This window comes from Paenibacillus albiflavus (assembly GCF_004344915.1).
Taxonomy (GTDB): Bacteria; Bacillota; Bacilli; order Paenibacillales; family NBRC-103111; genus Paenibacillus_AM; species Paenibacillus_AM albiflavus.
Genome location: NZ_SKFG01000009.1, coordinates 1 through 115,343, shown reverse-complemented (window position 1 = coordinate 115,343; position 115,343 = coordinate 1). Strand labels below are relative to the sequence as shown.

Genomic DNA, 115,343 nt, shown 5'->3' with positions numbered 1-115,343 from the left:
AGGCAAATACACTAATAAATGCGCTGCTCCCATGCCAGGATCATGAACTTCAATTTCGCTGCCTAGAATGATCGTTGTATCTCCATACCGAATCCCGCCACCCGCTAGTTCCACCATTTCTCCAGAATCCAAGTAAGAAAGTATCTCAGCTTGTACCGAAGGGGAGTGACAGTCAATGATTCCGACCATTTCGATTCCCTTACGCATGGATGCTTCCTTCGCAATATTATAGAAGGTCAGATTCTTGGCTCCTGTAATCTTGACAGGTCTACCCTGTTCTGTTCTTCCGATATGAATATGCAGATCGACATAATGATTCGTAAGCAAAGAATCGCTTATACCTGTCTTCATTACGACCACTTACCTGTTAAACGATAGATTTGCCAAGCATATACGGCAAAAATAGTTTTGGAATCCGATATTCGCTGCTCTTGTATGAGCCGCTGCGCGTCTTCGAACGTCAGCAGCAGGCAGTCTAGGAATTCATCTTCATCCAGCTTAAGCTCCCCAACCTGCTTAAGCCCTTCCGCCACATAAATATGCAGAATTTCGTCCGCAAACCCTGGGGAGGTGTAGAACGAACATACATGACTTAAAGATTCACAAGCATAACCGGTTTCTTCTTCAAGCTCACGTCTTGCAGCCTCAAGTGGCTCTTCCCCACTATCTAGCTTACCTGCAGGAATCTCAACCTGCATACGTTCAAGAGGCTTGCGGAACTGATCAACGAAGATCATTCGATCATCTACAAGCGCAATAACGGCTACTGCGCCTGGATGCTTGACAAGTTCTCTAGTTGCTGTTTGACCATTAGGCAATTGAACTTCATCCACCTGCAAAGAAATCACCTTGCCATTAAAGATCGGCTTCGTGCTAATGGTTACTTCTTCATAGTCACTTTTCACCAGACTCATGACTGCTGTACTTCTTTCACAATCCCAACAACAACCTCTGCGACTTTCATTAAATCTTTAATCGCGATATGCTCGTTCGTTGTATGGATCTCCTTATAGCCTACTGCCAGATTGACAGTTGGAACGCCCATTTGATTGAAAATATTCGCATCGCTGCCGCCACCAGAGTGGAATGTGCTTGGCGTACAGCCATTTTTCTCAAGCACGCGCTTCGCTAGCTGAACGACTGGCGCTGAATCATCGAACATGAAAGCGGGATAAGCGATATCTGAAGTGAATTCACACTTGCCGCCAAACTCTTGTACGGCTGATTCACAAGCCTGCTTCATCGCTTCAACTTGTGCTAACAGTTTATCTTGTACGATGGATCTTGCTTCTGCCCTTAAATGTGCATAATCGCATACAACATTCAACGCGCCGCTGCCCGAGAATGAACCAATATTCGCTGTTGTTTCTTTATCTACTCTTCCAAGCGGCATACGAGCAACAGCCTTTGCTGCAATTTGAATCGCTGAAATACCATCTTCCGGGTTAACGCCAGCATGCGCTGTTTTACCATAAAACTTCATGTTGACTTCGGCACGTGAGGGAGCTGCTACTGCGATTGCGCCGATAACACCGTTGGAATCAAGCGCGAAGCCGAATTCAGCTTCAAGCAAACTCGCATCCATCGCACGCGCGCCAATTAGGCCAGATTCTTCACCAACGGTGATGACGAATTGAATTTTGCCATGTGGTAAATTATTTTCTTTAATCACCTTGATCGCTTCGAACAGCGCTGCAATTCCTGCTTTATCATCAGAGCCTAGAATAGTTGTGCCATCTGAACGAATGATGCCATTCTCGTCAATTTGTGGCTTAATATTCTTTCCTGGGGTTACGGTATCCATGTGACATGTAAACAAAATAACAGGTGCTTGGACTGAAGGATCACTTGCAGGCCATGTGCAAATTAAGTTGCCTGCTCCATGACCTGTCTTAGCTGCTGCATCATCTTCATATACGGACACGCCTAGATCGGTAAACTTCTTGGTTAGTACCTTGCTAATTTCACCTTCATACTTCGTTTCACTATCCACCTGAACAAGCTCGATAAATTCCTTCACAATACGGTCTTGGTTAATCAAGGCTCTTCCCTCCAATAGGCTAAATGAATTACAATAGAGTTTGGACACATAAGTTATCCATTCTAAAATACGAACAGAAAACGACTTAACTCTCATCCGAGAATCAAGTGCGTTTTCTTAAATAAGCAAGGAGTGATTCATTTGAAAAACAGAAAATGGTTCAAAATTGTTATTTATCTCATGCTCATCAGCATGTTGCTGTCAACACTCTTGATGTCGTTTAGTTACTTGATTTTTTAATACAGAGAAGTTTCCGTATTATAGCTTTCCAAGTTCTCTTTAACTCGCTGCAGGAACCTTCCGCAGATAACACCGTCGAGAATACGATGATCTAAGGACAAGCATAGGTTAGCCATTGATCTAACGGCGATCATATCTTGAATCACGACAGGCTTCTTCACGATCGATTCGAATGAAAGAATAGCAGCTTGCGGATAATTGATTATCGGATAAGATGCGATCGAACCGAATGATCCTGTATTATTCAAGGTAAACGTACCACCTTGCAAGTCGCTGAGCGTAAGCTTGTTATTCCGCGCTTTCTTCGTTAGATCATCGATATCTCTCGCCAAGCCTGCAATATTCTTCTGATCAGCCCTCTGAATAACAGGTGTCACAACAAAATCCTCAGTACCAACCGCTAGAGAAATATTAATGTCCCGCTTCACAATAATTTTATCGACTGCCCATACTGAGTTCATGATTGGGTAGTCTTTAATTGCGCCTACAACTGCTTTAATCACAAAAGCTAAGTATGTAAGGTTCACACCTTCCTTACGCATGAATTCATCCTTCACCTTGTTGCGAAGTACAACCAGGTTCGTTAAATCCACTTCAATCATCGTCCAAGCGTGTGGAATCTCAGCTACCGATTGGCGCATATGGGAAGCAATTGTATTCCGAATCGGCGTCACATCGATTAAGTATTCACCGCGATTACCGGCTGCATTACCTTCCACCTCAATTTTAGGCAGTGGTGGGTTCTCTGACAAATGAATACCTGTGGAACGCAGTGGAATTTGTTGTGGTGTCTGTGCAGGAACATGCTGCTCATGCGCAATCTCAGCAAAAGGAGAAGTTTGTTGTGGTTGCAACGCTTGACCACTGCTTACATAGGCCTCTACATCCTTGCGCGTAATTCGACCACCTAGTCCCGTTCCTGAAACAAGTTGCAAATTAACGCCATGCTCGGCGGCAAGCTTTTGCACAGCAGGAGAATATCGATTACGCATGCTTTGATCTTGCGCATCTGATGCCTTAGTAAAGTTGCTCTGAAAAGGACTTGGTGTTTCTTCAAGAAGCTGTGCTCCACTCGCTTCACCTGCTGTATTCACAAGGCAGATCGCTTGCCCCACATCCGCAACTTCGCCTTCACCTACTAATATTTTGACGATTTTACCCGATACGGGAGAAGGCATTTCTGTATTGACTTTATCCGTATATAGTTCACAAATGATGTCGTATTGTTCAACCAGATCTCCAGGCTGCTTTAGCCATTTCCCGATCTGAGCTGAAACTAGTGTTTCAGCTAGATGCGGCACTGTTACCTCTACGATGGTTTGATTCGTCTCGCTCACCTTCGCACCTCCTACATTTTCCTTAGAACTGCGCTAACTTGCGCAACGCTTCTTTGAATTTGTCTGAATTCAGCAGAAAGAATTTCTCCATCGGCGGATTCATCCCTACTGCTGGCACATCGGGTCCACATAAACGCATGATTGGCGCATCTAAATCAAACAAAAGTTCTTCCGCAATAATGGCGGCTACTTCTGCACCAACACCACCCGTTTTGTTATCTTCATGAGCAATGAGTACTTTACCTGTCTTCGCCGCCGCTTCAAGGATTCCTTCCTTATCAAGCGGTTGCAGCGTACGGAGGTCAAGCACATGAACGGAGATATTCTCTTTGGCTAACTCCTCAGCAGCTTGCAGCGCATAGTGTACATACATGCCATAAGTAATCACGGTAACATCTGTGCCCACACGCTTTGCATCTGCTTTACCGATCGGCACGATATAATCATCGCCTTGAACCTCAGCGGATTGTGACAAGTATGCCTTCTTGTGCTCAAAGTAAAGCACAGGATCTTCATCGCGAATTGCTGCTTTCATCAATCCTTTGGCATCGTAAGGCGTTGAAGGTGCCACAATCTTAAGTCCTGGCGTGCCGATGAACACAGACTCAGGACACTGAGAATGGTACAAGGCACCTCCGCCAGTAGCTCCATAAGGTAAACGTATCACGATAGGACAGTGCCAATCGTTGTTCGAACGATAGCGGATTCTCGCCGCTTCGCTAATGATCTGGTTTGCCGCAGGGAACACGAAGTCGGCAAACTGAATTTCAGCGATTGGGCGCATACCATGCATAGCTGCGCCAATCGCTACGCCGACGATCGCCGACTCAGCAAGCGGCGTATCGAGTACGCGTGCGTGGCCGAACTCGTCACGCATGTTCTTGGTGGCGTTGTTGACGCCGCCCTTTCCAACGTCTTCACCAAGCACAAAAACATTCTCATCACGACGCATTTCCTCTTGCATTGCAGAACGTATCGCTTCAAGGTATGTGATAACTGCCATATTATGCTTCCTCCTTCTCCGCAAATACATGCTTCAATGTGTCTTCAGGAAGCGGATAAGGTGCAGCTTCCGCATAAGCTGTCGCTTCGTTTATTTGCTTCTTAATTTCATCTAGTAGTGCTGCCTCGTGCTCATTATCCCATAAGCCACAATCCATAAGATACTGCTTAAAGCGCGGTAATCCATCACGTTCGCGATTCATCTCTACCTCTTCTTTCGTCCGATAGAGCATATCATCATCTGCGGTCGAGTGTGGAGAAAGACGATACATGACCGCTTCAATAAGCGTAGGCCCTTCTCCGCGAAGCGCTCTTTCTCTAGCTTCCTTCGTCACACGATAAACTTCAAGCGGATTGGTGCCATCTACGCTAATGCCTTTGAAGCCATAGCCCAACGCGCGATCGGCAATTTTACCACCCACCTGCATGTGGTAAGGGATAGAAATGGCATACTGGTTATTTTCGCACATGAAGATTACTGGCAGCTTGTGTACACCTGCAAAGTTAGCCCCTTCATGAAAATCCCCCTGATTGCTTGAACCTTCGCCAAATGTAACAAAAGAAACAAGCTGCTCACCTTTCATTTTGGCTGCTAATGCAATACCAACTGCATGCGGCACCTGTGTCGTCACAGGTGAAGAGCCTGTTACTATCCTCAGCTTGCGAGAGCTGAAGTGACCCGGCATTTGGCGGCCGCCAGAAGATGTATCTTCCGCCTTGGCAAAAGCAGAGAGCATAAGCTCCTTTACCGTCATTCCTACACTTAGAACAAAACCATAATCACGATAATAAGGCAGGAAATAGTCACGCTCACGATCAAGAGCGAACGCAGCAGCAACCTGTGCCGTTTCCTGACCTATTCCCGATACATGAAAAGCTACCTTACCTGCGCGTTGCAGCAAGAACGAACGCTCATCAAACTTGCGTGCAAGCACTATATACTTATACATTTCAATTACTCGTTCATCTGTTAAACCTAACGATTGGTGTAAATGAAGTTGACCGATAGACATGGAGAATCCCCTCCTAGGTTACTTTTTATTACCTGGTACTAAGACTTGACTCTAGATCCTATTATAATGCCTAATCGGTACGAACACAATGGCAGCCCAGACAGGAATGGATTAAATTCCAAATGCCTTACCATCAGCTGCTAGCATCGCTTCACCAATTGCCTCTGATAACGTTGGATGCGGATGGATCGTTGTACCAACTTCCCACGGCGTCGCATTCAATACTTGTGCCAATGCTGCTTCACTAATATAGTCTGTGGCATGAGGTCCAATAATATGAACGCCAAGAATGTCATTTGTCGCGCTATCTGCAACTACTTTAACGAATCCATCAGCATCACCATATACATGAGCTTTACCAATCGCCTTGAACGGGAACTTTCCAACTTTTACATCATAATTCTTCGCTCTTGCCGCTGCCTCTGTGTACCCAACGGATGCAATCTCAGGACGTGTGTATGTACATTTAGGAACCAAATGCGGCTGAATCGGATGTGCATCTTCCTCGCAAATATGCTCAACTGCCACAATTCCTTCATGTGAAGCTACATGCGCTAACTGCAAGCCGCCTACAACATCGCCAATTGCATAAATGTGTGATTCTGCCGTTTGCATATATTCATTAACGACAATAACGCCGTTCTCAACCTTAACATCTGTATTTTCTAATCCATATCCGTCAACGCATGCTTTACGTCCAACCGATACAAGCAGCTTCTCGCCGATTAATTCAATGATTTCACCATTCTGCTCGGCTTTAACCTTCACTCCATCGCCGTCAACCTGAACGGAGTCAAGTAATACCTTAGCGCCAGTAACAGCTTTAATTCCACGCTTACGGAACAAACGCTGCAATTCCTTGGAAATCTCTTCGTCTTCATTGTTTACTAAGCGCTTTTCGTACTCCACAATCGTTACTTCGACTCCGAAATCATTAAGCATCGAAGCCCATTCAACACCAATCACTCCGCCGCCAATAATAAGGATTGATTTTGGTAACTTGTCTAGCTCAAGCGCTTCATCACTCGATAGAATCCGTTCTCCATCAGGTGTTAAATCAGGTAAATAACGAGGCGTGGAGCCGGTAGCGATAATCAGGTTCTGCGGTACCAGCACCTCAATTTCTCCATTTTCTAGCTCTACCGATACAGAACCTGTGCGTGGCGAGAAAATCGTCGCACCCATAATACGGCCTGTGCCTTGATACACATCAATTTTATTTTTCTTCATTAAATATTGAATGCCCGTGTGCATTTGATTGATAACCGCTTGCTTCCGTTCCTGCACTTTATCAAAGTGAAGCGCAATTTCACCTGTAGATATGCCGTAACGATCACTTTCCTGCATAATCGAATAGATCTCTGCCGAACGAAGAAGCGCCTTACTCGGAATACAACCGCGATGCAAGCATGTGCCGCCAAGCTTGTCCTTCTCAACGATAGCAACAGTCTTCCCTAATTGGGCAGCGCGAATCGCTGCAATATAGCCGCCTGTTCCTCCACCCAACACAACGATATCATATGTCTTATTACTCAAAGCCAATTCCCCCTATATTATTAATCATACTGATGTTAAGCTCTAGATGATCTGAAGAAACAGATACAACTGCTTCCTCAGCAAAACAATCCCGCCTTCATTATAGTCCAAAATTATCAAATTAGACACATACTGTGTACTTGATTCTATGTTAAAATAATCACAGTTATCATACTTACCTGACGAACTGTAAATACTTCTTATAATCAAGGAGCAATTGATATGAAATTAAAACTGTCAAGGATTATCGCAATCCTTTTGATTGTTATACCAGGCATTCTATCCACCTATGGCTTTATTCTAATGAAAGAAGCCTTCTTTGCCCAATTCGAACCTGCGATCGGTCACTTATTGTGGGGTAAGTTAATTCTGGGGCTATTTTTATTCGTTCTCGGTATATTTTTCCTTGGTGGCTGGATCTTATTTAGAGATCGTAAACGCAATTATGTCGTACCTCGGTTTAAAGAAAAGCGCAAGCAGCCAAAATAATGACATTAAATGTGAAAATTAGTTGAATCAAGTATCCATCCTTTATATAATAAGATAATGCATATCCGCATCATCGTACGATCGATGTATGCAATTGATCGCAAGGAGGAAATAGAATGGCTTATCAACCCAAAGTGGTAGAAGCAGAAGTGGTTAGTGACAATCCCAAGAACGGTCTATTCGAAATTAATGTAGTTCTTCAGGATCGCAATCATTGCCGTTTGATATTCGAACGTGATTTAAACACTGGTGCTATTACACCGACTCATATCAATCGTTTATACAAAGAGCCTTGCTCTATATGTAAAAAAGACTTTCTTTGCAACTGCATGACAGCTTACTTGCAGCCAATTGCTGACCAAGCATTAGCGATTGCAGGCAAATAATAATCGCACGTTTAAATACCTTTCTGCTGGACTAGCAGAAAGGTATTTTTAAATTACTCATAAATTGCTTTATAAATGCCATCTACTAATGAAGCAAAGCTGCTTGGATCATAAGTCATTTCTCCAAATGAAACCTGCACCACCCGCTCTGTATATCGAACAACCGCAAAGCTGTATTCCTCTTTCTCTGCATCAATATAAATATAACACTCCAGGTTCATATTACCTGTTCGATCCCGAAGTCTACTTGTTGCATCATGGCTTAATGAAGCAAATTTAGGCATTAGCGGTCAACTCCTAACAATTATTCGTCCCCAGGCTCCACATATCGCGCATTCTCGTGAATTGGCCCGACGGACGCTTTACTTACTTCAAGCCATTCATTATAGTCCCATGTCAGCTCATCTGTACGAGATCTCCCACGCAGAACATAGGTTGCACCTTTTATTTGAATAAATTGTTCCTCGTCATAATAGCTTTCGTCATGCTCGCCAAATAGTAGATCAAGTTCTTTCTTCGTAATGCTAATTTTTCTGCCTAGTTTGTTGACGATATCCATTCAAGTCACATCCCATTCATCAGTTTGCCGTCTTCTTCATTATAAAATCGATTAGCATAGTGCGCAAACGTACGAAATCATTAGTTGGGGATGTATATTATTTGAGTTATATATTTCCAACTCCCCTTTTTTATGATAACTTGTGAATGTAACGGATTTCAAGGAAAATTGTCTCATATCCGAATGGTTGGTTCTAGTGAATTTCTGGAGGGATCTAATGAACTTAGCTGTAGGAATTGATATTGGCGGCACTAAAGTCGCTGTTGGCGTTGTTGATGCATCTGGTAGAATCCTTGCCAAAACTCGGTTAAATACCGACTTTACCGTAACACCTCAAGTGATGGTTGGTAGAATTGCGCAATCCGTTCATAATTTATTAAGTGAAAATTCAGTATTTTCGGATAAAATAATCGGAATAGGCATCGGTGCACCCGGTCCTCTCGATCCGCAAAGCGGCACGATTACTTGCCCACCTAATTTGCCAGGTTGGAATGGCTTTCCGCTTGTGGAAGAGATGCGTAAATTACTGCCATACCCTATTCGAATGGAAAATGACGCTACCGCAGCTACATTAGCCGAGAAGTGGATTGGTGCAGCGCAGGATTCCAATCATTTTATTTTTCTTACGATCAGTACTGGGATAGGTGCGGGAATTTATCTTCACGGAAAATTGATTACTGGCGCAACAGGTAATGCTGGGGATGCGGGGCATTTTGTGATCGACCCATCTGCTGGTAGGTGCACTTGTGGACAATATGGCTGCTGGGAATGGGTTGCTTCTGGAACTGCTATAGCAAGACAGGCATCTGCGATCGTAGGAAGCCCGCTTTCTACCAAAGAAGTATTCGATCTTGCTCAGCAAGGAAATGCGTCTTTGCAGCAGTTGATCGAGCAAGCTTATCGATACATTGGAATTGGTTGTGTGACGTTAATCAATCTATTTGATCCCGACATGATCGTCATCGGCGGAGGGGTGTCACAGATCGGTCAACCTTTATTTACAGCCGTACAAGATTATGTTACTCATCATGCGTTTAACCCATCAGGCCGAGGTGCCAAGATTGTGCCTGCCAAGCTGCTTCAGGATGCAGGATTAATTGGAGCAGCCGCACTCATACATCATCCATATTGATTGCTGGAGGGAGGGCTTTTTCCGTGCTAGAGCCTATTTTTCTTGAACCTGTATTTAAAGACCGAATATGGGGAGGCAGCAAGCTGAATCAATTATATGGCTACAACATCCCTACTCCCTTAACGGGTGAATGCTGGGGAGTGTCTGCACATCCAAACGGCCAAAGCACCGTCAAAAACGGTCCATATGCAGGTCTGTCGCTTGGCGATCTGTTTCGGCAGCATCCCGAGTTATTTCTTTCGGATTCCAGCACTTTCCCGCTTCTTATCAAAATTCTGGATGCCTCTGATGACTTGTCTGTTCAAGTCCATCCTGATGATTTCTATGCGAATGAACATGAGAATGGTGAGCAAGGCAAGACAGAATGTTGGTATGTGCTTGAAAGTGAGCCTGGCGCTGAAATCATTTATGGACATCGAGCTAGCTCAAGGGAACAATTAAGCCAAATGATAGATCAAGGCGAATGGGATCAACTCTTATGCCGAGTTCAAGTGAACGCTGGTGACTTCTTCTATGTGCCAAGCGGAACGATCCATGCCATTGGCAAAGGAATTGTCGTCCTTGAAACGCAGCAAAGCTCAGACACTACGTATCGTGTATATGATTATGACCGAAGAGATCCAGAAGGGAATTTACGCGAGCTCCATTTGGACAAGGCGATTAACGTGACCAACATTCCACACCAGGAGTCGAAGCTTCAATATCTGACCTTATCGCAGGACGATGCAGAGATTACTACTCTCGTCTCGAATGATTTTTTTCATGTGCAAAAATGGCGTATAGCCGGCAAAGCTGCACTAGACTCTAATCCCAAATTCACCATCTGTACCGTCATTTCTGGTAATGGTGAGCTTATAGTAGAGGAACACATTTACGCGCTTCAACACGGCGATCACTTTATACTGCCTGCTAACTTTGGTCATTATGAGCTTTGCGGTCACCTAGAACTTATCGTATCTTGGAAATAAAAGAAAGCTCCTAAATCAGAATTTCTGACTTAGGAGCTTATTCTTTTCTATTCGATTTCAACAATCAGTTCAATCTCAACCGGTGTATTGAATGGCAACTCATTCGCAGAAATGGCAGAGCGTGCATGCTTACCCTTCTCCCCAAAAATCTCAACTAATAGCTCCGAAGCACCGTTGATCACATAAGGCTGTTCCACAAAACCATCTGCAGAATTAACGAATGCCAGCATTTTGACAACCTGCTTTATGCGATCCAGATCTCCGATCTGCTGTTTAAGAACGGCAATAATATTAATCATCACTTGGCGTGCTGCGTCGTATCCTTGCTCAACTGTAAGGTCTGACCCTACTTTGCCTTCGTATTTCAGTACGCCATTAATTCGGCAATCGCAGCCTGAAGTATAGACAAGATTGCCTACTGTTTTGGCTGGTACGTACTCCGCAACAGGTGTTGGTACTACCCCTAAAATAATTCCTTTTTCTTCCAAAATCTTTTCGATAATTGCCATGTCTAATCTCTCCCTTAATATTGATCAATTAATGTGAATGTGAGTGCGAACAACAATGATGCGTAGTAATAAATTCGCCTGCTCTAGCTTGTGTATGACGCTTATGATCCATGGTCGTTTGACCATTGACGATAACATAAGATATGCCATTCGGGTGTGTCATTGGGTCTTGAAAAGTAGCACCATCCTGGATTGTGTCTGGATTAAAGATCGTGATATCCGCTTGATAGCCTGGTACCAGAAGCCCCCTCTTCCCTAGCTTAAACCGTTGTACAGGGAATGAAGTCACCTTGCGGACCGCTTGCTCAAGTGTCAATAACTTATCCTCGCGAACGTATTTGGCAAATAGTCTCGGGAACGACCCATAGGATCTAGGATGCGGTTTGCCTGTCACACAACCCAGACTATCCGAAATGACAAGCGACTTGTCATATCGAATCACTTGACTGACATCATCATCCGACATGCTGAAGAATACGATTGAAATTTTGCCTTCCTCTTGGAGCAGAAGATCGAACACGACATCCTCTGGATCGCGTCCCCATAGCTCACTAATCTCAAGCACATGCTTGCCTTCGAGCTGACGATTCACTTCTGAAATAACCGCAGATATGTATACGCTTTGCCAGCCTGTAGATGCAACCAGATTGTCCCACTCTGTCTGTTCGACTTGCAGTTCGGCCTTCACCTTGCTGCGAATGGCAGGCTCTCTCAGGCGTTCCAATGCTGCGGCAATTCCGCCTTCCAGCATCCACGGAGGCAAAACAGTCGTTAAGCTTGTAGATGCTGCTGAATATGGATATACATCACAAGTTACATCCATTCCGCGGCTTCTCGCATCCTCGATCAATTCAAGCGCCTGTAAGGCTTTGCCCCAATTAATTCGTCCTGCAGCCTTCAAATGGCTAATATGCAAGGACACACCGCTATGCTGAGCAATCCATATAACTTCTTGCACAGATGGAAGCAAATTATTCCCTTCACCGCGAATATGCGTCGATAAGAGACCATTGTACTTCGAGACAACCTTGCACAGTTCAGCTATTTCTTCTCGCGAAGTGTAACTACCTGGCGCATAGAGCAGTCCAATCGATAAACCGATAGCCCCAGCCTTCATTCCTTCCTCCAGCATGAACTTCATCTGGTTCAGCTCATTCGTTGTTGCAGGGCGGTTAGCGAAGCCCATGACGGAAATACGCAGCGCCCCGTGCGCAACATAAGTGGACACATTCTCGGATGGATTGGATTTTGCTAAAACATCCATGTAATCCGCAATTGTCTCCCAATGCCATGGCCAAGACGTTTTGCCAATAACAGGTTCGATATAGGTTTGGAGCTGTTCTGCAGTTGCCTTGAAGTAAGGAGCTGGCGCTAATCCACAATTGCCTACTACTTCTGTCGTTACACCTTGCTGCAGCTTAATATCCGTACACGGTTGATCCAGAATGAGTAGATCGGAATGACAGTGCCCATCGATGAATCCGGGCGCAATGATCTGTCCGCCTGCATCAATTGTATTTTTGCATTCTTGACTGACTCGCCCTACATGGGTAATTACTCCATCTTTTACCCCAACATCGCCAAAAAACCAAGTATTCCCCGTCCCATCCACAACACGACCATTACGTATGATCAAATCTAGCATCGTAATTTGCCTCCTATATGGTCTACTCCAGCTTCCCTCTGCCAAGCACAGTCATCGATTCGATGCCATGCTCATCTTCTACATAAACCGCATTATGCAAATTCACCGTGCTGCAAATATGATTAGGTACAATCTCGATTATATCCCCAATTTGCAATTGATGCGGGGTATTCATTCGAATCATGCCATGTTCTTCATTCATTCGTTCGAGTACCGCTTCTGGATAGCCAATCACTTCACCAAATCCACGCAAGTTCAGTGGCGCCTGATTAGGCTGCACATCCGTAGCAAATGTTTTGCTTCCTCCGTCTACTACGACAAGCTCTGGCGAAATGCTGACAACCGTCACAACAACCCTGGCTGCACAATCTTGAAGCGTACTTACGCCTAACTTCGTTTGCATACGATCATAGAAAATATAAGTGCCCGGCCGAATTTCAGTGATTCCCTTCACCTTAGCAACCGAAGCTGCACTTGGGGATGAACCGACACTCACATGTTCAATCGGAATACCATTAGTCCGCAGCTCTTCAGCAACAGCAACCATCAGCCTGCCTTCCTCTTCGCCTGCTGCTTCCAGATCAAGCGTTGACTGACCCTGATACATTGCGCCCTTATAGGTAAAAACCCCATTCAAGTTAAGCCCAGGCAGAGCTTGAATCGACTTCGACAAGGATAAGGCATCCTCAGGGACAACACCTGTACGTTTTAACCCAGTATCGATTTCAAGACGAATATCTAGTAGGACACCTGCTTCTTCAGCAGCAGCAGACAACTGCCTTGCGCCAACCAAGCTATCTACACCAACACTCATTTTAACTAGACGAGCCAGTTTAATGACTCTAGCAATCTTGGAAGGTACCACGATCGGATATGCGATAAAAATATCCTTAACACCATGCTCGGCCATGACTTCAGCTTCCGCAATCTTGGCCACCGTTACGCCAACTGCTCCTGCTGCAATTTGCTCAAGCGCAAAAGCTGGTATCTTATGTGTCTTGACATGAGGACGAAGTTCAACCCTATTCTGGCGAGCAATCTCTGCCATCCGCTTGATGTTCTGTCTCATAACAGTCCGATTAATAACGATTGCTGGCGTTTCAATATTCATCTGATCACCTCTATCATTTCATTATAGTAAGCCGATTGCTAGGAACGTGTCTGACAAAATCATGATTAATGGGTGACAAAATTCAGTTGTATCCTAATTGATCTAATCTTCAGTAAATTCAACACCTATACTATACCATGACTTGCGAACAGCTGACAGATCTATACTTCACAAAAAAAGTGCCGCCTAATTGGGCAGCACTCTAAGCTCATGCAGTTGTTTTAAGTTGCGCGTCTAAATCGACCAATAACCTGTGAAGTGTCCACCACATTAATGAAGGCCGCTGGATCAACGTCAAGTACCCTATTACGAAGCGCAGGCAGTTCATAACGTGTCGTAACCGTCATCAACATGTAATTATCTTGATGGTTGTAACATCCGTGCGTCTTGATCATAGTTAAGCCATGCGGCAGCGTAACAAGCGCATCCGTTAATTCATCCTTCTTCTTAGTGATAATGAATGCAGTAACCTTCATATGTCTAACATGAATTAAGTCAACAACCTTGCCTTTAATGTAAATCGAAACCAGCGAATATAAAGCAACATCCCAATTGTCCATGAAAGCTAGAATAATAACAATTGTTGAATTCATCACCATCATAACTTGGCCAAGAGGAAAATCATTGCTCTTCGTTACGATCGCTCCAATAATGTCAAAACCGCCTGTTGAGCCATTGTATTTAAACGAATAGCCAATTGCAATGGCAACAAGTATACCACCGAACACCCCTGCCATAAGAGGATCCTTGGTAATCTGCAAATCCGGTAGCAACTCAAGCGCAATCGTAGTAACAACGACGGATACCACGCTATAGAGCACAAATCGTTTGCCTAGTTTTATGTAACCCCATATTAGAATGGGCAAATTGATGGCAAAATACATGAAGGATAAATTAACGACCGAAAAATAACTGATAATCAGCGATACCCCTGCAGCCCCGCCACTTAATAGATGATGTGGCTGTAAGAACCACTTTATTCCGATTGCCATCAGTAAAGCACTCGCAAATACTACAGCAACTTCTTTCGCTGTCGTTGCTAAACTATTTTTATGATTCTGTACCTCGGGTTGGTTGGACATGATAAACTCCTTCATGAATTCTTGCAGAAACCTATTGATAACATTTTAATTATAGTGTTTTCTATAGAATGGTCTATAACTATCATCACTATTCCATATTTTTCTTATCGAAACTTGTAGAATCCAGCTCGTACAAAATAGTACTTCATTACCTTCCATAAACACCCAATTTAGGATAGTATTTATAGTACATCTTGTAAAATGGTGGACGGCTCTTCTAGAAAGGAGGAAGCTGTTTATGGATGTATTTCAGGCGCTTTCAATTATGTTCGCATTTGGGTTGTTCATCCTGACCTTGTTGTCCTACATTGAGAAGAAGAAATAATCCAATTGATCTAGTTGTGGTTTCGAAACCATACTGGAATACAATAATCCACCATTACAAGATGAGACAGATCGATAAGATCTGGTCTAGAGACCATTGACTCTACTAGACACGGACAATCTCCACCCCATCCAAATAAATCATCGTTTATAAGCCTTTACTTCATCTCTTCATGATGTCAAGTAGAGTCTTTTTTTGTGGCTCAACACTAAAATAAGCTTGGCACCTGCGTAGTGACGCTGCGAGGACGGATCATTCTTACGATCGCTGTTGTCACCAAATTTCCTGATTAGATTTGCTATTTGAGGGTAGAAATTCGGTGACAAAGGCGACCGCTATCGCTTCTCCAGAACGATTCCGTCCTCTCCGCTGCTTTCGCTTTTTGGCAAGCACTGATTATTGTTTTGAGCTATTGTATTTTATAAAGAAATAACGCCATTCGAACGGATCAAGATCCGATTGAATGACGTTCATTGTTCTGTAATCAAGAATTAATTTTCACAGGAGAGATAGGAACGTTTTTATTCTCCAACACAATAACAGAACCAGCTTTAGACTTTTCACAGCTTCTCGTATGATTGACGAGCTGATTAATGTTTTGACAGCTCTGCTTTGCACCTAACACCAATAACGGGATACCAATAAAATTGAGTTTTAATCTTCTGGAAAGAAGTCCTCCAAGTGTCATTGCCAATGGGACGGTATGTGAAGTGTTAGAATATACGATGGTTTCATTCGTCTGATATCTATCCTGGATTAATAAGCTCAAATTTTTTAGAGCTGGTACTACGACCTTTGATGACCCTTTTCCTACTGTGTAAACAGGATTACCCTTGTCATCTACCCCATGAAAGATGAGTTTGCCCATATCAGATGTCTGCAGCTTATTGAAATAGTCAACCCTCAAAATCTCATCTTTTGTGAGTTTTCGATTAACAGGCAATTTATTTAAATGATAAGCAGCCGCCAATGCCGTGCTATGTGTTCCGCCATAATCATTATATATGTAAATCATAGAATCATCCTTTATATTTATCCTGATGTTATCATTACCACTTTGCATATTGTTATTCCCAACCAAAAAACAGATTGTACGAGTAATCGCTACAATCCGTTTAAGTATACCTTAAGAATCGCACCCGTCTGTAAGGATGGTGTAACCGTTTTTTCCTTATGCTTGCAGTTTTTCGTTCATAAAATGACCTGTATTGATTTTCTGTTCTAATTCGGTGCAGAAACCCTCAAATAGGGATTCAGTTGAAATATCTTCAAAAATAAAACGATTCGTTAAAAACTCATACCAAATTCGATCAAACGTATTAGAAGCATCGCAAGCGCTGCCAACTGCAACAACACGGTTCCACAATTTTATCTTGAACGCTTCCAGTTCAGAGCTTCGGTCCAAGTTAGCATTTTCTTTCATGCCACATGATCGTCATTTGCTATAGGTTCCCCAACTGTTTGATCTCTTTCATCCATCATTTTTTTGAAGTGCTGAGCTCTTTCCATGTGATGTGCTTTCAATTGTTCATGATAATGATACATCTTCATATGCCAATCATACATTTGCTTCCAATACAACTGTTGGTCATGCGTATACATTGGCATTGCATAATGCGTAAACGAATTCATCCTTTTATCATGCCTCCTTGTTATCACTGACCTAAAGAACTTACAACATCAGTCTATGGAGAGGTACCTATTGATAACACGGCAATTACCTATTTATAAGGGCCTAATTAATGGTCGTATATATCACAGCAACTACTGATTAATATAGAACATTACTAGTAACCATTAATGTTATTTATTACAGTACCTACTATATTCCATAGTATATGAAGGATAATAGAAGGTACTAATGAACCTGAGAAATGAAATACCAATCCTAATGTAATCCCCATTAATAGTCCTACTATAGGGAAATCAACATGGAGCAATCCGAACACTAATGATGAAACAGCTAGTCCGACCCAAAAACGATACTTTAATTCTAGAAAACGACTTAATAAACCACGAAACAATATTTCCTCTTTAATTGGAGTAATTACCCCAACTGAGATATACATTATTACGTACGCAAACCAACTCTGAAATTGGCTACCATTTATCCTAAGTTGTTGAGCTTGATTTGATGCATCACCTAGATGTAAGTAATCAATAAATATGAATTGTATTGCCCATAGTACTATGTATCCGACTAAGATAATTCCATATGTTTTCTTTACTCGCAAGACTGTAAAATCCAAACTCTGAGTAACAAACCGTAAAATTGGTTTGTATTTTTTAAGTATAAATAGAACTAAAAATGCATCAAGTATCAAAAAATTAGAGTCGTTTAGTAAAAAAAGAAGATCTTTACCAGTAAATACTTTGATGACTACAAATGAAATAATCACTATAATACAAGCGCCAATTATTATGCCTACATACAAGAGAAGAAAAAACAATAATTGCTTCCAACTTAAGTTACTATTTATTTCGTTGCAATTTTCTGAATTTTTATCTGTAATTGATGTTGCATTTTGAATAAAAATTCCTCCTTGTTCTTTGTTAAATGCTCCCATGACCATCGCGATGAATTCTGTAAGAAGGAATTATTTTAGATAGTCGCTAGCTACTTCAACATTAAAAAGTCCACTATCTTTTAAAAACTGTAAAAGTAAATAAAGATGTCCTGCACCATACAAAACAAAAATCCGTTCTTCTTTTGAAGAGATTAAATTAACCAAGTTTTTGTATATTAGCAGATTACGATAGTACCAATACTTCGCTGTCCATATCGCACCAATTGGGTTACTCTCGCTACCCACCAAGGCCAGTTTCATATAAAACTCTTGACCTTTTGTGATATTTTCCTTTTCATTATACCAAAGTAAATATTCTTTTATGGAGTGGTGTAGATAATATTCTTTAGCTTGAGATATAATTTCATGTCCTATTTTTAAAGCCTCATCGTATGCATCAGATTGATTATTTTCTGCAAGTTGCCCTATATCAGGAACGTCGTCCAAGTTATCGTTCCAATCTACTGCATAAATTTTATCAAGATTGCATTCCTTTGCTAACCGATATCCAATTTGATGGATTTCATTTGACGACAGCGAAAAATCCCCTTTTTGATAGGAATTATAGTTTTGATTTACTTTCTCTTCATACTTAGGTAAAACTTCCAGCGCTACTTTTGTTGGCTCAAACTTTTTTAAATAGTTAACTACCTCATTCATTTCATTTTGTCTCTTATCCGATAGTACATCTTCGGTTTCTGTCATTAACAAATCACCGTTAACCTGATTAGAAAAATGGTCTGTCCCAAAAACTAATATAGTCGGTTTAATAATAATCTGCCTCCCCTTTATGGAAACCTAACTCAGTGAATCAAGCTGTTCTATTGATGGATAAGTTCCTCTAAACCACCCTTCTATTTGTTTGATATCGTCTGTGGAAAATTGATATGCAGAAAAATAAGCTCTAGAAATTGGACAGCCTTCAAAACTAATAATAGTCTTTGTAATCAATTCTTCAATTCCGTCATTATTGTAATCGTAGAAGGTAAAAGCGGGATTAATCACAAAGAATAATTCTGGTAACGACTGCGCTCCATCTTGATGAAACTTCACATAATCTAACCATAACTCTGTTTCTTCATCACTTAAAATGATTCTTCTCAAATCCTGACCCATAGAGATTTCTAGTGTTTGGCTTTCTTCTGTAAAACTATTTACGGCAAACTTATGATGTAAAATATCGTCAGAGGACCATATCTTTTTAATCTGATCATCCTTATATTCAAAACAATTAATCCAAGATGTAGAGCCGTACTTATTAGTGAATGCGTATGTTGAACCAACCATAATTTTATTTCCATTTGTAGATAATTGGAATGTATATTCATCACTAGGCTGCGGATTAAAGATTTGCTCTTCGCTAACATCATTTAAAATTGGAATATTCGAATTATTGATCTGAAGAATAACTTCATTAAGATTTTTGTCATAAACCAACATAACTTTATAACTTTGACCTTCATTTTCAAGTATTATTTTTTGGGATTGCTCAGGGGAATACAATTTATCACAACCACTTAAAATCAAAATTAGACAGATCATAACAGGAACAATCTTCAATAAGATCACACTCCAAGAATTATAAAGTCAGAGCATAATGAAATATATCCTAAGTTTAACTAACAACCAAGCATTTGTCACGAAATCGTTCCAATAAAACAATGTCGAGTTGAAATTCAAAATTGGACATAAAAATACCACTCCTTTATCGGTTTTGAAGAAACCAATAAATAAGTGGTATTAGTTGGTTTGCTATTCAGAGTTTCTAAAACCCAAAAACCCTTCTGCTAAGACACCTTATGCTCAATCCTCAATTTATCCGCAACCATCGCGATGAACTCGCTATTCGTCGGCTTCGACTTCGAAATATTAATCGTATAGCCGAAGATATAGGAAATGCTGTCGATGTTGCCGCGCGTCCATGCGACTTCGATGGCATGGCGGATAGCGCGTTCTACGCGGCTAGGCGTTGTTTTGAAGCGCTCTGCAATTGCAGGGTAAAGCGTCTTGGTAATCGCACCAAGAATCTCGATGTTGTTGTACACCATCGTGATCGCTTCACGCAAGTATTGATAGCCTTTAATATGTGCTGGTACGCCGATTTCATGAATGATTGATGTAATATTAGCATCTAAATTCTTGGTCTTCGGCATTTGAACGACGTTCGCTCTTGCAGCTGCGGCAGCGCTCATTGCAGAATTCGATGAGACAACTGTTGAGTTGGACACGAGCTGACGAATACGATTCGTGAGAACGCCCATTTCAAATGGCTTCAGTATGTAATAAGATGCTCCTAATTGTACCGCTTTTTGTGTAATCGTTTCTTGTCCGAATGCTGTCAACATAATGATTTTAGGCTGTACAGGGAGGTTCATTTCACGGAGGCATTCCAATACACCTAACCCATCTAGGTGCGGCATGATGATATCTAAAATTAGAACGTCTGGCACTTCACGATGAGTTTCCATGTACTTCAGTACCTCGTTCCCATTGTAAGCGATACCGACCACTTCCATATCGTCTTGTTCTGTAATGAATTCAGACAGTAAGTGTGTAAATTCTCGATTATCATCCGCAAGTAATACATTAATTTTTCTCAAGTTCATAATCCTCCTTTGATCTCCCTAAAAAAGACACTGTAATTATTTTCCTAATTTGAAATATTCGACAATTAAAAGTGATTTCCTTCTGTCGAACGATTTTTCTTTCCTTTTTTTCTAGAATATTTTATAATTTAATATTTCGTTTCAATCTTCGTGTACCTTCGACAAAAATCTATTAATTTATGTATAACCAAGAAGAAACGGTCTCACCGTCCTTAAAGGCAAGGCGGGTGCGTTTCTCAAGGTATTACTTAGAATTTATGACACAAATATAATAAATTCTAGAATACGAACCAAAGGCTAACTCGCCTTTAGTCCGTTTCCATTCAACTTCTGCATGATACCGGAATCCTGCAGCATCCATTCAATGAAGCAGCCATAGCCTTGCTCAGGATTATTAATGAACACATGCGTCACGGCACCAATCATCTTGCCATTTTGTATAATAGGCGAGCCTGACATTCCCTGGACAATCCCACCTGTTTTCTCAAGCAGTCTCGGATCGGTGACTTTGATTACCATACCTTTAGTTGCAGGATGATCCTGTTTCGCTACATGAACAATTTGGATATCGAATTTCTCCACCTTTTTACCGCTTAGAACCGTATAGATTTGCGCAGGACCTTCTTTTACTTCTTCTGCAAATGCAACAGGAATAGCTTGTTTGGAGAAGCTATAGTCAGGAGGTGTTGTCATCTTGCCGAAGATCCCAAACGCTGTATTCTTCTCAATCGTTCCAAGGACTTTGCTATTCAAACTTGAATGCTTTTCCCCTGGTTCACCACTGCGGCTCTTGGCAATTGAAGTTACATTAGAATCTACAATTTGACCTTCGCCTACAACAATAGGTGTTTGTGTATCCATATCCGTAATAACATGTCCCAAAGCACCGTATACGCCATGCTCAGGATTATAGAAAGTTAAAGTTCCAATACCTGCAGCAGTATCGCGAATATACAGCCCTAGACGATGGAGTTTATCAACTGTATCATAAGCTGGATTGAGGGATATTTGCAAGGTCTGATTATTTCGTTGAATCGTTAAATCAAGCGGTTTACGACTTTCTCCAGCCTTCGTTACAAAATCGGATACTTGATTCACATCACGCATTTTGTGCCCATTAATATGGGTAATTAAATCGCCAACTTGAACTTTTGATTCTTCACCAGGTGATAATCGTTGATTTGGTCCTACGTTTACCAAGTGATGTCCTACAACAAGAATACCGGCTGATTTGATTTTAACACCAATCGTTTGACCCCCAGGTATTACTTTTAGATCTGGAACGACATTCACTTTAACCGTCTTTAGCGGTATGGCGCCAAATAATTTCAGCTTCATCTCTGTTTTGCCAAGACCTGACGGTATAATGGAGATTGGTTCATTAAGATTAACTTGGAATGAGTGCTTGGAGCTGCCATTCACTTTGACAATTGCGGGATCTTTGACAGTCAGCTTTGCCATCACAGGCATATCGAGCTTAATCTGCTTACCTTGTCCACTAAACATCCGGAGTTCATTAGGAAAAGAAGCAAAGCTTTGGAAGGGTGAGGAAAAAGCGGCTACACACAAAATACAAACAAGCAGTAAACCCACCAATCTTTTTCTTGAGCTTGCTTTCAAAGGTATCACACTCCTACGTCAAATGCGTACCTATAAGTTAACCCCTCACCCGATCTTTTATAACTGAAAAAAAGATGCCTAAGGCATCTTTATATTCTTGATTTCTTTTCATTTGCCAGAACAAGCATTTCATGAGAATGCTGCATGGTTGTTTCCGTAACAACAGCTCCGCCAAGCATTCTTGCCAGCTCTTCGATTCGATTGGAATCATCCAAATCCGTTACTTTGGTAAACGTACGTCCATCTTCAACATCCTTATGTATCGAATAATGAACATCAGCCATACTAGCTACTTGAGGCAAATGTGTGATGGAGAACACTTGGCAATACCTTGAGAGCTGAGACATTTTCTCCGCAATCGCCTGTGCCGCTCGTCCACTGACACCTGTGTCGACTTCGTCAAATACAAGTACAGGCACTCGATCAATTCGAGCAAATATGGTCTTCAGCGCAAGCATGATCCGTGACAATTCACCACCGGAAGCAATCTTGGCTAAGCTTCTAAGCGGCTCACCTGGATTCGGAGACATCATAAATTCAATTTGATCGATACCATCGCGTGAGAATTTATAATGCATCCCATCACAGTATATGCCTTCATCTTGATTTGTTTCTGCTTGTCCAATGTGAACCTTAAATACGGTTCTTTCCATATGAAGATCACGTAGCTCGGACTCGATCTCAGCAGCGAGACGAACAGCAATATCACGACGGCGTTCCGATAATTCAAGCGCAGCCTTAGCCAGAGTAACTTCTTCTTTAACAAGCTTGTTTTCTAACTCTTCAATTAAACTATCCTTATTCTCAATCGTGTTTAATTCGGCTTGAATTGTGCTCAAATATTGAAGAACATCAGGTACAGTTGCACCATATTTTTTACGTAGTGTTGATATGGTATCAAGTCGATCTTCGATTTGATCCAAGCGATTCGGATTAAACTCAATCGATTCACGATAATCCCGCAAGCCATAAGCAACATCTTCAAGCTGATAATACGCATTCTGCAGCTGCTCCTGCAGAGGCTGAAGAACAGAATTATCGAATTTCATAATTTCATTCAGACGGTTCAAAGCTTTACTAACGGACGTAATGCTTGCACCTGTACCGTACAACAGATCATAAGCATCAGATACACTTGTATGCAGCTTTTCGCTATTGGCAAGCTTGCTTCTTTCATCCGTCAGAGCTTCATCTTCGCCAACTTTAAGCTTAGCCGCGGAAATCTCATCAACTTGAAATCGATACAAATCCGTCATTTGCAGCGCCTGCATAGAATTATCTCTAAGCTCTAGAAGCTCCTTGCGAAGTTGTACATAGACATTGTAGGAAGCCGCGTATGCGTCTTTGGCAGGTTGAATCTCCTGTTCACCATAGGAGTCGAGCAAATGGATATGCTGCTCCGTATGAAGCAAGGACTGGTGCTCATGCTGACCGTGAATATTGACGAGGCATTCACCTACATCGCGAAGCATCGTAAGATTGACAATCTGACCGTTGATCCGAGCGGAGCTCTTGCCTTGGGCAGTAATTTCACGACGAATAATCAGCTTCTCATCAGCATGTCCTTTGATTCCCAAAGATTCGAGCACATTCCAAATCGGATGGGAGGAATCAATTTCGAAGGAAGCTTCTATTTCTGCTTTATCACTGCCATACCGAACAAGATCAGATGAACCGCGTGCACCGACAATTAGACTAAGTGCATCAATGATAATGGACTTACCAGCGCCAGTTTCCCCTGTAAGGACATGAAATCCTGTTTTGCAATGGATATGCACTTGTTCAATCACTGCTAAATTGCGAATCGACAACTCCGATAACATCTCGTAACTCCTCCCAAGCTTTCCGAAGGAAAGCAGTACTTAAGACAATAAGGCGGTGATTTGCTTCACCACATTATCGCTCTCCTTCTTCGTACGGCAAATAATCAGGATCGTATCATCCCCACAGATCGTCCCCATGATCTCGTCCCAGTCCATACCATCAAGCAGCACGCAAATCGTATTCGCTGTTCCTGGCAAGCATTTCATCACGACTAAATTCTCTGTTGAATCGATACTTGTAAAATGGTCTGTTAGCGCTCTCTTGAGCCGTTGTAAAGGGTTGTAACGTAAATCTGCCGGCATGGAATATTTATATCTGCCATCATCCAGCGGTACCTTGATCAGCTGCAACTCCTTAATATCTCGCGATACGGTTGCTTGTGTTACATTAAATCCTGCATTAAACAAAGACTCGACTAGCTCGTCCTGCGTTTCAATCTCGTTATTAGTAATAATTTCCCTGATCTTTACCTGACGTTGACCTTTCATTCTACACCTCAACATGGAACGAAATTTTCTTTATTTTTTGCTGATTCATATCTACATATAGAACTCCGGATGCATCAGGAAATAACAATTGATATGCCAAGAATGCATCGCGCAAACCGCTGCCTGTCATATCTAATGGTCTGCGTTCTCTTGCTAATTTAACCAAATACAGCTCTTCATTTTTTTGGACAAAAAAATCAATGAATAATCGGCTGTAGAGTGGCTCTTCTGCATCATTAATCGTGATATAGAGGGGAATTCTTGTCTTCGAAGACAACACGTCAAAACCTGCTCCTTCAAGCAGCTCAACCGCTTCATCTGAAGGAATATCGTCATGGATTGGAACGGGTAAATTTCGCTTAGGCTCATCAAGCCATCTGCGAAACCGAAGCGTGGCCCATGACACTGCAATACTAACGATAATAAGTAGGACTAAGACTTGGCTGTCGATGCTCAATCACCTCGCATCCATCATGAGGAAACAGCGTGACAAAGATTATTCTTTAGCTTAGGAGTCTTGCTTCCTATGACTAACTTATCTTTGCTTAATTCGCGGAATGAGCTGCAAAATCCTCTTTTTGAATGCGGGTGTTAGCCAGTTTTTGTATGTAGTCTAGCCCTGTAGTCGTCTTGATTGACTAACCACTTCTTCAATATAAGATGACAGATTGCCCGTCAACAAATTCGGGTGGTTAGGATCACAGGTCCAATAGGCAAGGAACTCAATATTTCCTTCCCCTCCTGTAATCGGTGAATAAGTCAAACCTACCAAGTATAATCCGATATCTGTTCCAAATTGCAAAATACGTGTAAGCACTTCTTCATGTACTTTCGGATCGCGCACAACGCCGGACTTGCCCACCTTCTCGCGACCTGCCTCGAATTGCGGCTTGATCAGCGCAACAATGCTGCCATTCTCGGGTAACAAAGCTTTAAGAGGCGGCAGGATCAAAGTTAGTGAGATGAATGAAACATCGATTGAAGCAAAAGACGGCGCCGGACCCTCTAAATCATCCATCGTCGTATAACGGAAGTTTGTGCGTTCCATCACATTCACCTGTGGATGATTGCGAAGTGACCAATCGAGTTGATTGTAACCAACATCAATCGCATACACATAGGAAGCACCATTTTGCAAGGCACAGTCTGTAAATCCCCCTGTTGACGCCCCAATATCCAGCATTACGCGATCTTTCATGTCAATATTGAATTCTCGCAAAGCTTTCTCCAATTTGAGTCCGCCTCTCGAGACATACGGATGCACTGCTCCTTTGACACGAATTGTCTTGGAACGCGCAATTTTGGTGCCGGGCTTATCGCTTGGCTCGTCATTAACAAAAACAAGACCAGCCATGATGGCGGCCTTGGCTTTTTCTCTGCTTTCATAATACCCTTGTTCAACCAAGAGTACGTCCAGTCTTTCTTTGGCATCAGACATCTATAATGATACGCTCCTATGCTCGTTGACTTAAACGAGGTGCCATTGCGTGAATGTTAGCCACTAGCTGTTCTGCCGTTAAACCAACTTCTTTGCGCTGTTCTTTGATCGAGCCATGCTCAACAAAGCAGTCTGGCACACCCATGTTCTTGATTTGTAAATTAAAAATGTTATTCGCAGAATAGAACTCATGTACAGCCGAACCAAATCCGCCCATCACACAAGCTTCTTCCATCGTAATAATCGGTTTGTTCTCTTTGGCAAACATCATCAGCATCTGCTCATCAAGAGGCTTGATGAACCTTGCATTCACAACACGAAGATAAATGCCTTCCTTCATCAGCATATTCGCCGCTTCCTCAGCAACCTGCACCATAGGACCGACGGCAAGCACTGTAGCATGATTGCCTTCCCGCACGATCTCCCATGATCCAATCGGAATTGGATGCATCTGCTCATCCATTTGAATGCCAGTTCCCGCAATGCGCGGATAACGTACCGCGATCGGTCCATCATCGTAGAGATGTGCTGTTTTCATCATATGCTGAAGCTCATTCTCATCCTTCGGCATCATGATCACGATGTTAGGCAAATGACGCATAAAAGCAATATCGAATACGCCATGATGCGTCTCACCGTCCGCTCCGACGAATCCTGCACGATCAATTGCAAAGAATACATTCAGCTTCGTACGGCAAATATCATGAACGATCTGATCATAAGCACGCTGCATGAAGGTGGAGTATACCGCAAATACAGGCTTCATTCCTTCACTTGCTAGCGCTGCGCACAAGGTTGCAGCATGCTGTTCCGCAATCCCCACATCGATCATCCGATCAGGGAAACGATCAGCAAACTTCAATAAGCCAGAACCACCAGGCATTGCTGGTGTAACAGCAACGATTCTAGAATCCTCTTCAGCTAGTTCGATGATGGCTTGACCGAATATATCCGTATACACAGGAGGTCCAACTGATTTAAGCACCTGACCTGATTCAATTTTGTAAGGTTGTGATACGCCATGCCATTTATGAGAGTCGGCTTCTGCCGGTTTATATCCCTTCCCTTTAACGGTTACAACATGAACAAGCACAGGTCCGTTTACCTTGTCTGCACCTTTCAGCGTCTCCATCAGCAGCGGAATATTGTGGCCATCGACAGGGCCGATATAATTGATGCCAAGCTCTTCAAACCATACGCCCGACACGAGCAAATATTTAAGAGAATCTTTAACACGCTCAGCCGTCTTCGCTAATTTGCCGCCAACACCAGGAATTTTCTTAAGCAGTGCTTCGATATCGTCCTTGGCACGTTGGTAGTAGCGATCTGAACGAATTTTGTTCAAATAATTATGGAGAGCGCCAACGTTAGGCGCAATCGACATTTCATTGTCATTGAGAATAATCATTAATTTCTTCTTCTCATGACCGATATGATTGATCGCTTCCAGCGCCATTCCACCAGTCATCGCGCCATCCCCGATAACGGCTACAACCCGATTGTTCTCGCCTTTGAGATCGCGAGCCATCGCCATTCCCATTGCAGCAGATAATGATGTGGAAGAGTGACCTGCTTCCCATACATCATGTTCGCTTTCGGAACGTTTGACGAAGCCGCATAAGCCTTTATACTGTCTTAACGTGTCAAATTGATCACGACGTCCGGTTAGAATCTTATGAACATACGCCTGATGACCAACGTCAAAAATAATTTTGTCACGAGGAGAATCCAAAAATGCATGCAAGGCGATTGTTAACTCAACAACACCAAGATTTGGAGCCAGATGACCACCAGTCACCGAAAGCTTCTGAATAAGAAAATGCCTTATCTCTTCTGAAAGAGCCTCTAGTTCATCATTTGACAGTCGCTTTAAGTCACTAGGCTGATTAATCTGCTTTAACAGCACGCCTATTCCCTCGCTTTCTGCTGTTCACTTAATAAATCAAATGAAATTCCATTTGTGTATTTGTCTAGATTTATTACATTATATCACAATCAAAAAGATGGTGCTTTATCTGCTCAAAACAATAATGCTTGATTAATGATCACGATTCATCAAATAATCCGCAAATTCAAGAAGACGTGTTGGATTCGGAATGGTAGAATTCATAATCGCTGCTTTGGCTTCTTCCGTAAGCTGCGTCACCTTCTGCATAGATGCCTCTAGACCGATAAAATAAGGATATGTCACCTTACCCTGCTTCACATCACTGTTAATGTGTTTACCCAGCTTTGCTTCATCCCCAATTAAATCAAGAATGTCATCCTGGATTTGAAAAGCAAGTCCAATGCCATAACCAAAAGTAGTGAGCGCTTGCAATTGTTCTTCTGTCGCATCCGTAATCCGTGCGCCTGCTCTTAAGGAGAATACGATCAAATCGCTCGTTTTGTGCTGGTGAATATATTCTAGCTCTTCAAGCTTTGTTAGTCCTTGCTCCCCAAGCATATCAGCAGCTTGTCCGCCGACCATTCCTTTGGCACCGGCATAAGTTGCCAGCTCTTCAACAATCGCTAAAGTTTGGAACGGATTCACGCCATACTTGCGGTGGGACTGCACAATGCTGTAAAAAGCATGCGTCAATAATCCGTCACCTGCGAGTGTTGCCATTGCTTCTCCGTATACCTTATGATTTGTTAATTTACCTCGTCTGTATTCATCATTATCCATTGCAGGTAAATCATCGTGAATTAGTGAATAGGTGTGAATCATTTCAATCGCGCATGCAACAGGCATTGCCGCTTCATGAGAGCCACCTAAAGCTTCTGCCGCAGCAAGTACGAGGAGTGGACGAACTCGCTTCCCACCATTCATTAAGGAGTAATTCATCGATTCGCGGAGGGGCTGAGGAACATCCCATTCCACAGGCAAGCTTGACGCTAATGCCTCTTCAATTTGCATATTGCGCTCTGTCATATATTGTTTAAAGGAGTTCGGATCTGTGTTCACGAGTATGCCCCTTATTCTTCAACGTTTATTGGAAAAGGCTTAGTGGAAAGCCCGTTATCTTCTTCAACTAGCATTTCAATTTTACGTTCAACCTGCGCCAGCTTCTGGCTGCATAACTGCGACAGCTTCATGGACTCTTGATACAATTCAATCGCTTGCTCTAGCGGAACATCTCCGCTCTCTAACTGCGCTACGAGTGCTTCCAGCTTGTCCATCGCTTGTTCGAAGCTGAGCTCCTGCAGCTGCGTTTCCTTCTGCTCTTTACTCATCCTTATTCTCCTCCATTGACCATACATGACAATTCAGATGTCCATCGGTTAACCGGACTTTGACTAGATCGCCATTCTGGACCTTATTGATCGAATTTACAAGCTGGCTGCTTTCGTTATATACAAGTGAGTAGCCCCTTTGCATAACCTTAAGCGGGGATAGCGCATCGAGCTGTCTTACCTGCGAGAGAAAGGCTTGACGCCGCTCCGCCGTCAAGCGGTTCATCGCCAGCAGCAGCGCACGCTTCGCGCTGCTGCTCCGAAGCTTCGCCGCGCTGATCGCAGCGCGCGGCGAACGCGCTTCCATGCGGCGGATAAGCCGCATGTTGGCGTCAGCGGCCCGCGAGAGCCGCTGGCGCATTTGCATGGCAAGCTCTGCTGCCATGCGATCCAGCTGCTGCGTAGCCGGCAGCAGCAGTTGGCGACGCGGGCTCACCAGATATGGTGAGCGTCGCAAACGCTCCAGCGCCTCACGGCGGAGCTGGAGCCCCCGCTGCAGCGCCGAGCTTAGGCGCTGCTCGTGATCTGCCAGCTGCCGGCGTAGTTCCAGCTGGTGAGGGACGGCGAGCTCCGCCGCTGCGGTCGGCGTCGCTGCCCTAAGATCAGCAACGAAGTCGGCGATCGTGAAGTCGGTCTCATGACCGACTGCCGAGATGATCGGGATGCGCGATGCATGAATGCTCCGCGCCACAGCCTCTTCGTTGAAAGCCCACAACTCCTCAAGCGAGCCCCCGCCTCGACCAACAATCAGGACATCTACCTGAGTATTAGCGTTCATCGCTTCAATCGCTCGAACAATCGAAGGAACCGCTTGCTTTCCTTGAACAAGAACCGGATATACAAGCACGGGAACTGAAGGATATCGCCTTTGCAAAGTGGTCAGTATATCTCTAATCGCAGCGCCTGTAGGCGAGGTGATCACGCCTACCGTCTTCGGAAATCTCGGAATTTCCTTTTTGAAGTGATCTGCAAACAAGCCTTCGCCTTCAAGCTTCCGTTTTAGCTCTTCATAAGCCAAATATAAAGCCCCTATGCCATCCGGCTGCATTTCGCGCACATAGAACTGATATTGTCCATCCCGTTCATAGACAGACACGGCGCCTCTTGCGAGCACCCGTGTTCCCTCTCTTGGGATAAACATCAGCCTCTGATTATAGGAAGCGAACATGATCGTCTTGATTCGTGAATCTGCATCCTTCAAGGTAAAGTACATATGCCCTGAAGAATGACGAGTGAAATTGGAAATCTCACCGCTGAGCCAAACGTCCTGCAGCATATCATCATTCTCAAGCTGTAACTTAATGTAACGATTAAGTTCTTTAATCGTTAAAATTGTCCGTTCACGCATCTAACGATCACCTGCATTTCATACTACTATTTACCTACCTTAACGCTTTAGCTGCATTCACGGTATTCTGAAGAAGCATCGTGATGGTCATTGGTCCTACGACGCCTGGAACTGGCGTTATAGCGCCTGCAATGTCTTTGACCGCATCAAAATCTACATCTCCGCACAACTTGCCTTCTTCATTGCGATTCATGCCGACATCCATTACAACAGCGCCTGGTTTAACATGATCAGGTCCGATCAATTTGGCTTTACCTACTGCAACGACAAGTATGTCTGCTTGACGGGTAATTTCAGCCATATTCGGCGTACGGGAATGGCAGATTGTAACAGTAGCATGCTCTTGCAGCAGCAGCATTGCCATTGGCTTGCCAACGATATTGGAACGACCCACTACAACTGCATGCTTACCCGCAATATCCGCACCGATTCGTTTTAACACCTCAATGACACCTGCAGGCGTACATGGCTTGATTGTGCCTGGTTTGCCAATCATCAAGTTGCCCACATTTATTGGATGAAAGCAGTCAACATCTTTATGCGGTGCGATTTCGTCAACGACTTCTTCTTCATTAATAGTAGAAGGAAGCGGAGATTGGACTAGAATACCATGAATTTGGTCATCTGCATTTAACTGATGAATTAACTTAATTAATTCTGTCTGCGTTGTCTCAGCAGGCAGACGATGTACCACGGAATAGATGCCTACTTGATTGCATGACTTCTCTTTATTGTTCACATATACATGGGAAGCTGGGTCATCTCCAACGATAACAACGGCTAGACCTGGTGTGAGTCCTTGAGACACTAGCTTTGATACATCTTGTTTGATTTCTTCACGAATCGTAGCTACGATTTCCTTGCCGTTAATAACTCCATTTTGCACAATACAAGCCTCCCCATGATTCCAATTTCAGTCAGACTTATCCCAAATTGGACTTTTGTCTCTATTATGACTTCAGCCTAAGCTTCAGTTGATCTAATTGTTTAATCATATTGCCAAGTACACCATTGACGAATTTACCCGATTCATCTGTACCAAAATGCTTGGCAAGCTCAATCGCTTCGTTAACAACGACCTTCGCAGGCATGTCTTCCTTGTAGAGCATTTCATATGCGGCTAGTCTTAATACTTCGCGATCAATTCGAGACAAACGATCAAGCTTCCAACCTTTCAAGAACTCCGTTAGAAGATCATCGATTGTTTCTTTATGATTCAGCGTTCCTTCTACCAGCTCATATACATACTGCGGACTTACAGTAGGCTCAGAAAGCACAATTTCCCCTTCATTGTCGTTCTCAGCCTCGTGAATTGCGACTGCAATCGCATCCTCATGCGACACCTCTGTCATTCCAAGTTGATACAAGCTTTGCAGTGCAATTTCTCTGGCTACTCTACGCCTCATCCTATAATGCCTCCAATTGTCAATAGACTCTAACTAAAACCAAAAAAATCCATGGAAGATCCAAGGATTTCAGCGGAACATTTTCCATTTTTGCGAAAGATAATTTACGATGTCCTGAAACGGCACGATATCTTCCTTCTTTTCAACTTTACTGCCGATATAATACCCTACTGTTACGATAAATGCAAATATCATCGTATCCCAGAAGCCTACGATCAAATACAGAATACCGCAGATTATGCCACCGATAACACCGAGCAGCTTGCCGCGATGCGACTGCCATAATTCAGTCCACAATTCATTCCACATCTTATGTTCCTCCTATTCCACTCGACGAGCTGCAGCGGAGGATTGAACCGTATTGGCCACATACACAGACACAGATACGACAGGGTAGCCTGCGATTTCTTCGATTTGACTTTTAACAGCTGTTTGAATCTCATCCGTCAATTCAGGGATAGCACGCTCACCATCAACGATTGTACGAACTTCAATATCAAGCCCTGGCGGACTTACATGTACACGTACCTTTAAATCCTTAACTCCGCGAACTTTGGTCGCTGCCTTAAGAGATAAATTCTCGATTGTCTCAAGCGATATTCTGAACTCTCCAAGCTCAGTACGCTCAGCAATAAACGGAGCTTGTACCTGAGTTCTACGAATGGAAACATAAAGCAAACGAAGAGATATCAATGCCAAGACTGCCAATATCGCGATTGCTAAGTATGCAGTGAAAGGATCATGATAGACATCTTCAATAAATTTATGTACGCCATCCTTAGGAAGCCAAGCGAATGCAACCGTAAGTCCGATTATGGAACCAATTAGAATAACTAAACTGTAAATAAACAACAAGAATCGATCCAATATTTTTCCCAAAGCTGTAAGCTCCCTTCGTATCCGGATTTACAGGACTGATAATTAGAGGAAACCCCCTGCAATCAAGAGGGGGTTTGCAATTTAATTAGCAGACAAGCTAATGTTACTTAACTCGATTGACTGCTTCTTCTTCTTGTTTCTCTTGTTGTTTAAAATGAACATCAAGAATATGTACATTTACCTCAACTACTTGAAGACCTGTCATCGATTCAATCGTATTCTTAATATTGCTTTGAATGTTAGCTGATACCTCAGGAATTCGGTAACCAAATTCAATAACAACCGAAACATCAACTGCTGTTTCTTTCTGACCTACTTCAACCTTTACACCTTTTGCTAAGTTCTTTCTGCCTAGTAGTTCAGAAATACCTCCAGCAAAACCGCCGCTCATTCCAGCGACACCTGGTGTCTCTATGGTTGCCAGCCCTGCGATAACTTCGATTACTTCAGGAGCAATCTGAATGGAACCAAGATCAGTTTTGACATAATCTGGTGCTAATGTATCCACCCGTGAACACCTCCATTTCATTAAGCTAGGCCGTTCTCTTTAAATACTATACCATTTCCCTGTATTTATGACAAATTAGAAGAAAGGGTCTGATCTAGTATAAACTTAGGCTTTATATACATCATGCTCTTCCAAGAACTTGATATCGAAGTCTCCTGCAACAAATTTAGGATGCTCTAACAGCTGCAAGTGGAATGGGATTGTTGTCTGAACACCTTCGATTACAAATTCGTCTAGCGCACGTTTCATTCTCGCAATTGCTTCCTCACGTGTTGGTCCCCATACGATTAGCTTTGCAATCATAGAGTCATAATACGGTGGAATTTTGTAGCCTTGATACGCTGCTGAATCGATTCGAACTCCTGGTCCCCCTGCTGGAAGATAGAAGGTGATTTGACCTGCCGACGGCATAAAATTACGGCTTGGATCTTCTGCGTTGATACGACACTCAATAGACCAGCCATTAATTTGGATGTCCTCTTGCGTAAATGATAGAGGCTGTCCTTCTGCTACACAGATCATTTCTTTAATCAAATCAACACCTGTCACATATTCAGTTACAGGATGTTCAACCTGAATACGGGTATTCATCTCCATGAAGTAGAAGTTGCCGTCAGGACCTAATAGGAACTCAAGTGTCCCTGCCCCTGCGTAATTAACGGCTTTAGCTGCACGTACTGCTGCTTCTCCCATCGCTGTGCGAATCTCTGGCGTCAGAATCGAGCAAGGAGCTTCTTCAACCAGCTTCTGTCTACGACGCTGAACAGAGCAATCACGCTCTCCCAGATGAACGACATTACCATGTTTGTCAGCAATAATTTGAATCTCAACATGCTTCATGCCTGTTAAGAGCTTCTCTAAGTAAACGCCTGCATTACCAAAAGCATTCTGTGCCTCTTGCTGTGCATTCGTAATTTGCTTAATCAGCGATTCTTCATCTTCAGCGATGCGAATTCCTTTTCCTCCGCCACCAGCAGTAGCTTTGATAATAATCGGATATCCAATTTCCTTCCCTATTCGAATCGCTTCATCCAAATCTTGAATGATGCCATCTGAACCAGGAATGATCGGAACATTGGCTACTTTCATCGTCTGTTTTGCCATTGATTTATCACCCATGCGATTAATCGCATCTGGGGATGGACCGATAAATGTTATATTGCACATCTCGCAAATTTCTGCAAAAGTAGCATTCTCCGCAAGGAATCCATATCCAGGATGAATAGCATCTACCTCTGTTAAGGTAGCAACGCTCATAATGTTTGTATATTTCAAATAACTGTCCTGTGAGGATGCTGGTCCAATACAGTAAGCCTCGTCTGCCATTCTAACATGCAGCGCATCTCGATCTGCTTCTGAGAATACAGCTACTGTAGTGATGCCTAGCTCACGACAAGCACGGATAATTCGAACGGCAATTTCTCCGCGATTGGCAATAAGCACTTTGTTAAATTTCATCGTTATCCCTCCAAGCTTACTCTGGCTTTACTAGAAAGAGTGGCTGTCCGTACTCTACAAGCTGGCCATTTTCCACTAAGATTTCAACGATTTCACCTTTAACTTCAGCTTCAATCTCATTCATTAGCTTCATGGCTTCTACGATGCAGCAGATTGTTTTCTCATTCACTTTGGAGCCAGTAGATACAAATGGCGCTGCCCCTGGAGCAGATGCTTGATAGAAAGTCCCAACCATTGGTGAAACAATTGTATGTAATCCTGAAGTATCTTTATTAGCTGTGGAAGTACTAGCCATAACAGGCTCTACAACTGCACTTGGCGCTGGAGCAGCTTGCTGAACTGCTGGCGCAACACTCGTTTGCACAGTAGGTGCAGCAACAAATACAGATTCTGTTTTATTTCCTTTGCGGATAAACACTCTTGTTCCTTCATTCTCAATCTCAAGCTCTTGCAAGGATGTTTGGTCCATCAATTTCATTAGTTCTTTTATCTCACTTAACTTGAACAATGGGAGTCACTCCTTCTAAATTTAACAACAAACTTCTTCATTCAGGGCTCGTCCGAGGTATAAAGAATTCCTCTTGCGTAGCTATTATAGCATATTTGTTTTCTGAATACGCAAGTTATTATAATACACCTGTTTTGAACATTTCACCCCTTTTTTTTGAATAAGCACGGATAAACACAAAAATGATAGAAATAAAACACCCAAAAGCCCTTTCGGAATTTCTTTGCCGAAAGGGCCTTGTCAGCGTCCACCTGCGACTACTCTACAAGCTGAACACCTGCAAACTTATCTGCGCCAATATTCATCTCTTTCATAACTAAATCAATAATTGCAACTGCATCTTTCTTCTCCATTTTATCGGCTTGTACGGTAACTTTCCAGCGTCCATCATCACTTTGCTGAACAAGAGCATGTGGAAAGTCTTTGCCTAATGTTTCTTCGATCTGCTCTATTTTCGCTTGGGTTTCATCAATCCTTCTTATGTTATCCATTGCTTCGCCTACCGCTTCCTTCGTTTGATTCACATCCGTTGAAATCGTAATCCATTTATCAAGTTCTTTGGTAATTTTATCATGTCGTTCCATATCTTTCTGGATGAAATAATCTGTACCTGATACAGCTTTATCTGTTGCTTTTGAGATAATCTCGTCATCTGTCATTGTCGTTGCATCCATCTTGGTCTTATCCGTTCCCTGCACTGCTGCGGTATCCGTTGATTTATTAGGATCCTTCGTGTCTTCTCCTAGGATCGGATCCTTCTGCAGCTGAGCATTCTTGCCATCCTCTGTGATGTTCACCTTCGTCTGATTTTGCAGCGTTTGTTGATTCGCCATGCTCGCCAGTTTATCTGCATCCTCCGATCCTGAAGTGAATAAATAGTAAGCAGATAAAACCACCATCAAGCTAAGCATGGATACAAGCCAAATCGTTTGTCTCTTCGTGTTCATTGAACACCCTCCTCTTTATCATCAATAAGTTATTGTTTGCGCGGCCATACCGCTATGCGATGTGCGAGCACATCGACTCCTCTTTCGACAGCTTCGATAATCATTTTCTTAACTGCGGGATTCTCTGCGCCTTGTGCAACGACAATCACCCCCCTCACCTTCGGTTTAATATATTTCAATACATGAGGCTGCTGATTGCCTGAAACTTGAATGAGTACGGAATCATTCTTGCGCGTATTTTCAGTAATGGTTCGGCTGGCTCCGTTCGAATCGCGCTCATTCGTCACACTCTGGGTATCCTGCGTATTTTTGTCCACAATGACTTCCTCTGTAGACTCGATGGTTACCATAACTTCTGGATCACCAACACCAACAATCTTCTGCAAAATTTCACGCAATCGTTCCTCATACACTTCCTCATATTCACGGAAAGCAGAGTTGTCTTTGGCTTTGGCCGTAACTGGTGCGGTGATCTCCGCAGGAGGCGATGCCCTATCGGTTAGCGGATCAACCTCCTTCACACTTAGGAATGAATTCATAATCATAAGTGCAGCTCCCAGTAAAGCAATGAGCACGAGCCACATCAAGGTATGCGTTCGTTTGGTTCCACTCGGACCCGTTCCGAACCATTTCTCCATTTTGGACTTCCAATTCCCCATTTGCTCAATCACTCACTTTCGCGCTTCACTTTTGATTTATCCTCGTTTAGACTCTTTAGGTATAGCTTCTACCCTAATTTCAATTCGTTCGCTTGGGACACTCCAGTTACGTCCGATCAATTGCTTCACTTCTGTTTTCGCTTGTACCGATTCTTTGGTGTCCTCCATGGCAGTGTCTCTGGTTGTTCCACTTACTGGAGTATCCTTTCGATCCACCCGAATTTGGATATCCACTGGCTTAACCGGCTCGATTGATTTTGACTTGTTCGGTTCTGCAGATGTTGTTAGACTAGATGCCTTATCATGCATGACGACGCTAATATTCTTTATATAAGGCTTGCCTTCTGTATCCGTCGCGGTTAGAACGATAACTTGCTCGGCTTCATAAGCCGTCTCTGCTCGAATCGTCTCCTTGATCCCTTCAGCAATCTGTTTCTCTGCTAATAAGGTAGCTTGTTGATCCTGCGCGTCCTTCAATCGCAATCCTTGTTCATTAATCGCTTGTAGTGAGCCCTTCGGATTGTCGCTAAGACTTTTTCCCATACCTGCTTCTTTTTGCTCAACCTGCTTTTCTGCTTCTGCTAGCATCTGATCCACATTCCAGTTGCTTCGCAGTAATTCAAGTACCGGAGATAGCAAGGTAAGCAAAATGAATAGACTAAGGACGGTTTTGACATAACGCTGCATTTTGGTATTCGGAAGCAGCAAATCTATGAAGGCAGCAAACATTACAACTGTGATCACCATTTTCAGCCAATCATGAAACCATTGCATCGCTTCATTACCTCCAGGTACTAGCTATCTAACCATCACAGATAAGTTACCAGCTGCGATCATGACGGTAATGGAGAAGAAAAACATCAGTCCAACGGCTGCGAGAGCGGCAAATACATAGATCATGCTTTTGCCAATGGTTTTGAGACATGAAATCATCGGGTTATTGCCAATTGGCTGCATAATCGCTGCAGATAAATTAAAGATGATCGCTAAAGTTAATATTTTGAGTGCAGGGAACAGGCAGAGCATAATGATGATGACGATACCAGCAAGTCCAATGGCGTTCTTGACAAGTAATGATGCACCAATTACGGTTTCAGTCGCATCCGAGAACAATCTTCCAACGACTGGGACGAAGTTTCCCGTTATGAATTTGGCAGTCCGAATCGTAATTCCATCAGAAACGGCACCGAGCGAACCTTGAACTGTGATGACACTCATAAAGACAGTAACGAATATGCCAAGAGCGCCAACTCCGATATTGCGAAGTAAATTTGCTAACTGAGTCACTTTATATTTGTCTGATATGGCTGACACAATATGTAAAACGGCGGAGAAGAACAGCAGTGGAAACACGAAGAAGTAAATCATCGCTCCGACCGTGTGAATCATGAACACATTTAGTGGATGAAGCAAAGCTACTGAAGTTAAATCACCCATTGCGGACAATAAGGTTAGCAAGAGCGGAACGAGAGCGATCATGAAGTCAATCATGGATGTGATCGCATTCTTCGCATAGCCAATCGCAGATGAGAACGAATTAACCGCAATTATGATCAAGACGAGGTATGAGATCACGAATGCGATCGTGCTAACGGATTCTCTTTCAAATGAACTTTGAAGCGTCTGCAGCATCATGGCAAATACGGTTAAGATTACGATCGTAACTAGCAGCTTTCCGTTCGCAAGTACCTCATAAAAAATATACCGAAGCGTTCCTTTAAACACATTGCTAATGGATAGCCCTTGACCGCCGTTAGTAAGTAATTCCGTAAAGGAAGGCGTCTGCAACTCAGGAAAGAAATTTCCATTTTGTGACATTAATCGATCCCAATATTGCTCGATTGGCCCAGTATCAATCTGAGTGATTTGATCTTTGACAATTGCATCACTTGGACTTGCAGCAAGTGCAACATTCGAAAGAGTTAGGAGGCTTATCATGATAATGATCATGATGGCTATTCTTTTATATAGCGAGCGATAAATCATTTGGCGACTTGGCATCCTTATTCACTCCTAAGTTGGCAACAGGTTGAGCACCGTCTCGATAATGACGGTTACAATCGGAATCGCCATAACCATGATGAGTATTTTACCTGAGAGCTCAATTTTGGAAGCTACGGATTCAAGTCCTGCATCACGTACAATCTGTGCGCCAAACTCAGCGATATATGCGATTCCGATAATCTTGAGAATCGTCTTGAGGAACACCATATTTACGCCAGATTGAACAGCTAGATCTTCAAGCACTTGAATAACAGAAGAAATTTTCCCAATCAGAAACAGGAAGATCATAATGCCAGTAAAGGCGGTGAGCAAAAAAGCAAACATCGGTTTCTGTTCTTTGATAATAAGAACCAGCACAGTGACAAGTAATCCTAGACCAACAACTTGAATAATTTCCATAAGCTACTGGAACAAAAAAATCGTTTTGATCTCTTTGAATAAGTTGCTAAGCAGGGACACGACCATGAACAGAACGACGACGAATCCAATCAAAGTTACCCAATGTGCCATATCCTCTTTGCCCATTTGCTTCAGAACCGTGTGCATCATCGCAATAATAATTCCGATACCTGCAATCTGAAAAATCGTATTAACATCTACGTTCATAATCAGCACCCCACCTAGTACATCAAAATGACCGCTAACGCGCCGACGAGCACACCTAGACTTCGCCACATCTTCTCGTAGCGTCTTTGATCTTCGAGTGCTGCCGCCTCTTCAACCTGGAGCTGACTTGCAGCTAGACGAAGATGCTTTACTTGATCGGTGCTATCTGATCGACCAAGCATATAACCAAGCTCAAGTGTAATTTCCTTCTCAACCTTTTTCATGGATGAACGATTCCAAGTCTCGCCAATCACACCTTCCCAAATCTCACGCATGGATCGTCCATCACGTGCTCGTAGCTCTGTTCCTGCTCTGCTTAACATCCCCGAGATCGGTTCGGCTGATTGTCTGCTAACGGTAAGCAGAGCATCTGGAAGAGGGGTCAGCCCATAACTTACTTCTGTCTCCAGACGCTGAATGACACCGATGAGTTGGCGAATTTGTTTCGGTCTACGAGCATATTGCATCGCTTGATAGAATCCAAACATCGTGCCAGCAAATAAGAGAAATACAGAACCCATTAATTTCAGCAGCATTAGACTCAGCCTTTCTCTATGCGATAAACAGAACCAGAAGAAACGGCATCACCGTCTTTAATAGACGGAGCGTTTCTTAGAGTGATACTTAGAATTTATTAGACGAATGTTATAAATTCTATATCACGGAACAAGCTGGCCCTCCCCATCGTAAATCTGAAATGATCGTTCTATGCCTCGCCTTAGAGAGAGTACAACATAGCGTGTGAATAACTTCTCTGCGATTAGCTCTCGAAGGACTGGTCTTAATTTAATGTCTGCCATTCCATAGCCATGGGCTGTTGCAATGACGCTTATCCCCCCATGTAACGCTTCATGTAAAGCTTCTGCGTCTTCTGGTCTACCAATCTCGTCCACTACGATCAATTCAGGGGATAACGATCGAATCATCATCATCATGCCTTCAGCTTTGGGACAACCATCGAGCACATCTGTACGCGGACCAAGATCAAATTTGGGTACACCCTTCACGGAAGCTGCAATCTCTGAACGTTCATCCACAACTCCCACCTTGAGACCGCGAGGTATGCCTTGGAGTGCTGTCTTATCACCAGCTGAGATCGTTCTTGCCAAATCTCGTAATAAGGTTGTTTTACCCTGCTGAGGAGGTGAGACAATCAAGGTGTTATGAATTCGTCTTTCAATCGGATCGATCAAGTGAGGAAGAATGATCTTGCCTACGCCAACGATTTCTCTAGCAACCCGTATGTTGAAAGAGCTAACATCTCGAATGGTTCGGACTCGTCCAGCCTCAAGTACCGTCCTTCCAGCCAGTCCAACTCTGTGACCGCCTGCAATCGTAATGAAGCCCCTTCGAAGCTCTTCTTCGAACGAGTAGACAGAATGATTGGTCAATAACTCAAGCAGAATTGCGCATTCTTCACTCGTTGGGATATAAGCTCCAAGCGGATCTCTCACAAGTCCTGATTCTTTGGTGACAAACGAATAATCACCAGCCCATGATATCTCGAGCGGCCTTTCCTCTCGGATGCGAATCTCTTCCAGCTTTGTTCTGATCGAGTTTGGTAGATTTGCAATAATTTTTTTCAGAGAGTGGGGTAAGAGACTTAGAATTGAATCCAGCATGATATGAAATCCTCCAAGTTTGTCCAATCTGTTTATTCATATGTATGTCCTATCAATCTCATTTATTACTTGCTTTTTAGCACCCCGATAAAGATGCAGGCAACTCCTGCAAGTACCCACAGCATTTTGGAAAATGATAGTTTCTCAGCAAGCCCTGCTAGACCGATGCTTGTAGTCGTCAGTAATACGATAGGACCTACTAAAGCAAGTGCAGAGTTTACTAGCAATGCACGATCAACTTGAGCCAAACGAAGCATGATGATCGCTGCGATGATTTCAATGCTGCCTGATAGTAAACGAAGCGTTGCCATGCTGAGCACGATTTTGCTCATATGTATCCCCCCATATTCAAATTTGCTTATTAAATAAATTGACACTGCGTTCGTCATACTCATGTAAGTTGCTTGTACATCCTAGCTTATGCAAGAGCCTTGTCGTTTAGGATAGTTTGTACAATTCTTAGAACTCATGGAAGAGCACCTCTCTAGGCATCCGTGCATAAGATACCCAATAAATAACCTAAGTTGACTTATGAGGAGATTCCTATGAACCGTACAATAACTGAATTGAAATGGCCTGCACACTTGCTTGACCCTTCTGTATGCAGACTCACCAAGCCAAGAGAGCTTGGCCAAACGATGATCATTGACAAAGGACTTGGCCTAAATGCCTATTCCGATTTACTAGAAACAGCAGCTAACCATATAGACATGATCAAAATCGGGTTTGGAACAGCACCTCTATATCCGACCAATCTCTTGATGCAAAAAATAGAATTAGCCAAGGAAAACGGAATTCTGATTTATCCTGGAGGCACTTTCCTTGAGCTGGCTGTTATCCAAAATGTTGCGGATGAATTTATCGAAACGATTACTTCCTTTGGATTTACAGGTCTTGAGGTGTCTGATGGGACAATCGAGATGGATCGTGACACTCGAAGCAGGTTAATCAAGCGGGGAATTGATCAAGGTTTACAGGTAAACACAGAGTATGGTAAGAAATGCTGGGGCTCAAGCATAGAAATCGAAACCTTATTACGAACAATTGAAGAAGATTTAGAGGCAGGTGCATCGCTAGTCACGATTGAAGCACGCGAGTCCGGTACTGGAGTCGGAATCTTCGATGGCAATGGACAATGTAAAGAAGAGGATCTAAAGCAAATCTTAAGCCGACTGACAAACAGCGATAGTCTGCTATGGGAAGCACCGCTTAAGGATCAGCAGGTAAAATTACTTATGGAATTAGGTTCAACTGTGAATCTAGGGAATATACCGCCACAAGAGATCATCTCATTGGAAGCTATGAGAAGGGGGCTCCGTTCAGATACTTTAATGATGATGCAGAAGAGAGGGAACAAGGAGTAGATTGAATGCGAATCGAGGTCATAGCAAGCGTTAATGAAATAAAATCAGAAGATGTGATCAATAAGACAGCGATCGTCATCGATGCACTCAGAGCGTCCACTGTCATTGTTACTGCTTTGGACCATGGCGCCACTTCTGTCACTGCCGCTGACACGATGGGCTCAGCGATCCAGCATTGTCATGAAGGAGCCCTTCTTGGTGGAGAACGGTATTGTCGCAAAATTACCGGATTCGATCTTGGCAACTCTCCCCTTGAATATGGAACTGATGTTGTCCAAGGCAAACATGTCATACTGACAACCACCAATGGAACCAGGTGCTTGCAAAAAGCGAGCAAAGCTGCCACATTGCTAGTAGGAGCATTCATTAATGGAAAGGCTTGCGCGCAAGCAGCAAGTCAATTCAAACGCGACATCGTCATTGTATGTGCAGGAACAAATCAATTATTCGCATGGGAAGATGGACTATGCGCAGGATACATTACCAATGAACTCAGCACTTATTATGAGGACGACTCGTTTATGGTTAATGATCTGGGCTTAGCGATGCTTTCAAGCTTTCGGGAAGAGCAGCATGATATTCAAGGAGCGCTTATGCGAGCACAATCTGGTATAAGGTTATGCAAAATAGGCTTCCATGAAGATGTCAAATACTGCGCAGCTCTAGACCGCACGCAGCTTGTTCCAATTATGCAGGACGGACTTCTAGTCCCATTAGAAGCTAACCCACGTTCTAAATCATCTGCACACTCATAAACTAAGTGAAGAGCGTGTTCTTACTACAGGTTGGAACACGCTCTAAATTCCAAGTAAGAGGGACATGCAGATGAACGGAGAAATTGTACTGCTTATTCTAATTATTATCGGGCTTATCGGACGTTCACCTATTATTACGACTGCAGCCTGTATTCTACTTATTATCAAGCTCATTTCACTTGAACGTTTCTTGCCAACGATAGAACGCAGAGGACTTGAGCTCGGACTGCTTTTTCTAACGATGGGCGTGCTTGTGCCTTTTGCCTCGGGACGTATCGCTTTTAAAGACTTGACCGCCGTAATTACAAGTGTTCCAGGTCTCATCGCCCTTACAGGCGGTGCGCTTGCATCCTATCTGAACGGAAGAGGTTTGGATCTATTAAAAATAGACCCACAACTTGTTGTGGGCCTTGTCATTGGTTCTATTCTGGGCATCATATTCTTTCGCGGAATACCAGTCGGACCCTTAATGGCCGCTGGTATCACCATGGTGATTATGAAGCTCGTATTTTTTATTTGGGGCAAATAACGAGACAACGAACTATCTGCGATCAGCCGGACCACCAACGAAAACTTGATCAGCTGTATCCAAATCGTACGCTGTATGTAGCCCTTTAACCACATCTTCTAAATACTGAATATCGATTACACAGGACATTTTGATTTCCGATGTACTTACCATGTTGATAGAAGCGCCTAGTGAGGAAATCACCTCAAACATTTTGGCAGCTACTCCCGGCGTACTTACCATACCAGCTCCAACAATGGAGACTTTTACAAGATTATCTTCTGAAGTTACCTCACGGAATCCAACTTCTGCTTGAATTCCTTCGATTACATTTACAGCTCTCTCACGATCTGTTAAAGAACAGCTGAAGGAGAAATCAGCAAGGCCCTTCATAACACCGCTCTGTACAATAATATCTACATCAATTTGCGCCTCAGCAAGCGTTGTAAATACTTTAGCTAATTGACCTGGTCTTTCAGGAACTCCAAGAATGCTTACTCTTGCAATATTCTTATCAAACGCGATTCCGCGAACCACAATTCCTTGCTCCATACTAGCAACCTCCTTCACGCTGGTACCTTCATTCTGTGTAAAGCTTGATCTAACAACAAGTGCCACATTATAATTCTTAGCATATTCAACAGCTCGAGGATGCAATACCGCTGCACCAAGATTAGCAAGCTCAAGCATTTCATCATACGAAATATCTGTTAATTTGCGAGCGCATTTGACAATACGCGGATCAGTCGAATAAATTCCGTCAACATCGGTGTAAATCTCACATAAATCGGCTTTAATCGCCGCTGCCAGTGCAACTGCCGTTGTATCTGACCCTCCGCGTCCAAGCGTAGTAATCTCACCATCTTCCGTCATCCCTTGGAATCCAGCCACAATTACAACTTGATCGTTATCTATCGCTTTAAGTACACGATGTGGATCAATATCCGTAATTCGCGCTTTACCATGAACTGACTCTGTGATCATACCGCATTGCCAGCCTGTGTATGAAACCGCGCGATCACCTAAACTGTGAATGGCCATAGCCAATAAGGAGACTGACACCTGCTCACCTGTCGTTAAAAGCATATCCATCTCTCTAGCTGGCGGTATTCCATCACATATTTGCTTCGATAGATCTATAAGTTCATCCGTTGTATCTCCCATTGCAGAGACAACAACTACAATTGAATGACCTTCCGCTTTACGTTCTACAATACGTTTGGCAACACGCTTCATACGTTCTGGTGTTCCAACAGAGCTTCCCCCAAACTTCATCACGATCAAAGACAAAGCTGTTCACTCCCCAATGTCAAATTCTTAGAATCCTGAAAATGATTCTTTATATAAATAATTAAAGATTATAACACAACTATTGCTAATAGTGCGATAAAGAACTTCTTATCACACATTAAATTATTAAATCGGTGCTGTGTCAAAGGAATCAATCCTGTTAATTTATACTAAAAAAGCCCTCTGACATCATCCGATGCCAGAAGGCTAATTCCCTTAAAACTATGCGCGTGAGGAATATTTACCTTCGCGTGTATCAATGATCAGAACATCGCCTTCGTTAATGAAGAGTGGAACTTGAACATTATGACCTGTTTCAAGCTTCGCATTCTTAGTTGCACCTTGTGCAGTATTACCTTTTACACCTGGCTCTGTTTCAACAACTTTAAGCTCAACGGAGTTAGGAAGGTTAATACCTAGAATTTCGCCTTGGTAGCTCATGATATTAATCATCATGTTCTCTTTAATGAAATTCAATTCCCATTCCAATTGATCTGCATCTAAAGCGATTTGGTCATATGTTTCTGTATCCATGAACGTATGTTCTTGGCCGCTAGCATATAGGTATTGCATTTCACGGTTCTCAATGTGAGCACGTCCTACGTTCTCACCTGCACGGAAAGTACGCTCAACTGTGTTACCATTACGTAAGTTCTTAAGCTTAGAACGAACGAATGCCGCACCCTTACCTGGTTTTACGTGTTGGAAGTCAATAACTGTAAATAGATCGCCTTCCACTTCAATTGTTAAGCCTGTCTTAAATTCGTTTACTGAAATCACTTCAATTTCCCTCCTAGAGTAATAACAATTCCTTGGTTGATTTGGTTAATATATTGATTCCTTGTTCTGTAATAACGACATCATCTTCAATTCGAACGCCGCCAAATCCAGGGATATAAATACCTGGTTCAACCGTTACAACCATACCTGGCATGAGAACTCTTTGATCACGCGAGCTAAGTGATGGGCTCTCATGTACTTCCATACCAAGGCCATGTCCTGTACTATGTCCGAATTGCGCACCATAGCCATACTTTGTAATAACATCGCGGGCTAATGCGTCACCTTGTTGACCCGTCAAACCAGACTTCAGACCGTCCAAGCATGCCAATTGCGCTTCAAGCACAATTCCGTAAATTTCTTTGTGTTTGTCCGATGGTGTACCAAGTACAACTGTACGAGTAATATCTGAGCAATATCCTTTATAATACGCACCAAAGTCCAATTTTACAAATTCATTATTGCCAAGTACACGATCGCTTGCTACGCCATGTGGAAGAGCGGAACGCTCACCAGAAGCGACAATCGTATCGAATGAAGTCGAAGTACCGCCATTTTGTCTAATATAAATTTCCATCTCAAGTGCGATTTGCTTCTCTGTGACCCCTGGCTTAATAAAGTTCAAAATATGGGAGAACGTAAGATCCGCTAGGTCAGCTGCTTCCTGCATAATTTGAAGCTCCCCAGCATCTTTAAACATACGCAAGTTCTCAACTAAATTTGTTGAAGGAATAAGTTCAATATCAGCTAATTCTGATTGATAAGCAGCATGTGTCATATAGCTAAGATGAGCTTGTTCAAAACCAAGAGCGCGGATGTTCTCTTTGCCAAGCAAATCAAGAACAGTTGGCATAACACCAGATGTATGCTCCACTACTTCAAAGTGTTTCACTTGATTAGCAGCCTGCTCTGTATAGCGGAAGTCAGTCAATAGATAAGCTTGCTCAGCTGTGATCAGAACATATCCAGAACTACCTGTGAAACCAGTCATATATTGACGATTATAACTATTTGTAATGAATAAAGCAGGCAAATTAGCTTCTTTCATAGCTACTCTAAGTCGTTCAACTCTTGTCTCTTGCATCCGAATCACTCCTTATCTTTAGCCAAAATATGATGATATAAAGCCATCAAACCCATTTCATAACCATAGGCTCCGAATCCTGTTATCTGTCCAACCGCAATAGGAGCGATGACGGACAAATGACGGAATTCCTCACGTTTATGTATGTTGGATAAATGTACCTCAACCGTCGGAATACTTACCGCGGCAAGTGCGTCTCGAATTGCATAACTGTAATGCGTATAAGCACCTGGGTTAATTAGGATACCATCCACATGACCATACGCACCATGAATAGCGTCAATTAGCACTCCTTCGTGATTAGACTGTAGGAATTGCAGTGTAACTTCCATACCCTCAGCTAATTTACGTAGATTGCTTTCGATTGACGCTAAAGTATCAGAACCGTATACCGCAGGATCGCGAATGCCTAACATGTTAAGATTTGGACCATTCAAAATAAGAATCTGCTTCAAGGGAACCTCCCCTTTACATAAATAAGCACCCAAATAATGGTTATCATTTGTTCGCGCATGATTACCGTAGATATTTTACCATATGAATAGTAAATGTGTATACATTGTCTTTTAATGCGCAACTGATTTATATGGGATTCGTATCTCTTGAACGATCATTCGTAAATTCTACCGCAATCGTATAACCGATAAACAATCCCCATAAGACGAACAGGCAAAAATCCGTAATAATGGTATCCCAGCTATAATGACTAATCCATTCAAGCATGTCTACCTTAGGACCGATAATGAGATATAGCAAACACCACCAGGCCCCACCATACAGCATCCCTAGCCACGTCCCTTTAATATGCTGAAAAAGAGCTACGTAAATAAGTGATGCAATTATCGAAAATAGAATAAAAGCTCCCCAGCCAATTAATAGACCTTGCCACTGGGTTAGATACATATGTTTGTAGAAAGGCTCGACCAAAAAGCCAATCACAATCGAAGTAAACTTAAAATAATACTGAACAATTTTGACTATACCCCATATAAACCCGCAAAAGATTCCAACATAGAATGCAAAAAACCAACGATTTGTAACTTTCTGTTCCGCTTTTTTTGTATTCATCTCTCATCCTACCTTCAGCAAATATTCAAGTATTGGTAGTATATACAAACTTTCCATTTGCTATTGGTAGCAATCCCGAGATAATTCCGTTACAATAAAAAGAAAAATAGGACTCATTCTTGAGTGTTCAGAAGGTGATTATATGTCGCAAAACAATGCAATTTACGGTGGTCAAGCCGTTATCGAAGGTGTGATGTTCGCTGGCAAGACTGTCAACGTAACCGCCGTTCGTGCCAAGGATGGTTCCATCCAATATCTAGAAGTTCCAAAGCAGGAAGTGAAATGGGTTAATGCTCTTAAGAAAATTCCACTTCTGCGCGGTATTGTTGCCCTTGTTGAATCTGCTGCCAAAGGAGCTCAGCATTTGAATTTTGCTGCTGAAACTTATGCGGACGAAGATGAGAAGCAAAAACAAGAAAAAGAGAAGCCTGGTGTTGTCTCGAATATCGCTATGATTCTAGGTGTTGCGGTAATCGGCGTTCTCACTTTCCTATTCGGCAAATTCGTACTTACCTTAGTACCTACAGCAATTGAACAATTATTATTTGCCAAATTATTCGATAATCAGATTGGACATAACTTAATTGAAGGACTTATTAAAATCATTCTTCTTGTCGGCTACTTATACTTTATCTCTCTAACCCCAATGATTAAGCGATTATTCCAATATCATGGAGCAGAGCATAAAGTTATCTCCGCCTATGAGGCAGGACTAGATCTAACTGTCCAGAACGTTCAGAAGTTCTCTACCTTGCATTATCGCTGTGGTTCATCATTTATGGTTTTTACAGTGATTATTGGGGTCATTATTTATTCCTTCTTCCCGTATGACGGCATTTGGGAACGGATGCTTCAGAGAATTATTCTATTGCCTGTTGTCATCGGCGTATCTTATGAAGTGCTTCGAATTACGAACTCGTTTCGTGAAATTCCCGTTCTTCGCTTCTTAGGTTATCCTGGATTGTGGCTGCAGAAGCTTACAACGAAGGAACCAGCAGATGATATGGTAGAAGTGTCTATCGCTTCCTTCAATCGCATGCGTGAAATTGATGTTAGACTATCTAAACCTTCTGAGGTGTAAGCCATGAATAGAAGATTTTCTTGGCCACAATTAATATTCATCACGATTATTGGGGTCTTACTGCTTATCGGTTTTGTCGCAAGCATGTCTAAATTCTTAATTCCGATCGTTGTGTTTGGCTTGATCTTTCTGCTGTACAAATTCCCTCCAAACACATGGAAATTTAGGGCTAATCAGACCACAAGCGGAGCTTCTAATCGAAAGAAGAAGGCTCCCGTGCGCAAAGCCAAGTTTCGCGTAATTCAAGGCAGTAAGCCCGATGATGACAATGAAGATAAACCAAGATATCACTAACTCACTACAAACAAGAACCGCGAGTATCTCTTCAGAGACGCTTGCGGTTCTTTATTTCGAGATGACGTATCGTTCATAGTCATTTAGATAAGCAGCCTTAGACCAATTCTTAAAGTACAGATCAGCAGCAGCGTAGCCCGCTTGATAGAGCTCCAGACTTTTTTCGACTTTGATATCAAACTCTGTCGTATGCACGCCTAGTGTCGGAATTTTGACAGTCCGAAACAAATTGTGCTTCTCAATATATCGTTCATCATGTGCGCCCATCATCGTTGAAAATAACGCTTGTAACATGGAAATTGGATCGGTGATCTGATGATTTACTTTTTCTGTCTTTCCGACTAATTGAAAACCAATGGTAGGATAGAAGTTTACCTTCGTATTCTGCTTATCAAACAGCCAAAGTGGGAAATTACTAAGCAAACCGCCATCCACGATATAGATGGACTTGCGAAGCCTCACGGGATCAAAAAAGAATGGTATTGAGCAGCTCATTCGAACGGCTTTGGCAATCGAGAACTTCGCAGGGTTGATGCCATATTGCTCAATATCATCCGGCAAAACTAGCAGTTTGCCTTGCGATATATCCGATGCGATAATCCGCAGTTTGCCAGGCGGTAGATCTCCAAATGTACGGATATTTTTGTCAGCTAGAATACAATGAATCCAATGCTCAAGCGCTTCTCCCGAGTACAATCCCTTCTTTAGCATGAGCCTGACGGCAGGTCCGATAAATTTTACATTATAAATCCAGCTCCGCTTAAGAAAGCTTTGAAAAGGGGTCTGCAAAATAATCTTCTTTAATTCTTCCCCCGAATAACCTGCTGCAAGGCATGAAGCAACGATCGCTCCTGAGGAAGTTCCCGCTATCTGGTGAAATTGTACATTATGCTTCTCTGCTGCACTAATCGCGCCTGCAAGCGATATTCCTTTCACGCCTCCACCTTCGAATACCGCGTTAATGTACATCTCTTCCTCACCTCCTAAACAAACACTCACTTGTATGTATGCGAGGAAGTAGAGGAACATTCGAATTGCAAATAAAAAAAGCTCACTACCAAGCGTGAACTTTTCAAATCAGGTTATCTTATTCAATTGTCATTATCAAGCTCTGAACGAAGCTGACGAAGCTCTTCAAGTCGCTGCGGCTCTCGCTTAAAGAACTCAACTAGTGTTTCAATGCAAGTAATCGAATCTGAGCTCAGATGGTGTTCAATTCCTTCCACATCTGCATATATATATTGTTCCTGTACACCGATTACTTCCAGGAAATTCTCAAGTAATTTATGACGTTCTACTAATCGTTTACCCATCTTCTTGCCTTTGGGTGTCATAATGAGTCCGCGATACTTCTCATAAATCAAATACTGATCTTTATCCAGCTTCTGTATCATCTTCGTCACTGAAGAAGGATGGACCTCTAAGCCTTCAGCAATATCGGAAACACGGGCATAACCTTTTTCATCAATTAGTTTATATATTCGTTCTAAATAGTCCTCCATGCTTGGTGTAGCCATATAGAAGGATCCTCCCCTATGATCGATACTAGTAAGTATCTTATCGTGTATTTCGGTAGAATGCAAATTTGTGTAGTACCATTTTTCACAATGTCACAGTAGTAATAATAATCCCCATTACTTATAAAGTAAATATTTTTATCAAAATAAAACCATAAATTTCCATGTATTTCATTCCTATTATATAGGTGTGATTAGATGTCTACAAACCAAAAAGTTCCCCTCAGGGAACGATTGGAAACTTACTATGTCTTAAAACTGCAACCAAGCAGGCGTAATACCGTTAAGCCATGCTGTTATTTTGGCTAACTGATCTGTGTAGAGAAGAACTGCCATAATAATCATCACGACGCCACCGATTTTCATGAAAGCACCCGAGTAACGGACAATCCATTTGGTTGATCCAATAAAAAAGGAAAGGATAAAGAACGGTATCGCAAATCCTAAGGAATAAGCAGTTATTAGACCGAACCAAGAACCTGGCTCAGAAGCACTAAGCGCTAGAATTGCTGATAGAATTGGTCCCACACAAGGAGACCAGCCTGCTGCAAACCCTACCCCGATCACTAACGATCCCAAATAACCTGCAGGCTTAAATTTAATCGATAGCTTTCGTTCTCTCATTAACCACTTAGGTTGGAATACACCTAGCAGCATCAAGCCCATGACAAGAATCAGAATAGCAGCAATTTGTCTCAGTAAACCGCTATTACCCCTAAAGAAATCCGATACTAAGCCTGCAGCAAAGCCCATACTATAAAAAATAATAGAGAACCCGATAATAAAGCTAAGTGTATGTAGCATCATACTTCTGCGTGCTGCTCTACTCGTAACACCTGTTTTGAGCTCGGTAACGGAAATACCTGTAATATACGATAGGAAAGATGGATATAACGGTAAACAGCATGGCGAAATGAATGACGCAAAGCCAGCCCATAGGGCTAGCCATAAGTTAACAGAATCCAAGCCAACTCCTCCTAGAAAGTAACTAAACTTTGATTCGTTTCTTCATCAGGATCACAATCAACATCACGATCAGACTGAGTACAATTGTCGCTCCAGGTGCTGAGTTCCATACCCCTGCAACAAATAACCCTACAACAACCGCAATCTCTGAAATCAATACCGAGATAAAAATGGATTGTTTAAAGCTCTTCGCAATCAGCAAAGAACAGGCAACTGGAATTGTGAGAAGTGCAGATACAAGCAACGCACCTACGATTTTAATCGCTGCAACAATGACCAAAGAAGTCAGAATCGTTATCACAATATTGAATATTCGTACAGGTAAACCGCTAACGCTAGCTGCTTCCTCATCAAAGAACATCAGGAAGAATTCCTTGAAATAAGTCAGAATCGTTAAAAGAACGGCTACAAAGACGCCGAATACAATCCATAGATCAGCTTGATCGAGTGTGTAAATGTTACCAAAGAAGAACGTAGTTACATTCATATTAAAGCCTTTTCCAAGAGTAAACAAGAAGGTAGCTAATGCTACCCCTCCTGACATAATAATCGCAATGGATAACTCCGCATACGATTTATACGCTTTACGCAGCCATTCAATCGCAAACGATGCCAGAATTGCAAAAATTAAACCTACTGCAAGCGGATATACATTAATAAGAAAACCAAGCGCAACGCCTGCAATGGATACATGCGCAAGCGTATCTCCGATCATAGACAATCTACGGAGAACGAGAAAAGTCCCCATTAAAGGGGCTGTAATACCGATTAATATCCCACCGATGAGAGCGCGTTGAAAAAAAGGCTCCAAAAATATGTCAAACAACTCCATCTTTACCGCTCCCTTAACTTTTCTTCACTGAATGAATAAAATCTGTCTGAACACAATCCTCAGGATCATGCGTATGTTTAACGAAGAATTTCAGTTTGCCACTCTCTTGCATTGGCTCGTCACCAAGATAAGAATGCAGCATATCCATGTCATGAGATACCATTAAGAATGTGATGTGATGATGACGATGCATGTGCTCGATCATATGGAAGAAGCCTTGCTGTGTCTCGGCATCAATACCAACGGTTGGTTCATCCAATATCAGTAACTGGGGGTTATTTATAATTGCTCTGGCAAGGAATACACGCTGCTGCTGTCCACCTGATAGCTCCCCGATTTTACGGTCTGCAAGGTCTTGAATACGCATGATACCCATCGCATCATTACACTTGTTTTGATCTTCTTTCGTTAATCTTTTGTAAAGCTTATTCTTGCAATATAGCCCGGATGTGACAACTTCTCGAACAGTTGCAGGAAATAAGGGATTAAACGAATTTTTTTGCGGTACATAACCAATTAATTCCCAATCTCGAAACTTATGGATAGGCGTATCAAATAATTTAATTTGGCCTTCGTTCGGCTTAAGCAGCCCTACGAGCATCTTCAGCAGCGTAGTTTTGCCCGCACCGTTCGTTCCGACAAGTCCAACAAAATCACGCTCTAACACAGTGAAATTCAGATTATCAATAACTTTCTTGTTATGGTATGAGAAGGACAGCTGTTCGATCGATACAATCGACCGATGACAGCCCTCCAGTTTTCTATTGATCATGAGGCAAATCTCCCTTTACTATCGTGTAATGCTTCATGGATTATTGTAATGCTTGTAATAGATTGCCTAAATTTTTGCGCATCAATGAGAAATAATCTTCACCATTCTTCATTTGCTCATCCGTTAATCCCTCAAGCGTATGCAAGACTAATGTTTGAACATTCGCATCACGCGCTAGTGTCTTCGCAAGCTTATCTGAGACAAGATCCTCAAAGAATATATATTTCACTTGATGCTCACGTATGAATGCATTGATCTGCTTCATATCCTGTGCGGATGGTTCGGCCTCCGCGGATACGCCCATAATGGCGAGCTGCTCAAGTCCATACTCATGACACAAATAGCCGAAAGCTTGGTGAGATACAACAATTTCCTTCCGAGGCAGCTTCGTAATTTCGTTCGTAAATTCAGCATGAAGCTCATCAAATTGCGCAGCTAGTTGATCATAATTCGCTTCATAATCTGCCTGATGCACGGCATCTACTTGAATTAGGGCATTTTTGATGTTCTCTGCCATTTTCTTCGCATTTATTGGGGAAAGCCATAGATGCGGGTCCCATTCACCTTCATGATGATTGGCTTCATCCTTACCATGATCTTCATGGTCATGATCACCACTGATCGGAATTAAGTTTACTCCTTCACTGACCTTGAACGGTTTGACCTTTGCATCTGACCGCAAAGACTTCAGAAAATCGTCCACCCAACCTTCAAACCCCGCGCCTTGATAGAAGAAAAGCTCCGAATCAGAGGCTAGCCTAATATCCAGACTCTTCGGTGTCCAGTGATGCGGTTCAATACCGGTTGGAACCAGATTGATGACATTGACATGATCACCACCAATTTTACGAGCAAAATCATACAGTGGGTAGAATGAAGTCACGACATTCACTTTATCCTTGACAAGCACTTCCTTGGAGGAAGTCGAACAGCCAGCTAGTACTGCAAATGAAAGTATAAAAACAACCACCAGAATATATAATTTCTTAATCATGTTGAATTCCTCTCGTCTTGTTTCTTAACAAAAACTCTTAATCGTAATAATTTCTATTTAATAATAGAAGATTATTTTAAAGCTGTCAATGAAAATCGTAAATATTACGAATAAGACATAAAACCAAAATACATACTTACACCTGCCTAATGACCGCTGCGAGGACGGATCATTCTTCCGATCGCTGTTGTCACCAAATTTCCTGATCAGATGAACCATTAGTGGGAAGAAATTCGCTGACAAAGCATATCCTTCCGAAGTAAGCTTTCCTGAGGAAAGCTTTGAGGCGAACGCTAACGCTTCTCCAGAACGATTCCGTCCTCTCCGCTGCTTACGCTATATGTTAAGCACTGATTATTGTTTTGAGTCATAATTCTACATGCATAAAAAAAACTAACTCCTTGAAACCTATAGTAGCGTTCAAGGAATTAGTTTAATAACAACTCTCTTAGATTATACAAGCCCGAATTCTTGACCAACCTTCTGCAACACCCGTGTGGCAAATTGCAAATCCTCATCGGTATGCTTAGCGGTTACGATTAGTCTGACCCGACCTTTATCAGCCGCTACCGTTGGGTATACGATGCCCTGAGCACAAATACCTTCTTCCAGCAGTCGATCCGAGAATTTCATCGTACTGGCAGCATCACCTACGATAATTGGGATAATTGGCGTCTCACTGACCCCTGTATCAAAACCAATTGCTTGTAATGCTGCACGGAATGAATTGGTATTGTTCCATAGTCTATCCGTTAGCTCTGAGCTTTGCCCAAGAACTTGAATTGCAGCTAAACAAGCCGCTGCCACTGCTGGCGGCGCAGATGTCGAGAATAAGAACGGTCTCGCTTTATGAATTAAATAATCCTTCAGCACCTGTGAGCAGGCTACATAGCCGCCAACAACGCCAATGGCTTTGGATAAAGTCCCAACTTGAATATGAACCCTTCCATGGAGACCAAAATGATCAGTTGAGCCTTTTCCATTCTTGCCAAGCACACCGCTTGCATGTGCATCATCTACATAGACGAAGGCATCATATTTCTCAGCTAATTCTACGATGGCAGGCAATGGCGCAATATCACCATCCATACTAAATACCCCGTCCGTTACGACGACACGCTTCTCGTAGCCGCTGCTGCGCTTTAGTAAAGCCTCTAACTGATCCATATCTTTATGGGCATAAATCTCACGTGCTGCTCTAGTTAAGCGAATGCCGTCAATAATACTTGCATGATTAAGCGCATCGCTTATAACGATATCCTTCTCACCCAGAATGGAGCCCAGAACCCCTTGATTCGTCGTAAACCCCGATTGGAAAACAAGAACCGCTTCTGTTTGCTTAAACTTCGCTAGCTCTAGCTCAAGCTGCTCATGAATACTTAGCGTACCTGTAATTGTACGTACAGAACCACTGCCCGCGCCATATTGCTCGATCGCATCAATAGCGGCTTGCTTAATTGCAGGGTGATCGGTGAAGCCTAAATAATTGTTAGACGACATCTGAAGCACTCTGCGTCCACCTATTTTCATCCAAGTCCCTGAACCACTTTGCCATACGGACAATGGGCGATATCTACCTTGTTCCTTAAGCTGTTCAAGCTCCTGCCCTAGCTGATCCCAATTAGCCATATGAATTCTCCTTACTTAATCGTGGATAAATACAATTTTGCCGCATTTGCCTTGACTCATTAGCGCAAATGCTTCCTCATACTGCTCCAATCTAAATCGATGCGTGATAAGCGGTGCCAGGTTAATTCTGCCTTGATCGAGCAGTCCTTTAATCTGATACCAAGTCTGATACATCTTACGACCTGTAATGCCTTCAATTCTCAATCCTTTGAAAATAATCGATCTTGCCAAATCAAGTGATACCTCTTCACTTGGTATTCCAAGCAGTGATACACGCCCAGCATTCGCAACCGCCTCAAAGCCATCCCGAATCGCTGCCGGGTGACCGGACATCTCAAGTACGACCTCTGCACCCTCGCCTTGCGTCAGGGCTCTTATTTCCTCTACCATCGATTGTTTGCTGCTATTGATCATGACATCTGCTCCTAGCTGCTCCGCTAATTCTAACCGATATTCATTCACATCAACGGCAAAGATGGTTCCTGCTCCACATGCTTTAGCTACCGAAATTGCCATCAATCCAATTGGTCCTGTTCCAATCACAGCGACGGATTTACCTACGATATCACCAGACATAACCGTTTGAACAGCATTGCCAAGCGGATCTTGAAGACAAGCTAACTCAAACGGCAAGTCAGATGCATTATGGATGACATTAACCGCCTTAACAATTGCGTACTCTGCAAAACATCCCGGTGCTGTTATCCCAAAGCTGCGGGTATGCGGACATACATGGGCATTGCCTGTTCGACACGCCTTGCAAACGCCACACACCATATGCCCTTCACCTGAAATGAGATCGCCGACCTTAACATTCGTAACATCCTTGCCTACTTCCTCCACAACGCCAGCAAACTCATGTCCGAATACATTAGGCGTAACAACTGTCTTCTCAGCCCATGAATCCCATTTATAAATATGCAGATCAGTTCCACATATCGATGTTGCTTTAACCTTAACAAGTACTTCATCAGGACCACATACAGGAACAGGTACTTCTTTAAGTACAGCTCCTGCTGCTCTTTGTTCTTTCACTAGACCAAGCATTGTACGCACAAAGTCATCCCCCAATATAGAACGAGGTTAATCCTTGATCAATTCATGATTAAGGATTCCTTCGCCTTCTAACGTATACATTCATAATCTTTCTGAGCTCATTATTCATAAGATCTATGCATGCATTTACCCCTATTGACAATTGATTCTCCCTGAAAAAATCTTCAGTCTAGCAAATGCATATGCTGCCGTTTGGTTAATGTGACAATATCATTTTACGAAAAATTGCATCTATCTAAAGCTTTAGCTTGACTTAGAATGTTTATCTCACAACGCACTCTTATTCCTCTACTAAACATCCCTCTATCAAATTACACTTCTTCCACCATCTCCCTTCTAAATATGATTATATACTTTTATTCAGACATTAACGAATTTTCTGTAAAATTCATTGATTGTCACTGGTTTGCCTTGATGAAGTCTGGATTCTTCTGCTGCAAATGCCATGAGATGACTGCGGACAGAAGCAGTAGCGGAAGATAAGCTGTCGCCAGAATTTGCTCGAACTTCTTGAATAAAGCTTCTAACTATCCCTTCGTCTCCGCCTCCATGTCCAAACGTTCCTGAACTAATCTTCGTTTCCGTAACTTCTTTGGTAACAAAATCATAGAGCGTGTATTTATCTTCAACCATATCCCCACGAATTTCGCCCTTGGTTCCCATGATCTGAACAGTTCTCGTTTGATTATGTGTAAATCCACTCATGCTGAAAATAGCAGTAGCCCCACTCTCAAATTCCATCGAGACGACTTGATGATCAACCACATTGTTGCGGCTCTGATAAACACATTTACCATAATTAGTCGTTCGAAGCGCATGTAGAATGCCTTCCCTGCTTGTATCCAGCGTAAACTTCTTTGCCCAGCCACTGCCTTCGCCCAAGTAATAGCGAGGCGCATGATATTGACATGTAAGCTCGGCGGGACATCCATCAAGACAATTAAGCGGTGCTCCCTCTGGTGCGTTCTCCTTTTTAAAATGCATTAAAGAGCCATACGAGCTAAGACTAACACATGGCTCATCCATGAGCCATGATAGTAGATCCATATCATGACATGATTTTTGCAAAATCATTGGGCTTGATTCATCTGAGTTACACCAATTCCCTCTTACAAAGCTATGAGACATATGCAAATTGCCTACGTTCTCGTTCAATTGGATCGAAACGATTTGACCGATTCTGCCTTCATTAATTATGTTCTTGATCGAAGACCAATAGTTCGTATAACGCAGTACATGACCAATCGTTAGAATGCGATTATACTTCTTAGCTGCTAGCTCCATTTCAATACATTCTTTAGGCTCAGGGGACATCGGCTTCTCTAATAAAACATGATAGCCTAATTCTAGGGCTTTCATCGTCGGTTCGTAATGCATGCGGTCTAACGTACAAATGATAATGGCATCAGCCGTCTTAGGCTGGCTAAGCAGTTCCTGCCAATCCGTATACACATTCTCTTCAGCTATTCCGTGCTCAGCTGCAAACGCTTCTCTTCGATCAGCATTCGGTTCAGCTACTGCAACAATCTGGAGCTCATGCGGATAATTGATCGCATAAGGACCATAAGCTCTAGCCCCTCGATCACCAGCACCTAATAATACTGCGGTTATTTTATTCATCCTAATCTACCTCCGTAATTCATGATCCGTAATTCAGACCCTAATAATTTCCATCGCAAGATTCGACCTCATAATATCATGCAGTCAGAATAGCGTAAATATTTAATTTATAAATTCTAGAATACACAAAAAAAACAGCAATCAGGAGAGGACATCCCCTGAATTGCTGTTCTTATTACGGCTAGCCTGAGCTTATCGCTCAGCCTTCAACTTACTTCACAATTGCTCCGTTCGGCATGGAGTCTGGTACTGTTGCCAAGGTCAAAGAATCGCCTTCGGAAGCTGCAAGGATCATTCCTTGTGACAACTCGCCGCGAAGCTTAACTGGCTTCAGATTCGTAACGCAGATCACTTTGCGTCCCGCAAGCTCCTCTGGTTTATAGAACTTCGCAATGCCCGAAACGACTTGGCGCTGCTCGTATCCCAGATCGAGCTGCAGCTTAAGCAATTTGTCAGCGCCCTTCACTGGCTCCGCTGACAGCACTTGCGCTACGCGCAGCTCCACCTTCGCGAAATCGTCGATGCCGATTTCGTCCTTCGGTGCTGGCGCTGGCGCGCTTGCCGCAGCCGGCGATGCAGGGGCTGCGCTCTCAGCCGCCGCTGGTACGCCTCCGCGCATCGCATCCGCGATGTACGCGACTTCGACAGCGGCGTCAAGCCGCGGGAACATCGGCTCCGCTTTGCGGACGACTGTTCCCGCAGGCAAAGCCCCGAACGCGTGGACGCTGTCCCACGCGGTAAGCGCAGCGTCGCTGTCAACACCCAGCGACGACCACATCAGCTGCGGCGTACGCGTCATGAATGGCTGAAGCAGCACGGATACGATGCGTTGGCATTCAGCCAAAACATACATGACGGAACCAAGCGCAGCTCGGTTGGCTTCATCCTTCGCAAGCACCCATGGCTGCGTCTCATCAATATATTTATTCGTACGACCAATTAGCGTCCATACAGCAGATAGCGCGTTGGAGAATTCCATTTTCTCCATGGCCTCTTCATATTTCGCTACAGTCTCACGCGTAAGCTCAATTAGAGAAGCATCAAACTCAGTTGCTCCCTCAACATAAGGCTGAATCACACCATCAAAATATTTGCCCATCATCACAACCGTACGGTTAAGCAAATTGCCAAGGTCATTGGCAAGGTCGTGATTGATTCGATCAACAAAGCTCTCTGGTGTAAACTGACCGTCCGCACCGAAAGGTACTTCACGCATCAAGTAGTAGCGAACGGAATCCAATCCATAGCGATCGATAAGAGTAACGGGATCGATTACATTGCCCTTGGATTTGGACATTTTGCCATCCTTCATGAGAAGCCATCCGTGCGCATAAACTTTTTTCGGCAATGGCAAGTCAAGCGCCATCAGCATAATCGGCCAGTAAATCGTATGGAAACGAACAATCTCCTTACTCATCAGATGTACATCTGCAGGCCAATAGGTGTTGAACTTCGACTCATCATCTGAACCATAGCCAAGTGCGGTAATATAGTTGGAAAGCGCGTCAATCCATACATAAATGACATGTTTGGGATCGCCAGGCACTTTGATACCCCAATCGAAGGTGTTGCGGGATACCGCCAAATCCTCTAAACCAGGCTTGATGAAGTTGTTAATCATTTCATTCTTGCGGGATTCAGGCTGAATGAAGTCTGGGTTCTCGTCATAATATTGCATCAAACGATCGGCATATTTACTCATTTTGAAGAAATAGCTTTCTTCCTTCATCCGTTCAACTGGACGTCCGCAGTCAGGGCAGTTGCCATCGACTAGCTTCGATTCTAGAAAGAAGGATTCACACGGCGTACAATACCAGCCTTCATAAGTGCCTAGATAAATATCCCCTTGTTCAAGCAATCTTGCAAAAATTTTCTGCACAGCCGCTTGATGACGCTCTTCGGTTGTCCGAATAAAGTCATCGTTGGAGATGTCCATCTTCTTCCACAGCTCTTTAATTCCAGCAACGATGTCATCCACAAATTCTTGCGGGGATACCCCTTTATTTTTAGCCGCACGCTCAATTTTTTGACCATGCTCATCTGTTCCTGTTAAGTACCTTACATTAAAGCCACGAAGACGTTTGTATCTCGCCATAACATCTCCTGTTACGGTCGTATACGCGTGCCCAATATGCAGCTTATCACTTGGATAATAAATCGGTGTTGTAATGTAGAATGTTTTGTTGTCTGACATATGCAACTAGCCTCCCTAACAAATTTAATCAAATTAAAAATTCCCTATTCTTTTCATTATTGCCATTAGATTTCAGGCCAACCCCAGAATAAACGGTTTCACCGTCCTTAGAGGCGGGTGCTTTTCAAACATAAAAAGCTCCCGTCCACATTGGGACGAGAGCTGTTACTCACGTGGTACCACCCAGATTCCCTTGCATCTTACGAAGGCAAGGCTTGGCAAGTCATGATCAGACTTCTCCATTAACGCTGGAACACGACATCCCCTTACTTCTTAAAGTCAGTGGCTTTAAGATAGCTCGAAGATATGTTCTCCTGGACCATATTCCAAGGTTACTCCTATACCGGCTTTCACCTTCCCCGGCTCTCTGGACATAGGCATCTGCTTGTACTTATCCATTCATCGAAACATACATTATTTACTCACTATAAATCACAATATATAGGAATGAGCAGCGCTCTGTCAAGGTGCGAAAGCTGAGCAGCCCTAGATTACAGGCCATATCCCACTATCCGCTACTTGTGCTCCTCATGTTCCTCACAACTGTGCTGCTGTTTCTTCTTATTAGGCGGCACCTTATCAATTCCTCCAGGGTGAAAGGGGTGGCATTTGGCAATGCGGATAACGGTCAGGATCGAGCCTTTGAACGCTCCGTGTTCTTCCAAAGCTTCTAATGCATAGGCCGAGCAGGTTGGGTAGAATCGACAGGTAGGTCCTTTGAGTGGTGATATATATTTGCGATAAAATCTGACTCCTGCCTGAAGTACCTTCTTCATGCCCCGCAAGCCTCACAGTATCCATATACTTCAAATTTATGTCTAACAACCGTAAAGCCACTAGGAATGCCCGAGATCCCTTCCATCGGACAAAACACAAATGGAATTGTAGTCCCACATTGCAAACAGATAACATGGTGATGATGATGCGCTTCCTGACAATGTGCCCGAAACTTAATTCCGTCTTCAAACACAAACTGCTCTAGCACATCCATCTCCTGCAAAATTCTCAAATTACGATATACCGTATCAAAGCTTAAACCAGAGTAACGCTGCGCCATCAGCTCATACACATCTTTGGGTGTTAAATAGCCATCCGTACCTGCAAACAGTTCGGCAAGTGTACGTCTTTGTTCGGTGATACGTAGTCCTTGCTCGGACATCATTTGAATAATCTGTTCAGCATTCACAGACCTATACCTCCATCAACTTATCTCTATAATCTTTATTATACATGATCTTGCTAAAAATTTCTTATCATCTGACAGGGTTCATGTTGACGACTTCCTAAACTTCACTTACCATTCTTAGTAATTGAATGTATGACAGGGAGGCAAGCACATGTCTATTCTTGATCTGGATGCATCTACTTTAGCAGGTTATATCAGACAAGGAACCGTCACATCATTAGAAGCGACAGAAGCATATATCGAGCATTTAAAGCGTATCAATCCAAGCGTCAACTGTCTGGTTGAAGAGCGATTTGAACTCGCTAGACATGAAGCGAGGCAATGTGATGATGAGCTTGCAAGCAATCAGAATATTAAGGGACGTTTGTATGGAGTTCCGATCAGCATGAAAGAAGCGTTTGACGTTGCTGGTATGCGAACGACAGGCGGACTCCGTCATCGCAAAAACCTCGTGATGGATCATGATGCAGCGATTGTCGAGCTGCTTCGTCATGAAGGTGCAATTATTTTAGGTAAGTCGAACACACCTACCTTATGTTTTTGTCAGGAAACGGATAATAAATTGTACGGACGAACGAATAATCCATGGGATTTATCCAGAACGGTTGGCGGATCAAGCGGTGGTGAAGCTGCATTAATCGCTGCTGGCGGCGCTGCGCTTGGTATCGGTTCCGATATCGGGGGTTCCATCAGGTTCCCATCCCATTTTAACGGCATTATTGGCTTTAAAAGCGGTGCTTACCAAGTCAAAGACGATGGTGCGTACCCACCCTTCCCGCATCCCTTGCAAGAACGCATGTTAGGGATCGGCGCAATAGCCAAATCTGTACGCGACGCGAGATTAGTCAATGATATTCTTGCACTTGCGCAGCCAATCAAGCGAAATTTATCTGATTTTTCAATTACGTTGCCAATCGATCAGGTCAAATATGAAGTATCCGCGCAAACGATGCTGCTCCTCAAGGATTTAAAGCTTGAATTAGAGGAAGCGATCCAAGTTGTCGACGAGCAACCACCTATGTATGAGCAATCTGCGTTATTATGGCAGCAAATTATGTCTATCGATGGCGCATCCAATGTTGTTAATGCAGCCTCAGGGAAACGATTGCTGAAGCCGATGCGTCACTGGTTACAGGAGCGAATTGCTGGTAATAGCGAATGGCATCGCTATCTATTATGGGCCTTAGTCGGTGCTCGAACCTTTAAGCCTTCCAAACAGCAGATGGCCAAATTGAATGAACAAATCAATCTTGGCAACCAGTTGATACAGGAATATTTGCAGCATAAATTGCTAATTCTCCCGGTATATCATTCGCCAGCGTTGCCGCACGGTCAAGTTTACAAAGAAATTTTTGCGATCAGCAAATCGTTTTTGAAGTATATGCCGTTTGTAGCGTATGCAAATACATGGGGTTTGCCTTCCCTTGTGATTCCGATTGGCGAAGAAAATGGACTGCCTGTTTCGATTCAAATTATAAGTTCAATCGGAAACGAAGATGCGATTTTCTCGCTTGGAGAAAAGATTGAAAGCCGTTTCCGCGGATGGAAACGCGCAATTTTGTGATGTATGACCAATAAACTCAGTAAAGCCGTTTCCTCTTAGGCCAAACTCGTTTATAATGGATCAATAGACTTAAGTCATGATTGGATTAAGAAGGGAGTAGCTTTAGTCAATGAAACCTATTACAGTAGACATCTTTCACGATACGGTATGTCCTTGGTGCCGAATCGGCATACATAGCATGCGTTTGGCAGCCAAAGAATTAGGTGCACCAGTAGAATTCCGTTTTCGTTCATTTTTTTTAGATCCTATTATTCCATTTGAAGGAGTACCGTTTGCCCCCTTAATGGAAGAGAAGATAGGTGGCAAGGAACAAATGGATCTTGTCCATGAACAAATAACGAAAACAGGAGCATCCATTGGCGTTGAATTTGATTTTAGCAAAATCGCTCTCATGCCGAATTCTTTAATGTCACATCAAGTTATTAGACTGGCGCCTGATAAGTACAGAATGGATGTCGTTGATGCAATTGAGCATGCTTACTTTGTTGAAGGAAGAGACATTGGTGATCGCGAAGTCTTGCTGGATATTGCCGAGAAGGCTGGTCTTGATCGCGAATATATCAGTGAATTTGTCGGCACAGAAGTTCGCCTCAAGGAAATTGATGAAGATATTCGTCAAGCATTTGAAATCGGAGTGTCCCAGATCCCATTCTTCGTTATTAATGGAAAATACGCCGTACGTGGTGCACAACCACCTCAAGCGTTCCTTCAAGCTCTAAAAACTGTTTAAATTTCAAATCATATGCATACGATATAGCAAACACCTCCATATTAAACAGACAAGGAAGCAATCGCTTTTGCTTCAATTATCTGTGCGGAGGTGTTTTTATTATGCTACAACTCGGTATCATGGCTATCATGCTAGCTTTAACCATCAATTCAACGACTAGCCATGTAGCGACAGTTCATCAGGAGTACATACCGGATAAAAGTAAAATGGCTTCTATCATTATTGACGATTTCGGCAACAACATGAAAGGAACTCAGGAAATCATTGCTATGCCCTATCCGCTTACTGTAGCTGTAATGCCTTTTCTCCCTACGTCCAAATCGGATGCCGAAGCAGCCCATTTAGCTGGCAAAGAGGTCATCATTCACATGCCAATGGAGCCTGTTTCAGGCAATAAGAGTTGGCTGGGTCCAGGTGTTATATTAACATCACTTAGCGATGATGAGATTCGCAAAAGAGTCGATGCGGCGGTTGCGGAAATTCCACATGCCATTGGAATTAACAATCATATGGGCTCTAAAGCTACTGGCGACCCACGGGTTATGCGGATCGTTCTGGAGCAATGCAAGAAGCATCGCCTATTCTTCGTCGACAGTCATACGAATTATCATAGCATCGCCTGCAAAACGGCAGTTGAAGTTGGCGTACCTTGTATTGAGAACGAGCTCTTTCTCGATGATACGCACACTGTATCGCATGTGATGAAACAGATTGGGGTTATTCATCAACGGCTCCAAACGCGTAAATACTGTGTTGCCATCGGGCATGTGGGGTCAAGTGGCAGAACGACGGCTGAAGCACTCAAGAATAAACTCCCTGATCTAGCGAATTACGTTCAGTTAATCCCCATATCACAGTTGATTTCTCTTAAGCATGATGGACTAACCGAATGATTATCCTTGTTCCCTTGCTGCATATTGTCTGACATCCAGCTTGTGTCTAAGCGTTTGACTTAAGGTGAAGAGTGCGGTTAATAAAGTCAGACCCGCAATCATAATCAGATAGGTGGATGTACCGAATAAATCTAGACTTGCGCCTGTTGCCAAGATGGATACTTGCATTAGGATCCGATCCACAATCTCTTTGAAGGCAAAAAATCTGCCTTGCGTCTGCTGCGGTACACGGTTCTGAAAAATTGTTGTCACCATCGGGAAGAAGAAGGCAACCATGCTGCCAAAAATACCGAATCCTAGCAGCACTGTCCATCTATGATCAACGAAGGACATCGTATATTGACCGATTGCGATCACACACAGCAAAAAGGATGTTGCGAGGATGATGTTCGCCTTGCCAATTACGCGTCGTACAAATAGTCCTACAACTAGGATAGTTGTACCTTCAACTGCGTATAAATAGCCCATTAATCCAGGATCATGCTGAATCTCGCTTAATGAGAGAATGAACAGATTCATTCCGCCCAAGAATAAAGCTATGACACTTGAATTGATTATTCCGAGGAATATCGAACGATCCTGCTTAATAATGGTAAATACTTCCGTGAATTTCAGCTTTTCTTTGGTTTTCTGAACTGCTGCGTCTATCTTAGGAATGTGGATAAAAATAAAGATACCCAGAAGCAATAAATAAACTACCAGAGATAACGAATAGATTGTGTACAAGCTCATTACAGAGACCATCGCACCTGCAATTGCCGTTCCTGCAATACGTGAGATCGTAATCGCGTTCATATGGAATGTATTTGCCGCTAGTAAATCCTCTCGAGCAATAAGAGTTGAGAACGTTGTGCGCACAGCCGGAAAATAAGTTGCATTGGAAATTTGTAGAAGAATAAGCGATAGAATCATCCAAGGAATCGATTGATACATGAGTGCAGGAAACATGAGAAGTGGTGATATACAGCGGATGAGGTTCGCGGTAATCAGCACTTTTTTCTTATCATAACGATCGACGATTTTGCCAATTGATGGCAGCAATAGAACCGAGACGAATATCCCTGACATTAATACTAATGATTTAAGAAAATCTGATGAGAGCAAGCTTTGCAAAAATTGAAGATTAGCGATAATCGCAAGCCATAATCCTATGCCGCCAACGACTTCACCGATCATCATGAACACAAAAGATTTATTACGCAACAACAAAGTTGATCACCCCTATCATCTAGAAACCATAATTAGGATTATACAGGAGAGGGCATCATTTGCCATTCTTTTTTGAAAATACAAACAAAAAACCGTTCCTCATCCAAAAGATGAAAGAACGGTTCCTCTACTAATAATTATTCTGCTATCACAATTTGAACCCCATGACTGACCAGCTCATCATGCATTATTTGTTCTAGTGGTCGATCGGTTATACAAGCATGCAGGTCCTGAATCGGCGCGATGGAAAAAAGAGAAGGTTTAGCAGTCTTCGTATGATCGAATACCGCAATTGTCTGTCTCGCTTTCTTCATCAGCATACGCGCGGTTTGTGCCTCTTGTTCAGCGTAAGTCGAAATGCCCTCTTCAAGTGTAAATCCATCGATCCCAAGAAAGATCTTACCGATATTCAGGTGCTCGATTGTTTTCTCGGCAAGCGGTCCACATAACTCATAATTCTTAGCACGCATGACGCCGCCAATAACGACGACTTGAATGCCTTCGCTATCCGCAAGCTCCATCGCGATATTAACCGCATTCGTCACAACGGTAATCCCATGACGTGATTTAAGCTCCTTAGCGATCAAATAAGTTGTCGTGCCGCCTGACAGGCAAACACTATCGCCCTCTTCGATAAATTCCATTGCTTTACGAGCGATGGCTTCCTTCTCTAGCCACAGCTTCTGGCGCTTCTCCGAAAACGGTATTTCACGTGAAGTCGAAATTCCTTCGTATAAAGCGCCTCCAATCGTACGAATCAAGTCTCCCCTTTTATCAAGCAAATCCAGATCACGCCTAGCAGTAGCTTCTGAACAATCCAGCTTCTCGATCAGCTCATTAATACTGATCTTGCCTTGCTGCTTAAGCATCGTCATAATCTGTGCGCGTCTGATTTCACCTTTGGAGGAAGTTTCTTCGGCCATACATTTCACTCCGCCCAACTTAAATTTGTACCACTTGCGTTAAATTCCGTGGTTCATCCGGGTTAACACCCTTCGCAAGTGCTGAATAGAATCCTAAGAATTGCACAGCAGGCAAATAAAGTACACTCCGTGCTTCATCACTTATATCTGCATGCCCAAGCTCGATCACAAGATCAGCAAAAGCCGTATCTTCTCCTGCTGAAGCTGTAAGGATGATCACTTCGGCTCCATAAGCCTTCATCTCTTCCGCTACTTTCACTTCATAGGCACGAGCAGTTTCCGATAATAACAGCACAACGATTGAACCAGGTTCGATAATCGACTTTGGACCATGACGGAACTCCATTGTTCCGTAACTTTCCGTCCAAACATAAGACATTTCCTTTAGTTTAAGACAAGCTTCTAGTGCCAAGCCGCCATAGGCGCCCATTCCCAAGTAGATTAATTTGGTGTAAGTGCGGCCCGATAGCCATTCTTTGACGGCTTGATCTGATTTCTTAACCATATTGTAATCAGATGCAAGCACGGCTTGCAACTCTTGTGAATACGTATCGCCCACTGCCGTCTTTGCAATAGCTGCTTGCATCATGAATGTCATGGATGAGAGTGATTTCGTCATGACTGTACTTTGCTCTTTGCCTAATGGAGAGACAAGACACTCCGTGAGCTTACCCATCGTACTTTGCTCATAACAAGTAATCCCGCAAATTGTCCAGTTCGGCAAATCGATGACGGATTGCACGGCGAGAACAACCTCTGTTGATTCACCAGAGCGTGAAACGCCAACTAGCAGAACTTTCTTATCACGAGCAATTGTCTGATCGCGGAATAGGAAAATTTCAGATGAAGGATGTGCTGCAGCAGAGCGCCCTGTCCATTTTCGAAAAGTAGCTGCCATCGTTAACGCTTGATAATACGAAGAACCCGATCCGATAAAGACAACCTCATCATAAATTGGATTACCTATATATTTTGAAACCCACTCAGATTGAATGGTTAATTGATCCCAAGCCGCTTGCAGTGCATCAGCTTGTGCACAAATCTCTGGATACGTTAATTGTCCAAAGTTGTTTGACATGCCGTTCATTCCCCCATATAATCAAGATAATGAAATTATAAATCATTTTTATGATTGTTTCAATCATTTAATATCTTGTTTCCTTCATTTATTTTATCGTTCTATCATTTTTCTCAAAGGAGAATGTCATTATGGGTCACTTAATCAGTTCTACATCTATGCTGCAAGCTGCTAGAAAAGGCGGTTATGGTATTACAGCATTCAATGTACACACGCTTGAAATGCTGCAAGCTGTAATCGAGGCTGCTGATGAGCTGCAATCTCCTCTTATTCTACAAACAACTGTCGGCACCGTTAAACATTTGGGTCCTGATTATATCGTTGCGGCTGCGAGAGTCGCAGCTAAGAACGCAAGTATTCCGATTGCATTGCACTTAGATCATTGCACGGAGTATGATGTTCTTATTCAATGTATTCGCGAAGGCTATACTTCCGTTATGATTGACGCGTCCATGCGTAATTTTGAAGACAATGTAGAAATTACGAAAGAGGTTGTTAAAGTTGCCACTGCTGCTGGTGTCAATGTTGAAGCCGAGCTTGGCAAGGTTGGCGGCGTAGAGGACGATATTTCTGTGAGCGAAGAAGATGCTCGATTGGCAGTTCCTGAGGATTGCGTACGATTCGTAGAGCTTACAGGTGTTCCTACATTAGCACCAGCGATTGGAACCGCACACGGCATTTATGTGGGTGAACCCAAAATTGCATTCGATAGACTGGAGCGAATTTCCAAGTCAGTTGAAGTTCCACTAGTGCTGCATGGCGGCTCAGGCATTCCAGATGAACAAGTGAAACGCTGCGTATCTCTTGGAATGGCTAAGTTCAATGTAGCCACTGAGCTTCGGATTGCATTCTCTGATGCGATTAAGGGTATTTTCAATCAGCATCCAAATGAAAATGACCCACGTAAATATATGATTCCTGCCAAGCAAGAAGTTAAAGCTCTCGCTCAGAAGAAAATGCTTTTATCGGGATGTGCCGGACGCGCGAAAGAGCTGCGATAATTTTACAACAATAGAGGGATATTCTATGATAACGACGGTTACGTTGAATGCAGCCATTGATAAAACTTGTGTCATTCCTAATTTTCATAAGTCGGGATTATTTCGAGTCGAACAAACCGTCTCCGATGCTGGGGGCAAAGGCATCAATGTAGCACGAGTCATTACCCTATTAGGCGGTCATGTGATGTCCACCGGGTTCGTAGCAGGCTCACAAGGGCAAACAATTATAAATTGCCTGTCCGACCAATGTATACCGAATGATTTTATTTATGCAAACGGAGAATCAAGATTATGCTTGACGATTCTAGACCCGACAAGCAGTCAAGATCAGACAGAAATTTTGGAGGCAGGACCCCTGATTGCTGCTGAACAGCTATCGGCTTTATATCACAAGGTTGCTGATCTTGCTAAGCAATCATCAATCGTTGTTCTTTCCGGTTCACTGCCAAGGGGCTGCCCGAGTGATACTTATGCGGAGTTAATACGTATTATCCGCGAGAATGGCGCTAAGGCGGTGCTCGATACATCTGGAGATCCGCTCGCTCAAGGCGTCGATGCTTTACCTTATTTGATCAAGCCTAATGAACATGAAATTGGTAAAATACTCGGGAATGAGCCGCGGACTGATGATGAAATTATTATTGCAATTCGAACACTTATGGACAAAGGCATTCACGCTGTTGTCGTTTCGCTCGGAGAGCGAGGAGCAATTGCGGGTTGGGGAGGCAGTATCTATTCTGTTAAAGCGCCGGCAATTGATGCCGTAAATCCAGTTGGCTGCGGCGATTCTATGGTTGCGGGGATCGTCACCGCGATTGAACGAGGAAATGATGCGCATACGGCTTTGCGTCTAGGCGCTGCATGTGGAACTGCTAATGCATTGCAAATGCGTGCAGGAGTAATCGATATGGAGCATCTTAAGACTTTGTTAGAACAAGTCAGCGTTGAAAGATTGCAAGCTGAATAAATCGTTTCACAGCAATAGCGGAGTTGCCTGTTATCAGGTAATCCGCTATTGTTCATTTTCGATATCCATGAGAATTATCTCGGCTGTGCAATAATTCCATTATGCACTTTAATATAGCCATGCTTTAGAATATCAAAACCATTCTCATAAACATACAATCCCATTTGACGAATATCCATAAGTTCCCGGTACGTATGATTCATGACATCTTCCATGACTTTATAATAAACTTTTGATTGCAGCTGATTCCTCGGTGTCGTTAAAATGGCATATCCTCCGGGCTTTAAGAACTTACGATGCCACTCCATTACTTCTGGTTTCACTTCATCTGAGAAATGCTCCAGCAAACCAACGCTAAGGACAATATCGAATTCATGACCAAATGGCAAATTCCGAATATCATCCACGATGTAAGTAATATTCATCTGATCCTTGTACCATACTCTCGATTGCCCTGTTGCAGAGTTATAGCCCAGAAATGGATAGGTGTCTGGAAACTGAGCAAATCGATCTGTTTTGCAATATTCATCATAATCAACCATCACGATCTCACCGTCAGGATACATCGAGTAAAGCTGCATCGCTTCATACCCTTCTGCAGCGCCTAAAAAGAGGATGCGAGGCTTCTTAAGATGAAGCCCTTGAAACAGTGCTCGCTTCCCTCTCGGGTCCCATATGCCGTCTTTAACGCGATGAGCATAGTTCCATAGATTAAGCATAATGACACTCTTAAGCGCTATACGCACTTCCTTCATGTCAAACTTCGCTAAGTGATTAAACATATCTTGACGCGCTTGTTTCTTTTCACTTGGAACATCTTTTACGAACCATTCATGAAAAGAACGATTGAACATCTCCCAAGCCTTATGAACAGGCATGTTCCGTCCATGCTCATTTTCCCATTGAACCCGCTTCTCCGCCATGTTCTCCACCCGATAAGGTCTGCCAACTTCTTTCCAGCTCAGCAAAGACCAATCATTCACCATCCCTGCCGAGATAAAACGATCCAATTGTTCATTCGTCGCGTTACGCAATTCAACTCGATAGCTCGGTGTAAGCAGCGTTTTCTCGAAGTCTTCCTCCGAATATGGATAATCATTGCCTAAATGGGCGTCTAGATCCATGACCATCTTCCTTACCCTCTTTCTATCAAATTTATAAGCACTAGCTCCTGTAAACAGTTTTATCTATGTTGTATTCTTCATTGATATTCCTATTCCTTCCAACTCGTTAAAAAGGGGAGCAATCTAGATACAAAAAAAAATAGACGATAGCTATCGCCTAGTTTTCTGTGTGATTATTATTATAGTCTTGGAACTCGATCTGCTCACGTGTAAACTTCCCGTTCCATACAAATTCCAGATCATGTCTAACGGAATCCTTCGTTACTACATTGCGTAAGAAAGTTAAAACTCCAAGTACAAGTGCGGCAAAAAATAAAACTGCAAACGTTAAATGTACGCCCATCACAGCCATCAACATTCCCCCAGTCACTCTTTGTACCACTATATGAGTGAGGGATCGAGTTGATGATTAACTGCTCCTGTACTTATTGCAATGCTTCCTGCCTCGCTTGCTCTATGATGTCATAAGCACGAGCGACTTCTTCTGCAGTTGGTGAAGGAACACCTTCTAATGGGTATTGCTTACCAAGTGCTTCCCATTTGTAAACTCCCATTTGATGGTAAGGCAGTATTTCAAACTTTTCCACTGTCTTAAGTGTTGCGAGCATCTGGCCAAGTTCACGTAAATCTTCTTCTGCATCTGTTATTCCCGGTACAAGAACATGTCTGATCCACATTGGCTTACCATGATCTGATAACCATCTTGCCGAATTCAAGATCCGATCATTAGGCTGACTTGTTAAGGCAATATGTTTTTCTCGATTAATAATCTTGAGATCAAGCAAAATTAAATCGGTAACATCGAGCAGATAAGAAATTTTATCATAATCATTAAAACCAGATGAGTCCAAGGCTGTATGCAAATTAAACTGCTTCTTCAGCTCTGTAAATAGCTCTGCAACAAATGGAGCCTGCAAGGTCGGCTCGCCGCCTGATACTGTTATTCCTCCACCAGAGCTTCTGTAGTACGACAAGTAAGGCTTAATTTCTTTTACAATTTCATCAACTGTAATAAGCTTGCCTTCATTCGTTTCCCAAGTATCTGGATTATGGCAATACTGGCACTGGAGCGCACATCCTTGCAAAAACAGGATGAATCGAATTCCCGGACCGTCCACCGTTCCGAAAGTTTCAATGGAGTGCATGCGACCATTCATGATGTGTTCCCCTTCTTTCAGCAACGATGGACCCGAGATCTTGATAGCCTCTTTTAATTACTACATTTGGCCATGGAAAGTACGGTTAATGACATCCAGTTGCTGTTCTCTAGATAGTTTCGTAAAGTTAACAGCATAACCTGATACACGAATGGTAAGCTGTGGATAATTCTCAGGGTGTTCCATAGCGTCAATTAATTGCTCGCGATCAAATACGTTAACATTCAAGTGATGTCCGCCACCGTTCAAGTAGCCGTCAAGCATGGATACAAGATTAGATACACGTGTATCAATATCTTTACCAAGTGCTTTTGGTACAATTGAGAACGTATTGGAGATACCATCCAATGAATGTTCATATGGAATTTTAGCCACAGATGTAAGGGATGCTAATGCACCTTTCGTATCGCGACCATGCATTGGGTTAGCGCCTGGTGCGAACGGTTCACCTTTCTTACGTCCATCTGGTGTTGTACCTGTTTTCTTACCATATACGACATTGGATGTAATCGTCAATACGGACATTGTAGGTACAGAGTTGCGGTAAGTTTTATGCTTGCGGATCTTGTTCATGAAGTTCTCAACAAGTTCAACCGCGATGCTGTCAACAAGCTCATCGTTGTTACCGTATTTAGGGAAGTCGCCTTCGATTTTGAAATCAATTGCGATGCCATTCTCGTCGCGAATAGGCGTTACTTTCGCATATTTAATTGCGCTTAAGGAGTCAGCAGCAACAGATAAACCAGCAATACCAGTCGCCATTGTTCTTAGAATTTCACGATCGTGAAGCGCAAATTCAAGACGCTCATAGCTATATTTATCATGCATGTAGTGAATAACATTGAGTGTATTTACGTATAACTTCGCCAGCCAGTCAAGCATGACATTATATTTCTTCATGACTTCATTATAATCAAGAACTTCAGAAGTCAGCGGCGCTAGCTCAGGTCCTACTTGAATGCCAAGCTTCTCATCTTTACCACCATTAATGGCGTATAGAAGTGCTTTAGGCAAGTTCGCACGAGCACCGAAGAACTGCATTTGCTTACCTACACGCATAGCGGATACGCAGCATGCAATACCATAATCATCGCCATAGATTGGAAGCATCAAATCATCGCTCTCATACTGAATAGAGCTTGTTTCAATGGATACTTTCGCACAGAAGCGCTTGAAGCCTTCAGGAAGCTTCTCGGACCATAGAACAGTTAAGTTTGGCTCAGGAGCTGGACCTAGGTTATATAAGGTATGCAAGAAACGGAAGCTGTTCTTCGTTACACGAGTTTCACCTGTAATGGACATACCACCAATGGATTCTGTTACCCAAGTTGGGTCACCAGAGAATAATTCATTATAGTCTGGCGTACGAAGGAATTTAACGATACGCAGCTTCATAATGAAGTGATCGACAATTTCTTGCGCTTGAGCTTCAGTTAATGTACCTTCTTTAAGGTCACGCTCGATATAAGCGTCTAGGAAGGAAGAAATACGTCCGATACTCATTGCAGCACCATTTTGCTCTTTAATAGCAGCCAAGTAACCGAAATATAGCCATTGGAAAGCTTCACGAGCATTCGAAGCTGGTGCAGAGATATCAAATCCGTAAGAAGCAGCCATTTGCTTCAATTCTTGCAAGGAACGAATTTGTTCATTTGTTTCTTCACGGCCGCGAATTGTATCATCGCTCATTACGCCGTCAACTTCCATTAATTTAAGATCTGCCTTCTTAGCAGCGATTAGTTTATCAACACCATATAATGCAACGCGGCGATAGTCACCGATAATTCTTCCGCGTCCATAAGCATCTGGTAAGCCTGTGATTACACCAGATTTACGTGCCATTCTCATTTCTTCTGTATAAGCGTCAAATACGCCTTGGTTATGTGTTTTACGTATATGTGTAAAGATATCAATGATCTCTTGAGGAACTTTAAAGCCATATGCATCACATGCATCGATCATCATACGGATACCGCCAAATGGCTGCAAGGATCTTTTGAATGGCTCATCTGTTTGAACACCGACAATCGTTTCCTTGTTTTTGTCCAAATATCCAGGTCCATGAGAAACAATTGTGGATGGTGTGTTTACATCTACGTCAAGGACTCCACCGTTCTCGCGTTCTTTACGTGACAAGTCACTGATAATATTCCATAGATCCTTTGTATTTTGTGTAGCATCTGCAAGGAATGAATCGTCACCATGATAAGGATTAATATTAAGCTCGATAAAATCACTAACATCAATATGTTTATCCCACTTACCGGTTTGGAATCCCCGCCAGCCTTTCTCATCGACTACTTTGTTAAGTTCTTTTTCTGATACAGCCATGAAAAACACCTCCCAAAAATGTTGCAGTGCTTAAAGCTTGACGAATAGCACTAGCTAATCGAAAGCAATATAGCACCCGCCTTGAAGCAAGTCAAGTTGTTTAGAGTAACTCCTATCTCATAACCAATATTATACCCTTGTGAAAAAAATCACTATGAAATTTGTCACATGCGATTTTATTTTCTATAATAAAAATATCACAGTTGTAAAACACTTGTAGGTGAGCAGATTCTGCTGTAAATTCATTTATAAGACAGATCAGCCACTAATAACCTTTACCGTGATATTTTATAGTAAGTCATTAGGGCAGCAAGAACGTCAAAACTAATGTAAGGGGGATTAATGGTGTTGAAACGAAATATGCAACTCCGAAAACATGCTAATGCTAACACGACATCATTTTCTGACCGCAATCTAAACCTTATGGTAGAAAAAATGTCAGAGCATCGTATCAAAGCTGGTAGCCACATATTTTGGGAAGGTGAGCCAGCGGATAAATTATTTTTTATACGCTCAGGTCGAGTTAAAATCACCAAATCTTCTGATGAAGGTAAAGAATTTATTCTTCACATGTATCAGCCCGGTGATTTGTTCGGACAGCTATACCCTTTCCAATCGACTATTCACAGCTTTAGCGCCAAATCACTTGATGACAGTGTCATATACATTCTGAATCAAAAAGATCTGGAACAGCTCATTATGGAAAGCAACAATCTGGCAATCGACTTCATGAAATGGATGGCTGTTAACCAGCGTATAACCGAGACGAAGCTGCGTGACCTTATGATGTACGGCAAACCTGGTGCATTGTGCTCAACTCTCATTCGTTTGTCCAACTCCTATGGTAAAAGAGAAGGCGACACCATCACAATCATGAAGAAACTCACCCATACGGAGTTGTCTAACATGATCGGTGCGACTAGAGAAAGCGTAAATCGCTTGCTGAATGACCTCCGAAAACAAGACATCATCGATTACAACAATGATTCGATCGTTATTAAGAACTTAAGAAGTCTGCAAGATATATGCCGGTGTGAGAATTGCCCATCAGAAATTTGCAGAATCTAGCCGTAATCTAAGCATACCCCTATACATGTACGCTGTATTCACAGCCTGTTATAAGCGATGGCAGCCAACAATTGTCATCGCTTATATGTGATGTATAAATTCCTACCATTACCAACGAAAAATGTTTTTATCCCTTTTACAGCATGATATAATGACTAAGTTAAATTGATCACTGCTTCACAATTGCTGTTTTTTTATTTATACATTTATAGGATTAGGGGTATTAACAATGACAAACAAATGGGGGCAAACTGCGCTAAAAGTTGCAAAATATGCTCTATACAAGGTCCATATTCTATTATGGCCCATTCCGCTCGTCTTACTATTAGAGTTTTTAAATCGGGATAGTATTACAAAAGCTTTAAAATTCATGATTCAGCATCCGAATGAATTTTTCTTGAACTATGTCATCATTCTAGGATTATTCCTGTTTTTTATCGCAGTGACGAGTCGAACCCAAATCGCATTTTGGATTATGACTGTAATTGTTTCCGTACTTGGCGTTATATCTGGTGTTAAAATTAAAATGCTCGGCGTCCCTCTTCTTCCTTGGGATATCGTTTTAACAGCTGAAACAGCAGATGTAGCGCAAAATTTTAGCGACTTGATTCCTTGGAAAATGCTCGGAGGCATCGCGGCATTTGCGATTATTTGCGGATTGGCAATTAATTTTATCAAAGTCATTCGAGCTCGTTTCAAATGGAAAGAAATGATTGTTCTCGGGACTCTATCTATTGCGATTCTATTCACTGCTTATACGGATAACCCTTGGTCGATGAAGAAAGCTTTGGGGATTGTTAAGATCCCTTGGAACCAGACCCAGAATTATGAATGGAACGGTTTCGCACTTACATCGATGCTAAACTTGGATCTCGTATTTATTAGTAAACCCGATAATTATGATGAGGAGACAATCGCGACTATAACCGATAATATAAAGAGAAGAACGAACATTGATAGCAATATTAAGCCGAATATTATCGTTATTCTAAGCGAATCCTTGTTTGATGCAACTGAAATGACCAATGTGAAGTTCTCAGAGGACCCCATCCCTCATTTGCATTCACTTATGGGCAAATATCCATCAGGCAAGCTGTTCTCTCCACAATTCGGCGGGGGGACTGCAAACGTAGAGTTTGAAGTCTTAACAGGCAACAGCACGCGGTTCTTACCGCAAGGTTCGCTAGCTTATATCCAATATGTGAATCACCCCATGGATTCAATTGCTAACATCATGTCAAGACAAGGTTATTCAACGGCAGCTATTAATCCATTCCATAACTGGTTCTTCAACTCTCGTAACGTATATCGCAATTTTGGTTTTGATAAATTTATCTCGCAGGAATTTTTCGTTCCTGAGCATACAGGCAATTACTTCTCAGATCGTTCCGTTGCCGAGAAAATTATTGCTGAAGCAGATCAAAGTTCTGGTCCTGATATGATTTTTGCGAATACGATGGAGAATCATGCACCGTACAATAAGAACAAGTTCGGTCCTTCCGAGATTAAAGTTAGCGGCGCTGGATTATCACAAGAATCAATAGACATGCTAGAATCATATGCTGGCGGAATGCGCAGAGCAGATCAAATGCTTAAGACGCTTACGGATCATTTTGAGAAGAAAGGCGAACCGACGGTTATTCTATTCTTCGGTGACCATCTGGCAAGTCTTGGAAACAATCTCAAAGTGTACCGTGAAGCAAAGTTCTTGAATGACGGCGATCCTGACTTTACGAAGAAAATGTATTCTACACCATTCGTGATCTGGGACAATTATTTGCCGCCGCATGGCGAGAATATGTTCGTGTCTCCTTCCTTCCTGACACCTTATATTCTCAATATGATTGATAGAGAAGGAACACCGTATACCGATTACTTGTATGATTTCATGCAGAAGCATCCTGTCATTCCACCACAAAGCATGTATAATGAGATGCATTTGACCACTAATGATTTAACCGATTACCGTTTGTTGCAATATGACTCGTTATTCGGTGAGCAATACAGTTATACTGGTTATAAAAATCTCATAGGCAAAAATAAGTTTATACTAGGTTTGGGAACTATGGTCATAGATTCGGTTGATCTCGAAGATAAGAGTAATGAGACCCAAATCGTCATCCATGGAAGCAATATCGCACCATCAGGTACGATTGAAGTGAATGGCAAAGCGCTGGATACAAGCTGGAATAATGGTGCATTAACCGCCGTTTTCCCTAAAGGTATGGATCGAACCAAATTCGATGTCAAAATTAAAGTAATTGATTCACAGAAGACGCTGATTGCGCAATCCAATGTATACAGTGTTGGTGGCTCGGCAGCAGCGAATAAATAATTCATAAAGTACTACAATAACGCCTCAAGGCCTGATGATTGCATCGGCCTTGAGGCGTTATTCATTGACTCGACCTGGGATTAACCGTATACTTTAAAATAGCCTAAAACTATTCTACTCAAGAAGATTTAGATCAAAGGAGATTTGAAAATTGCCAATTCCGAATGAAATGATTCAGCTAGAGAACGTCTTTAACCGCGTGTTAAAGTCTCTGACTAATGATTGGGCATATAACATGCAGGATCTCAAAATTACAAGAACGCAATACTACGTTCTAGAGCAATTAAAGGTTAGTGAACGGACCGTTTCTGGACTAGCCGAACTTGTTGGACTAACGTCAGGAGCGATAACGGGAATTGCGGACAAGCTGATTGAGGCTGGGTATATCGAGCGAAGTAGAGATATCACAGATCGTAGAATCGTGAAATTGGTTATTACAGAACAAGGATTATCCGTCCTTGAAACACTCCGTATGCAACGTAAGGAAGTTGTCGAGAAGTTCTTTGGAAACTTAACAGAGGATGAAATCCGCCATATGATCGATATGTTCGAGAAATTATTGCAAAAATAGAGAGAGCTAGGAATCCGTAGCTCTCTTCTTGTTTATTATAACCGTTTCATTTTCTTAATAATATCTCGGCTCTTCTCTAAATATTCTAATGAAGCGCTGTATTGCTTGCTCGCAACACCCAAATAGAGAATGTCGATGATGTTTAATTGCGTAATTCTTGAGGAGGTTGCTCCGCTTCGAATCTCATTTTCAGTTGAAGTACTATACAGAGGAATATCTGCTAATTGACTAATCGTTGTATTCCCATATTTCGTCAAGGAGATCGTTGTTGCCCCCGAGGTATTTGCTCTCTTAATACATTCGATCATATATGGTGTTTCACCGGAATATGACACGGTAATGGCAACATCCTCTGGCGTAAGCATGACGGAAGAGGTTACTTGCAGATCTGCATCTGCGAAGGCAAAGCATGTTTTGTTAATTCGTAAAAATTTATGCTGGGCATCGATTGCAATCAAATTGGAAGCACCTTGTCCATAGAAATAAATGCGTTTAGCCTGAATGATCGCATTTACAGCTTTTTGAATCCGAATGGGATCGATAATTTTGGCGGTATCTCGAATAGACTGAATGTTATTATTCGATACGCTTTGAATGATTTGCTCGATTGTGTCATTCGGGTGGAATTCCTGGTAACTGTCACTTCCTACATCTTTCTGCAAATCTACAGCAACCTTAATCATTAGTTCTTGATAGCCTTTCAGGCCTAAAGATTTACATAGGCGTATAACAGCTGCCTGACTCCCCCCACTCTGTTGTGCTAACTGAGCGACTGACATCCCAATCATTTCATCTGGATGGTTCAATATATACTCCGCTACTTTGCGTTCCGAAAGCGTGAGTTCATCCAGAATTTCGCGTAGTCGTACAAGACCTCCGCTCATATTCTCTCCTCATCCCTATTCATGGCTTTATGATGAAATTGTTAATTCCTTTACAATGTGGACTAATTCTAGTAAATCACAAATTACATAATCTGGAAAGTAAAGTTTCAGATCATGAGGGGATTCCAAATTCACAAGCTCTGACAGTAAACGCTGTTCACATAATTGTTGGAAGGAAGCTTCTTTCACTCTTTCCTGACATGACAGCTTGCGTAGATCTATCGACAAACTGCGATCGATAAATACCGCTCTGGCTCCAGCATGCTTAGCCATATATACATCGTGTTCGAATCGGTCACCCACATGTGCCACAATCTCACCTGTATCTCGCAGGGATGTCAGCATACGAATATCTGGCTTACCTGATCCACATCGCTCTGGTGTTACCACTTCATCAAAGTATTGGGCAATTCCAAGACTTTCTAATACAGGATATTGATATTTATAGAAGCCATTCGTTACTGCAGCTAACGAGAAGCCATCAGCACGCAGTTGTTCCAAAGCTGGGACAATCGTTTCATCCAGCAATCGAATATAGGGAGCCTTACTATGCTGAATCACAAGTTCTTCGACATTAATCGAAAGATCGAGTTTCCTATCTATAATCTCATGCTGAACAATATCATCCCAATCGTATGCATCAACGAATAAACCAGCTTGCAATCTGCACACATGCTTATGAAATAAGGATTTCACAACATCATAATTGGCTTCCGAATGGTTCAGAATCATGGCCTGCACTTGTGGAAGTACTGCTTTCTGGAACGGATTCTGCATTAACGTACCATCAAGATCAAAGCTAATCCAACGTTTCATGCTTTAACGCCTCCTGCTGTAAGTCCTTCAATAAATTGTTTGGATGCAAATGCGAATGCAAGAAGCATCGGCAATGAGGATATGGTTAACCCGCAGAACAATAAATTCCATTCTGTATCGTATTCACCGAATAAAGACATTAAACCAAGTGGAATTGTATTAAGCTCAGTCGTTTTAAGGAAAATTAGTGGATAGAAGAAATCGTTCCATACACCGATTAGCGTTACAATTCCAACTGTTGCAATCGAAGGACGCATGAGAGGTAGAATAATTTTATAATAGACCTGGAATCCATTACAGCCATCAATTCGCGCACTTTGGTCAAACTCAGCAGGCAGCGTACGGAAGAAACCATAGAAAATAAACAAGGCAAGCGAAGTATTGCCTGCTGTATAGAGGATAATAAGTGACAGGTGAGTATCCATCAAGCCCAGCTTAAGCATTAACATGTATAGCGGTGTAATCGCTAGCTTCATAGGAATCATCAAACCAAACATAAAGAAGACAAGCAGAAATCCATTCCACTTAAACTTATAACGGGTAAGATAGAATGCCGCTAAAGAAGAAACAATGAGAATACAAACCACCGAAAGAGTACTAACTAATACACTGTTAAGCAAATAAGAGGAAAACTTAACCTTTTGCCACACTTCTATATAATTATTCAAGGATATCGATTCAGGTAATGCAAGTGGATGCGTCATTATCTCTATTTTTGTCTTAAATGATGAACTAATCATCAAGAAGAGCGGATAAAGCGAGATGAAAGATGCAACTATCAGAATCGCATAACGAAGTGTTGTTTGGATTTGTTTCATAATAAGCTAATCCTCCTGACTTAATTGTCAATCTGCTTACGTTGGAAGAATATCATTTGGATAGCTGATGCAACAGCGACGATCATAAAAATAACGACCGCTAACGCTGAACCAAGCCCAATTGAATCCCCACCTTCTACACTACCGAAAGCAAGACGATAGAAATAGGTGACAAGCACATCAGTTGAGAAATACGGACCAGCCTGAGATCCTTGCATGGCATAAATAAGATCAAAGGTTTCAAAAGACCAGATAAACGTGAGTATGGTCATAATCATAATGGATGGCATCGAAAGCGGAATCGTAATTTTGAATAGCATCCGAATTCCAGATGCGCCATCAATTCTTGCCGCCTCGTATAACTCGCCTGGAATAGTCTGCAAGCCTACTAAGAAAATCAGCATTGCAAATCCGATCCCATGCCAGCTTCCTACAAGTGTTACTACATATAAAGCGAGATCCATATCACCAAGCCAAGGTCTAGCTAGATTCTCAAGCCCGATCATATCTAAGAATGTATTAAGTGATCCATATGTAGGATTTAATATCAAACTGAATAAATAACCAACAACGATTACGGATAAGAGCTTAGGAATAAAAATTACAGTTTTGAAAAATTGCTTACCTCTTATCTTGCTATTGATTAAAATAGCGAGTAGGAATGCAATCACAAGCTTACTGAAAATAGTGACGACAAAATAAATGACGTTGTGCTTAATCGCACCTACAAAAAAATCATTGAATGGCTTTTCAGTAAATAACCGGATAAAGTTATTAAATCCCGCAAATTCACCACGTGTAAGACCATTCCAACTATAAAAGCTATTCAAGAATGCAGATAAAATCGGATAAATCAAAAAGCCTACATAGAATATCAATGCTGGTAAAATAAAGAAATGTACCAGATGCCTTTTACTCCCCTTATTCTTCTTCACCATTTTCGGTGGGGGCATAGGTAATGCGGCTGTTTTCTGAATATCTGGCATACAATCATCCCCTTACTGATTCATTCATCATTCTTATTTAAGGAGAACAATATACGGTCAGTGGAAAGACCCGACTGTATATTGTTCTCCTGTTAAGTCATATGAGTGAAAATTTATTTTTTGGGTTTAAACCATTTATCTGCTGAATCTTGTGTTGTACTTGCTACTTCCTCAGGAGTTAGCTTGCCTAATAGCATACCTTGCAATGAATCCTCGAAAGTTGTTTTTGTCGTCGGATTACCAGAACCAAAATGAGTCAACATAAAGTAGGGAGTTGTGTTCTTCGCAGTTAATTCAGTCATTCTTTTCAGAAGTGGATGATTAGGTGTTACACCTTTAATCGGGCTTACACGGTTTAGCTCATCGCTATACATTTGACCAAATTTAGGTGATGCAATGAACTCCAAGAATTTCTTTGCTTCTGCTTGATGCTTACTGCTTTTGGCAATTGCATAAGATCCGTCAACCCAAGATACGATTGAAGGGTCCTCGCCCTTCTGAGCAGCTAAACCAGGAATGAAGTCCAGCTCGAATGGCAATTTAGCTTTCTCGAATGTTTCAATACGGTGGCTGCCGTTAATGTACATAGCTGCTTTCTGAGTAATGAACATTGCTTGTGCATCTGCATCTTCAATTGCGATGTAATCTTTCGGGAAAAATGCAGATAGATCTTTAAATTTCTGGATCGAATCTATGAATTTAGCATCCTTAAAGTTTGTATCGCCCTTAAGTACAGCATTAACAAATGCGTTGTTACCATACTGAGATGGAGCGATAACGGAATGTGTCATAGATAGTAAGTAAGATGCTTTACCCGATTGAGCAATCGGTGTAATATTCTTAGCTTTTAGTGCTTCTGATACTTTAACTAGCTCGTCCCAAGTTTGTGGAACTTCAAGCCCATTATCAGCTAGCAAATTCTTATTGTAGAAAATAATTGCATTATTCAGCATAATTGGAACGCCATAAACTTTACCGTCGCTGCCCTTCGCAGCTGCTAGATGCTCAGGGGTTATATTGCTTAAGCCCTCCAAATCATCAAGCGGTGTTAGCAAATTGCTATCGGCTAAAGCTCTTGCTCCATCATAAGGACGTAACTGTAAAATATCGATCCCTGAACCAGCTGTAAGTGAGTTCTTAAGAATTGTGTTATACTCCGTTGATTTGTATGGTTTGAACTCAATCGTTACATTTGAATGCTCTTTCTGATATTCTGCGATAATTTTCTCATAAGCTGCTTTGTCTTCAGCTTTCCAGCTATACATAACTAGCTTAACTGCTTCGCCAGTAGCTGTTTCTGCTGGAGCTGGAGTGCCTTGTGTGTCAACATTTGATGGATTACTGCTACAGGCAGAAGCAAGTACGAGTGAAGAGAGCGCTACAGCCATTGTAACTAATTTTTTCTTTTTCATTCATTTTCCCCCTCTGTTCTGATGGAATAAGCCCATATTTAGTATGCATTGAAAGCGTTCTCAATTAGCTTATGAAATATTATCTCATAAGTCAAGAATATTTTGAAAATTTAGATTATATATACAAATTTGGATCAAGAATATTTTGCTGAAATAATATTTCATTTTATAATGAAATTTTTAGTTTTTTGTTTTATAATTAAAGATGACTTTCCTATACTTCAATTACTTAACTATTAATACTGATGAAGAAGCAGGTGAATGGGATGGAATTTGTACTTGGTTTTGACGGTGGTGGGACCAAAACCGAAGTCATAGCGATTGATCTTCAAGGCAATATCGTTATGAATATAGAAGGCGGAGCTAGCAATCCGAAGGCTATTACTTTCGAGGTTGCGGTAACGAATCTAACTTCTCTGATTAAGCGTGTTTTTACAGAAACAGAACTTCAACCTCAGTTATGCTTAGGTTTATGTATGGGCCTGGCAGGAGTCGCCAATGAACAAGAAATGCAAAGAATGGCTGATGCAATAAAACAATTTCTCAAGTCGATTGACATGGAGATTCCTGTATTGATCCGTAATGATGCAGAAATTGCTCTGATGGCTGGCCTAGGACAAGAAACAGGCATTATTGCTATCGCTGGAACTGGCTCGATTTCGCTAGGTTTAACACCAGATGGCGGGCGGTATCGCGCTGGTGGCTGGGGACATATTCTTGGTGACAAGGGCAGCGGATATGAAATTGGCTTACAAACGCTTCAAGCTGTTATGCAAAGCTATGACCAAGTGAAGCCCCCTACTCTATTAACGCAAAAGGTTCTGGAAATGCATCATTTTGAGTCGCCGACGGATTTGCGCACTTATATTTACCAGGATCATATCAAAAAGCAGCATATCGCAGAACACGCCAGACTATGCATTGAAGCTTCTGCAGCTGGCGATGCAGAAGCCTGCCGCATTATAACGAATGCCGCAGAGGATATGGCGAATCTTACGCTAGCTCTTGGTAAGCAGCATCCTTGGCTTGATTCTGCTCCAATAGCTGTTACAGGCTCGATTTTCAAGTATTCGAAGCTGTTCCTCGATACTTATTCAAACCGCATTGCTTCAGAACGGACAACATCGAACATTATTGTGTCACAGCGTAAGCCTGCTCACGGGGCTGCTATGATTATTAGCTCTTACATACAACGATAATGTTGATCAACTTCAGCAAGGAGGCTCCATTCTCAAATGGATTTAACGATTAGTAAGCTAGTAACGGAACAAAGAAATGAAAACACACAACACATAGATGAATTATCAACGATTGATGTACTTAAATTAATCAATGAAGAAGATAGCATCATTCCAGGTGTAATTGCTGAATGTCTCCCTGATATTGCATTAGCAACAGATGCAATTATTCAAAGCTTTAAGGATGGCGGCAGATTATTCTATTATGGTGCAGGCACAAGCGGCAGACTTGGAATTCTGGATGCTTCCGAATGCCCACCAACCTACGGTACCGATCCAGAGCAAGTTCAGGGAATTATTGCTGGCGGCAAAACTGCTATTCTACGCGCTGTTGAAGGTGCAGAGGATAGTCGCGAGTTAGGCAGCAGTGACGTTGACACAGCAGCTATCACGAGCAAAGATGTCGTAGTTGGTATCGCAGCCAGCGGTCGTACACCTTATGTGCTAGGTGTGATGGAACGCGCCAAGGAGCTAGGTGCAACGGTTGTTGGACTATCCAACAACAAGGACACCCAAATGAAAGCAGTCGCTGACATCATGATTGAAGCCGTTGTGGGACCAGAAGTCGTCCTGGGCTCAACACGAATGAAAGCTGGAACAGCGGTCAAAATGATCCTTAACATGCTTTCGACTACAGCGATGATTCGTTCAGGCAAGGTCTACGAGAATCTGATGGTAGATCTTCAGGCATCCAACTACAAGCTCATTGAACGAGGCAAACGACTCATAACGCTAGCGACTGGCGCAAGTAGAGAAGTTGTCGATCGCGTCTATGCACAAAGCAATGGCCATATCAAATCTGCCATCGTCATGATTCTTGCAGATATCTCTTTCGAAGATGCCCAGTTGCGTCTTAACCAAACAGGTGGTTTCGTTCGAGAAGCCATTCAAGCAAACAGCTTATCCGAGCAGCTCATCTAGTATAATACGAATAAGAGCAGTCTGATGCGTAGTTTGATCTACACATCAGACTGCTCTTTCCTATTTCGGCTTTATTCGGTTACTATTTCATCCTTAACTCCTATTTGCTTCTTCACTGCTTTGCTAGCACCTTCTCGATTAACGATAATAATACCAGCTGCTACCAGGAATAAAGCAAGGATAACGATTAGACTTAGCTGCTCGTTCAGCATGAACGAGGATAGAATGACACCCGATACCGGAATCAAGAATAAATACATGGAAACTTTCCCGACCATGTTATATTTCATTACGCTATTCCATAATACGAATGCAGCTGCTGACACGAACATCAGAAACAGCAGCATACCTAATGACTTAAGCGAAAAAGTAAACGGTGTGAAGCCTGCATGCGAGGCTCCCACAATAGTTAACCCTATTCCGCCTAGCATCATTTGATATGAAGTCATATACATAAGCTCCATCTTCTGCGATACTTTCTTGGAAAGTACGTTGCCAAATGCGCCGAAGAATGCAGCTGCAAGCAGAAGCCAAGCCCCTATTCCAAAATCAAGCTGAAATTCGCCTTTACCTAAGTTCACAACGATAACAGCACCAAATCCAAGAATTAAGCCTATCATTTTGCGGACGCTAAAATGATCATTCTTATACATAAAATGGGCTACCGCAATTTGAAAGAATGAGGTAGTCCCCGAGATAATCGCTCCCTGAATGCCTGTTGAGAAGCTTAACGCAATATAGAAAACAACATATTGCAGGAAGGTTTGAAACAAAGCGATCGTGCATATGCCCTTCCACGATCCTCTCTGATAGCTTACCTTCTTACCCATCACTAGCATCAGCAGCATAATAAGAATACCTGCGCCGAAGAAACGATAGCCAGCGAATAATAGCTGCTTGTATATTTCACTAGAACCAATTGCAAGCTCTGCATAGGACAGCTTAATCAAAGGAATTGCACTTCCCCATAGGGAGGTTGCCAGTAATGCAGAAACAAGAATGCCTAGCGGATGTGTAAAAAATTTCTTAGTCGTCATTGTCAATCTGATCTCCTGTCTGTACATCTAATAAGCATCCCTCTATTGTAACATGTTTCAACTCGTTTAGGTATGCAGAAATTTGACAAACACTTCTTAATCTAGTAGCTTTTATACGAATTTCATGTCAAACTGATAGTAACTAGAAAGGAGCTGAATGCATGATCCCGGAAAATCCCATTTCTGAACCAATCCCTACAAGTCGCAAACAAATCCACTCTTCCAATAGACGTATCCGCATCGGTTTTTCAAGAGTCGTTGTCATCGCTATCCTTCTACTTATACTCTATGGTGCCTCCTACATCCTGTTAAGTATCTACAATGAACAAAGTGGAAGAAATAATGAATTTACACGATACGGTACAACCTTAATCGAGCTGCATAATGGTATACGTGTAGATAACATTGTCAAACAGCAAACTGAACTAACCGCATTGCTGTCACAACAAGCAACTTTCCCTATCTATGAAAACGTTGGCAGCTGGCAAGTAGCTGCAGGTGAAGCTACGGTAACGAAGAACCTGCTTGGCAAATATGAAGTCTCCATTCATCTCGATACGAAATACATACGCAATAATAATCAATTCAAATATTCACTGCCCTACAATCTGATGTATGGATCTGACAGCACGCCTGTTATGCCAAGTGACTCCCAGAACGTCTGGGATCAAATCAAGTCAATTGAGGATGGGCATGTAGCTACGATGGCTTTTTCCTTAACGAAAGGGATTGAACCAGAAGTATTCCAAGCGCGTCTTCGAAAATATGATATTCATTTGCTATCTATGCCCATTTATTCGGGAGAGCTTAAAGATATTAAAGATGGACTATCCGTTTCTTCCTCTGGCTCTTCCATAAGCACGAACACCCTTACATTACGACCTGCGAACAAGTACACCGAACAAGGATTAAACAGACTTGAACAAATGAATGATCCACAAGCTATTCAGGATTCTGCCGCCCAGACGCTGATTGATTTAGAATGGTTAATTAATCATGGGAGTTATGATGAACAAGAATTAGACAAGCTTAGATTGCAATATCTTAAAACACATGGTGTGAAGATATACGGAGCTGTAGTGACTGGACCGATTCGTGAACTGGAAAAGCTAAAGGAAGGATCAGATCTATTTGATTTTCAATTAGGCAATATCGAGATTTGGAATTGGCGTCAGTAATATATCTGCTATAATGAAGAACAGGAGGGGAACATATGATAAATTTAACGAATGTAACCAAAAGTTACGGAGGTAATGTAGCTGCTGTATCTAATCTGAATCTGACAATTCCACGAGGAGAAATATTCGGATTTCTCGGCCCAAACGGTGCGGGCAAAACAACGACAATTAAGATGATCACAGGCATCATTGCACCAGATCAAGGTGAAGTCATCATTAATGATAAGGACATGCTGAAAAACCCATTAGAAGCTAAAAAGCAATTCGGTTATGTACCTGATAGCCCAGATCTATTTTTACGACTCAAAGGGCTTGAATATTTAAATTTTATGGCAGATATGTATGATGTAAGCAAATCAGAGCGTCAAGCCAGAATTAATACACTCGCCTCGCGCTTCGATATGATGCATGCGCTAAACGATCCAATTCAAAGCTATTCACATGGTATGCGTCAGAAAACCGTCATTATGGGCGTACTAGTACATAATCCGGAAGTATGGATTCTGGATGAGCCTTTAACGGGCCTTGATCCTAAATCCTCTTATACACTTAAAGAAATGATGCGTGAGCATGCAGACAGCGGCAAGACGGTCTTCTTCTCTACACATGTCCTTGAAGTTGCAGAGAAGGTATGTGATCGAATAGCGATTATTAATAAAGGCGTCATTCAATTCTGCGGTACATTCAAAGAAATGCAGGAGCACTTTAAGACGAATGAATCAATGGAGAAAATATTCCTGGAGATGACCGTCAATGAATAAGACCTTATTGCTTGCCAAAACATTATTAAAGAATGGTAGCGGTAAAACTGGCAAAGGAAAGACTAAAAGCAAGCGAGTACTCTATATCGTTCTTCTCTTATGTGCATTCATCCCGATTATTTCGATGATCAGCGGACTGATTGCTGTGCTGTACACAAGTTTTGCCCAAGTGAATCAAGAGAGTATGCTTCTGGGACTTGGGTTAACAATTTCTAGCATTGTCATCTTTACGTTTGGGATTTTTTATGTCATCAACGTCTTCTATTTCTCGCAAGACATTGAGCATCTGCTTCCTTTGCCGCTCAAGCCTTCGCAAATTTTGACAGGAAAATTCATCGTTACTTTACTCTACGAGTACTTAACAGAGCTATTCTTGTTAGCGCCGATTCTAATCACTTTTGGAATTAAAAGTGGTGCAGGTGTTCTCTATTATGTGTACGCCTTGATCATCTTCCTTGCTTTGCCGATCGTTCCGCTTGTGTTAAGCTCCGTAATAGCCATGATCGTCATGCGGTTTACGAATATCGCGAAGAACAAAGATCGTTTCCGTTTGTTTGGCGGTGTAATCGCGGTCGTATTCGGATTAGGGATCAATATGTTTATTCAGAAATTTTCCAGATCCGTGAATCCTGATCAGCTGCAAGAAATGATATTGTCGGGCAACAATAGTATGCTTGGTCTCATTACCAATACGTTCCCGAGTACCAAGCTAAGCGCAACCGCATTAATAGAAGCAACAGCACTTCGCGGATTCGTTGGTTTACTCGGTTTCATAGCCTTATCCGCTCTAGTCTACGCTGTGTTCGCCATATTGGGAGAACGGTTATATTTCAAAGGCGTCATGGGTATATCGGAATCAACATCCAAGCGCGAACGCGTTACGGATGAACAGCTAGATCGACAAACCGCTCAGAATTCAACAATTAAAGCTCATCTGATCAAAGAAATAAAGCTGGTGCTTCGTACACCCGTGTATTTCATAAATTGTGTACTCATAAGCTTCTTGTCGCCGGTCTTTGTCTGTATACCGCTCTTTGCCTCATCAGGAAAGCTTGGAAATATAGAAGGAATCAGCCAATTGATGGCAGATGAGAATATTGCCGGAATAATCATTGGAATTGGATTTGCCCTTTTCCTATTTGTAGCTGGAGCCAATCCAACGGCAGCAACTGCAATATCAAGAGAAGGCTCGAATCTATACGTTCTCAAGTATTTACCTGTACCGTATGCCAAGCCTTTAGTTGCTAAAGCACTGACTGGCGCTTTGACTTCGATGATCAGTGTTGTACTGATCCTGCCTATAGCTATCTTTCTAATCAAATTGCCCATTATTCTGGCTGTTCAGCTATTAATCCTAAGTGTTCCAGCCGTATTATTCGGCAACTTCGCCGGCCTGATTATCGATACATTTTCCCCGAAGCTTAACTGGGATACTGAACAAAAAGCGGTAAAACAAAATATGAATTCCCTTTTCAGCATGCTTGTGAATTTTATCGTTGCTGGGATCATAGTTGCAGTGTCCATCTTTTTCGATGTGAACATGCTTGTCATGTTCGGCAGTCTTCTTGTTCTTTTCATCGTTCTGGACATCATCCTATATCGTATTCTCGTTACCAAAGGTTCCAAGTGGTTAAGTAAAATTGAAGCTTAATAACGAAAAATTTATGATACGACTGTTATAAATTCTAGGATATACAGCAAAAGCCGAGCGCTCGCTTATAGCGAAGTACTCGGCTTTTGTTTTGTAGTTATTTCTTATGAGCAGAACGGAACTGCTTAGGAGAAACTCCTTCGTACTGTTTAAAGGCTTTGCTAAAATATTTTTCATCCTGATACCCGACAAGATTAGCGATCGAGCTTATTTTATGCTCATCGTTCATCAATAGCAGCTTAGCCCTGCTAATGCGTAGTCGTACGATATAATCCGTTACATTCTCACCAAACTGCTGTTTGAACGTTCTGGAGAGATGACTCGCACTAATATGAAATTGCTCCGCTAATTGATGTAATTTAAGCTCTTCCGCATAATGAACTCGAATGTATCGCTCGATCTCCTGCATCAAATTAGCCGGTTTGCTGCGCTTAAGCAACTGTGCAGTTTCTAAGAGAATTCTCCCCATCCTAGGAATCCATAATCCTAGCTCAGCTTCTCCCCATTCATTCAGCGGCAGTTGAAAAGCTAGATCATTATTCTTACTGAGCCTAAGCTGATCAATGCCAATCCCCGCCTGTTTCATCCATTTGGACTGCATAATGACAAATTCCTGCCACCACATTTCAAGATGATTCACATTCAACAAACTTGCTTGTTCAGCCTCTAATGCCCACTCTTTCAACGTGGCTTGAATCGATTGCAGCGATCCTTGCTGCAAGGCTAAATACAACTTATCTTCATAGTAAGATAACGAATGGGTAAATGGATTGTTGACTTCGGCATTATACACATGAATATATGAAATATGATTCATTAAATCGCGTTGTCTGAGCGCGCTTTGCGCCTCCAGATACGATTGTGTCAATTTGTCAGGGAATACATGTGTTAACCCCAGACCGATAAAGAAGAAGCCGCCTAAGGCTGTGTTCAGATCCTTTTCAATCTGACATAGTAGTCCCTCTGTCTCTTGAAGACGATCATAGAACAACAACACCGTATCATGATGGTGATTCCAATTCTGAAATGCGATGCCAATCTGCTCTCTTTGCACAATTTCATTACATATATTCGTAACTGCAAATCGTAATAAATCCATTGCGTTTACAAATCTGCTGCGCAGCCTCACATCTATTATTTCCCAACCAATAACGGCAATGCGGCATTCCTTAATGTCTGGGTTTAAGGAGTAGTCTTCTTTGAGCAATTTGGTCGCTGCTGTAAACTCGGTTGTGGATTTGGCTGGTTCTATAATAAGCTGAGATAACAGTTTATCTGCTAATACAGGCTTGAGCTGATTCGCTTTCTGGCGAATTTCTTTGGACTGCGATCGCTCTTCCTCTTCTTTATGCCAGCAAGCCACCGCTTTACCAAAAATCTGCGTTAGCTCCTCTGCATCAATTGGTTTGAGAATATAATCAAATCCACCGTACTGGAGAACACTGCGCATGTATTGATAGTCATCATATCCGCTGACTACGATCACTTTGGTAGTAGGTCTATTCTCACGAATCCATTGAAGCAGCTCGATTCCGCTCATGCCAGGCATACGAATATCTGTAAATACTATCTGCGGCTTCTCCTCTGCGATAATCCGCATCGCTTCTTCACCACTACTCGCCTCCAACACTTGCTGGATCCCATAGTCTTCCCAAGGGATAAGGAATCGGATCGTTTCTCTTACATGTGACTCATCGTCAATAATGAGTGTTCTCAATAGTTACTTCCCCTTTATTTTGCAAAATTGGGATATGTAATACGACCTTGAAGCCTCGTGGCTCGTTCTGTTCAATCGTCATCGTTGCTCGATCACCATAATAGAGCTTTAGTCTGGAATAAACATTTACTAAGCCGATATGTCCCGTCGTCTCGCCCATGACCGCCTGACTGTTGCTGAGCTGTCGACGCAATTGCTGCAGCTCCGCTTCCTCGATCCCATATCCATTATCCACTACTTCAATCACCAGCATCTGGTACATTTCATCCTCGTAACAGCGAATACGGATCAGATTATTCCCTTCTACACCCATAAATCCATGCTTAAAATAATTTTCAACAATAGGCTGCACGATCATTTTGGGTACGAGAATGGATTCAATGTTCGGATCCCATTCGATATCCTGCTCATATTGCTCTCTGAACCTAATTTTCTGCAGTTTCAAATAAGTCGTGACATAATCCATTTCTTCCTTCAGCGATACGATCGTCTCATCCATATTCATGCTGTAGCGCATCATTTTGCCTAGGGACGTAATTAATGAATATACTTGCTGATTTCCTTGCTGCAAAGCTAATGAACCGATAGATTGCAAAGAATTGTTGAGAAAATGAGGATTAACCTGTGCTTGCAGCGCTTTCAGCTCATTTGTCTTATTGGCGAGCTCCAGCTTGTACTCCCGCATAAACAATTCATTAATCGTGTGCATCATCGATTTGAACCTTCGCGCTAAGCTGCTGAGTTCATCATTGCCTGCAACCTTAATCTCAACGTTCATATTCCCACGTTCAATCTGGTTAATATAACTGATCAGCTCGCCGATTGGTGAAGTCAATTTAATCGAGAGATAGACGGCTACCAGAATGGCAGCGCATACAAAAGCAATCCCAATATACAGATTGATCTGCGTCACTTGTCTATCATGCTGGAACAGGAAGGAATCTGGAATTCGTTTCACGATGGTCCAATCCCCATAAGGAGTCTCTATCGTATCGTAAATATAAATACCCGAAAAATTAGGGTCATTCATGCGGAATGATCCACTGCTGTGAAGTCGAGTCTCCTCTAGTAATTGCTTATTCCAATCATGATCTAATTTGTTGCCCATCATGGCGTTATCTGACGCAAACAATGCCATTCCTTGGTTATCGATCACGAATAATTCCTCTTCATTAATCGTATGCAGCTGATTGCAAATCGATCGAATCCTATCCAGCTTGACATCAATAGAAAGCGAGCCTAATTCCGTCTTGGATGCGATATCGTATAGGGAATGCTCAAAGGTCAATACAAGAGAATCACTATAGGTAAACATGTTCATCCCATAGCTGTTCATCGCATGTGGTGGAATTACCTTGCTTTCACCTTTTCTCAATTCGGAACGATAAGGATAAATCCCTTTATCCGATCTTACCAAACGGCCATCCGATATGAGATAAGCACGGTTTGACTGCTGCAAATAGAGATAAATTTGTCTGCCATCTGCCAGCGCATAACCAATCGAATAAATATTGCGAATAATTTCTTGTTCCGTCAGAAAAATTCTCGAATCATCAAAATAGTCGTGGACCTTATTTTTCAAAATATCCATCAAAGTATCGTTATGATAAATAACATTCGTCGTTTGATAAATGCTCATGATGTAATTGGAAATATTCTCTTTCCCTTGATAAATCAAGCTTGCGCTATCCTTAATCGCTTTCTCGGACAGCTTATCCTTCGTAAACAAATGAGAGACAAGCAAGAAGGTTGACATCGGTAGAATAGTGGCGATCATAACGAATGTAATTAATTTATTACGTAAGCTGCCTCGAAAAATAATCATTCGCCTCCTTCAAATCATTGAGCAAAATTTTACACCTAATTAGCAGAATAATCTGTTTTATATCCCAATTAAACCGCTTACAATGAAATTAGACCCACATAGATCCTAAACTTATAAGGGGGAAGTGAGACATGAAAGCTCGGAGCAGGTTTATGCAGCAATGGGTGTTTGTCGGCCCTGCCTTGCTATTTTTTATTGCGATTGTTCTTGTTCCATTCCTGATGAACTTGTATTATGCATTTACCGAATGGAATGGGGTTAGTGGTAATGTCAACTTCATTGGCTTTGGAAATTTTAGCAAAATTATATTCGATGATAGCGATTTTCGCAATGCATTCTGGTTCACCATTCGATTCTCATTAGCTGAAATTATTGCAACAAATTTAGTTGGCTTTGGACTTGCACTGCTTCTTATGCAGGCGTTCAAGACCAAAAATATACTGAGAACCGTATTTTTCATGCCCAATGTCATTGGTGGATTGCTTCTCGGCTTCATCTGGCAATTTATATTCGTGAAAGGCTTTGCTTCGATCGGAGAAATGACGAACTGGGGATTTTTTAATCTACCGTGGTTAGGCGATTCAATGACAGCGTTCTGGGGCATTGTGATCGTATCTGTGTGGCAAGGCGCAGGATATTTAATGATAATTTATATTGCCGCACTTGGTAATGTGCCAAGAGATATGATTGAAGCTGCAAGAATTGACGGTGCTAGTAAATGGGCGGTTCTTCGCAAAATTATTATTCCTCTGATCATGCCTGCTTTTACAATTTGCCTGTTTCTCACCATATCTTGGGCATTTAAGATGTTCGATCTGAACTTATCTCTTACGAAAGGCGGACCTTATAACTCGACTGAATCGGTTGCGCTTAACATTTACCAAGAAGCTTTCCGTAACAACCGTTATGGTCTCGGAACTGCTAAATCCCTCATATTCTTTGTCGTCGTAGCGATCATCAGTATTATTCAAGTCAGAATTACAAAGAAGAAGGAGGTTGAAATGTAGTGACCGAGAACCGCAGCTATTCATGGACCAAGTTTTTGTTAGAACTAATGACCATTCTTATCGCTATTGTATTTCTCGTTCCTTTCTATTTTGTTCTTGTTAACTCGTTCAAACCCTTCTCAGAGCTCGTGATCAATACAGCCAGCTTACCTAAGGCTCTTAACTTTGATAATTATACGAAGGTATGGGAAATCATTAAGTTCCCGCAAGTTTTCCTGAATTCCATCTTAATTACGGTGCTTAGCAATATCGGTCTTACGCTCATTAGTGCTATGGCAGCCTATCGCTTAGTTCGTCATCCAAGTAAACTGAACAACATCATCTTCCTGCTGTTCATTTCGGCGATGATTATTCCATTCCAATCGATCATGATTCCACTTGTACGCGTAACGAACACGTTGGGCCTTATGGATAGCATTCTGGGGTTAGTCGTATGTTATTTCGGATTTGGCGTATCCCTTAACTTATTCCTCTATCACGGATTTATCAAGAGTATACCGCTTGAGATTGAGGAATCAGCCGTAGTTGATGGCAGCGGATGGTTTGCACTTTTTTGGAAAATTGTTTTTCCACTGCTGAGGCCAATTTCGGTTACGATCGTAATCTTAAACAGCTTATGGATCTGGAACGACTATTTATTGCCTTCGCTTATGCTTCATAAGCCCACGCTGCAGACGATTCCACTTGCTACCTATGCCTTCTTCGGGCAATATACGAAACAATGGGATTTAGCGATGGCAGGACTTACACTTGGTATTGCCCCTATCGTTATTTTCTTCCTGAGTCTGCAAAAGCATATTATCGCTGGAATTACAGCAGGTTCAGTAAAAGGTTAAAGGTTATTCCTCTATCCTTCTTGCTAATCTCGCTGGATAGAGTTTAACAAAATAGCAATTACATATACAATATGGGAGGTTCTACGATGAAGAAATTTTCACTTATTGCGTTAGTTGCACTTATGATTATGATCGTCGCTGCAGGCTGCTCCAAATCATCGACACCAGAAACAACAGCGTCTGGAACGAAGGCACCTTCAAATTCCGAGCCTAAGAAGGATGTCACCATCCAAATGTTCCAATTCAAGGTTGAAATTGCAGAGCAATTAAACAAATTAGTTGCTGAGTATGAGAAAGAAACTGGCGTTAAGGTCCAAATTGAAACTGTTGGGGGCGGAGCTGATTATGGTGCCGCACTTAAAGCCAAGTTTAACTCCGGAAGCAAGCCAGATATTTTCAACAATGGAGGATATGCAGATCTTGGTCAATGGATTGATCAGCTTGAAGATGTATCCGATCAACCTTGGGTGAAGGATCTGGCTCCCGGTGCAGGAGCACCGATGACGAAGGATGGCAAGCTGTATGGGATGCCAGTAGGTCTTGAAGGTTATGGATATATTTATAACAAAGATCTATTCGCCAAAGCAGGAATTACGGAGCTTCCCAAAACAATTAGCCAACTAGAAGCTGCTGCTCAAAAACTGCAGGACAGCGGAATTACACCTTTCGTTAACGGATATGGCGAGTGGTGGGTACTAGGTAATCACTTAGTAAACACACCGTTCTCTAACCAACCAGATCCAGATAAATTCATTGCTGATCTATATGCTGGCACAGCAAAAATTCCGGGGAACCAAGTATTCGATAACTGGGTTAAGCTATTTGACCTCACAATCAAATACGGGAACAAGAACCCGCTTCAAACCGATTACAATACACAAGTAACTGATTTTGCTACTGGCAAAGCAGCGATGACACAGCAAGGCAACTGGACACAAGTTCAAATTTCCAAAACAAATCCAGACATTAAAATCGGCTTCCTGCCAATGCCGTTATCCGATGATGTTGCTGCTTCTGATAAACTACAAGTAGGTGTACCGAATAACTGGGTCATTAACAAGAACTCCCCTGTTAAAGACGAAGCGAAGAAATTCTTGAATTGGATGGTTTCTTCTGATGTAGGTAAGAAATATATCACGAATGAATTTAAATTCATTCCTGCTTTCAAATCGATACCAGTAGATGAAGCTGTTGTAGGTCCATTAGCGGCTGACATTATTAAATACTCGAATGAAGGCAAAACACTTTCCTGGAACTGGTTCAAATTCCCAGGCGGTGAAGCGACAAGTAAAAAATTTGGCGATGCGATGCAAGCTTATATCGGCAAACAAATGACCAAAGATCAAATGCTGGATGAATTCCAGAAAACTTGGGATAGCTTAAAGTAATAATCGTCTGTAACAAGAAGAAACGGTCTCACCGCCATTAAAGACGGTAAGACCGTTTTTTTACCAGATAGAAACTCGTTGTTCAGGTGCTACATACATACCATCGCCAGCTTGAATGCCATATGTTTCATAGAATTCCGGGAAGTTGACAATCGTACTGTTAACTCTAATTTTATTAGATGAATGAACATCATTCATGCTTAAATATGCTGCAATTTCTTTTGGCATTGTTGTTTTCCAAATGTTTGCGTAGCTTTCAAAGTAAGCCTTATAATCTGGCTTGCTTATCTGGGATACGACTTGTAAAGAAGCAGCTATCCCGCCTAAATCTGCCACATTCTCACTTAATGTAAGTTGGCCATTGCTCATCACATCTGGAATAATTTCAATCCCATTATAGAACGCAATAACCTCTTGACATTTCTCAGTGAATTTTGTGTAATCCTCTTCTGTCCACCAGTTATTGGCATTGCCTTGTTCATCGTATGCTGACCCATTGTTATCAAAAGCATGGCTTATCTCATGAGCTATAACCATTCCGATAGCCCCAAGATTCACTTCGGGTTTAGCATTAATGTCATAGAATGGTGCTTGAAGAATACCTGCAGGGAAACTAATCTCATTATTAAGTGGATTATAGAACGCATTCACCGTATAAACACTCAAATTCCATTTATTCTTATCGACCGGTTTTCCAAGCTTTGCTTTCGCTTCATTCATGTGAGCGACTGTTATAGCAAAAGAATTAGAAAATAGTGATCCACCTTTATCATAAGTCTTGATGGCTACTTTATCTAATGTAGTATCCCATTGATCAGGATAGCCAATCTTAACTTTCATCGTGTCTAGCTTCTTGATTGCCTTAGACTTGGTTGTTTCCGACATCCAATCAAGTGCTTTAATTCGTTGCTCATACGTAGCGATAAATTGTTTTACCATTTTCTCAACATCTTTTTTAGCCTCAGGTGAAAAATGTTTCTCTACATAAATTTGCCCCAAATAATCACTCATTGCGGCTTTTGTTGCCATTAAAGCAATTTCCTTCTCTGTCTTATCCCCTTCTATAGCAAACATTGCTGCAGCAAATTCATCGCCTGCATTTCTAAATTCATCGGACAGTAAACTACCTGTAGACATCAGTGTCCAGACCTTAGAATAAGCTTTGAGTAATTCGAAATTGTCTTCTGTCAAGTATTCTGCACCTTTCTGTGCTGACTTAACATCGACTACGATCACTTTATCGGCATTAGCAATTTTCAGTGACTTCATAGCTTGTTTCATGTCTACTTCTTTAAAAAGCTCATTGAATTGTTCAATCGTATACGGATTATAATATTTCGAAACATCACCCTGTTCATGAGGATCAAGGGAAACAGAGGCAAGGTTTTTCTCCATCTCATAAACCTTCTCTGCACGAGCTTTAGCTGCTGGCTCTTCTTCACCTGCCAGTACAAGAAGTTTAGTTATGTATTGTATGTATAACTCTTTCGCTTTCGCATTGTCTGTTACATAACTATTTTTATCTAGCCCTTTACTTAATCCTGTGTAATACAGGGCATTAACATTACTGTTCTTTGCATCACCCATGATGGCAAATTGGAATAAGGTACTTACACCAATTGATTTCTCCATCTCAAGATCTGCTTGTACAAGCTCATCAAGAGTCTTGGCATGATCGATCGCTGTTAAATATTTCTTGATAGGCTCTATTCCTTGTTTATTTCTATTTTCTGTATCAAGTGCCGCGATGTAAAAGTCTGCGAGTTTCTGTTCTTTTGTCCCCTCTGCAAACTGTTTGCCAATAAGCTCATCCATTATTTGGGCCAATTTCTCATCATTTGAAGCAGCTAGATCAGTAAACCCTCCGCCCATCATTTCTCCTGCCGGAATTGTTGACGAATTTAACCATTTTTTATTGATTGTTTCATAGAAATCATCTTTAAGATTAGACCCTTCAAGTGCCCATATTCTTACGATAAGTGTTTGAAATTCATCGATCGTCATATAGTCATTTACACCTAAAGTACCATCAGGATTGCCCACTAGGACACCCGCTGAAGATAACTTGGAGATATCTCCTTGAGCCCAAGCCGGCACATCCGTAAACTGGGTTCCAAATGTTCCAATCCGTAGATCATTACCTGCAGGCTTTGGCAATTCACCGAACGCTCGGCTCAACATGACTAAAGCTTCAATTTTTAAGACGGGTTCATTCTCTTTCAGCTCTCCGTTCTCATAACCCTTAATAACGGCTCCTTTATTAATCCCAGAGTTATAAACATCAGCTGCTGCTAATAATGTATTAACTATTTCTCCTCTCGTAGCTGGTGACTGTGTTTCGTTGGCAAACGCAGGTACACTGAATGCAGTGAACATTACAATTGCCATGAATAAAGCTAATAATTTTCTTGCTCTCATCTAAATATCCTCCTTTGGTAAGTTAATGTGAAAAATACCACATAAAAATGTCTATTTCACAATTAATGCCACTCTCCATGCTAACTATAATATTTCAAATTGTAAATGATTTAATTTTAAATTAAATCAAAGAGGTGTACGATAAGCGTACACCTCTTTGATCTAAAACAGTTTTTTACCAAATAGAAACTCGTTGTTCAGGTGCTACATACATGCCATCGCCCGAATGAATGCCATAGGTTGTATAGAATTCAGGGAAGTTAACGACTGTACGATTGACTCTTATTTTATTCGCGGAATGAACATCGTTAGCGCTTAAATAAGCAGCAATTTCTCTCGTCATTGTAGATTTCCAAACGTTCGCATAGCTTTCAAAATAAACCTTGTAATCTGGTTGTGCCATCCCTGAAACAACTTGCAAGGATGCCGCCATACCACCTAAATCCGCTACATTCTCACTTAGCGTGAGCAATCCGCTATTCGTTGCCCCAGGCACAATTTCAATGTCATTATAGAAGTCAATAACTGCTTGGCATTTCTCCATAAATTTCTGTTGATCTTCGTCCGTCCACCAGTTGTTCGCATTGCCATTCTCATCATAAGCTGAGCCATTATTATCGAAGGCGTGACTAATCTCATGTGCGATTACCATCCCAATTGCGCGCAAGTTCGCTTCTTTTTTCGCATGGATATCATAGAATGGCGCTTGCAAAATTCCTGCTGGGAATACAATTTCATTGTTCAATGGATTGTAGTATGCATTAACCTCGTAGACATTCATCTCCCATTCGCTCTTATCTACAGGTTTGCCAAGCTGAGCTTTCATCGCATCAGCCTTCGCTTTCTGGATCGCTATCGCATTCGTAAAGAGTGAGCCGCCTTGGTCATACGTCTTGATACTAACTTTGCTTAGCTGATCTTTCCATTGATCAGGATAGCCAATCTTCACTTGCATCGTTTCCAGCTTCTTGATCGCTTTCTGTTTCGTCACCTCTGACATCCAATCAATCGCTTTAATTCTTTCTTTATAAATTGCGATGAACTGCTTGACCATATGCTCAACATCTTGTTTAGCCTCTTTTGAAAAATATCGTTCTGCATACATTTGGCCCATATAATCATTTAGGTATGCTTTCGTTGAATCGATAGCTGAATCTTCATCTGTTCTTTCTCCTGTAATCCCGTATAAACCTGCCGTAAAATCCTTTACGGCTTTTCTAAAATCATCTGTCAGCTTAAAAGCAGTATGCTGAAGCAGCCAGACTTTCGAATAGGATTTGAGCAGCTCCAGCTGATCTCCTTTCAAATACTCTGCATATTTCTTCGCTTGCTTCTCATCGATTACGATCACTTTATCCACTTGCGGCAAATTTGCTTCCTTGAGACTGTTCTTAATATCTACATTGGGATATAAAGCAGCAAATTGCTGGATTGTATACGGGTTATAATACTTCGTTACATCACCTTGCTCTTGTGGATCAAGCGATACAGCTGCAAGGGATTTTTCCATTTCATAAATTTTACTTGCTTGCTCCTTCGCAAACTGCTCCTTCTCTCCTGAAAGGACAAGTAGTTTCGTCATAAAAGCGATATACAACTGCTTGGCATTCTCATCATTCGTCACGTAGCTATTCTTATCAAGCCCCAGATTCATGCCAGTATAATACAGCACATTCGTAGAACTATCCTTCGCGTCGGCCGAGATCATAAAGTTGAATAAGGTGCTTAAACTTGTCGCTTTCTCCAGATCATTATCCGCTTGGATAAGCTCCTGAAGTGAGGTCGCTTTATTAATCTCAGCTAAATAATTCGCGATTGGCTTGCTCCCTGCTTGATTCCTGCTCTTCGAATCTAATGCCGCGGTATAATAATCTGCAAGCTTCTGCTCCTTCGTTCCCTCTTTAAACGTTTTGCCGACTAAACCTTGTAAGATTGACTTTAATTTATCATCGTTCTCACGCGACAAATCACTGAATACGCCTCCCATCATATCCCCGTCAGGAATTGTCGAAGTGTTCAGCCACTCTTTATTAATCACTTCGAAGAAGTCATCTTTCAGATTTGTGCCTTTGAGTGCCCAAATTCTTGCAATGATCGTATGTAATTCATCTAGCGTAATAGGTTCAGAACCACCTAATGTCCCATCCGAATTCCCTACGAGTACACCTGCTGCCGTCAGCTTGTCGATATCAGCCTTGGCCCAAGCGGGAGTATCTGTAAATCCCTCTGGGAATGATCCCATTCGAAGATCGTTACCTACAGGCGTCGGAAGTTCTGGAAATGCCCTGCTTACCATAACTAGCGCTTCAACCATCTGCACGGCTTGATCCTCTTTTAGTTTCCCATCCTCATAACCCTTGATGATATCCTCTTTGTGTATATCTGGATGATATGCTTGAGCTGCTGCAAGAATTGCTGAGACAACTTGTCCTCTAGTTGCTGATGGCTGTGCTTCTTCGGCAAATGCTGGAATAGATAATGAAGCTAACATGACGAACGCCATCCATAATACCGTTATCCTTCTAATCACACATTCTCCTCCTACCACTTGGTTTATATAATAATTGCAAACGAAAAGCCAAAGCTTTTCACTTACAATTCTAACCAAGGTAAAATATGACAGTCAAGTAAATATAAAAAAAGGGTGTCGAAATCATTTCGCGCACCCTTGTCATATCATTTTATTTGGATGATTTATCGTCCTTCACCTTGAACATTTCGCCAATTGCACCGATGCTGCCCAATGTTTCAATTGCATTAGACGGTAAGAACACCTTATTAGCTGGACCTTTGGCAACTTCCATCAATGCCTCGAACGATTTATAGGCTAGAACTTGCTCATCCAGACCAGCAGCTCGTAGCTGTTCAATTCTTGCACGTTCTGCTTCAGCAATTGCTTGAATCGCCTTCGCCTGACCTTGCGCTTCCAGCTCTTGCGCTTGTTTCAAGCCTTCTGCTTCTCTAATACGTGCTTCCTTATCCCCTTCAGCCTTTAGGATCTTACTTTGCTTATCCCCTTCCGCACGAAGAATCATATCTTGCTTCGCTGCTTCAGCTTCAAGTACGATCGCACGCTTACTACGCTCAGCCTTCATCTGTTTATCCATTGAATCCTGGATATCGATCGGAGGCTTAATGTCTATGACTTCAACACGTTCAATTCTTACGCCCCATTTTTCTGTAGCCTCGTCAAGCGCGATACGAATCTCAGCAGAGATTTTCTCACGACCTGATAATGTTTCGTCCAGCTCCAGCTTACCGATAATTTGACGCATCGTTGCGGTTGAGATGTTGCGAACACCGTACACATAGTCTGAAATTCCATATGTAGCTTGCTCAGGGCCGACTACTTGATAGAAAATAATCGTATCGATCTGTACCTGCACATTATCTTTGGTAATAACCGTTTGTGGCGGTACATTAGCTTGCTGGATACGTAAATCATGGTATTTACGTACTTGATCAATAATTGGAATAACGATATTAAGCCCTGGATGCAGCAGTCGATTGAACTTACCTAGTCGCTCAACTACACCAACTCGCTGCTGTGGTACAATTTTGACCGTTAATGCTGCAACTACGACGACAAATAACACAATGATAATAGCAATAATCCACAATTCCATCGTCTACATCTCCTCCATACGTTTCACTTTAACTACAGCGCTTGACCGTTCAATAACGATAACATGTTTACCTTCAGCAATGACATCATCTGCCGATGCACTCCAAGTTTCATTACCGATTTTTACAATACCGAGTGAACCTGTCTCTATATCACGTATAACTTCACCTTGCTTGCCTACAAGTTCATCTATGGCATCCTTAAAGCCTTTGGAGTGTCGAACTTTGCGAGTTAGCGGTCTAGTGAATACCGTCAGAACAATAACCACAATTCCACCGATTATGACCTGCCATAAATACACATCAGGAAGGAAGAAAGCGATTGCAGCTGCGACCAGAGCGCCAATTCCTATCCACAGCATGTAGAAGGATAACGTCAGCATCTCGGCAATAATTAATAGAATACCGGCAACAAGCCAAATGATCCACATACTCATACGATCACCACCTTATGCAGTTATTATATGATCCTATACGTATCATACACTACTTTGGATTCGCATTAATATCATTTTTTTCCAAAGGTCGATTATGATTGGATTAATCGCTTAACACAAAGGCAAATGTTACTAGAAAAAGCATGACGGCGATAAATGCAGCATCAAAACGCGAATAGGAAGTTGTATAGTAATAAGTTCTGGATCTGCTTGAGCTCATTTGGAAGCGCTTGGCTTCCATCGCAACGGCAACACGCTGCGCTCTGCGAATGCTTTGGGCAAGCAGAGGAATTGCATATTGACTAAGACGCTGATACCATCCTTTAACTCCTCTAGCATATCGCTTGCCTCTTATTTTCAAAACGTTCGATCGGATGTGGAATTCATCCATTATCATAGGAAGCATTCGGATAGATGCAATGAAGCTGTAAGCAAATTTAGGCGGCATACGGAATTGCTGCATAAGCGCATAGAAGAATAGAATCGGCTTAGAAGTTAGAGCGAACACCATCCCCATCATGCCGCAGCTGCATGTCTTAAGCCCCAGCACCATACCTCGAAAGAAGCTTTCCTCCGAAATGCGAATAAGCCCCCATGTCCACCACATATGTTCTCCCTTCCCGAAGAGAATCATAGATGTTGCCGTTGACATGAAGACAAATAAGAATGGAAGAAGCAATAGCGCTGTCTTTTTCCACGAATACCCACAAAATAAAATTAATACGAGTAAATAGACGATCATCTGATTAAGCGCAAACTCAAAATTACGATTGATTAATGCCACGCATAACAACAGGACAAAAACGATAAATTTAAAGGCGGGATTAACATGGTAGAGCCATGTTATTCTCTGCGGTGTAAAGAACCCCATTCGTACCCCCCCTGCCTGATAACCTAGAATCGATGAGCTGCCCCTCTGAAATTGTCCAAACCCTTGTAGCATAATGCTGAACAATGTGCAGATCATGTGTAACCATTACGATAGCTGCGCCTTCCAGACGCAATCCTTCAATCATTTCCAATATAGCAAATGTATTTCGGGCATCCTGACCAAAGGTTGGCTCATCTAATAGCACTATCTTCTGTCCACCAAAAATCGAAGAAGCAATGCTAAGTCGTCTCTTCTGCCCCATTGACAACTGATACGGATGCCGCTCTCCCAATCCTGCAAGATCGAATTTATTCAGTAGTGCTTGAATATCTCCATTTGAATCATTACCAGAAAGAGGAACATTTGAGCTGGAAAAAGATACTTCCTCATTTACCGAATTCGTTATAAACTGCATTTCAGGATTCTGGAACACGAAAGCAAGCTGACTGGGAACGATCTGCTTCCGAATACGTTTGGTCGTCTGAACGATCTGTTCACCTTCAATTTGATAAAGTCCTTCCGTTCGAAGCAATTGCATCAAAGATTGAAGGAATGTACTCTTACCCGCACCATTAGAGCCAACGATCGCAAGCCATTCTCCTGCATATAGAACAGCTTCAGGAACATGTATTTTTCTCACATCACCGTGGAAACCGCTAAATTCTTGAAGCCTAATGACAGGCTCACGAGTATGCTCTAACTCATTTGCAAGCGCAAGCTCAGCATGATACTGCTGCTGCAAAGCCTGATATTTATCAGAGCTTAAATAATCTTCCCAGACTTCAGGATACCAGATGCCGAATTGGACAAGCTCCTGCTTATTCTTTTGAAAAATCTCATGTGGTACGCCATCCGCAATTATTTCACCAGCGTGATTAAATAGAACGATGCGATCCACTAGGTCAACAATCTGGTCAATTTTGTGTTCTACGATAATGATTGTTTTGGAAGAAGCTATGGATTTAACCGTATTCCAGATCTCCACTGTGCCTTCAGGATCAAGCAACGCTGTAGGTTCATCCAGATAAATGACGTCTGGTTCAAGCAGTAGAATCGAAGCAAGCGCCAGTCGCTGCTTCATCCCTTGAGACAATGTCTGAATTGGGGTGTGTGGGTCTTCCAAAAGGAGGCCAACACTGGCTAAAGCTTGATGAATTCGCTCCTTCATTTGTTCCCGAGGAACAGATAAGTTCTCCAGCACAAAGGCTAACTCTTCATCAACATACGGCATACAGAACTGCGTATCTGGATCTTGGAACACGAAGCCCCAAGACGCAGAACGCTGAATTTCATCATATTTTAACGGTACTTCAATGGAATTAGGAATGATTCCGCTTAACACCTGCAACAAAGTTGATTTACCGCAACCGCTAGGTCCTAGAAGTAGAACCTTTTGCCCTTCAGGTACGGTAATGGAGAGATCCTTGAACATCAAGGAAGCTTCTCCGGGGAACTTAAGACGTAAATTCCTTACTTCGACTACTGCATTCGTATTCATTGCAATCAATCATTCAAAGAAGCATACTCTGACTTCGATACAGGTCTTATTAGCTTCGTGACCCCTGTCTTTTCAAGCGCACGCACCAGTAAGTAGGCGAATACTCCCGCAATTACAAATGAACTAATCATGCGCAAGCCATATTTGTAAACGAGCATCCATAACTCATAATTCGCATATCCATAAGCGAGATCGACTACAAATGAGCCAACCCCTGACATTAAGCCTGCAACTCCAGCAACGATCAAGCTATAATTCCGATATAAGAATAAAGCAAAAATAATTTCGCAGCCAAGCCCTTGTACGATGCCATAAACAAACGTTTGAATGCCCCATTCCGACCCGATTAGCGCAGATACGCTGGATGCAGCCAGCTCAGCAAGCAGTGCAACTCCCGGTTTGCGAATTAATAAGAAAGCGATTGGACCTGCAATAAACCACATACCATAAGTAAGTTGATCTGCTTTTAAAAACAATGGGGATACTACACCATACACACTACCCCAGAATTTGTAAATAAGACCGAATACAATCGCCACCATGACAGTGATCAGAATGTCTGAAAACTTTAATGCTTTGCTCACTTTTTCTTGATCGTTTAACATATTACTCTCCCTTTATCAGCTAAAATTTACATAAAAAAACCGTCTGGATGCACAGACGGTTGAAAAGGGCATATTTCAACACGGTTCTCTACGCTGGCATTATCCAGTTCAGATTAACGGTCAGTAGCGGATTTACGGCTACTTTCTCAGCAAGACTCACTCAAGCTCCCGGCGGTTCTTATGTAATTGACTATACCTTACATCAAATAGGTTCATTTTGGCAAGAGGGTTTATCTGAATTATTGGGAAATGGGAGTTTAATACCCTTTTTCCTCATAGATGATATTCTGCCTAGCGTTGTATTCCCAGCCGTCCGTATTATTATAGCTTTTGAAAATAGATGGTTTAATCCCCTTCGCCATTAATTGCTCGATGACCTCTGCCGTAACCGCCCACATGATATATGCTGCCGAAAGACCAGACGCAGGAATAATTCGAGGTTCCAGTCCTTCTACATCCATCATGGCATCTCCAAGTGGCGCACAGTTGTCGATCACGATGTCCCCAATTTCAAATAATCTTAAACCTGAAGAATGGGTGGACTTCACTTGCGTAGAATAATCAATTGAAGTAAGTGCAATAACGGTCACGCCATATGCCTTGGAAGCCAGGGCCAGGTCGATGACATCCGCTGATTTACCAGAGACTGAACCTATAATCAGTACATCTCCAGGCAGTACGTTCGATGCCCGCAGAATATAGTCGCCGTGCCCTTCCATCGACTTATTCTTATCTCCTGAATCGCGCTTGCGTACAGGATTATCTACTGTGAACGTGTAACGCAGCGGTTTATACAGCATCAGTCCGCCGCCTCTTGTAATTAATTCGTGATCCACAATATGACCCGTATCGAATAAATGCACTGCATTTCCACGTGCTACTGCCTTGGCAATAGCTGTACTCGCTTCTACAATCGCTTCTCTCTGAGTTGTTCTAATCGTCTCCTGAAGCTGCTGAATCCGTTCAAAATAACGATCCATTAGCATTGGATTAGGCTCCCATCTACATATATTTGATTTGACTTTTATATTTACTCAGCATCGTTTGATTGTAGTCATCCCCGCCATCCATATTCGCGCTTACGAATACTGGTGGATCCATGTCCCGTTTAACAAAAATCTCAACAACGTTTGCCACAATGGCATTCAGGATCGCTGCGCCGATCACGGTTGAAGTCGGGCTAACCTTCTCGGTAAATGGAGGAACTTCAATCGCAGCATCTCCATAACAACCACAATTGTCAATCACAATATCACTTACTTCACATAAGCGCTTGCCAGAAGAATGTCTCGATGAGACCTGATTCGAGTAGGCTAAATTCGTAATGGCAACCACGTGGGCACCTAACTGTTTAGCACGAAGGGCTACATCAATCGGAACCCCGTTACGTCCTGAAACGGAATGCACAATGAGAAGATCACCCGCTTCGACGTTCACGCTATCTACGATTAATTGTCCGTATCCTTCCAGTCGTTCCGCGCTTGAAGTAAGTGTGACGGGACGTACATCAAGCGTCAATGCAGGAGCAAGAATCGGATTAATGATGACGAGGCCACCTGTCCGATAGAACATTTCCTGTGCTAGAATACCTGCATGACTACTACCAAAAATATACACATTCCGCTTCTGAAGCGTCGTCTCCACGATTTTCTCAGCGGTCTGCTGAATAGGTCCTAGCTGTGTTTCTTCAACCTCAGTAAGAATGCGATGAATTTCTGCAAAATATTGTTTAGCTAACATGAAGCTACCTTCTCTCTAGGATGATATGTATAAATACTTACTATATTGCTGCGAAAGATGCGATATAAATTCAGGTGTTATCTGTGCATTCCCCTGCAAGTATTGAGCAACTACCCCGCCTACAACAGGTTCGAACAAAGGAACTTGAACTTCTATAGTTGGATATTGTGCGTTTAATTCATTCCGAAAGGAACTCAGCATACCCTCGCAACCCTTCCAAACGCTCCCAGCAATCATAATAGGAGTAGATCTAGTGGCTGGCATTTGTTCCAAAATTACCTTAGTCTGCAATGCTAATAAGGCACCTGCTTGTTCAAAAATACGGATCGCGTGCTCATCCCCGCTTAATGCTGCCCGAGCAACAAGGATGGATACAGAGGCAATTTTATTGCGTGGTTTATCCGTTTGATACACACAATCCAGAAGCTCCTGCTTATTGCTGCAGCTCCATTCCTGCTCCACCAAATCTCGAATTACCGTTCTTTCGCCTCTATGTTCATATTCTCTCAGGACTGCATTGATCCCTTCTCTTCCGATAAAGCAAGCGCTTCCTTCATCTCCGAGCAGGTTCCCCCAGCCGCCAATATGCCGCCAATCTTCATGATCTATCTGAAAAACCCCTGAACCGGTACCTGCAAGCACAACAACACCTTGCATACATTGCAGACCAGCGAGAAGACTCATGAGCCCTTCGTTTAGATGAACAATTTCGGCAACCTCGACTCTCTCTTGCAGCACCTTTAATACAAGATCCGCAGAAGCTGGCATCGTGATATATACGCGATTAAGCACTTGCACATCCTGACTAAACAAGCATTCATCCAGACATTTGTGAATCGTCTCCAGAATTTCTTCTTGCTTCACATAATTAATCGATTGCCCCCTACCACTAGCGATCAGATTATACTGCTTGTCAAAAAGAACTCCTGCAAGCTTCGTTCCTCCTCCATCTAGACTAAGGCAATACTCCACACATCTTTCACCTGCCTTATAACAATAATGTGAAATTTGATAAAAAAAAGAATGATTGGTTGTAAACGCAATCATTCTTAGGCCTACAAATGCCTCCAGATTAGCCTCTTGCGCCTTGACTTTCCTTCATATTCATAAATACATTAAAGGCAAATGCAATGATGCCTAGAATAGCAAGCGAACCGCCAATCGGGATTAATGGAAATGTAGTGATATCTTCAATTTTTAGATAGAGGCCAATAACCATTACAGGCAATCCGATATTATGAAGCCAAAAATGAGTAACACCTAATTTACTCGTACCTGCTGCAGGAAATAAGCAATACATAAGGCCAGCTAGCCCAAGTGATGCCCAACCTAGAAGATTAATGTGAGCGTGTACGCTTGCCAAGTCGAATAATTCCGCCATACCAATGTACATTCCAAAGCAGACACCAATCACTAAATAGACAACAGCAATTCGCAGCCAGACGATACCTTTCATCCGCATGCCTCCCACTTAATTAATTCATCATGAATTTTTTAGTTCCTTCATTACTTTCTATATGCACAATTAGTATCATGCATGTTAGTTTCTTTAGGAAGTGAAGCCAATAAATTCAGTACCACAGCAAATAAGGATGACTGCATAAACAGCAGCCATCCTTATTTTAAACATCGTTAATTCGAAAACAAATCATTCTTCTTACGTCCTGCATGTCCATCGGCTTGCATAAAGTATTCACGCTTAATAAACTTCTGAATCGCTTGCTGATCAGGCATCCATACCCAGCGCTCAATCTCTGATTGCGAGCGATGAGCTCGAAACGCCTTCAGCTTCTGATCCAAATATCCGCTAATATCAATTTCGGTAATTTGTTCTGGCATGTATCCAAATTTCTCAGGATTCAGCTTTAAACGCTCACCAATGGAGATGAAATACAGCGATGATTGCTTACCTGAAATATGCGGAAGTTTGTTCACCTGCTTATACGCCGCAGTACAGAACTTCCCTATCGCGCAATGATCAGGATGCCCCCCGTAGCGTTCATGGAAGGTTAATACAACATCTGGCTGAAGCTCTCTCATCACTTCAGCAATCTGCTCAATCATATACTTCTCATCGGCAAATTCAACCATCTTATCGATTAAGCCCATATATCGAAGGTCCGTAATGCCTAGCGCTTTACATGCTTCTTCAAGCTCCCGTTCCCTCACCTTATACATCGTTTCTCTTGTTACACTGGGCGGAATCCCAACTCTTCTACCCATTTCACCCTTCGTTGCACAGACGAGTGTTATTTGAACCCCTTCAGCAGCATACTTCGCTAATGTTCCACCACAAATAAATGACTCATCATCTGGATGAGCTAATACGAGCAATATTCGGCGACTTCCCATCCTTTATACCTCCTCACCGAACAGAAACGGCTTTAAACTAAGCTCGAATGCTGTCATGATCCGTCCCTGATCGTCATGGCCTGCAATCAGAAGCCTTCCTTGTTCATCGATCTCATAGTCGGTTAAATTCTCCATTCGAATCCAACCCTCATTCTCTGTACGCAGCGCTATACGATATGGACCGTCGCCTGCAATATAAGTTTGTATAATTTGAACCGATATATTTCTTAGAAATCCACCAGGAATGACTTCCGCGTGTATATAAGCCTTCTGTCCTTGATAAGTTTCTAAAGCAAGCCCAACAGCCTTCTTATCAATCTTCTGCAATGGTTTCATCCCCTCTTCGAATATGCGATAATCGAATTATATCATAATTAGAACAAAATTCATTTTCAACAAATGGATATTTGTGCATACTTAATTATAAGGCAACTATACCGATCTTATATACACAAGGAGCTTCTAGAATGGCTAACGTAGACGCAAGTGCATTAATTTTATTACTTTTTGCTGGTTTGGGTGTCATAAGCAATAATATGACAGTCTCCATTGCCATGATTATCTTACTGTTTCTTCGAGTTACGAACCTGCATCAAACTTTTCCATGGTTAGAGAAATACGGCGTTACAGTTGGAATTATTATTTTGACAATTGGCGTCATGACACCGATCGCAAGCGGACGCATCTCATTGCAATCTGTTCTTCAATCGTTCATCCACTGGAAATCACTATTAGCCATCGGGATTGGCGTACTCGTTTCCTATTTAGGCGGCCGAGGAGTAACGCTGATGGGTAACGACCCCTCCATTATTTCAGGGCTTCTAATCGGAACCTTAATTGGTGTAGCAGTATTCCGTGGCGTACCAGTCGGCCCATTAATTGCTGCAGGAATATTATCGATGTTAATTGGTGTAGGCAAATAAATCTTATACCGCCAAAAAAGGCTGCCCCGTAGAATCATCTACTCTCGGGGCAGCCAATCTTTTTAAAAGAACACTCGCTGGATAAACCAGAATCCTCCAACCAAAATGATAATTGAAGAAGTAAATACGACCGCATGCTTATACGATGCAAATTTACGAAAATAAATCAAGATCGGCAGAACGATCGCAACGATGGTTAACTGCACAATTTCGATTCCGACGTTAAAGCTGATCAAAGATATGGCTAACTGCTTGGTTGGTATGCTCATTTCCTTAAGAATATCTGCAAAGCCCATACCATGAATAAGTCCAAATGCGAATGTAATCAACCATCTGTATTTAATCTGCTGTCGGAGCATATTCTCCGCAGCGACATAGCAAATACTGAAGGCAATTGCGGGCTCCACAATATATCCAGGTAAATCAACCCAGCCAAGCACAGCCAAAGTCAATGTAATGCTATGCGCGATTGTGAATGAAGTAATAATACCTGCGTACTGTTTAAACGTCTGTTTACCCAAAAGTAAAGCGAAAATGAATAATAGATGGTCAAATCCAGATAAAATATGGTTCATGCCCAATTTGATAAAGGACCACCAATTAGTCGACACTTCCACTCCTCCGCTAGGCTCAGCAGATGCCCCTGCTTGCTCAGCTGTTCCAGCACCTTCAGTAACTCCGCTTTGTGAATCGGTCCCCTGCTCTTGCGTGTTAATGTTGTAAATCATCGTCAAAACCCGATCTTGACCCTGAAGCACATTAGCCGTCTTCTGGTTCCCATAGTCGATGGTTACGAAGTTTGCATAATTGGCACCATTATCTCCCCGGCTAAAAAAGTTATCTTTAATCGAAAAGGTCTGACCCTCTTCTAATTTAGGAAGCTTAAGATCGAATACAACGAAAGGCTTGTCTTTCACATTCTCCAAGCTTGTGCTTAGAATCTCATACTTCGCTTGCTGATTATCAATTTCCACAGTTAAATTCTGATTGATCCAGTCCTTTAAGCGTGAATCCCCTTTTTGCAGCTGTTCCTGATCTATCTTCACATTTACACCCGTTAGCTCTAGCTCTTCTCTTATCGTTAGCTCATCAAACGAAATTTGATATTCTGTTCGGTCTGGGCTAAGCACTAAAGTCGAATAGGCAACGCTATAGGCATGTGCTTCTGCAACACGGGATAAAGGTAACATAACGAGAATGAAACTTATTAGAACAACAACCATATCGCGACAAAGCTTGGCTAAGCTTGTCGGCTTGATATGGCTTTGACCAGGTACATAATTCAATTTTTGGCCCTCCTTGATTAAGAGTAAAGACTGGAAATAGCTATTCGCTACGTCCAGTCATTACCTGACCTCTCCATACTCACATTTTACTTCATATGGTTTAGCAGATTAACAATAACCATCGCTGCTTCCGCTCTTGTTGTATTTGCTTGAGGGGAGAATGTATGATCTGCATATCCTTTGATTAAACCTAATTGAGCTGCCGCATGAACAGCTTGCAGCGCCCACGGTGCGGTTTGCGTATCATCAGCAAATGTAGCCAATGAATGACTTGGCAATGTATCCCTGTGATTTATTCCATAAGCTCTCATTAACATAACAATCATTTCTTCTCTTGAAATATTGGCTTCTGGATTAAATCTGTTATCTCCTGTCCCTGAGACAATTCCCGCCTCAGCAGCAGCAAGGACAGCTTCTGAATACCATTTATCTGTTGAAACATCCACAAACGTAGACTTACCTGTTGATTGGAGATTAAGCATTCTGACTAACATAGCTGCAAACTCCGCTCTAGATACTTCACGATTCGGTTCATACAACTGTTCTGAAGTACCACTAACGATATGTTTCGCTGCTAATTCCTGAATAGCAAGGTTCGCCCAATGTGATTCGCTAACATCCGCATACACTTTATGGTATTCCATCAAAGCATACCTGCTTAAATGATGGAGTTCTACTATGAATTCGCCATTTATGATAGTGCCGCCGATATAATCAGGCTTACCTGAACTGTTGATGTAATAGAAGCCCATAAGCCTCGGATTCATTAATGGATCCATCTTCAGTTTAACGGTCATTGGCGAAGGAAGCTGCGTCACTTGATCCGGTTGCTTGCCATTCTTGTTAAGAATCAATTGGATATCGAAAGCCTGAGATGTAGCTTTATACGATTCTCCATCCGAATGCTTCAACTCGTTAAGCAAGTTAGCTAATTGCATCTGGGATAATTGATTCACTTTAATGCTTACTGTGCCAGATTTCAGATCCGCTTGTGACAATTGGCTTGCAAGCTTATTCATCAAGTCAGAAGAAACGACAAAGGTAATTTGGTCTAATATGATCTCAAGATTCCTTCCCGAGAATAAATTCAATGTTCCAGCCGAAAATTGAATTTCAGTAATCACACCATGAATCGTTAAGGACGGATTATCTTTCTTGAGACTATCTACCAATTCTTTGCTTTTTACAACGTAAACTCCTGGATTAGCAGGCGCGCTCGAGCCTCCACTGTTCATCGGACCGCTAGGACTAATGTCAACTGGTGATTCTGGTTCTGGATCAGGACGATTCACATTAACCGTTACCAAGCTTGTTGCCTCAAATCCTCCGTCAAGAGTCGTTACTGTAATGATCGCTCTACCAGATGAAACTGCCTTAACAACGCCATTCTGATTAACTGTCGCTACCCCAGCATTGCTCGAATTCCAAGTGACTGCCTTGTTGGTTGCGTCCGCTGGTAGTACAGTTGCGTGCAATTGCACACTTGATCCTACGTTAGTTAATGTTACTTCCGATCGATCTAACTCTACGCCCGTTACATCGATTGGCGTAGTTGATCCTTCTTCTACCGTTACTGTACTTGTCGCTATAAGTCCTCCATCGTCTGTCGTTACCGTGATAATAGCTGTACCTTTACTTACTGCCGTTACCTTACCATCTTCGTTCACTTTTGCAATTCCTTGATCGCTTGTACTCCAAGTTACTGCCTTGTTGGTTGCATCCGCTGGCTCAATTATGGCATTCAACTGCACGGATAATCCTTTACCTGGTATCGTCACTGTTGGTTGATCAATTGCTACATCTGTTACTGCGATTGGAGAAGTTGTTCCTGCCTCTACCGTTACTGTACTTGTCGCTGTAAATCCTCCGTCGTCTGTCATTACCGTGATTACAACTGCACCTTTACTTATCGCTGTAACAAAGCCATCCTGATCTACTGTCGCTACCATTTCATTGCTCGAAATCCATGTGACAGCCTTGTTGGTTGCATCCACTGGCAATACAGTTGCATGCAATTGCTTGGTTGACCCGATGCCAGTTAATGTTAAATCGGTTTCATCCAGCTCTACGCCTATTACTGAGATTGGAGAAGTT

Annotated in this window: 120 protein-coding genes (1 of these 120 running past the window's edge); 28 read left to right on the top strand and 92 right to left on the bottom strand. The window is 42.3% G+C overall.

Annotated features, from left to right (window positions below; translation table 11 throughout):
• The 3 genes in view from E0485_RS10865 to E0485_RS10855 are tightly spaced (each overlapping or abutting the next) and all read right to left on the bottom strand, a layout consistent with a single transcriptional unit that may run on beyond the window.
• Positions 1 to 351, bottom strand: the start of a protein-coding gene (locus E0485_RS10865; protein ID WP_132418059.1) for an endonuclease Q family protein. It extends 861 nt beyond the left edge of the window; 351 of the gene's 1,212 nt are visible here — the first part of the coding sequence; its start codon is at positions 349 to 351; its stop codon lies beyond the left edge, outside the window.
• On the bottom strand, positions 351 to 914 hold the full coding sequence (locus tag E0485_RS10860) for an NUDIX domain-containing protein (protein ID WP_132418058.1): 564 nt from the start codon (positions 912 to 914) through the stop codon (positions 351 to 353). The genes E0485_RS10865 and E0485_RS10860 overlap by 1 nt, the downstream gene beginning before the upstream one ends.
• Positions 911 to 2,041, bottom strand: coding sequence for a M20/M25/M40 family metallo-hydrolase (locus E0485_RS10855; protein ID WP_132418057.1), 1,131 nt, complete (start codon positions 2,039 to 2,041; stop codon positions 911 to 913). Before E0485_RS10855 ends, E0485_RS10860 begins: the two co-directional genes overlap by 4 nt.
• 132 nt (positions 2,042 to 2,173) lie before the next feature.
• Here E0485_RS10855 and prli42 point away from each other — a divergent pair, with 132 nt between their 5' ends.
• Positions 2,174 to 2,281 (top strand): stressosome-associated protein Prli42, encoded by a 108-nt coding sequence (gene prli42, locus E0485_RS25090; RefSeq protein ID WP_328591301.1) that lies wholly within the window; start codon positions 2,174 to 2,176, stop codon positions 2,279 to 2,281.
• Here the strand turns inward: prli42 and E0485_RS10850 are convergent.
• From E0485_RS10850 to lpdA, 4 genes are all read right to left on the bottom strand, one after another.
• Positions 2,278 to 3,618, bottom strand: coding sequence for a dihydrolipoamide acetyltransferase family protein (locus tag E0485_RS10850; RefSeq protein ID WP_132418056.1), 1,341 nt, complete (start codon positions 3,616 to 3,618; stop codon positions 2,278 to 2,280). The genes prli42 and E0485_RS10850 overlap by 4 nt on opposite strands.
• Before the next feature lie 22 nt (positions 3,619 to 3,640).
• The gene (locus E0485_RS10845) at positions 3,641 to 4,621 is read right to left on the bottom strand and encodes an alpha-ketoacid dehydrogenase subunit beta (RefSeq protein WP_132418055.1); all 981 of its coding nucleotides are present in this window, start codon (positions 4,619 to 4,621) and stop codon (positions 3,641 to 3,643) included.
• A 1-nt stretch (position 4,622) separates the two neighbouring features.
• A complete protein-coding gene (locus E0485_RS10840; RefSeq protein ID WP_132418054.1) occupies positions 4,623 to 5,633 on the bottom strand; it encodes a thiamine pyrophosphate-dependent dehydrogenase E1 component subunit alpha in 1,011 nt (336 codons plus the stop codon).
• A gap of 111 nt (positions 5,634 to 5,744) precedes the next feature.
• Positions 5,745 to 7,169, bottom strand: coding sequence for a dihydrolipoyl dehydrogenase (lpdA, locus tag E0485_RS10835; protein ID WP_132418053.1), 1,425 nt, complete (start codon positions 7,167 to 7,169; stop codon positions 5,745 to 5,747).
• A gap of 222 nt (positions 7,170 to 7,391) precedes the next feature.
• Here lpdA and E0485_RS10830 point away from each other — a divergent pair, with 222 nt between their 5' ends.
• Together E0485_RS10830 and E0485_RS10825 are read left to right on the top strand one after the other, a co-directional pair.
• The gene (locus E0485_RS10830; RefSeq protein WP_132418052.1) at positions 7,392 to 7,658 is read left to right on the top strand and encodes a DUF2627 domain-containing protein; all 267 of its coding nucleotides are present in this window, start codon (positions 7,392 to 7,394) and stop codon (positions 7,656 to 7,658) included.
• Positions 7,659 to 7,774: 116 nt separating this feature from the next.
• Positions 7,775 to 8,044, top strand: coding sequence for a hypothetical protein (locus E0485_RS10825; RefSeq protein WP_132418051.1), 270 nt, complete (start codon positions 7,775 to 7,777; stop codon positions 8,042 to 8,044).
• Positions 8,045 to 8,097: 53 nt separating this feature from the next.
• On the opposite strand, the gene E0485_RS10820 is transcribed toward E0485_RS10825, so the two are convergent.
• Positions 8,098 to 8,328, bottom strand: coding sequence for a hypothetical protein (locus E0485_RS10820; RefSeq protein ID WP_132418050.1), 231 nt, complete (start codon positions 8,326 to 8,328; stop codon positions 8,098 to 8,100).
• A 20-nt stretch (positions 8,329 to 8,348) separates the two neighbouring features.
• Positions 8,349 to 8,603, bottom strand: coding sequence for a hypothetical protein (locus E0485_RS10815; RefSeq protein ID WP_132418049.1), 255 nt, complete (start codon positions 8,601 to 8,603; stop codon positions 8,349 to 8,351).
• 217 nt (positions 8,604 to 8,820) lie between these two features.
• Between E0485_RS10815 and E0485_RS10810 the strand changes: the two genes are divergently transcribed.
• Together E0485_RS10810 and manA are read left to right on the top strand one after the other, a co-directional pair.
• A complete protein-coding gene (locus tag E0485_RS10810) occupies positions 8,821 to 9,735 on the top strand; it encodes an ROK family protein (RefSeq protein WP_132418048.1) in 915 nt (304 codons plus the stop codon).
• A gap of 23 nt (positions 9,736 to 9,758) precedes the next feature.
• Entirely contained in the window at positions 9,759 to 10,703 is a 945-nt protein-coding gene (gene manA, locus E0485_RS10805) for a mannose-6-phosphate isomerase, class I (RefSeq protein ID WP_132418047.1), read from the top strand.
• A gap of 47 nt (positions 10,704 to 10,750) precedes the next feature.
• Here manA and E0485_RS10800 read toward each other — a convergent pair whose 3' ends face one another.
• The 4 genes from E0485_RS10800 to E0485_RS10785 all read right to left on the bottom strand — a co-directional run bounded on the left by E0485_RS10800 (position 10,751) and on the right by E0485_RS10785 (position 15,050).
• Positions 10,751 to 11,212, bottom strand: coding sequence for a RidA family protein (locus E0485_RS10800; RefSeq protein ID WP_132418046.1), 462 nt, complete (start codon positions 11,210 to 11,212; stop codon positions 10,751 to 10,753).
• A gap of 28 nt (positions 11,213 to 11,240) precedes the next feature.
• Entirely contained in the window at positions 11,241 to 12,857 is a 1,617-nt protein-coding gene (locus tag E0485_RS10795) for an N-acyl-D-amino-acid deacylase family protein (RefSeq protein ID WP_132418045.1), read from the bottom strand.
• A gap of 22 nt (positions 12,858 to 12,879) precedes the next feature.
• A complete protein-coding gene (locus E0485_RS10790) occupies positions 12,880 to 13,968 on the bottom strand; it encodes an alanine racemase (protein ID WP_132418044.1) in 1,089 nt (362 codons plus the stop codon).
• A gap of 221 nt (positions 13,969 to 14,189) precedes the next feature.
• Positions 14,190 to 15,050, bottom strand: a complete 861-nt coding sequence (locus tag E0485_RS10785) for a YitT family protein (RefSeq protein WP_132418043.1) — start codon at positions 15,048 to 15,050, stop codon at positions 14,190 to 14,192.
• Between the two features lie 238 nt (positions 15,051 to 15,288).
• Here E0485_RS10785 and E0485_RS25505 point away from each other — a divergent pair, with 238 nt between their 5' ends.
• On the top strand, positions 15,289 to 15,375 hold the full coding sequence (locus E0485_RS25505) for a putative holin-like toxin (protein WP_268957552.1): 87 nt from the start codon (positions 15,289 to 15,291) through the stop codon (positions 15,373 to 15,375).
• Positions 15,376 to 15,859: 484 nt separating this feature from the next.
• On the opposite strand, the gene E0485_RS10780 is transcribed toward E0485_RS25505, so the two are convergent.
• The 32 genes from E0485_RS10780 to E0485_RS10625 all read right to left on the bottom strand — a co-directional run bounded on the left by E0485_RS10780 (position 15,860) and on the right by E0485_RS10625 (position 41,411).
• Positions 15,860 to 16,390: a DUF3189 family protein gene (locus E0485_RS10780; RefSeq protein WP_132418109.1), complete on the bottom strand. Its 531-nt coding sequence runs from the start codon at positions 16,388 to 16,390 to the stop codon at positions 15,860 to 15,862.
• A 156-nt stretch (positions 16,391 to 16,546) separates the two neighbouring features.
• Positions 16,547 to 16,798, bottom strand: coding sequence for a hypothetical protein (locus E0485_RS10775; protein ID WP_132418042.1), 252 nt, complete (start codon positions 16,796 to 16,798; stop codon positions 16,547 to 16,549).
• Entirely contained in the window at positions 16,795 to 17,007 is a 213-nt protein-coding gene (locus tag E0485_RS10770) for a hypothetical protein (RefSeq protein ID WP_132418041.1), read from the bottom strand. The genes E0485_RS10775 and E0485_RS10770 overlap by 4 nt, the downstream gene beginning before the upstream one ends.
• A 155-nt stretch (positions 17,008 to 17,162) precedes the next feature.
• The gene (locus E0485_RS10765) at positions 17,163 to 17,948 is read right to left on the bottom strand and encodes a CPBP family intramembrane glutamic endopeptidase (RefSeq protein ID WP_132418040.1); all 786 of its coding nucleotides are present in this window, start codon (positions 17,946 to 17,948) and stop codon (positions 17,163 to 17,165) included.
• 24 nt (positions 17,949 to 17,972) lie between these two features.
• Positions 17,973 to 18,647: a DUF5694 domain-containing protein gene (locus tag E0485_RS10760; protein ID WP_132418039.1), complete on the bottom strand. Its 675-nt coding sequence runs from the start codon at positions 18,645 to 18,647 to the stop codon at positions 17,973 to 17,975.
• A 93-nt stretch (positions 18,648 to 18,740) separates the two neighbouring features.
• Positions 18,741 to 19,502 carry a hypothetical protein gene (locus E0485_RS10755; RefSeq protein ID WP_132418038.1) on the bottom strand — a complete coding sequence of 254 codons (762 nt, stop codon included), beginning with the start codon at positions 19,500 to 19,502 and terminating at the stop codon, positions 18,741 to 18,743.
• Between the two features lie 227 nt (positions 19,503 to 19,729).
• Entirely contained in the window at positions 19,730 to 20,542 is an 813-nt protein-coding gene (gene spo0A, locus E0485_RS10750) for a sporulation transcription factor Spo0A (RefSeq protein ID WP_132418037.1), read from the bottom strand.
• A gap of 303 nt (positions 20,543 to 20,845) precedes the next feature.
• Positions 20,846 to 22,168 carry a SpoIVB peptidase gene (spoIVB, locus tag E0485_RS10745; RefSeq protein ID WP_132418036.1) on the bottom strand — a complete coding sequence of 441 codons (1,323 nt, stop codon included), beginning with the start codon at positions 22,166 to 22,168 and terminating at the stop codon, positions 20,846 to 20,848.
• Between the two features lie 89 nt (positions 22,169 to 22,257).
• Entirely contained in the window at positions 22,258 to 23,991 is a 1,734-nt protein-coding gene (recN, locus tag E0485_RS10740; RefSeq protein ID WP_132418035.1) for a DNA repair protein RecN, read from the bottom strand.
• Between the two features lie 39 nt (positions 23,992 to 24,030).
• On the bottom strand, positions 24,031 to 24,480 hold the full coding sequence (ahrC, locus tag E0485_RS10735; protein ID WP_132418034.1) for a transcriptional regulator AhrC/ArgR: 450 nt from the start codon (positions 24,478 to 24,480) through the stop codon (positions 24,031 to 24,033).
• Position 24,481: 1 nt separating this feature from the next.
• Positions 24,482 to 24,937, bottom strand: a complete 456-nt coding sequence (locus E0485_RS10730; protein ID WP_235857529.1) for a hypothetical protein — start codon at positions 24,935 to 24,937, stop codon at positions 24,482 to 24,484.
• Positions 24,938 to 25,093: 156 nt separating this feature from the next.
• Positions 25,094 to 25,918 carry a TlyA family RNA methyltransferase gene (locus tag E0485_RS10725; RefSeq protein WP_132418033.1) on the bottom strand — a complete coding sequence of 275 codons (825 nt, stop codon included), beginning with the start codon at positions 25,916 to 25,918 and terminating at the stop codon, positions 25,094 to 25,096.
• Between the two features lie 16 nt (positions 25,919 to 25,934).
• On the bottom strand, positions 25,935 to 27,824 hold the full coding sequence (gene dxs / locus E0485_RS10720) for a 1-deoxy-D-xylulose-5-phosphate synthase (protein WP_132418032.1): 1,890 nt from the start codon (positions 27,822 to 27,824) through the stop codon (positions 25,935 to 25,937).
• Positions 27,825 to 27,956: 132 nt separating this feature from the next.
• A complete protein-coding gene (locus E0485_RS10715) occupies positions 27,957 to 28,880 on the bottom strand; it encodes a polyprenyl synthetase family protein (protein ID WP_407944845.1) in 924 nt (307 codons plus the stop codon).
• Entirely contained in the window at positions 28,877 to 29,134 is a 258-nt protein-coding gene (gene xseB, locus E0485_RS10710) for an exodeoxyribonuclease VII small subunit (RefSeq protein WP_132418031.1), read from the bottom strand. The genes E0485_RS10715 and xseB overlap by 4 nt, the downstream gene beginning before the upstream one ends.
• A complete protein-coding gene (gene xseA, locus E0485_RS10705) occupies positions 29,127 to 30,482 on the bottom strand; it encodes an exodeoxyribonuclease VII large subunit (RefSeq protein WP_132418030.1) in 1,356 nt (451 codons plus the stop codon). The genes xseB and xseA overlap by 8 nt, the downstream gene beginning before the upstream one ends.
• Positions 30,483 to 30,516: 34 nt before the next feature.
• Positions 30,517 to 31,368 carry a bifunctional methylenetetrahydrofolate dehydrogenase/methenyltetrahydrofolate cyclohydrolase FolD gene (folD, locus tag E0485_RS10700; protein WP_132418029.1) on the bottom strand — a complete coding sequence of 284 codons (852 nt, stop codon included), beginning with the start codon at positions 31,366 to 31,368 and terminating at the stop codon, positions 30,517 to 30,519.
• A 64-nt stretch (positions 31,369 to 31,432) separates the two neighbouring features.
• On the bottom strand, positions 31,433 to 31,888 hold the full coding sequence (nusB, locus tag E0485_RS10695) for a transcription antitermination factor NusB (RefSeq protein WP_132418028.1): 456 nt from the start codon (positions 31,886 to 31,888) through the stop codon (positions 31,433 to 31,435).
• A gap of 69 nt (positions 31,889 to 31,957) precedes the next feature.
• On the bottom strand, positions 31,958 to 32,197 hold the full coding sequence (locus tag E0485_RS10690) for a DUF2273 domain-containing protein (protein WP_207910961.1): 240 nt from the start codon (positions 32,195 to 32,197) through the stop codon (positions 31,958 to 31,960).
• A gap of 12 nt (positions 32,198 to 32,209) precedes the next feature.
• Complete coding sequence (gene amaP, locus E0485_RS10685; protein ID WP_132418027.1) at positions 32,210 to 32,767, bottom strand: alkaline shock response membrane anchor protein AmaP; 558 nt, start codon at positions 32,765 to 32,767, stop codon at positions 32,210 to 32,212.
• 103 nt (positions 32,768 to 32,870) lie between these two features.
• Positions 32,871 to 33,275 carry an Asp23/Gls24 family envelope stress response protein gene (locus E0485_RS10680; protein WP_207910960.1) on the bottom strand — a complete coding sequence of 135 codons (405 nt, stop codon included), beginning with the start codon at positions 33,273 to 33,275 and terminating at the stop codon, positions 32,871 to 32,873.
• Positions 33,276 to 33,380: 105 nt separating this feature from the next.
• Positions 33,381 to 34,733, bottom strand: coding sequence for an acetyl-CoA carboxylase biotin carboxylase subunit (accC, locus tag E0485_RS10675; protein WP_132418025.1), 1,353 nt, complete (start codon positions 34,731 to 34,733; stop codon positions 33,381 to 33,383).
• Positions 34,734 to 34,749: 16 nt separating this feature from the next.
• Positions 34,750 to 35,241 (bottom strand): acetyl-CoA carboxylase biotin carboxyl carrier protein, encoded by a 492-nt coding sequence (gene accB, locus E0485_RS10670; RefSeq protein WP_132418024.1) that lies wholly within the window; start codon positions 35,239 to 35,241, stop codon positions 34,750 to 34,752.
• A gap of 257 nt (positions 35,242 to 35,498) precedes the next feature.
• Complete coding sequence (locus E0485_RS10665) at positions 35,499 to 36,188, bottom strand: SpoIIIAH-like family protein (protein WP_132418023.1); 690 nt, start codon at positions 36,186 to 36,188, stop codon at positions 35,499 to 35,501.
• A gap of 29 nt (positions 36,189 to 36,217) precedes the next feature.
• Positions 36,218 to 36,847 carry a stage III sporulation protein AG gene (spoIIIAG, locus tag E0485_RS10660; protein ID WP_132418022.1) on the bottom strand — a complete coding sequence of 210 codons (630 nt, stop codon included), beginning with the start codon at positions 36,845 to 36,847 and terminating at the stop codon, positions 36,218 to 36,220.
• 36 nt (positions 36,848 to 36,883) lie between these two features.
• Positions 36,884 to 37,621: a stage III sporulation protein AF gene (spoIIIAF, locus tag E0485_RS10655; protein ID WP_132418021.1), complete on the bottom strand. Its 738-nt coding sequence runs from the start codon at positions 37,619 to 37,621 to the stop codon at positions 36,884 to 36,886.
• A 24-nt stretch (positions 37,622 to 37,645) separates the two neighbouring features.
• Positions 37,646 to 38,848 carry a stage III sporulation protein AE gene (spoIIIAE, locus tag E0485_RS10650; RefSeq protein WP_235857528.1) on the bottom strand — a complete coding sequence of 401 codons (1,203 nt, stop codon included), beginning with the start codon at positions 38,846 to 38,848 and terminating at the stop codon, positions 37,646 to 37,648.
• 12 nt (positions 38,849 to 38,860) lie between these two features.
• Entirely contained in the window at positions 38,861 to 39,250 is a 390-nt protein-coding gene (gene spoIIIAD, locus E0485_RS10645; protein ID WP_132418020.1) for a stage III sporulation protein AD, read from the bottom strand.
• 3 nt (positions 39,251 to 39,253) lie between these two features.
• The gene (spoIIIAC, locus tag E0485_RS10640; protein WP_132418019.1) at positions 39,254 to 39,457 is read right to left on the bottom strand and encodes a stage III sporulation protein AC; all 204 of its coding nucleotides are present in this window, start codon (positions 39,455 to 39,457) and stop codon (positions 39,254 to 39,256) included.
• A 14-nt stretch (positions 39,458 to 39,471) separates the two neighbouring features.
• A complete protein-coding gene (spoIIIAB, locus tag E0485_RS10635) occupies positions 39,472 to 39,993 on the bottom strand; it encodes a stage III sporulation protein SpoIIIAB (protein WP_132418018.1) in 522 nt (173 codons plus the stop codon).
• A gap of 123 nt (positions 39,994 to 40,116) precedes the next feature.
• The gene (gene spoIIIAA, locus E0485_RS10630; RefSeq protein WP_132418017.1) at positions 40,117 to 41,079 is read right to left on the bottom strand and encodes a stage III sporulation protein AA; all 963 of its coding nucleotides are present in this window, start codon (positions 41,077 to 41,079) and stop codon (positions 40,117 to 40,119) included.
• Positions 41,080 to 41,144: 65 nt separating this feature from the next.
• Positions 41,145 to 41,411: a YqhV family protein gene (locus E0485_RS10625; RefSeq protein WP_132418016.1), complete on the bottom strand. Its 267-nt coding sequence runs from the start codon at positions 41,409 to 41,411 to the stop codon at positions 41,145 to 41,147.
• A 213-nt stretch (positions 41,412 to 41,624) separates the two neighbouring features.
• Between E0485_RS10625 and comA the strand changes: the two genes are divergently transcribed.
• From comA to E0485_RS10610, 3 genes are all read left to right on the top strand, one after another.
• Positions 41,625 to 42,443: a phosphosulfolactate synthase gene (gene comA, locus E0485_RS10620; RefSeq protein ID WP_132418015.1), complete on the top strand. Its 819-nt coding sequence runs from the start codon at positions 41,625 to 41,627 to the stop codon at positions 42,441 to 42,443.
• Between the two features lie 5 nt (positions 42,444 to 42,448).
• Positions 42,449 to 43,198: a 2-phosphosulfolactate phosphatase gene (locus E0485_RS10615; protein ID WP_132418014.1), complete on the top strand. Its 750-nt coding sequence runs from the start codon at positions 42,449 to 42,451 to the stop codon at positions 43,196 to 43,198.
• Between the two features lie 70 nt (positions 43,199 to 43,268).
• The gene (locus E0485_RS10610; protein WP_132418013.1) at positions 43,269 to 43,727 is read left to right on the top strand and encodes a DUF441 domain-containing protein; all 459 of its coding nucleotides are present in this window, start codon (positions 43,269 to 43,271) and stop codon (positions 43,725 to 43,727) included.
• Between the two features lie 12 nt (positions 43,728 to 43,739).
• Here the strand turns inward: E0485_RS10610 and E0485_RS10605 are convergent, their stop codons facing one another.
• From E0485_RS10605 to E0485_RS10585, 5 genes are all read right to left on the bottom strand, one after another.
• Positions 43,740 to 44,996, bottom strand: a complete 1,257-nt coding sequence (locus E0485_RS10605) for an aspartate kinase (protein WP_132418012.1) — start codon at positions 44,994 to 44,996, stop codon at positions 43,740 to 43,742.
• A 222-nt stretch (positions 44,997 to 45,218) separates the two neighbouring features.
• Positions 45,219 to 45,776, bottom strand: coding sequence for an elongation factor P (gene efp / locus E0485_RS10600; RefSeq protein WP_132418011.1), 558 nt, complete (start codon positions 45,774 to 45,776; stop codon positions 45,219 to 45,221).
• Between the two features lie 13 nt (positions 45,777 to 45,789).
• Complete coding sequence (locus E0485_RS10595) at positions 45,790 to 46,860, bottom strand: M24 family metallopeptidase (protein ID WP_132418010.1); 1,071 nt, start codon at positions 46,858 to 46,860, stop codon at positions 45,790 to 45,792.
• A gap of 5 nt (positions 46,861 to 46,865) precedes the next feature.
• On the bottom strand, positions 46,866 to 47,315 hold the full coding sequence (gene aroQ, locus E0485_RS10590) for a type II 3-dehydroquinate dehydratase (RefSeq protein ID WP_132418009.1): 450 nt from the start codon (positions 47,313 to 47,315) through the stop codon (positions 46,866 to 46,868).
• A gap of 127 nt (positions 47,316 to 47,442) precedes the next feature.
• Complete coding sequence (locus tag E0485_RS10585) at positions 47,443 to 47,928, bottom strand: YqhR family membrane protein (protein ID WP_132418008.1); 486 nt, start codon at positions 47,926 to 47,928, stop codon at positions 47,443 to 47,445.
• Between the two features lie 142 nt (positions 47,929 to 48,070).
• On the opposite strand from E0485_RS10585, the gene E0485_RS10580 reads away from it, so the two are divergent.
• A complete protein-coding gene (locus E0485_RS10580) occupies positions 48,071 to 49,009 on the top strand; it encodes a DUF1385 domain-containing protein (RefSeq protein WP_132418007.1) in 939 nt (312 codons plus the stop codon).
• Between the two features lie 3 nt (positions 49,010 to 49,012).
• On the top strand, positions 49,013 to 49,303 hold the full coding sequence (locus E0485_RS10575) for a hypothetical protein (protein WP_132418006.1): 291 nt from the start codon (positions 49,013 to 49,015) through the stop codon (positions 49,301 to 49,303).
• Positions 49,304 to 49,354: 51 nt separating this feature from the next.
• On the opposite strand, the gene E0485_RS10570 is transcribed toward E0485_RS10575, so the two are convergent.
• From E0485_RS10570 to E0485_RS10515, 12 genes are all read right to left on the bottom strand, one after another.
• Positions 49,355 to 50,272, bottom strand: coding sequence for a patatin-like phospholipase family protein (locus E0485_RS10570; protein ID WP_132418005.1), 918 nt, complete (start codon positions 50,270 to 50,272; stop codon positions 49,355 to 49,357).
• A 122-nt stretch (positions 50,273 to 50,394) separates the two neighbouring features.
• Positions 50,395 to 50,820, bottom strand: coding sequence for a transcriptional regulator MntR (gene mntR / locus E0485_RS10565; RefSeq protein ID WP_132418004.1), 426 nt, complete (start codon positions 50,818 to 50,820; stop codon positions 50,395 to 50,397).
• A gap of 252 nt (positions 50,821 to 51,072) precedes the next feature.
• Positions 51,073 to 51,786 (bottom strand): cytochrome c biogenesis CcdA family protein, encoded by a 714-nt coding sequence (locus E0485_RS10560; RefSeq protein ID WP_132418003.1) that lies wholly within the window; start codon positions 51,784 to 51,786, stop codon positions 51,073 to 51,075.
• 22 nt (positions 51,787 to 51,808) lie between these two features.
• On the bottom strand, positions 51,809 to 52,618 hold the full coding sequence (locus E0485_RS10555; protein WP_132418002.1) for a metal ABC transporter permease: 810 nt from the start codon (positions 52,616 to 52,618) through the stop codon (positions 51,809 to 51,811).
• 13 nt (positions 52,619 to 52,631) lie between these two features.
• On the bottom strand, positions 52,632 to 53,390 hold the full coding sequence (locus tag E0485_RS10550; RefSeq protein WP_132418001.1) for a metal ABC transporter ATP-binding protein: 759 nt from the start codon (positions 53,388 to 53,390) through the stop codon (positions 52,632 to 52,634).
• A 40-nt stretch (positions 53,391 to 53,430) separates the two neighbouring features.
• Positions 53,431 to 54,384, bottom strand: a complete 954-nt coding sequence (locus E0485_RS10545) for a metal ABC transporter substrate-binding protein (protein WP_132418000.1) — start codon at positions 54,382 to 54,384, stop codon at positions 53,431 to 53,433.
• Positions 54,385 to 54,837: 453 nt separating this feature from the next.
• Positions 54,838 to 56,013, bottom strand: a complete 1,176-nt coding sequence (locus E0485_RS10540) for a glycine C-acetyltransferase (RefSeq protein WP_132417999.1) — start codon at positions 56,011 to 56,013, stop codon at positions 54,838 to 54,840.
• A gap of 15 nt (positions 56,014 to 56,028) precedes the next feature.
• The gene (gene tdh / locus E0485_RS10535) at positions 56,029 to 57,060 is read right to left on the bottom strand and encodes an L-threonine 3-dehydrogenase (RefSeq protein ID WP_132418104.1); all 1,032 of its coding nucleotides are present in this window, start codon (positions 57,058 to 57,060) and stop codon (positions 56,029 to 56,031) included.
• 369 nt (positions 57,061 to 57,429) lie between these two features.
• Positions 57,430 to 58,689 (bottom strand): Gfo/Idh/MocA family protein, encoded by a 1,260-nt coding sequence (locus tag E0485_RS10530; RefSeq protein WP_132417998.1) that lies wholly within the window; start codon positions 58,687 to 58,689, stop codon positions 57,430 to 57,432.
• Between the two features lie 211 nt (positions 58,690 to 58,900).
• Positions 58,901 to 60,883, bottom strand: a complete 1,983-nt coding sequence (gene metG / locus E0485_RS10525) for a methionine--tRNA ligase (protein WP_132417997.1) — start codon at positions 60,881 to 60,883, stop codon at positions 58,901 to 58,903.
• Between the two features lie 515 nt (positions 60,884 to 61,398).
• Entirely contained in the window at positions 61,399 to 61,659 is a 261-nt protein-coding gene (yidD, locus tag E0485_RS10520) for a membrane protein insertion efficiency factor YidD (protein ID WP_132417996.1), read from the bottom strand.
• Positions 61,656 to 62,045: a Fur family transcriptional regulator gene (locus E0485_RS10515; RefSeq protein ID WP_207910962.1), complete on the bottom strand. Its 390-nt coding sequence runs from the start codon at positions 62,043 to 62,045 to the stop codon at positions 61,656 to 61,658. Before E0485_RS10515 ends, yidD begins: the two co-directional genes overlap by 4 nt.
• 175 nt (positions 62,046 to 62,220) lie before the next feature.
• Here E0485_RS10515 and E0485_RS10510 point away from each other — a divergent pair, with 175 nt between their 5' ends.
• From E0485_RS10510 to E0485_RS10500, 3 genes are all read left to right on the top strand, one after another.
• The gene (locus E0485_RS10510) at positions 62,221 to 63,633 is read left to right on the top strand and encodes an amidase (protein ID WP_132417994.1); all 1,413 of its coding nucleotides are present in this window, start codon (positions 62,221 to 62,223) and stop codon (positions 63,631 to 63,633) included.
• 109 nt (positions 63,634 to 63,742) lie between these two features.
• The gene (locus E0485_RS10505; protein WP_132417993.1) at positions 63,743 to 64,363 is read left to right on the top strand and encodes a DsbA family oxidoreductase; all 621 of its coding nucleotides are present in this window, start codon (positions 63,743 to 63,745) and stop codon (positions 64,361 to 64,363) included.
• A gap of 101 nt (positions 64,364 to 64,464) precedes the next feature.
• Positions 64,465 to 65,256 (top strand): divergent polysaccharide deacetylase family protein, encoded by a 792-nt coding sequence (locus E0485_RS10500; RefSeq protein WP_132417992.1) that lies wholly within the window; start codon positions 64,465 to 64,467, stop codon positions 65,254 to 65,256.
• Here the strand turns inward: E0485_RS10500 and E0485_RS10495 are convergent, their stop codons facing one another.
• From E0485_RS10495 to E0485_RS10485, 3 genes are all read right to left on the bottom strand, one after another.
• Positions 65,257 to 66,462 carry an MFS transporter gene (locus tag E0485_RS10495; protein ID WP_132417991.1) on the bottom strand — a complete coding sequence of 402 codons (1,206 nt, stop codon included), beginning with the start codon at positions 66,460 to 66,462 and terminating at the stop codon, positions 65,257 to 65,259.
• A 140-nt stretch (positions 66,463 to 66,602) separates the two neighbouring features.
• Entirely contained in the window at positions 66,603 to 67,388 is a 786-nt protein-coding gene (locus tag E0485_RS10490) for a DeoR/GlpR family DNA-binding transcription regulator (RefSeq protein WP_132417990.1), read from the bottom strand.
• Positions 67,389 to 67,407: 19 nt separating this feature from the next.
• Positions 67,408 to 68,466 (bottom strand): SIS domain-containing protein, encoded by a 1,059-nt coding sequence (locus E0485_RS10485; RefSeq protein ID WP_132417989.1) that lies wholly within the window; start codon positions 68,464 to 68,466, stop codon positions 67,408 to 67,410.
• Between the two features lie 131 nt (positions 68,467 to 68,597).
• On the opposite strand from E0485_RS10485, the gene E0485_RS10480 reads away from it, so the two are divergent.
• The gene (locus E0485_RS10480) at positions 68,598 to 69,467 is read left to right on the top strand and encodes a class II fructose-bisphosphate aldolase (protein ID WP_132417988.1); all 870 of its coding nucleotides are present in this window, start codon (positions 68,598 to 68,600) and stop codon (positions 69,465 to 69,467) included.
• Positions 69,468 to 69,492: 25 nt separating this feature from the next.
• Positions 69,493 to 70,434, top strand: coding sequence for a 1-phosphofructokinase (gene pfkB / locus E0485_RS10475; protein WP_132417987.1), 942 nt, complete (start codon positions 69,493 to 69,495; stop codon positions 70,432 to 70,434).
• A gap of 74 nt (positions 70,435 to 70,508) precedes the next feature.
• Here the strand turns inward: pfkB and E0485_RS10470 are convergent, their stop codons facing one another.
• The 4 genes from E0485_RS10470 to pflB all read right to left on the bottom strand — a co-directional run bounded on the left by E0485_RS10470 (position 70,509) and on the right by pflB (position 75,046).
• Positions 70,509 to 71,564, bottom strand: a complete 1,056-nt coding sequence (locus E0485_RS10470) for a class I SAM-dependent methyltransferase (protein ID WP_328591298.1) — start codon at positions 71,562 to 71,564, stop codon at positions 70,509 to 70,511.
• A gap of 151 nt (positions 71,565 to 71,715) precedes the next feature.
• A complete protein-coding gene (locus E0485_RS10465) occupies positions 71,716 to 71,910 on the bottom strand; it encodes a hypothetical protein (RefSeq protein WP_132417986.1) in 195 nt (64 codons plus the stop codon).
• Positions 71,911 to 71,983: 73 nt separating this feature from the next.
• Positions 71,984 to 72,715: a pyruvate formate-lyase-activating protein gene (pflA, locus tag E0485_RS10460; protein WP_407944844.1), complete on the bottom strand. Its 732-nt coding sequence runs from the start codon at positions 72,713 to 72,715 to the stop codon at positions 71,984 to 71,986.
• A gap of 60 nt (positions 72,716 to 72,775) precedes the next feature.
• Positions 72,776 to 75,046, bottom strand: a complete 2,271-nt coding sequence (gene pflB / locus E0485_RS10455; RefSeq protein WP_132417985.1) for a formate C-acetyltransferase — start codon at positions 75,044 to 75,046, stop codon at positions 72,776 to 72,778.
• Between the two features lie 360 nt (positions 75,047 to 75,406).
• Here pflB and E0485_RS10450 point away from each other — a divergent pair, with 360 nt between their 5' ends.
• The 3 genes from E0485_RS10450 (at position 75,407) to E0485_RS10440 (ending at position 79,020) form a co-directional block, all read left to right on the top strand.
• Positions 75,407 to 76,114 (top strand): Crp/Fnr family transcriptional regulator, encoded by a 708-nt coding sequence (locus E0485_RS10450; RefSeq protein WP_132418101.1) that lies wholly within the window; start codon positions 75,407 to 75,409, stop codon positions 76,112 to 76,114.
• Positions 76,115 to 76,343: 229 nt separating this feature from the next.
• Positions 76,344 to 78,449, top strand: a complete 2,106-nt coding sequence (locus tag E0485_RS10445; RefSeq protein ID WP_132417984.1) for an LTA synthase family protein — start codon at positions 76,344 to 76,346, stop codon at positions 78,447 to 78,449.
• Positions 78,450 to 78,600: 151 nt separating this feature from the next.
• On the top strand, positions 78,601 to 79,020 hold the full coding sequence (locus tag E0485_RS10440; RefSeq protein WP_132417983.1) for a MarR family winged helix-turn-helix transcriptional regulator: 420 nt from the start codon (positions 78,601 to 78,603) through the stop codon (positions 79,018 to 79,020).
• Between the two features lie 35 nt (positions 79,021 to 79,055).
• Here E0485_RS10440 and E0485_RS10435 read toward each other — a convergent pair whose 3' ends face one another.
• From E0485_RS10435 to E0485_RS10415, 5 genes are all read right to left on the bottom strand, one after another.
• The gene (locus E0485_RS10435; protein WP_132417982.1) at positions 79,056 to 79,904 is read right to left on the bottom strand and encodes a MurR/RpiR family transcriptional regulator; all 849 of its coding nucleotides are present in this window, start codon (positions 79,902 to 79,904) and stop codon (positions 79,056 to 79,058) included.
• Positions 79,905 to 79,931: 27 nt separating this feature from the next.
• Positions 79,932 to 80,720 carry an HAD family hydrolase gene (locus E0485_RS10430; RefSeq protein ID WP_132417981.1) on the bottom strand — a complete coding sequence of 263 codons (789 nt, stop codon included), beginning with the start codon at positions 80,718 to 80,720 and terminating at the stop codon, positions 79,932 to 79,934.
• On the bottom strand, positions 80,717 to 81,538 hold the full coding sequence (locus tag E0485_RS10425; RefSeq protein ID WP_132417980.1) for a carbohydrate ABC transporter permease: 822 nt from the start codon (positions 81,536 to 81,538) through the stop codon (positions 80,717 to 80,719). The genes E0485_RS10430 and E0485_RS10425 overlap by 4 nt, the downstream gene beginning before the upstream one ends.
• Before the next feature lie 20 nt (positions 81,539 to 81,558).
• Complete coding sequence (locus E0485_RS10420; RefSeq protein WP_132417979.1) at positions 81,559 to 82,524, bottom strand: carbohydrate ABC transporter permease; 966 nt, start codon at positions 82,522 to 82,524, stop codon at positions 81,559 to 81,561.
• A 113-nt stretch (positions 82,525 to 82,637) separates the two neighbouring features.
• Positions 82,638 to 83,936 (bottom strand): ABC transporter substrate-binding protein, encoded by a 1,299-nt coding sequence (locus E0485_RS10415; RefSeq protein WP_132417978.1) that lies wholly within the window; start codon positions 83,934 to 83,936, stop codon positions 82,638 to 82,640.
• A gap of 266 nt (positions 83,937 to 84,202) precedes the next feature.
• On the opposite strand from E0485_RS10415, the gene E0485_RS10410 reads away from it, so the two are divergent.
• Entirely contained in the window at positions 84,203 to 85,135 is a 933-nt protein-coding gene (locus tag E0485_RS10410; RefSeq protein WP_165921145.1) for a BadF/BadG/BcrA/BcrD ATPase family protein, read from the top strand.
• 36 nt (positions 85,136 to 85,171) lie between these two features.
• A complete protein-coding gene (gene murQ, locus E0485_RS10405) occupies positions 85,172 to 86,095 on the top strand; it encodes an N-acetylmuramic acid 6-phosphate etherase (RefSeq protein WP_132417976.1) in 924 nt (307 codons plus the stop codon).
• 71 nt (positions 86,096 to 86,166) lie between these two features.
• Here murQ and E0485_RS10400 read toward each other — a convergent pair whose 3' ends face one another.
• Positions 86,167 to 87,132, bottom strand: coding sequence for a DMT family transporter (locus tag E0485_RS10400; RefSeq protein WP_132417975.1), 966 nt, complete (start codon positions 87,130 to 87,132; stop codon positions 86,167 to 86,169).
• 161 nt (positions 87,133 to 87,293) lie between these two features.
• On the opposite strand from E0485_RS10400, the gene E0485_RS10395 reads away from it, so the two are divergent.
• Genes E0485_RS10395 through E0485_RS10385 form a run of 3 tightly spaced genes read left to right on the top strand, consistent with a single transcriptional unit; the run spans position 87,294 to position 90,722 of the window.
• Positions 87,294 to 88,310: an anti sigma factor C-terminal domain-containing protein gene (locus tag E0485_RS10395; protein WP_132417974.1), complete on the top strand. Its 1,017-nt coding sequence runs from the start codon at positions 87,294 to 87,296 to the stop codon at positions 88,308 to 88,310.
• Between the two features lie 35 nt (positions 88,311 to 88,345).
• Positions 88,346 to 89,071 carry an ABC transporter ATP-binding protein gene (locus tag E0485_RS10390; protein ID WP_132417973.1) on the top strand — a complete coding sequence of 242 codons (726 nt, stop codon included), beginning with the start codon at positions 88,346 to 88,348 and terminating at the stop codon, positions 89,069 to 89,071.
• On the top strand, positions 89,064 to 90,722 hold the full coding sequence (locus tag E0485_RS10385) for a putative ABC transporter permease subunit (protein ID WP_132417972.1): 1,659 nt from the start codon (positions 89,064 to 89,066) through the stop codon (positions 90,720 to 90,722). Before E0485_RS10390 ends, E0485_RS10385 begins: the two co-directional genes overlap by 8 nt.
• Positions 90,723 to 90,819: 97 nt before the next feature.
• Here E0485_RS10385 and E0485_RS10380 read toward each other — a convergent pair whose 3' ends face one another.
• On the bottom strand, positions 90,820 to 92,439 hold the full coding sequence (locus E0485_RS10380) for a response regulator (protein WP_132417971.1): 1,620 nt from the start codon (positions 92,437 to 92,439) through the stop codon (positions 90,820 to 90,822).
• Positions 92,420 to 94,264 carry a sensor histidine kinase gene (locus E0485_RS10375; protein WP_132417970.1) on the bottom strand — a complete coding sequence of 615 codons (1,845 nt, stop codon included), beginning with the start codon at positions 94,262 to 94,264 and terminating at the stop codon, positions 92,420 to 92,422. Before E0485_RS10375 ends, E0485_RS10380 begins: the two co-directional genes overlap by 20 nt.
• A gap of 131 nt (positions 94,265 to 94,395) precedes the next feature.
• Between E0485_RS10375 and E0485_RS10370 the strand changes: the two genes are divergently transcribed.
• The 3 genes from E0485_RS10370 to E0485_RS10360 all read left to right on the top strand — a co-directional run bounded on the left by E0485_RS10370 (position 94,396) and on the right by E0485_RS10360 (position 97,495).
• A complete protein-coding gene (locus tag E0485_RS10370; protein ID WP_132417969.1) occupies positions 94,396 to 95,271 on the top strand; it encodes a carbohydrate ABC transporter permease in 876 nt (291 codons plus the stop codon).
• Positions 95,272 to 95,318: 47 nt separating this feature from the next.
• The gene (locus E0485_RS10365; RefSeq protein ID WP_132418100.1) at positions 95,319 to 96,107 is read left to right on the top strand and encodes a carbohydrate ABC transporter permease; all 789 of its coding nucleotides are present in this window, start codon (positions 95,319 to 95,321) and stop codon (positions 96,105 to 96,107) included.
• Between the two features lie 86 nt (positions 96,108 to 96,193).
• On the top strand, positions 96,194 to 97,495 hold the full coding sequence (locus E0485_RS10360; protein ID WP_132417968.1) for an ABC transporter substrate-binding protein: 1,302 nt from the start codon (positions 96,194 to 96,196) through the stop codon (positions 97,493 to 97,495).
• Between the two features lie 60 nt (positions 97,496 to 97,555).
• Here E0485_RS10360 and E0485_RS10355 read toward each other — a convergent pair whose 3' ends face one another.
• From E0485_RS10355 to E0485_RS10295, 13 genes are all read right to left on the bottom strand, one after another.
• Positions 97,556 to 99,913: a M13-type metalloendopeptidase gene (locus E0485_RS10355; protein ID WP_132417967.1), complete on the bottom strand. Its 2,358-nt coding sequence runs from the start codon at positions 99,911 to 99,913 to the stop codon at positions 97,556 to 97,558.
• Between the two features lie 175 nt (positions 99,914 to 100,088).
• Positions 100,089 to 102,443, bottom strand: coding sequence for a M13-type metalloendopeptidase (locus E0485_RS10350; protein ID WP_235857527.1), 2,355 nt, complete (start codon positions 102,441 to 102,443; stop codon positions 100,089 to 100,091).
• Positions 102,444 to 102,594: 151 nt separating this feature from the next.
• Positions 102,595 to 103,539, bottom strand: a complete 945-nt coding sequence (locus E0485_RS10345; protein WP_132417966.1) for an SPFH domain-containing protein — start codon at positions 103,537 to 103,539, stop codon at positions 102,595 to 102,597.
• A 3-nt stretch (positions 103,540 to 103,542) separates the two neighbouring features.
• Entirely contained in the window at positions 103,543 to 103,974 is a 432-nt protein-coding gene (locus tag E0485_RS10340) for an NfeD family protein (RefSeq protein WP_132417965.1), read from the bottom strand.
• A 103-nt stretch (positions 103,975 to 104,077) separates the two neighbouring features.
• The gene (locus E0485_RS10335) at positions 104,078 to 104,845 is read right to left on the bottom strand and encodes an energy-coupling factor transporter transmembrane component T family protein (protein WP_132417964.1); all 768 of its coding nucleotides are present in this window, start codon (positions 104,843 to 104,845) and stop codon (positions 104,078 to 104,080) included.
• Positions 104,799 to 106,277 carry an ABC transporter ATP-binding protein gene (locus E0485_RS10330; protein ID WP_235857526.1) on the bottom strand — a complete coding sequence of 493 codons (1,479 nt, stop codon included), beginning with the start codon at positions 106,275 to 106,277 and terminating at the stop codon, positions 104,799 to 104,801. The genes E0485_RS10335 and E0485_RS10330 overlap by 47 nt, the downstream gene beginning before the upstream one ends.
• A 71-nt stretch (positions 106,278 to 106,348) precedes the next feature.
• Complete coding sequence (locus tag E0485_RS10325) at positions 106,349 to 106,948, bottom strand: ECF transporter S component (protein ID WP_132417962.1); 600 nt, start codon at positions 106,946 to 106,948, stop codon at positions 106,349 to 106,351.
• Between the two features lie 257 nt (positions 106,949 to 107,205).
• Positions 107,206 to 107,934: a sugar isomerase domain-containing protein gene (locus E0485_RS10320; RefSeq protein ID WP_132417961.1), complete on the bottom strand. Its 729-nt coding sequence runs from the start codon at positions 107,932 to 107,934 to the stop codon at positions 107,206 to 107,208.
• Positions 107,935 to 107,950: 16 nt separating this feature from the next.
• On the bottom strand, positions 107,951 to 108,688 hold the full coding sequence (locus tag E0485_RS10315) for a sugar isomerase domain-containing protein (RefSeq protein ID WP_132417960.1): 738 nt from the start codon (positions 108,686 to 108,688) through the stop codon (positions 107,951 to 107,953).
• Positions 108,689 to 108,703: 15 nt separating this feature from the next.
• The gene (locus E0485_RS10310) at positions 108,704 to 109,660 is read right to left on the bottom strand and encodes a BadF/BadG/BcrA/BcrD ATPase family protein (protein ID WP_165921144.1); all 957 of its coding nucleotides are present in this window, start codon (positions 109,658 to 109,660) and stop codon (positions 108,704 to 108,706) included.
• Between the two features lie 100 nt (positions 109,661 to 109,760).
• A complete protein-coding gene (locus E0485_RS10305) occupies positions 109,761 to 110,144 on the bottom strand; it encodes a cytochrome-c oxidase (protein WP_407944843.1) in 384 nt (127 codons plus the stop codon).
• A gap of 176 nt (positions 110,145 to 110,320) precedes the next feature.
• Positions 110,321 to 111,040 (bottom strand): PIG-L family deacetylase, encoded by a 720-nt coding sequence (locus E0485_RS10300; protein WP_132417957.1) that lies wholly within the window; start codon positions 111,038 to 111,040, stop codon positions 110,321 to 110,323.
• A gap of 3 nt (positions 111,041 to 111,043) precedes the next feature.
• The gene (locus tag E0485_RS10295; RefSeq protein ID WP_132417956.1) at positions 111,044 to 111,376 is read right to left on the bottom strand and encodes a DUF1806 family protein; all 333 of its coding nucleotides are present in this window, start codon (positions 111,374 to 111,376) and stop codon (positions 111,044 to 111,046) included.
• 131 nt (positions 111,377 to 111,507) lie between these two features.
• On the opposite strand from E0485_RS10295, the gene E0485_RS10290 reads away from it, so the two are divergent.
• The gene (locus tag E0485_RS10290; protein ID WP_132417955.1) at positions 111,508 to 111,963 is read left to right on the top strand and encodes a DUF441 domain-containing protein; all 456 of its coding nucleotides are present in this window, start codon (positions 111,508 to 111,510) and stop codon (positions 111,961 to 111,963) included.
• A 62-nt stretch (positions 111,964 to 112,025) separates the two neighbouring features.
• Here E0485_RS10290 and E0485_RS10285 read toward each other — a convergent pair whose 3' ends face one another.
• Together E0485_RS10285 and E0485_RS10280 are read right to left on the bottom strand one after the other, a co-directional pair.
• Positions 112,026 to 113,249 carry a HupE/UreJ family protein gene (locus tag E0485_RS10285; protein ID WP_132417954.1) on the bottom strand — a complete coding sequence of 408 codons (1,224 nt, stop codon included), beginning with the start codon at positions 113,247 to 113,249 and terminating at the stop codon, positions 112,026 to 112,028.
• Positions 113,250 to 113,335: 86 nt separating this feature from the next.
• Positions 113,336 to 115,343 (bottom strand): Ig-like domain-containing protein (locus E0485_RS10280; protein ID WP_207910959.1); only part of this gene is annotated, 2,008 nt, incomplete at its 5' end.

Coding starts and splice junctions, on each gene's coding strand:
- E0485_RS10860 (WP_132418058.1), bottom strand. CDS start 914: ATGAGTCTGGTGAAAAGTGACTATGAAGAAGTAACCATTAGCACGAAG.
- E0485_RS10845 (WP_132418055.1), bottom strand. CDS start 4,621: ATGGCAGTTATCACATACCTTGAAGCGATACGTTCTGCAATGCAAGAG.
- E0485_RS10840 (WP_132418054.1), bottom strand. CDS start 5,633: ATGTCTATCGGTCAACTTCATTTACACCAATCGTTAGGTTTAACAGAT.
- E0485_RS10830 (WP_132418052.1), top strand. CDS start 7,392: ATGAAATTAAAACTGTCAAGGATTATCGCAATCCTTTTGATTGTTATA.
- E0485_RS10825 (WP_132418051.1), top strand. CDS start 7,775: ATGGCTTATCAACCCAAAGTGGTAGAAGCAGAAGTGGTTAGTGACAAT.
- E0485_RS10820 (WP_132418050.1), bottom strand. CDS start 8,328: ATGCCTAAATTTGCTTCATTAAGCCATGATGCAACAAGTAGACTTCGG.
- E0485_RS10815 (WP_132418049.1), bottom strand. CDS start 8,603: ATGGATATCGTCAACAAACTAGGCAGAAAAATTAGCATTACGAAGAAA.
- E0485_RS10810 (WP_132418048.1), top strand. CDS start 8,821: ATGAACTTAGCTGTAGGAATTGATATTGGCGGCACTAAAGTCGCTGTT.
- E0485_RS10800 (WP_132418046.1), bottom strand. CDS start 11,212: ATGGCAATTATCGAAAAGATTTTGGAAGAAAAAGGAATTATTTTAGGG.
- E0485_RS10795 (WP_132418045.1), bottom strand. CDS start 12,857: ATGCTAGATTTGATCATACGTAATGGTCGTGTTGTGGATGGGACGGGG.
- E0485_RS10790 (WP_132418044.1), bottom strand. CDS start 13,968: ATGAATATTGAAACGCCAGCAATCGTTATTAATCGGACTGTTATGAGA.
- E0485_RS10785 (WP_132418043.1), bottom strand. CDS start 15,050: ATGTCCAACCAACCCGAGGTACAGAATCATAAAAATAGTTTAGCAACG.
- E0485_RS25505 (WP_268957552.1), top strand. CDS start 15,289: ATGGATGTATTTCAGGCGCTTTCAATTATGTTCGCATTTGGGTTGTTC.
- E0485_RS10780 (WP_132418109.1), bottom strand. CDS start 16,390: ATGATTTACATATATAATGATTATGGCGGAACACATAGCACGGCATTG.
- E0485_RS10775 (WP_132418042.1), bottom strand. CDS start 16,798: ATGAAAGAAAATGCTAACTTGGACCGAAGCTCTGAACTGGAAGCGTTC.
- E0485_RS10770 (WP_132418041.1), bottom strand. CDS start 17,007: ATGAATTCGTTTACGCATTATGCAATGCCAATGTATACGCATGACCAA.
- E0485_RS10765 (WP_132418040.1), bottom strand. CDS start 17,948: ATGGTCATGGGAGCATTTAACAAAGAACAAGGAGGAATTTTTATTCAA.
- E0485_RS10760 (WP_132418039.1), bottom strand. CDS start 18,647: ATGACAGAAACCGAAGATGTACTATCGGATAAGAGACAAAATGAAATG.
- recN (WP_132418035.1), bottom strand. CDS start 23,991: ATGTTATCGGAGTTGTCGATTCGCAATTTAGCAGTGATTGAACAAGTG.
- ahrC (WP_132418034.1), bottom strand. CDS start 24,480: ATGAAAGGTCAACGTCAGGTAAAGATCAGGGAAATTATTACTAATAAC.
- E0485_RS10725 (WP_132418033.1), bottom strand. CDS start 25,918: ATGTCTGATGCCAAAGAAAGACTGGACGTACTCTTGGTTGAACAAGGG.
- xseB (WP_132418031.1), bottom strand. CDS start 29,134: ATGAGTAAAGAGCAGAAGGAAACGCAGCTGCAGGAGCTCAGCTTCGAA.
- xseA (WP_132418030.1), bottom strand. CDS start 30,482: ATGCGTGAACGGACAATTTTAACGATTAAAGAACTTAATCGTTACATT.
- nusB (WP_132418028.1), bottom strand. CDS start 31,888: ATGAGGCGTAGAGTAGCCAGAGAAATTGCACTGCAAAGCTTGTATCAA.
- E0485_RS10690 (WP_207910961.1), bottom strand. CDS start 32,197: ATGTGGAATGAATTGTGGACTGAATTATGGCAGTCGCATCGCGGCAAG.
- accC (WP_132418025.1), bottom strand. CDS start 34,733: ATGAAATTTAACAAAGTGCTTATTGCCAATCGCGGAGAAATTGCCGTT.
- E0485_RS10665 (WP_132418023.1), bottom strand. CDS start 36,188: ATGAACACGAAGAGACAAACGATTTGGCTTGTATCCATGCTTAGCTTG.
- spoIIIAG (WP_132418022.1), bottom strand. CDS start 36,847: ATGGGGAATTGGAAGTCCAAAATGGAGAAATGGTTCGGAACGGGTCCG.
- spoIIIAF (WP_132418021.1), bottom strand. CDS start 37,621: ATGCAATGGTTTCATGATTGGCTGAAAATGGTGATCACAGTTGTAATG.
- spoIIIAE (WP_235857528.1), bottom strand. CDS start 38,848: ATGCCAAGTCGCCAAATGATTTATCGCTCGCTATATAAAAGAATAGCC.
- spoIIIAD (WP_132418020.1), bottom strand. CDS start 39,250: ATGGAAATTATTCAAGTTGTTGGTCTAGGATTACTTGTCACTGTGCTG.
- spoIIIAC (WP_132418019.1), bottom strand. CDS start 39,457: ATGAACGTAGATGTTAATACGATTTTTCAGATTGCAGGTATCGGAATT.
- spoIIIAB (WP_132418018.1), bottom strand. CDS start 39,993: ATGCTGCTGAAATTAATGGGTTCTGTATTTCTCTTATTTGCTGGCACG.
- spoIIIAA (WP_132418017.1), bottom strand. CDS start 41,079: ATGCTGGATTCAATTCTAAGTCTCTTACCCCACTCTCTGAAAAAAATT.
- E0485_RS10625 (WP_132418016.1), bottom strand. CDS start 41,411: ATGAGCAAAATCGTGCTCAGCATGGCAACGCTTCGTTTACTATCAGGC.
- comA (WP_132418015.1), top strand. CDS start 41,625: ATGAACCGTACAATAACTGAATTGAAATGGCCTGCACACTTGCTTGAC.
- E0485_RS10615 (WP_132418014.1), top strand. CDS start 42,449: ATGCGAATCGAGGTCATAGCAAGCGTTAATGAAATAAAATCAGAAGAT.
- E0485_RS10610 (WP_132418013.1), top strand. CDS start 43,269: ATGAACGGAGAAATTGTACTGCTTATTCTAATTATTATCGGGCTTATC.
- E0485_RS10595 (WP_132418010.1), bottom strand. CDS start 46,860: ATGCAAGAGACAAGAGTTGAACGACTTAGAGTAGCTATGAAAGAAGCT.
- E0485_RS10585 (WP_132418008.1), bottom strand. CDS start 47,928: ATGAATACAAAAAAAGCGGAACAGAAAGTTACAAATCGTTGGTTTTTT.
- E0485_RS10580 (WP_132418007.1), top strand. CDS start 48,071: ATGTCGCAAAACAATGCAATTTACGGTGGTCAAGCCGTTATCGAAGGT.
- E0485_RS10575 (WP_132418006.1), top strand. CDS start 49,013: ATGAATAGAAGATTTTCTTGGCCACAATTAATATTCATCACGATTATT.
- E0485_RS10570 (WP_132418005.1), bottom strand. CDS start 50,272: ATGTACATTAACGCGGTATTCGAAGGTGGAGGCGTGAAAGGAATATCG.
- mntR (WP_132418004.1), bottom strand. CDS start 50,820: ATGGCTACACCAAGCATGGAGGACTATTTAGAACGAATATATAAACTA.
- E0485_RS10555 (WP_132418002.1), bottom strand. CDS start 52,618: ATGGAGTTGTTTGACATATTTTTGGAGCCTTTTTTTCAACGCGCTCTC.
- E0485_RS10550 (WP_132418001.1), bottom strand. CDS start 53,390: ATGATCAATAGAAAACTGGAGGGCTGTCATCGGTCGATTGTATCGATC.
- E0485_RS10545 (WP_132418000.1), bottom strand. CDS start 54,384: ATGATTAAGAAATTATATATTCTGGTGGTTGTTTTTATACTTTCATTT.
- E0485_RS10540 (WP_132417999.1), bottom strand. CDS start 56,013: ATGGCTAATTGGGATCAGCTAGGGCAGGAGCTTGAACAGCTTAAGGAA.
- tdh (WP_132418104.1), bottom strand. CDS start 57,060: ATGCTTGGTCTAGTGAAAGAACAAAGAGCAGCAGGAGCTGTACTTAAA.
- E0485_RS10530 (WP_132417998.1), bottom strand. CDS start 58,689: ATGAATAAAATAACCGCAGTATTATTAGGTGCTGGTGATCGAGGGGCT.
- metG (WP_132417997.1), bottom strand. CDS start 60,883: ATGTCAGACAACAAAACATTCTACATTACAACACCGATTTATTATCCA.
- yidD (WP_132417996.1), bottom strand. CDS start 61,659: ATGAAGAAGGTACTTCAGGCAGGAGTCAGATTTTATCGCAAATATATA.
- E0485_RS10515 (WP_207910962.1), bottom strand. CDS start 62,045: ATGATGTCCGAGCAAGGACTACGTATCACCGAACAAAGACGTACACTT.
- E0485_RS10510 (WP_132417994.1), top strand. CDS start 62,221: ATGTCTATTCTTGATCTGGATGCATCTACTTTAGCAGGTTATATCAGA.
- E0485_RS10505 (WP_132417993.1), top strand. CDS start 63,743: ATGAAACCTATTACAGTAGACATCTTTCACGATACGGTATGTCCTTGG.
- E0485_RS10500 (WP_132417992.1), top strand. CDS start 64,465: ATGCTACAACTCGGTATCATGGCTATCATGCTAGCTTTAACCATCAAT.
- E0485_RS10490 (WP_132417990.1), bottom strand. CDS start 67,388: ATGGCCGAAGAAACTTCCTCCAAAGGTGAAATCAGACGCGCACAGATT.
- E0485_RS10485 (WP_132417989.1), bottom strand. CDS start 68,466: ATGTCAAACAACTTTGGACAATTAACGTATCCAGAGATTTGTGCACAA.
- E0485_RS10480 (WP_132417988.1), top strand. CDS start 68,598: ATGGGTCACTTAATCAGTTCTACATCTATGCTGCAAGCTGCTAGAAAA.
- pfkB (WP_132417987.1), top strand. CDS start 69,493: ATGATAACGACGGTTACGTTGAATGCAGCCATTGATAAAACTTGTGTC.
- E0485_RS10470 (WP_328591298.1), bottom strand. CDS start 71,564: ATGGTCATGGATCTAGACGCCCATTTAGGCAATGATTATCCATATTCG.
- E0485_RS10465 (WP_132417986.1), bottom strand. CDS start 71,910: ATGGCTGTGATGGGCGTACATTTAACGTTTGCAGTTTTATTTTTTGCC.
- pflA (WP_407944844.1), bottom strand. CDS start 72,715: ATGAATGGTCGCATGCACTCCATTGAAACTTTCGGAACGGTGGACGGT.
- pflB (WP_132417985.1), bottom strand. CDS start 75,046: ATGGCTGTATCAGAAAAAGAACTTAACAAAGTAGTCGATGAGAAAGGC.
- E0485_RS10450 (WP_132418101.1), top strand. CDS start 75,407: ATGCAACTCCGAAAACATGCTAATGCTAACACGACATCATTTTCTGAC.
- E0485_RS10445 (WP_132417984.1), top strand. CDS start 76,344: ATGACAAACAAATGGGGGCAAACTGCGCTAAAAGTTGCAAAATATGCT.
- E0485_RS10435 (WP_132417982.1), bottom strand. CDS start 79,904: ATGAGCGGAGGTCTTGTACGACTACGCGAAATTCTGGATGAACTCACG.
- E0485_RS10430 (WP_132417981.1), bottom strand. CDS start 80,720: ATGAAACGTTGGATTAGCTTTGATCTTGATGGTACGTTAATGCAGAAT.
- E0485_RS10425 (WP_132417980.1), bottom strand. CDS start 81,538: ATGAAACAAATCCAAACAACACTTCGTTATGCGATTCTGATAGTTGCA.
- E0485_RS10420 (WP_132417979.1), bottom strand. CDS start 82,524: ATGCCAGATATTCAGAAAACAGCCGCATTACCTATGCCCCCACCGAAA.
- E0485_RS10415 (WP_132417978.1), bottom strand. CDS start 83,936: ATGAAAAAGAAAAAATTAGTTACAATGGCTGTAGCGCTCTCTTCACTC.
- E0485_RS10410 (WP_165921145.1), top strand. CDS start 84,203: ATGGAATTTGTACTTGGTTTTGACGGTGGTGGGACCAAAACCGAAGTC.
- murQ (WP_132417976.1), top strand. CDS start 85,172: ATGGATTTAACGATTAGTAAGCTAGTAACGGAACAAAGAAATGAAAAC.
- E0485_RS10400 (WP_132417975.1), bottom strand. CDS start 87,132: ATGACGACTAAGAAATTTTTTACACATCCGCTAGGCATTCTTGTTTCT.
- E0485_RS10395 (WP_132417974.1), top strand. CDS start 87,294: ATGATCCCGGAAAATCCCATTTCTGAACCAATCCCTACAAGTCGCAAA.
- E0485_RS10390 (WP_132417973.1), top strand. CDS start 88,346: ATGATAAATTTAACGAATGTAACCAAAAGTTACGGAGGTAATGTAGCT.
- E0485_RS10385 (WP_132417972.1), top strand. CDS start 89,064: ATGAATAAGACCTTATTGCTTGCCAAAACATTATTAAAGAATGGTAGC.
- E0485_RS10375 (WP_132417970.1), bottom strand. CDS start 94,264: ATGATTATTTTTCGAGGCAGCTTACGTAATAAATTAATTACATTCGTT.
- E0485_RS10370 (WP_132417969.1), top strand. CDS start 94,396: ATGAAAGCTCGGAGCAGGTTTATGCAGCAATGGGTGTTTGTCGGCCCT.
- E0485_RS10365 (WP_132418100.1), top strand. CDS start 95,319: ATGACCATTCTTATCGCTATTGTATTTCTCGTTCCTTTCTATTTTGTT.
- E0485_RS10360 (WP_132417968.1), top strand. CDS start 96,194: ATGAAGAAATTTTCACTTATTGCGTTAGTTGCACTTATGATTATGATC.
- E0485_RS10355 (WP_132417967.1), bottom strand. CDS start 99,913: ATGAGAGCAAGAAAATTATTAGCTTTATTCATGGCAATTGTAATGTTC.
- E0485_RS10345 (WP_132417966.1), bottom strand. CDS start 103,539: ATGGAATTGTGGATTATTGCTATTATCATTGTGTTATTTGTCGTCGTA.
- E0485_RS10340 (WP_132417965.1), bottom strand. CDS start 103,974: ATGAGTATGTGGATCATTTGGCTTGTTGCCGGTATTCTATTAATTATT.
- E0485_RS10335 (WP_132417964.1), bottom strand. CDS start 104,845: ATGGGGTTCTTTACACCGCAGAGAATAACATGGCTCTACCATGTTAAT.
- E0485_RS10330 (WP_235857526.1), bottom strand. CDS start 106,277: ATGTTCAAGGATCTCTCCATTACCGTACCTGAAGGGCAAAAGGTTCTA.
- E0485_RS10325 (WP_132417962.1), bottom strand. CDS start 106,948: ATGTTAAACGATCAAGAAAAAGTGAGCAAAGCATTAAAGTTTTCAGAC.
- E0485_RS10320 (WP_132417961.1), bottom strand. CDS start 107,934: ATGCTAATGGATCGTTATTTTGAACGGATTCAGCAGCTTCAGGAGACG.
- E0485_RS10315 (WP_132417960.1), bottom strand. CDS start 108,688: ATGTTAGCTAAACAATATTTTGCAGAAATTCATCGCATTCTTACTGAG.
- E0485_RS10305 (WP_407944843.1), bottom strand. CDS start 110,144: ATGAAAGGTATCGTCTGGCTGCGAATTGCTGTTGTCTATTTAGTGATT.
- E0485_RS10300 (WP_132417957.1), bottom strand. CDS start 111,040: ATGGGAAGTCGCCGAATATTGCTCGTATTAGCTCATCCAGATGATGAG.
- E0485_RS10295 (WP_132417956.1), bottom strand. CDS start 111,376: ATGAAACCATTGCAGAAGATTGATAAGAAGGCTGTTGGGCTTGCTTTA.
- E0485_RS10290 (WP_132417955.1), top strand. CDS start 111,508: ATGGCTAACGTAGACGCAAGTGCATTAATTTTATTACTTTTTGCTGGT.